The 114,468-nt window shown below is 72.9% G+C and carries 102 protein-coding genes, 3 tRNA genes and 1 riboswitch (2 of these 106 only partly in view); of the genes, 48 read left to right on the plus strand and 57 right to left on the minus strand.

The annotated features are described in order from the left end of the window. Positions 1–26: the 3' portion of a hypothetical protein gene (locus tag ACI1MP_RS18745; RefSeq protein ID WP_380333793.1), read on the plus strand. 1,255 nt of this gene lie to the left of the window's left edge; only the last 26 of its 1,281 coding nucleotides appear in the window; its start codon lies beyond the left edge, outside the window; its stop codon occupies positions 24–26. A gap of 228 nt (positions 27–254) precedes the next feature. Beyond that, positions 255–1,322 (plus strand): ParB-like protein, encoded by a 1,068-nt coding sequence (locus ACI1MP_RS18750; protein WP_380333792.1) that lies wholly within the window; start codon positions 255–257, stop codon positions 1,320–1,322. A gap of 57 nt (positions 1,323–1,379) precedes the next feature. Here ACI1MP_RS18750 and ACI1MP_RS18755 read toward each other — a convergent pair whose 3' ends face one another. Beyond that, on the minus strand, positions 1,380–2,345 hold the full coding sequence (locus ACI1MP_RS18755) for a LamG domain-containing protein (RefSeq protein ID WP_404869074.1): 966 nt from the start codon (positions 2,343–2,345) through the stop codon (positions 1,380–1,382). A gap of 139 nt (positions 2,346–2,484) precedes the next feature. Next, positions 2,485–3,477: a hypothetical protein gene (locus ACI1MP_RS18760; protein ID WP_404869075.1), complete on the minus strand. Its 993-nt coding sequence runs from the start codon at positions 3,475–3,477 to the stop codon at positions 2,485–2,487. 265 nt (positions 3,478–3,742) lie between these two features. Between ACI1MP_RS18760 and ACI1MP_RS18765 the strand changes: the two genes are divergently transcribed. The 5 genes from ACI1MP_RS18765 (at position 3,743) to ACI1MP_RS18785 (ending at position 6,776) form a co-directional block, all read left to right on the plus strand. After that, positions 3,743–4,168, plus strand: a complete 426-nt coding sequence (locus ACI1MP_RS18765) for a DUF6153 family protein (protein ID WP_404869076.1) — start codon at positions 3,743–3,745, stop codon at positions 4,166–4,168. Positions 4,169–4,265: 97 nt separating this feature from the next. Beyond that, on the plus strand, positions 4,266–5,183 hold the full coding sequence (locus ACI1MP_RS18770) for a hypothetical protein (protein WP_404869077.1): 918 nt from the start codon (positions 4,266–4,268) through the stop codon (positions 5,181–5,183). A 63-nt stretch (positions 5,184–5,246) separates the two neighbouring features. Then, the gene (locus ACI1MP_RS18775) at positions 5,247–6,059 is read left to right on the plus strand and encodes an HAD family hydrolase (protein ID WP_380333787.1); all 813 of its coding nucleotides are present in this window, start codon (positions 5,247–5,249) and stop codon (positions 6,057–6,059) included. Between the two features lie 49 nt (positions 6,060–6,108). Then, positions 6,109–6,387, plus strand: a complete 279-nt coding sequence (locus ACI1MP_RS18780) for a hypothetical protein (protein WP_380333786.1) — start codon at positions 6,109–6,111, stop codon at positions 6,385–6,387. After that, a complete protein-coding gene (locus tag ACI1MP_RS18785; protein ID WP_404869078.1) occupies positions 6,384–6,776 on the plus strand; it encodes a PIN domain-containing protein in 393 nt (130 codons plus the stop codon). The genes ACI1MP_RS18780 and ACI1MP_RS18785 overlap by 4 nt, the downstream gene beginning before the upstream one ends. 18 nt (positions 6,777–6,794) lie before the next feature. On the opposite strand, the gene ACI1MP_RS18790 is transcribed toward ACI1MP_RS18785, so the two are convergent. The 12 genes from ACI1MP_RS18790 to hisC form a co-directional block, all read right to left on the minus strand. Beyond that, positions 6,795–8,576 (minus strand): GAF domain-containing protein, encoded by a 1,782-nt coding sequence (locus ACI1MP_RS18790; protein WP_404869079.1) that lies wholly within the window; start codon positions 8,574–8,576, stop codon positions 6,795–6,797. Between the two features lie 65 nt (positions 8,577–8,641). Continuing rightward, positions 8,642–12,091 carry a thiol reductant ABC exporter subunit CydD gene (gene cydD / locus ACI1MP_RS18795; protein ID WP_404870808.1) on the minus strand — a complete coding sequence of 1,150 codons (3,450 nt, stop codon included), beginning with the start codon at positions 12,089–12,091 and terminating at the stop codon, positions 8,642–8,644. Between the two features lie 42 nt (positions 12,092–12,133). Continuing rightward, the gene (cydB, locus tag ACI1MP_RS18800; protein WP_380333783.1) at positions 12,134–13,141 is read right to left on the minus strand and encodes a cytochrome d ubiquinol oxidase subunit II; all 1,008 of its coding nucleotides are present in this window, start codon (positions 13,139–13,141) and stop codon (positions 12,134–12,136) included. An 11-nt stretch (positions 13,142–13,152) separates the two neighbouring features. Beyond that, entirely contained in the window at positions 13,153–14,691 is a 1,539-nt protein-coding gene (locus ACI1MP_RS18805; protein ID WP_380333782.1) for a cytochrome ubiquinol oxidase subunit I, read from the minus strand. A gap of 272 nt (positions 14,692–14,963) precedes the next feature. Then, positions 14,964–16,427 (minus strand): cell wall metabolism sensor histidine kinase WalK, encoded by a 1,464-nt coding sequence (locus ACI1MP_RS18810; RefSeq protein WP_100589547.1) that lies wholly within the window; start codon positions 16,425–16,427, stop codon positions 14,964–14,966. Beyond that, positions 16,427–17,188, minus strand: coding sequence for a response regulator transcription factor (locus tag ACI1MP_RS18815; RefSeq protein ID WP_327063422.1), 762 nt, complete (start codon positions 17,186–17,188; stop codon positions 16,427–16,429). The genes ACI1MP_RS18810 and ACI1MP_RS18815 overlap by 1 nt, the downstream gene beginning before the upstream one ends. Before the next feature lie 152 nt (positions 17,189–17,340). Continuing rightward, complete coding sequence (locus ACI1MP_RS18820) at positions 17,341–17,955, minus strand: hypothetical protein (protein WP_380333781.1); 615 nt, start codon at positions 17,953–17,955, stop codon at positions 17,341–17,343. A 13-nt stretch (positions 17,956–17,968) separates the two neighbouring features. Then, positions 17,969–19,171, minus strand: coding sequence for an ABC transporter permease (locus ACI1MP_RS18825; protein ID WP_404869080.1), 1,203 nt, complete (start codon positions 19,169–19,171; stop codon positions 17,969–17,971). Then, positions 19,168–19,941 carry an ABC transporter ATP-binding protein gene (locus tag ACI1MP_RS18830; protein WP_380333779.1) on the minus strand — a complete coding sequence of 258 codons (774 nt, stop codon included), beginning with the start codon at positions 19,939–19,941 and terminating at the stop codon, positions 19,168–19,170. The genes ACI1MP_RS18825 and ACI1MP_RS18830 overlap by 4 nt, the downstream gene beginning before the upstream one ends. After that, positions 19,938–21,320: an efflux RND transporter periplasmic adaptor subunit gene (locus ACI1MP_RS18835; RefSeq protein ID WP_404869081.1), complete on the minus strand. Its 1,383-nt coding sequence runs from the start codon at positions 21,318–21,320 to the stop codon at positions 19,938–19,940. The genes ACI1MP_RS18830 and ACI1MP_RS18835 overlap by 4 nt, the downstream gene beginning before the upstream one ends. 196 nt (positions 21,321–21,516) lie before the next feature. Next, entirely contained in the window at positions 21,517–22,809 is a 1,293-nt protein-coding gene (locus tag ACI1MP_RS18840) for a TrpB-like pyridoxal phosphate-dependent enzyme (RefSeq protein WP_404869082.1), read from the minus strand. A gap of 96 nt (positions 22,810–22,905) precedes the next feature. Further along, positions 22,906–23,982 (minus strand): histidinol-phosphate transaminase, encoded by a 1,077-nt coding sequence (gene hisC, locus ACI1MP_RS18845; RefSeq protein WP_043915411.1) that lies wholly within the window; start codon positions 23,980–23,982, stop codon positions 22,906–22,908. A 287-nt stretch (positions 23,983–24,269) separates the two neighbouring features. On the opposite strand from hisC, the gene ACI1MP_RS18850 reads away from it, so the two are divergent. The 4 genes from ACI1MP_RS18850 to ACI1MP_RS18865 all read left to right on the plus strand — a co-directional run bounded on the left by ACI1MP_RS18850 (position 24,270) and on the right by ACI1MP_RS18865 (position 28,998). Next, complete coding sequence (locus tag ACI1MP_RS18850) at positions 24,270–25,427, plus strand: LacI family DNA-binding transcriptional regulator (RefSeq protein ID WP_100589555.1); 1,158 nt, start codon at positions 24,270–24,272, stop codon at positions 25,425–25,427. Between the two features lie 147 nt (positions 25,428–25,574). Next, complete coding sequence (locus tag ACI1MP_RS18855) at positions 25,575–26,723, plus strand: metallophosphoesterase (RefSeq protein ID WP_083462595.1); 1,149 nt, start codon at positions 25,575–25,577, stop codon at positions 26,721–26,723. Positions 26,724–26,860: 137 nt separating this feature from the next. Then, entirely contained in the window at positions 26,861–28,132 is a 1,272-nt protein-coding gene (locus ACI1MP_RS18860) for a hypothetical protein (protein WP_404869083.1), read from the plus strand. A 560-nt stretch (positions 28,133–28,692) separates the two neighbouring features. Further along, entirely contained in the window at positions 28,693–28,998 is a 306-nt protein-coding gene (locus ACI1MP_RS18865; protein WP_404869084.1) for a hypothetical protein, read from the plus strand. 7 nt (positions 28,999–29,005) lie between these two features. Here the strand turns inward: ACI1MP_RS18865 and ACI1MP_RS18870 are convergent, their stop codons facing one another. Beyond that, entirely contained in the window at positions 29,006–30,259 is a 1,254-nt protein-coding gene (locus ACI1MP_RS18870) for a M20 family metallopeptidase (protein WP_404869085.1), read from the minus strand. Positions 30,260–30,344: 85 nt separating this feature from the next. Continuing rightward, the gene (locus ACI1MP_RS18875) at positions 30,345–30,467 is read right to left on the minus strand and encodes a hypothetical protein (RefSeq protein ID WP_404869086.1); all 123 of its coding nucleotides are present in this window, start codon (positions 30,465–30,467) and stop codon (positions 30,345–30,347) included. Positions 30,468–30,770: 303 nt separating this feature from the next. On the opposite strand from ACI1MP_RS18875, the gene ACI1MP_RS18880 reads away from it, so the two are divergent. Next, positions 30,771–31,595 (plus strand): SecDF P1 head subdomain-containing protein, encoded by an 825-nt coding sequence (locus ACI1MP_RS18880; protein WP_404869087.1) that lies wholly within the window; start codon positions 30,771–30,773, stop codon positions 31,593–31,595. 13 nt (positions 31,596–31,608) lie between these two features. Here the strand turns inward: ACI1MP_RS18880 and ACI1MP_RS18885 are convergent, their stop codons facing one another. The 3 genes from ACI1MP_RS18885 to thiC all read right to left on the minus strand — a co-directional run bounded on the left by ACI1MP_RS18885 (position 31,609) and on the right by thiC (position 34,155). Then, positions 31,609–32,055 carry a type II toxin-antitoxin system VapC family toxin gene (locus tag ACI1MP_RS18885; protein ID WP_404869088.1) on the minus strand — a complete coding sequence of 149 codons (447 nt, stop codon included), beginning with the start codon at positions 32,053–32,055 and terminating at the stop codon, positions 31,609–31,611. After that, complete coding sequence (locus ACI1MP_RS18890; protein ID WP_380333772.1) at positions 32,021–32,272, minus strand: AbrB/MazE/SpoVT family DNA-binding domain-containing protein; 252 nt, start codon at positions 32,270–32,272, stop codon at positions 32,021–32,023. Before ACI1MP_RS18890 ends, ACI1MP_RS18885 begins: the two co-directional genes overlap by 35 nt. A 104-nt stretch (positions 32,273–32,376) precedes the next feature. Continuing rightward, positions 32,377–34,155 (minus strand): phosphomethylpyrimidine synthase ThiC, encoded by a 1,779-nt coding sequence (gene thiC, locus ACI1MP_RS18895; protein WP_404869089.1) that lies wholly within the window; start codon positions 34,153–34,155, stop codon positions 32,377–32,379. Then, a riboswitch (TPP riboswitch) is annotated at positions 34,151–34,283 on the minus strand. (Overlaps the previous gene by 5 nt.) Before the next feature lie 147 nt (positions 34,284–34,430). On the opposite strand from thiC, the gene ACI1MP_RS18900 reads away from it, so the two are divergent. From ACI1MP_RS18900 to ACI1MP_RS18930, 7 genes are all read left to right on the plus strand, one after another. Then, complete coding sequence (locus tag ACI1MP_RS18900) at positions 34,431–34,631, plus strand: hypothetical protein (RefSeq protein WP_380333770.1); 201 nt, start codon at positions 34,431–34,433, stop codon at positions 34,629–34,631. Positions 34,632–34,816: 185 nt separating this feature from the next. Further along, on the plus strand, positions 34,817–36,319 hold the full coding sequence (locus ACI1MP_RS18905; RefSeq protein ID WP_404869090.1) for a flotillin family protein: 1,503 nt from the start codon (positions 34,817–34,819) through the stop codon (positions 36,317–36,319). Positions 36,320–36,458: 139 nt separating this feature from the next. Continuing rightward, a complete protein-coding gene (locus ACI1MP_RS18910) occupies positions 36,459–37,466 on the plus strand; it encodes a 3-oxoacyl-ACP synthase III family protein (protein ID WP_380333768.1) in 1,008 nt (335 codons plus the stop codon). Continuing rightward, the gene (locus ACI1MP_RS18915) at positions 37,463–38,203 is read left to right on the plus strand and encodes a glycosyltransferase family 2 protein (RefSeq protein ID WP_232734307.1); all 741 of its coding nucleotides are present in this window, start codon (positions 37,463–37,465) and stop codon (positions 38,201–38,203) included. The genes ACI1MP_RS18910 and ACI1MP_RS18915 overlap by 4 nt, the downstream gene beginning before the upstream one ends. Before the next feature lie 24 nt (positions 38,204–38,227). Beyond that, a complete protein-coding gene (locus ACI1MP_RS18920) occupies positions 38,228–39,703 on the plus strand; it encodes a class I adenylate-forming enzyme family protein (protein ID WP_380333766.1) in 1,476 nt (491 codons plus the stop codon). Next, complete coding sequence (locus ACI1MP_RS18925) at positions 39,697–40,779, plus strand: cytochrome P450 (RefSeq protein WP_380333765.1); 1,083 nt, start codon at positions 39,697–39,699, stop codon at positions 40,777–40,779. The genes ACI1MP_RS18920 and ACI1MP_RS18925 overlap by 7 nt, the downstream gene beginning before the upstream one ends. Beyond that, complete coding sequence (locus tag ACI1MP_RS18930) at positions 40,755–41,660, plus strand: NAD-dependent epimerase/dehydratase family protein (protein ID WP_380333764.1); 906 nt, start codon at positions 40,755–40,757, stop codon at positions 41,658–41,660. Before ACI1MP_RS18925 ends, ACI1MP_RS18930 begins: the two co-directional genes overlap by 25 nt. Here ACI1MP_RS18930 and ACI1MP_RS18935 read toward each other — a convergent pair. The 3 genes from ACI1MP_RS18935 to ACI1MP_RS18945 form a co-directional block, all read right to left on the minus strand. Then, positions 41,657–41,857 (minus strand): DUF5326 family protein, encoded by a 201-nt coding sequence (locus ACI1MP_RS18935; RefSeq protein ID WP_043915400.1) that lies wholly within the window; start codon positions 41,855–41,857, stop codon positions 41,657–41,659. The two genes, ACI1MP_RS18930 and ACI1MP_RS18935, sit on opposite strands and share 4 nt — an antisense overlap. 175 nt (positions 41,858–42,032) lie before the next feature. Continuing rightward, positions 42,033–42,695 (minus strand): thiaminase II, encoded by a 663-nt coding sequence (tenA, locus tag ACI1MP_RS18940; protein WP_380333763.1) that lies wholly within the window; start codon positions 42,693–42,695, stop codon positions 42,033–42,035. A 46-nt stretch (positions 42,696–42,741) separates the two neighbouring features. Beyond that, a complete protein-coding gene (locus ACI1MP_RS18945) occupies positions 42,742–43,059 on the minus strand; it encodes a cupin domain-containing protein (protein ID WP_100589567.1) in 318 nt (105 codons plus the stop codon). Between the two features lie 105 nt (positions 43,060–43,164). Between ACI1MP_RS18945 and ACI1MP_RS18950 the strand changes: the two genes are divergently transcribed. Further along, on the plus strand, positions 43,165–43,542 hold the full coding sequence (locus tag ACI1MP_RS18950; RefSeq protein WP_100589568.1) for a phage holin family protein: 378 nt from the start codon (positions 43,165–43,167) through the stop codon (positions 43,540–43,542). 104 nt (positions 43,543–43,646) lie between these two features. Here ACI1MP_RS18950 and ACI1MP_RS18955 read toward each other — a convergent pair whose 3' ends face one another. After that, positions 43,647–44,075, minus strand: coding sequence for an SsgA family sporulation/cell division regulator (locus tag ACI1MP_RS18955; protein WP_380333762.1), 429 nt, complete (start codon positions 44,073–44,075; stop codon positions 43,647–43,649). Between the two features lie 182 nt (positions 44,076–44,257). After that, on the minus strand, positions 44,258–45,046 hold the full coding sequence (locus tag ACI1MP_RS18960; protein ID WP_380333761.1) for an IclR family transcriptional regulator: 789 nt from the start codon (positions 45,044–45,046) through the stop codon (positions 44,258–44,260). 361 nt (positions 45,047–45,407) lie between these two features. On the opposite strand from ACI1MP_RS18960, the gene ACI1MP_RS18965 reads away from it, so the two are divergent. After that, complete coding sequence (locus tag ACI1MP_RS18965) at positions 45,408–45,935, plus strand: NUDIX domain-containing protein (RefSeq protein WP_380333760.1); 528 nt, start codon at positions 45,408–45,410, stop codon at positions 45,933–45,935. Between the two features lie 21 nt (positions 45,936–45,956). Here the strand turns inward: ACI1MP_RS18965 and ACI1MP_RS18970 are convergent, their stop codons facing one another. The 4 genes from ACI1MP_RS18970 to pdhA form a co-directional block, all read right to left on the minus strand. Continuing rightward, a complete protein-coding gene (locus tag ACI1MP_RS18970; protein WP_380333759.1) occupies positions 45,957–47,348 on the minus strand; it encodes a globin domain-containing protein in 1,392 nt (463 codons plus the stop codon). A 171-nt stretch (positions 47,349–47,519) separates the two neighbouring features. After that, positions 47,520–48,818 (minus strand): dihydrolipoamide acetyltransferase family protein, encoded by a 1,299-nt coding sequence (locus ACI1MP_RS18975; protein WP_404869091.1) that lies wholly within the window; start codon positions 48,816–48,818, stop codon positions 47,520–47,522. A gap of 5 nt (positions 48,819–48,823) precedes the next feature. Then, positions 48,824–49,831 carry an alpha-ketoacid dehydrogenase subunit beta gene (locus ACI1MP_RS18980; protein ID WP_404869092.1) on the minus strand — a complete coding sequence of 336 codons (1,008 nt, stop codon included), beginning with the start codon at positions 49,829–49,831 and terminating at the stop codon, positions 48,824–48,826. Beyond that, a complete protein-coding gene (pdhA, locus tag ACI1MP_RS18985; protein WP_380333757.1) occupies positions 49,828–50,979 on the minus strand; it encodes a pyruvate dehydrogenase (acetyl-transferring) E1 component subunit alpha in 1,152 nt (383 codons plus the stop codon). Before pdhA ends, ACI1MP_RS18980 begins: the two co-directional genes overlap by 4 nt. A gap of 147 nt (positions 50,980–51,126) precedes the next feature. Between pdhA and ACI1MP_RS18990 the strand changes: the two genes are divergently transcribed. Continuing rightward, on the plus strand, positions 51,127–51,594 hold the full coding sequence (locus ACI1MP_RS18990; RefSeq protein ID WP_043915389.1) for an Lrp/AsnC family transcriptional regulator: 468 nt from the start codon (positions 51,127–51,129) through the stop codon (positions 51,592–51,594). Between the two features lie 9 nt (positions 51,595–51,603). Here the strand turns inward: ACI1MP_RS18990 and ACI1MP_RS18995 are convergent, their stop codons facing one another. Continuing rightward, positions 51,604–52,188: a TetR/AcrR family transcriptional regulator gene (locus tag ACI1MP_RS18995; protein WP_380333755.1), complete on the minus strand. Its 585-nt coding sequence runs from the start codon at positions 52,186–52,188 to the stop codon at positions 51,604–51,606. Positions 52,189–52,588: 400 nt separating this feature from the next. Between ACI1MP_RS18995 and ACI1MP_RS19000 the strand changes: the two genes are divergently transcribed. After that, a complete protein-coding gene (locus tag ACI1MP_RS19000; protein ID WP_404869093.1) occupies positions 52,589–53,887 on the plus strand; it encodes a hypothetical protein in 1,299 nt (432 codons plus the stop codon). Between the two features lie 247 nt (positions 53,888–54,134). Then, positions 54,135–55,826 carry a phenylacetic acid degradation protein PaaN gene (gene paaN, locus ACI1MP_RS19005; RefSeq protein ID WP_380333753.1) on the plus strand — a complete coding sequence of 564 codons (1,692 nt, stop codon included), beginning with the start codon at positions 54,135–54,137 and terminating at the stop codon, positions 55,824–55,826. Between the two features lie 79 nt (positions 55,827–55,905). Here paaN and ACI1MP_RS19010 read toward each other — a convergent pair whose 3' ends face one another. Next, on the minus strand, positions 55,906–57,150 hold the full coding sequence (locus ACI1MP_RS19010; RefSeq protein ID WP_380333752.1) for a glycosyltransferase: 1,245 nt from the start codon (positions 57,148–57,150) through the stop codon (positions 55,906–55,908). Between the two features lie 129 nt (positions 57,151–57,279). Between ACI1MP_RS19010 and ACI1MP_RS19015 the strand changes: the two genes are divergently transcribed. The 4 genes from ACI1MP_RS19015 (at position 57,280) to ACI1MP_RS19030 (ending at position 63,924) form a co-directional block, all read left to right on the plus strand. Then, positions 57,280–58,755, plus strand: coding sequence for an FAD-dependent monooxygenase (locus ACI1MP_RS19015; RefSeq protein ID WP_380333751.1), 1,476 nt, complete (start codon positions 57,280–57,282; stop codon positions 58,753–58,755). 179 nt (positions 58,756–58,934) lie between these two features. Next, positions 58,935–61,100, plus strand: coding sequence for a protease pro-enzyme activation domain-containing protein (locus ACI1MP_RS19020; RefSeq protein ID WP_404869094.1), 2,166 nt, complete (start codon positions 58,935–58,937; stop codon positions 61,098–61,100). 238 nt (positions 61,101–61,338) lie between these two features. Next, a complete protein-coding gene (locus ACI1MP_RS19025) occupies positions 61,339–62,457 on the plus strand; it encodes a hypothetical protein (RefSeq protein ID WP_404869095.1) in 1,119 nt (372 codons plus the stop codon). A gap of 195 nt (positions 62,458–62,652) precedes the next feature. Further along, positions 62,653–63,924, plus strand: a complete 1,272-nt coding sequence (locus ACI1MP_RS19030; RefSeq protein WP_404869096.1) for a peptidoglycan-binding protein — start codon at positions 62,653–62,655, stop codon at positions 63,922–63,924. A 7-nt stretch (positions 63,925–63,931) separates the two neighbouring features. On the opposite strand, the gene ACI1MP_RS19035 is transcribed toward ACI1MP_RS19030, so the two are convergent. The 4 genes from ACI1MP_RS19035 to ACI1MP_RS19050 all read right to left on the minus strand — a co-directional run bounded on the left by ACI1MP_RS19035 (position 63,932) and on the right by ACI1MP_RS19050 (position 68,104). Beyond that, complete coding sequence (locus tag ACI1MP_RS19035; RefSeq protein WP_380333747.1) at positions 63,932–64,618, minus strand: TrmH family RNA methyltransferase; 687 nt, start codon at positions 64,616–64,618, stop codon at positions 63,932–63,934. Beyond that, positions 64,615–66,753, minus strand: coding sequence for an FUSC family protein (locus ACI1MP_RS19040; RefSeq protein ID WP_404869097.1), 2,139 nt, complete (start codon positions 66,751–66,753; stop codon positions 64,615–64,617). Before ACI1MP_RS19040 ends, ACI1MP_RS19035 begins: the two co-directional genes overlap by 4 nt. A 9-nt stretch (positions 66,754–66,762) precedes the next feature. Continuing rightward, positions 66,763–66,918 carry a hypothetical protein gene (locus ACI1MP_RS19045; RefSeq protein WP_404869098.1) on the minus strand — a complete coding sequence of 52 codons (156 nt, stop codon included), beginning with the start codon at positions 66,916–66,918 and terminating at the stop codon, positions 66,763–66,765. A 67-nt stretch (positions 66,919–66,985) separates the two neighbouring features. Beyond that, entirely contained in the window at positions 66,986–68,104 is a 1,119-nt protein-coding gene (locus ACI1MP_RS19050) for a rhodanese-like domain-containing protein (protein WP_380333744.1), read from the minus strand. A gap of 212 nt (positions 68,105–68,316) precedes the next feature. Between ACI1MP_RS19050 and ACI1MP_RS19055 the strand changes: the two genes are divergently transcribed. Next, positions 68,317–71,025, plus strand: a complete 2,709-nt coding sequence (locus ACI1MP_RS19055) for a SpoIIE family protein phosphatase (protein ID WP_404869099.1) — start codon at positions 68,317–68,319, stop codon at positions 71,023–71,025. Positions 71,026–71,035: 10 nt separating this feature from the next. On the opposite strand, the gene ACI1MP_RS19060 is transcribed toward ACI1MP_RS19055, so the two are convergent. Together ACI1MP_RS19060 and ACI1MP_RS19065 are read right to left on the minus strand one after the other, a co-directional pair. Beyond that, positions 71,036–71,800: a hypothetical protein gene (locus tag ACI1MP_RS19060; RefSeq protein WP_387995641.1), complete on the minus strand. Its 765-nt coding sequence runs from the start codon at positions 71,798–71,800 to the stop codon at positions 71,036–71,038. A gap of 221 nt (positions 71,801–72,021) precedes the next feature. Next, on the minus strand, positions 72,022–73,812 hold the full coding sequence (locus ACI1MP_RS19065) for a phosphatidylglycerol lysyltransferase domain-containing protein (protein WP_404869100.1): 1,791 nt from the start codon (positions 73,810–73,812) through the stop codon (positions 72,022–72,024). A 162-nt stretch (positions 73,813–73,974) separates the two neighbouring features. On the opposite strand from ACI1MP_RS19065, the gene ACI1MP_RS19070 reads away from it, so the two are divergent. Continuing rightward, positions 73,975–74,643 carry a response regulator transcription factor gene (locus tag ACI1MP_RS19070; RefSeq protein ID WP_100589588.1) on the plus strand — a complete coding sequence of 223 codons (669 nt, stop codon included), beginning with the start codon at positions 73,975–73,977 and terminating at the stop codon, positions 74,641–74,643. Beyond that, positions 74,640–75,788: a sensor histidine kinase gene (locus ACI1MP_RS19075; RefSeq protein WP_404869101.1), complete on the plus strand. Its 1,149-nt coding sequence runs from the start codon at positions 74,640–74,642 to the stop codon at positions 75,786–75,788. Before ACI1MP_RS19070 ends, ACI1MP_RS19075 begins: the two co-directional genes overlap by 4 nt. Before the next feature lie 102 nt (positions 75,789–75,890). Here ACI1MP_RS19075 and ACI1MP_RS19080 read toward each other — a convergent pair. Next, a tRNA-Leu gene (locus ACI1MP_RS19080) sits at positions 75,891–75,974 on the minus strand. A 351-nt stretch (positions 75,975–76,325) separates the two neighbouring features. Between ACI1MP_RS19080 and ACI1MP_RS19085 the strand changes: the two genes are divergently transcribed. The 6 genes from ACI1MP_RS19085 (at position 76,326) to pknB (ending at position 84,613) form a co-directional block, all read left to right on the plus strand. Then, complete coding sequence (locus tag ACI1MP_RS19085) at positions 76,326–77,192, plus strand: DUF3662 and FHA domain-containing protein (protein WP_043915381.1); 867 nt, start codon at positions 76,326–76,328, stop codon at positions 77,190–77,192. Between the two features lie 12 nt (positions 77,193–77,204). Continuing rightward, complete coding sequence (locus ACI1MP_RS19090) at positions 77,205–77,738, plus strand: FHA domain-containing protein (protein ID WP_387995634.1); 534 nt, start codon at positions 77,205–77,207, stop codon at positions 77,736–77,738. A gap of 45 nt (positions 77,739–77,783) precedes the next feature. Then, positions 77,784–79,310 (plus strand): protein phosphatase 2C domain-containing protein, encoded by a 1,527-nt coding sequence (locus tag ACI1MP_RS19095; RefSeq protein ID WP_404869102.1) that lies wholly within the window; start codon positions 77,784–77,786, stop codon positions 79,308–79,310. Positions 79,311–79,341: 31 nt separating this feature from the next. Next, on the plus strand, positions 79,342–80,835 hold the full coding sequence (locus ACI1MP_RS19100) for an FtsW/RodA/SpoVE family cell cycle protein (protein ID WP_380333736.1): 1,494 nt from the start codon (positions 79,342–79,344) through the stop codon (positions 80,833–80,835). Then, positions 80,832–82,289 (plus strand): penicillin-binding protein 2, encoded by a 1,458-nt coding sequence (locus ACI1MP_RS19105; protein WP_043915377.1) that lies wholly within the window; start codon positions 80,832–80,834, stop codon positions 82,287–82,289. Before ACI1MP_RS19100 ends, ACI1MP_RS19105 begins: the two co-directional genes overlap by 4 nt. A 293-nt stretch (positions 82,290–82,582) precedes the next feature. Then, the gene (pknB, locus tag ACI1MP_RS19110; protein WP_380333734.1) at positions 82,583–84,613 is read left to right on the plus strand and encodes a Stk1 family PASTA domain-containing Ser/Thr kinase; all 2,031 of its coding nucleotides are present in this window, start codon (positions 82,583–82,585) and stop codon (positions 84,611–84,613) included. A gap of 77 nt (positions 84,614–84,690) precedes the next feature. Here the strand turns inward: pknB and ACI1MP_RS19115 are convergent, their stop codons facing one another. From ACI1MP_RS19115 to ACI1MP_RS19135, 5 genes are all read right to left on the minus strand, one after another. Next, positions 84,691–85,383 (minus strand): class E sortase, encoded by a 693-nt coding sequence (locus ACI1MP_RS19115; RefSeq protein ID WP_387995626.1) that lies wholly within the window; start codon positions 85,381–85,383, stop codon positions 84,691–84,693. 57 nt (positions 85,384–85,440) lie between these two features. Then, the gene (locus ACI1MP_RS19120; RefSeq protein ID WP_404869103.1) at positions 85,441–86,391 is read right to left on the minus strand and encodes a class E sortase; all 951 of its coding nucleotides are present in this window, start codon (positions 86,389–86,391) and stop codon (positions 85,441–85,443) included. 4 nt (positions 86,392–86,395) lie between these two features. Further along, entirely contained in the window at positions 86,396–87,058 is a 663-nt protein-coding gene (locus ACI1MP_RS19125; RefSeq protein WP_189272347.1) for an aminodeoxychorismate/anthranilate synthase component II, read from the minus strand. A 54-nt stretch (positions 87,059–87,112) separates the two neighbouring features. Then, on the minus strand, positions 87,113–87,283 hold the full coding sequence (locus ACI1MP_RS19130; protein WP_043915373.1) for a hypothetical protein: 171 nt from the start codon (positions 87,281–87,283) through the stop codon (positions 87,113–87,115). Between the two features lie 90 nt (positions 87,284–87,373). Beyond that, complete coding sequence (locus ACI1MP_RS19135) at positions 87,374–88,144, minus strand: DUF881 domain-containing protein (protein WP_404869104.1); 771 nt, start codon at positions 88,142–88,144, stop codon at positions 87,374–87,376. Between the two features lie 143 nt (positions 88,145–88,287). Here ACI1MP_RS19135 and crgA point away from each other — a divergent pair, with 143 nt between their 5' ends. Continuing rightward, on the plus strand, positions 88,288–88,542 hold the full coding sequence (crgA, locus tag ACI1MP_RS19140) for a cell division protein CrgA (RefSeq protein ID WP_043915372.1): 255 nt from the start codon (positions 88,288–88,290) through the stop codon (positions 88,540–88,542). Positions 88,543–88,803: 261 nt separating this feature from the next. Here crgA and ACI1MP_RS19145 read toward each other — a convergent pair whose 3' ends face one another. Next, positions 88,804–89,706 carry a rhomboid family intramembrane serine protease gene (locus tag ACI1MP_RS19145; RefSeq protein ID WP_380333731.1) on the minus strand — a complete coding sequence of 301 codons (903 nt, stop codon included), beginning with the start codon at positions 89,704–89,706 and terminating at the stop codon, positions 88,804–88,806. A 131-nt stretch (positions 89,707–89,837) separates the two neighbouring features. Next, entirely contained in the window at positions 89,838–90,365 is a 528-nt protein-coding gene (locus ACI1MP_RS19150) for a peptidylprolyl isomerase (RefSeq protein WP_189272345.1), read from the minus strand. A gap of 167 nt (positions 90,366–90,532) precedes the next feature. Between ACI1MP_RS19150 and ACI1MP_RS19155 the strand changes: the two genes are divergently transcribed. Continuing rightward, positions 90,533–91,411, plus strand: coding sequence for a DUF5324 family protein (locus ACI1MP_RS19155; protein ID WP_380333730.1), 879 nt, complete (start codon positions 90,533–90,535; stop codon positions 91,409–91,411). Between the two features lie 75 nt (positions 91,412–91,486). On the opposite strand, the gene ACI1MP_RS19160 is transcribed toward ACI1MP_RS19155, so the two are convergent. From ACI1MP_RS19160 to dnaA, 13 genes are all read right to left on the minus strand, one after another. Next, a tRNA-Ala gene (locus tag ACI1MP_RS19160) sits at positions 91,487–91,559 on the minus strand. 108 nt (positions 91,560–91,667) lie between these two features. After that, complete coding sequence (locus ACI1MP_RS19165) at positions 91,668–91,796, minus strand: DLW-39 family protein (RefSeq protein ID WP_014137031.1); 129 nt, start codon at positions 91,794–91,796, stop codon at positions 91,668–91,670. A gap of 275 nt (positions 91,797–92,071) precedes the next feature. Further along, positions 92,072–93,118 carry a hypothetical protein gene (locus ACI1MP_RS19170; protein ID WP_380333729.1) on the minus strand — a complete coding sequence of 349 codons (1,047 nt, stop codon included), beginning with the start codon at positions 93,116–93,118 and terminating at the stop codon, positions 92,072–92,074. A gap of 293 nt (positions 93,119–93,411) precedes the next feature. Beyond that, positions 93,412–93,485, minus strand: a tRNA-Ile gene (locus tag ACI1MP_RS19175). Positions 93,486–93,501: 16 nt separating this feature from the next. Beyond that, a complete protein-coding gene (locus ACI1MP_RS19180; protein ID WP_380333728.1) occupies positions 93,502–94,875 on the minus strand; it encodes a class I SAM-dependent methyltransferase in 1,374 nt (457 codons plus the stop codon). Between the two features lie 223 nt (positions 94,876–95,098). Next, positions 95,099–95,821, minus strand: coding sequence for a DUF3566 domain-containing protein (locus ACI1MP_RS19185; RefSeq protein ID WP_198520679.1), 723 nt, complete (start codon positions 95,819–95,821; stop codon positions 95,099–95,101). 146 nt (positions 95,822–95,967) lie between these two features. Further along, entirely contained in the window at positions 95,968–98,568 is a 2,601-nt protein-coding gene (gene gyrA / locus ACI1MP_RS19190; protein WP_380333727.1) for a DNA gyrase subunit A, read from the minus strand. Positions 98,569–98,606: 38 nt separating this feature from the next. Next, entirely contained in the window at positions 98,607–100,598 is a 1,992-nt protein-coding gene (gene gyrB, locus ACI1MP_RS19195; protein WP_404869105.1) for a DNA topoisomerase (ATP-hydrolyzing) subunit B, read from the minus strand. Between the two features lie 262 nt (positions 100,599–100,860). Continuing rightward, on the minus strand, positions 100,861–101,373 hold the full coding sequence (locus tag ACI1MP_RS19200; RefSeq protein ID WP_100589606.1) for a DUF721 domain-containing protein: 513 nt from the start codon (positions 101,371–101,373) through the stop codon (positions 100,861–100,863). A gap of 67 nt (positions 101,374–101,440) precedes the next feature. Beyond that, positions 101,441–102,577 (minus strand): DNA replication/repair protein RecF, encoded by a 1,137-nt coding sequence (recF, locus tag ACI1MP_RS19205; RefSeq protein WP_100589607.1) that lies wholly within the window; start codon positions 102,575–102,577, stop codon positions 101,441–101,443. A gap of 36 nt (positions 102,578–102,613) precedes the next feature. After that, the gene (gene gnd, locus ACI1MP_RS19210; RefSeq protein ID WP_380333724.1) at positions 102,614–103,489 is read right to left on the minus strand and encodes a phosphogluconate dehydrogenase (NAD(+)-dependent, decarboxylating); all 876 of its coding nucleotides are present in this window, start codon (positions 103,487–103,489) and stop codon (positions 102,614–102,616) included. A gap of 143 nt (positions 103,490–103,632) precedes the next feature. Next, a complete protein-coding gene (dnaN, locus tag ACI1MP_RS19215; protein WP_043915360.1) occupies positions 103,633–104,763 on the minus strand; it encodes a DNA polymerase III subunit beta in 1,131 nt (376 codons plus the stop codon). A 986-nt stretch (positions 104,764–105,749) separates the two neighbouring features. Further along, a complete protein-coding gene (dnaA, locus tag ACI1MP_RS19220) occupies positions 105,750–107,576 on the minus strand; it encodes a chromosomal replication initiator protein DnaA (protein WP_404869106.1) in 1,827 nt (608 codons plus the stop codon). Between the two features lie 427 nt (positions 107,577–108,003). Between dnaA and rpmH the strand changes: the two genes are divergently transcribed. From rpmH to ACI1MP_RS19265, 9 genes are all read left to right on the plus strand, one after another. Continuing rightward, on the plus strand, positions 108,004–108,141 hold the full coding sequence (rpmH, locus tag ACI1MP_RS19225; RefSeq protein WP_043915359.1) for a 50S ribosomal protein L34: 138 nt from the start codon (positions 108,004–108,006) through the stop codon (positions 108,139–108,141). A gap of 19 nt (positions 108,142–108,160) precedes the next feature. Then, on the plus strand, positions 108,161–108,589 hold the full coding sequence (gene rnpA, locus ACI1MP_RS19230) for a ribonuclease P protein component (protein ID WP_380333722.1): 429 nt from the start codon (positions 108,161–108,163) through the stop codon (positions 108,587–108,589). After that, the gene (yidD, locus tag ACI1MP_RS19235) at positions 108,586–108,906 is read left to right on the plus strand and encodes a membrane protein insertion efficiency factor YidD (protein ID WP_380333721.1); all 321 of its coding nucleotides are present in this window, start codon (positions 108,586–108,588) and stop codon (positions 108,904–108,906) included. The genes rnpA and yidD overlap by 4 nt, the downstream gene beginning before the upstream one ends. Continuing rightward, positions 108,903–110,057, plus strand: a complete 1,155-nt coding sequence (yidC, locus tag ACI1MP_RS19240; RefSeq protein WP_380333720.1) for a membrane protein insertase YidC — start codon at positions 108,903–108,905, stop codon at positions 110,055–110,057. Before yidD ends, yidC begins: the two co-directional genes overlap by 4 nt. A 56-nt stretch (positions 110,058–110,113) precedes the next feature. Further along, entirely contained in the window at positions 110,114–110,635 is a 522-nt protein-coding gene (locus tag ACI1MP_RS19245; RefSeq protein ID WP_043915354.1) for a R3H domain-containing nucleic acid-binding protein, read from the plus strand. 140 nt (positions 110,636–110,775) lie between these two features. Further along, entirely contained in the window at positions 110,776–111,555 is a 780-nt protein-coding gene (rsmG, locus tag ACI1MP_RS19250; protein WP_380333719.1) for a 16S rRNA (guanine(527)-N(7))-methyltransferase RsmG, read from the plus strand. Between the two features lie 255 nt (positions 111,556–111,810). Then, positions 111,811–112,773: a ParA family protein gene (locus ACI1MP_RS19255; RefSeq protein ID WP_308431037.1), complete on the plus strand. Its 963-nt coding sequence runs from the start codon at positions 111,811–111,813 to the stop codon at positions 112,771–112,773. Continuing rightward, positions 112,770–113,822: a ParB/RepB/Spo0J family partition protein gene (locus ACI1MP_RS19260; RefSeq protein ID WP_380333718.1), complete on the plus strand. Its 1,053-nt coding sequence runs from the start codon at positions 112,770–112,772 to the stop codon at positions 113,820–113,822. The genes ACI1MP_RS19255 and ACI1MP_RS19260 overlap by 4 nt, the downstream gene beginning before the upstream one ends. 121 nt (positions 113,823–113,943) lie before the next feature. After that, on the plus strand, positions 113,944–114,468 hold the 5' portion of the coding sequence (locus tag ACI1MP_RS19265; RefSeq protein WP_100589614.1) for a GNAT family N-acetyltransferase. 93 nt of this gene lie beyond the right edge of the window; 525 of the gene's 618 nt are visible here — the first part of the coding sequence; it begins with the start codon at positions 113,944–113,946; its stop codon lies beyond the right edge, outside the window.

The raw sequence follows: 114,468 nt of genomic DNA on the forward strand, positions 1-114,468 counted from the left end.
ACCGCCGCCGGGCCTCGCACCGCTGACCCAGGCGTCGACGGCAGTGCCCGGCCGCCCTCCAGCGGCCCCGTACTGCCGTCGCCCCCGGTACCGGACTGTCCCCGATCCGCCTGGCGGGTCCGGACCCGGCCGGCGGCGTGCGGCGGCGGGGATCGTTCATCCGCGTTTTCCGGGAGGCCATGGCGGGGATGCCGGGCGTTGGCTCGGCGCTGGGACGCTCACGGGCACATCCAGCCATGCTCGCAGGGAGTGTCATGCGATTCCGAGTCCCGTCCGCGGTACCGCTGTTGGCGGTCGGTGCGGCCCTGGCCACTGTTGTCACGACGGCGCCGAGCGCGCTGGCCGCGCCCGGGGCGCCGGGGCAGCGCCCGTCGTTCTGCGGGCACGACAACCGGCACACGCCGTTCGCCGGGTACCTGTGCGCCAAGCCCGGGGAACTGCTGGACGTGCGGATCGGGGACGTCCACCCGACCCAGCCGTCGCTCGGCTACGACGAGGTGTACTACAAGCTCGGCCGGTACACGCTCGGCAAGGACGCGATCAACAAGAAGTTCAGCGACTGGTGCGAGGCGGACGGCCGGATCGAGGCGGTCGCCGTGCAGCCGAACGCCCGGCTGGACGACCCGTCCTCGTTCACCTGCACGCTGCCGGTCGGCGCGGAGACCGCCGACAGCGAGGCCGCGATGAAGACGGTGGTGATCGGCCCCGGCGGCGAGCCGTTCCTGACGGACGGTCACCACACCCTGACCTCGTTCTACGAGACCCCGGACGGCGGCGCGAACCTGCACGTCCGGCTGCGGGTGCTGGCCAACCTCAGCACGCTGACCCAGAAGGACTTCTGGGCGCAGATGCAGGCCAACAAGTGGGTGTACCTGAGCGACCCGCAGGGCAACCCGGTGAAGATCAACAAGCTGCCGACCTCGGTCGGGCTGGCCAACTTCCAGGACGACACGTACCGCAGCCTGCTCTACTTCGGCCGCGACATCGGCTACACCCAGAACTCGGTGCCGTTCCAGGAGTTCTACTGGGGCAGCTGGATCCGCGACACCGCGCCGGTCGACCTGTCCGGGTGGAACCGCTCGGACCTGACCAGCTACCTGGCTGCCGTCAAGGGCACCACCCAGACGATGGTCGCGCTGCCGAAGAACACCGTGATCGGCAGCGGCTTCACCGCCTCCGACCTGGGCGCGCTGGACCAGTGGAACGCCGGAAAGGCCGCCAACAAGGGCGAGTTCGACAAGCTGAGCAAGCCCTACTCGGACGCCAAGCCGGGCAAGCTGGCGTACGCGCTGGAGTACAAGAAGGTCAACGGCCTGGGCTGAGGCCGACGTCGAGGGGGCCGGCGGAGATCCGCCGGCCCCCTCGACGCGTCCGAAGGGTCAGGAACCCAGCAGGGTCGCCGCCGGGGCCGGATCGGCGGCGGCGCCGCTCACGGCCTTGGAGACCTGATCGGCCGTCAGCGCCTTCTTCCAGACCTGGACCCCGGCGATCGAGCCCTTCCAGGCGTCCGACCACTGCCCCTTGTAGCGGGCCCGGCCGAGCTCCAGCGGGCCGGTGCCGGCCACGATCGACGGGGCGGTGGTGGTCTGCGCGAGGACGCCGTCCACGTACAGCGAGATGCTCTTGGCCTTGGCGTTGTACACGCCGGTCAGGGTGGTCCAGCGGCCGGTGGTGGCGGCCGCGCCGGACACCGCCATCGCGCTCTTGCCGGCCTCGTTGGCGGTCTGCACCTTGAAGACCCAGCGGTTCTTGTTGCTCCCGGAGTCCTCGCGGCCCAGGTAGAAGGAGAAGAACTGGTCGCCGTTCTGCGACAGCGCGGCCTTCGACGCACTGGCGGCGTCGTTGCTGACCACCGCGGAGACGGTGAAGTCCTTCGTGGTGTCCACGGACGCGTCGGCGGCCTCGGCGTAGCCGTCGCCGCTGCCGGTCAGCTGCAGCGCCTTGCCGTCGCGGCCGTCGGCGGCACCCACCTTCGCGGCGCTGCCGAGCTTCAGCCCGGGCACCGAGGCGCCGGCCTCCGCACCGGAGCCGCCCTGACCGGTCTGGCCGGCCTGACCCGCGGAGGCCTTCGGGGACGGGTCGCCACCCGCCTTCGGGGCGGCGGCGGCCGCGGCGGCCTTGGGCGTTGACGGACCGTCGGCGCGGTCCTGCACCATCACCGCGACGGCGACCATCCCGGCGACCGTCACCAGGCCGGTGGCCAGTGCGGTGATGCCGAGAGTCCGCTTGCGGCGGGCCTCCCGCTCGTCCGCGTCCGCCATCGCCCGCCAGTACGCCGCGTCCGATCCCCCGACCACCGGCTCTCGGGTCGCGCCCGCACTGCCCGCCGTCCGCCTGCCCGCCACGTTCTCCCCGATCCGTCCGCTTGCTCGTCGGCGGAACTCTAGGCGGCCCCGTTCGAACACGCGAACCGGAACGCCGGGCGTCCCTCCGCCCCGAACACCGGAATCGGCGTCGGGGCGGAGGGAGTTGATCCGGGATCGGTCAGCCGCGGTGGCCGGCGGCCCGGCGACGGGCGGCGAACGTCACGGCACCGGCGCCGAGCAGCACCAGGGTGGTGCCGCCGATCAGCAGCGGGGTGCTGCTGGAGCCGCCACCGGTGGAGGCGAGGTTCCCGGTGCCGACCGGAACGGCGGTCGGGCTCGGAGTGGTGTTGCTGGTCAGGGCGGCCGGGACGACGACCGGGGCGGTGGTGTTCCGGGCGGTCGGGGTCTGCGCCGGGGTGCTCGGCGCCGAGGGGGTCGCGGCCGGGGTGCTCGGCGCCTTGGTGGTGGCGGTGGGTGCCGGGGTGGTCGGGGCCGCCGGGTGGATGACCGGCAGGACGAACCCCTTGCCGTTCATCGGGACGACCTGGTCGGTCCGAGCGCCGACGCTGACCTCGATCTTCTGCTGCGCCGCGTTGGAGTGGGTGGTGACCGACAGGCGGAACAGGAACTCGACGGTCTGGCCGGGCGCCAGGTCGGTGGCGAGCGAGGAGTAGTCTCCGCGCAGCGTCGGGTCGCAGCCCCACTTCATGGGGAGGGTCTTCCACGCGCCCCCGGTCTTGACCTCCAGCACGAGGTCCTCCGGGTGCAGGATGCTCTTCGTGTCATCGGAGTAGTTGAAGAAAGTGGGGAACGGCCGGACGCCTTCGATGGTCTCCGTGCCGCCGTTGCTGACCTCGACGCCGATCTGCACCGGCGCACCACCCGCGGTGATCGTGTCGGCGTCCCGCCAGAGCGAGTCGACGCGCAGCTTCAGGTCCGCGACCGGGGCAGCCGCCGGAGCGGACGGGGCGGACGCGGACGGAGCGGGCGCGGCCGGCGCGGACGCAGCCGGCGCGGGCGCAGAGGCGGAGGCGGAGGCGGAGGCAGCGACGGCCGGCTGGTCGTCGCCGCAGGCCCAGGCGCTGGTAGCCCCGCCGAGGACGGGGACGGTGGCGCCGAGGACGGCGGTGGCGGCGAGAACGGCGAGGCGGGTGCGGCGGCGAACGGACATTGGAAGTTCCCCCCAGGAACTGGTGACGGTGAGTGGTGGTGCGGCGGTGTGCCCCTGATCGTTTCCGCTGGCCGGGCGAGCGCCGTAAGAGAATCCTGTCGAACGGATGTCCCGCCCGGATCAGCGATTCGTCATCGAACGGCAACAGCCGTTCGGATCCGCAACACCGTTGCGCTCCGGCGGCTTTGACGCCGTGACACCCGGCCGGGGAGAGCCCGGGCGCCCGGACGGCACTTACCCTGCGCAGATACGGGGAGGGGGTATCGTGGCGAGGGTGGAGCGGACCGGGCGGGCGACGGACCCCGCCGGGCGGACGGTCGCCCGGTGGACGGTGCTGTGCGCCCTGCTGCTCGGGCTGTTCCTGATGCACGGCAGCCCGGCGAGCGCCGCCGGTTGCCACCGCACGGCGGAGACCGCGGTGTCGGCCCACCACGCCGGGGCGCACACCATGCAGGGGAGCGCCCGGGAGGCCGTCCGTGCGCCGGGCGCGCACGAGGGGTCGGCCGTCGACTGCGTCTCCACCCAGGCCCGCGACCACCTGCCGCCGGCCGGCCCGGCCGCCGGCGTGCCGTGGCCCCACCCGCAGCCGTCCGCGACCGGACCGCTGCCCACGGGCGGCGCCGAGAGCGGCCGAGCGCCGCCGGACGGCGGGCGGGAGCTGCTGATCCGGGTCTGCGTCGCCCGCAGGTGAGGGCGCCACCCGGCCGTCCCCGTGGGGGGCCGCCGGGCGCCGCGTCCTGTCCGCGACCGCGCACCGCCGGTGCGCGCAGCACCTGGAGCGAACTCCGATGACCCGCACCACCACGACCACCCGCCGCACCCTGCTCACCGCCGCGGCCGCCGCCGCGCTCGCGCTGACCCTGGCCGCCTGCGGCAGCGACGCGATGTCCGGCATGGACCACGGCGCCGCGCCGTCCGCCACCGGCTCCGCCGCCGGGCACGACATGCCCGGGATGAGCCACGGCCCCGACGGCATGGCGGGCATGAGCCACGGCCCCGCCGGCAGCAGCGACGGGCTGGTCGCCGAGCAGGGCGGCTACCGGCTGGACGGCGCCCTCGCCGGCGCCGAGTACCGGTTCACCGTGACCGACCCGGACGGCAAGGTGCTGACCTCGTACCAGCCCGAGCAGACCAAGGAGATGCACTTCTACGCGATCCGCTCCGACCTGTCCGGCTTCCAGCACCTGCACCCGGTGCGGTCCGCCGACGGCACCTGGACGGCCTCCCTGGCCGCCCTGCAGTCCGGTGAGTGGCGGATGTACGCCTCGTTCGTCCCCGGCGCGGGCAGCGGCAAGGGCACCGGGCTGGTGCTCAGCCGCACCGCCACGGTGGCCGGGCAGGCCACCCCGGTGCCGCTGCCGGCCGCCGCCACGACCGGCACCGTCGACGGGTACACCGTGACGGTGGCCGGTGCGCCGAAGGCAGGCGCGGCCGGGGAGTTGACCGTCACCGTCAGCAAGGACGGGCAGCCGGTCACCGACCTGGAGCCCTACCTGGAGACGTACGCGCACCTGACCGCCTTCCACGCCGGCGACCAGGCGTTCGCGCACCTCCACCCGGAGACCGCGGTCACCACCGGCGGCGGCGGGCCGGCCCTGTCCTTCCACGCCGAGCTGCCGAAGGCCGGCGACTGGCGGCTGTTCCTGCAGTTCCAGACCGGCGGCGCCCTGCACACCGCGGCGCTCACCCTGAACGTCGCCGCCTGATCACGACGGACCCGGCCCTCCCGGGCGGGTCCGCTTCTCGCACGAGTGCGCGAAGATGGACGGATGACCGCCTCCCCGCGCCCCCGCCTGATCGCCACCGACCTCGACGGCACCCTGCTGTGCCCCGGCGGGACGGTCTCCGCCCGGACGGCGGCCGCCCTGGCCGCCGCCGAGGCCGCCGGGCTGCAGGTGGTGTTCGTCACCGGCCGCCCGCCGCGCTGGATGCGCCACCTCGGCCCGCACATCGGCGGCCACGGCGTGGCGATCTGTTCCAACGGCGGCGCGGTGGTCGACGTCCGGCGCGGCGAACTGCTGGAGACCAGCCCGCTGGACCGCGCCGACACGGTCACCGTCGTCGACCGGCTGCGCGCCGAACTGCCCGACACCGCCTTCGCGTTCGAGTTCCCGGACGGCTTCGCCCGGGAGCCCGGGTACACCGTCTTCCTCGGCGAGTCCGAGACTGACCACCCGGTCGGCCCGGCCACCGAACTGCTCGCCTCCGGCCAGGTCGACGGCCTGTTCAAGCTCCTGGGCAAGCACCCCGACCTGTCCCCCGACGAGTTCCTCGACCGCGCCCGCGCCGCCGTCGGCCCGCTCGCCGAGGTCACCCGCTCCAGCCCCATCCCGCTGGTCGAGATCAGCGCCCCCGGCGTCACCAAGGCCAGCAGCCTGGCCCGCTGGTGCGCCCAGCACGGCATCGACGCCACCGAAGTCATCGCCTTCGGCGACATGCCCAACGACCTCGAAATGCTCGCCTGGGCCGGCCAGTCCTACGCCGTCGCCAACGCCCACCCCCTGGTCCTCGCCTCGGTCACCCGCCACACCGTCGGCAACGACCAGGACGGCGTCGCCGCGATCATCGAGACCCTCCTCTGACTTCCGGGACATCCCGAGCCTGTCACACATGGGGTACTACACTTTTGCCATGGAGAGCTCCCGCCCCGGCCGGACTCGGGTGACAAGCGTCTCGCTGCGCGCCGAGACCCTCGAAGCGATCCGGGCGCGCGCCGGAAAGCAGGGCGTCTCCTCCTACATCGAGGAGGCCGTCCAGCGGCAGTTGCAGCGGGATGCCCTCGACGAGTTCATCGCCGCCGCGGAGGACGAGCACGGCCCGGTCGACCCGGTCGAGGTCGCAGCCCTGGTCGAAAGCGTCCGCGCCCACCATGCCGCGCACCCCGGAGATGCTTCCTCGGGCGCCGCATGAGCGGGACGCTGGTGCTCGACAGCGAGGCGCTCTCCAAGCTCTCCCGGCGGCACCGTTCGATGACCACCTGGCTGGACGCCGCCCGCACGCTGGACCTGCTGCTGGTCACCAGCGCCGCCACCCTGGTCGAGGCCCGCGACCCGAAAGTGCCGCAAGCGGCCTTCGACCACGCCGTCTCGCTCGCCAAGGTGCGCCCCGTCACCGAGGAGCTCGCCCGGGACGCAAGCAGGCTGCTGGCAGCCGAGGGCCTGCACGGCCACAAGTACGCGATCGACGCCATGCTCGCCGCGACGGCCCATCTGGAGCGCGGCCAGGTGACTGTCGTGACCAGCGACACCGACGATCTGCGGCGACTGTGCCACCCGCGCATCGCGGTCCTGCCCGCCTGACCTCCCGTCAGCCGGCTGTCACAGCCGGGCCGTCCAGCGGACCCGGGTGCCCCTGGTGTGGGGGCCGGGTTCGTGCCAGGCGTCGCCGCCGAGGGCTTCGGCGCGGCGGGTGAGGTTGCGGAGGCCGGAGCGGCGGCCGTCGGCGGGGATGCCGACGCCGTCGTCGGTGACGGTGAGGAGGACGCCGGGGAGGCCCGGGTGGGTGGGGTCGGGCGGGACGGGGCGGCCGTCGGGGCCGAGGTGGACGGTGGCGTCGAGTTCGACCGCGACGTGGGAGGCGCGGGCGTGGCGGGCGGTGTTGGAGAGCATCTCCCGCAGTGCGGCGAGCAGTTGGCGGGAGGCCTGTTCGCCGACCAGGCTCTCCACCGGGCCGGTGAAGGTGATGCTGGGCCGGAAGCCGAGGGCCGCCGCGGCCTGGCTGCCCTCGCGCAGGACCCGGGTGCGCAGGGTGTCGGGTTCGTCGTCGGTGTCGCCGTGCTGGAGCGCGTAGATGGTGGTGCGGACTTCCTGGATGGTGGCGTCGAGTTCGTCCACGGCCTGGCCGATGCGTTCCTTGACCTCGGGGACGACGGCCCGGCGGGCCGCCGACTCCAGCATCATGCCGGTGGCGAACAGGCGTTGGATGACCAGGTCGTGCAGGTCGCGGGCGATCCGGTCGCGGTCCTGGAAGACCGCCAGGCGCTGCTGGTTGAGCTGGTACTCGGCCAGCCGCAGGGCCAGCGCGGCCTGTGAGGCGAAGGTCTGGGCGAGTTTCCGCTCGGTGCCGGTGAACGGCGCGGCGCCGGCCTCGCGCCAGACGCAGAGCGCGCCCAGGACTCGCCCGGAGGACACCATCGGGACCGCCATGGCCGGACCGAACCCCCGTGCCAGGCGGTCGAACTGACTGTCCGAGGCGATCTCGGGGGCGGCCGCCAGGTCGTCCAGGCGGACGGTTTCACCGGCCAGCAGCCGGGGCGCGAGGCCGTGTTCGGGGAGCAGTTCGCCGGTCAGGTAGTCGGCCTGTTCGCCGGAGGCGTGCGCGACCCGCATCTGGTCCTCGCCGGCCGGCAGCAGGACCATGCCGAGCGCGCCCTCGGCGAGTTCGCGGACCTGTTCGGCGGCGACGGTCAGCGCGATCCGCGCCTCGTCGGTGGAGAGCAGCGAGGTGGTGACGGCGGCCGCGCCGGTGATCCAGCGTTCGCGGCGGCGCCCCTCCTCGTACAGCCGGGAGTTCTCGATCGCGACGCCCGCGGCGGCGGCCAGCGCCAGCACCACCTGCTCGTCCTCGGGGGTGAAGGAGCCGCCGCCCTGCTTCTCGGTCAGGTAGAGGTTGCCGAACACCTCGCCGCGGACCCGGATCGGCACGCCCAGGAAGGACACCATCGACGGGTGTCCGGGCGGGAAGCCGACCGCGCGCGGGTCGGTGGACAGGTCGGTCAGCCGCAGCGACCGCGGGTCGTCGATCAGCGCGCCGAGGATGCCGCGCCCGGCCGGCAGCCGGCCGATCCGGTGGGCGGTGGCGTCGTCGACGCCGATGTGGACGAAGTCGGACAGGCCGCCGCCGTGCGGGTTGACCACGCCGAGCGCGGCGTACCGGGCGTCGACCAGTTCGGCGGCGCCGGAGGCGATCCGCTGCAGGGTGGTGTGCGGATCGAGGCCGGCGCCGACCGAGACGACGGCCTCCAGCAGGCGCTGCATCCGGTCGGCGACCGCGGCGGCCGACTGCAGGCGCTCGGAGACCTCGGTGACCAGGGTGTCCAGTCCGAGCGAGGAGATCTCGGGAATGCGCGGTGGGCCGTTCTCGGCGGCCGGCTGATCCATGCCACCAGTGTGCATGTTCGAGTCGTTGCGCCCCGGTTCGTCCGGAACGCCGGGCGCGGCACCCGTCAGGCGGCGACCCGGTGGGCCTCGCCCTCCCGTTCCCGGTCCAGCATCGCGGCGAGCCGGCCGCCGGGGCGGGTCGCCAGCCGCGACCAGCGGCCGCGCTCCACCACCCGGCCGTCGTCCAGCACCAGCACCTCGTCCACGGTGCTGTCGTCCAGGCCCGCGAGCCGGTGGGTGATCAGCAGGGTGGTGCGGCCCTCGGTGGCGGCCAGCAGGTCGGCGGTGAGCGCGTCGGCGGTGGCGACGTCGAGGTGTTCGGCGGGCTCGTCGAGGATCAGCACGGGGAAGTCCGCGAGCAGCGCGCGGGCCAGGGCGAGGCGCTGGCGCTGGCCGCCGGAGAGTCGGGCGCCGTGCTCGCCGACCATGGTGTCCAGGCCTTCGGGCAGGCCGTCCACCCAGTCCAGCAGCCGGGCCCGGGCGAGCGCGGCGCGCAGCTGCGACTCGTCGGCGTCGGGGCGGGCGAGACGCAGGTTCTCCCGCACCGAGCTGTCGAAGACGTGCGCGTCCTGGGCGCACAGGCCGATCACCCGGCGGACGTCCTCGCCGGCCAGCTCGCGGGTGTCGACGGCGTCGGGGCCGCCGTCGGCCAGCCGCACCGAGCCGGCGGACGGTTCGACGAAGCGCAGCAGCACGTGCGCGAGCGTGGTCTTGCCGGAGCCGGACGGGCCGACCACGGCGACCCGCCGGCCGGGCTGCAGTTCCAGGTCGACGCCGCGCAGCGCGTCGCGCGCGGAGCCGGGCCACCGGGCGGTCAGGTCGCCGACCTTGATGGGCAGTTGCTCGGCGGGCAGGGTCTTCGGCGAGGCCGGCTCGACCACCGGCAGGGGCGAGGCCAGCACCTCGGCGAGGCGTTCCCGGGAGGCCCGGGCGCGTTCGCGGAACCGCACTGCGGTGGGCATCCCGGCGACCGCCTCGAACGCGGCGAGCGGCGTCAGCACCACCACCGCCAGGCAGACGCCCGGCAGTGCGCCGGAGGCGACGCCGCGGACGCCGACCGCGGCGGCGGCCACCACCGTCAGGCCGGAGACCAGGGCGACCAGGCCCGCCGAGAGCGCGCCGGACGCGGCGGAGCGCCCGGCCAGCCGGGTCAGCTCGGCGTCGGCGCCGCGGGTGGCTCGCAGCCGGGCGGGGAGGGCGCCGGCGACGGTCAGTTCGGCGGTGCCGGTCAGGGTGTCCAGCACGGCGGTCGCCAGTTCGCCCTTGGCGGGGGCGTGCCGGCGTTCGGTGCGGCCGGAGATCCGGCGCTCCAGCGCGGGGACGACGGCCCCGGCGAGCAGCAGGCCGACGGCGAGCACCAGTCCGGCGAGCGGCAGGAAGGCGGCGAGGGCGGCGGAGGCGGCCAGCGACACCACGGCGGCGACGGCGGCGGGCAGCCGCCAGCGCAGGTGGAAGTCCTGCACGGCGTCCACGTCGGCGACCAGCCGGGACAGCAGGTCGCCGCGCCGGAACTGCGGGAGTCCGGCCGGGGCGAGCTGCTCCAGCCGGCGGTAGACGGCGGTGCGGATCCCGCCGAGGGCCTTCAGCACGGCGTCGTGCGATACCAGCCGCTCGGCGTAGCGGAACACGCTGCGGCCGATGCCGAACGCCCGGACCGAGGTGACGGCCACCATCAGGTACAGCACGGGCGGCATCTGCGAGGCGCGGGAGATCAGCCAGCCGGAGGTGCCCATCAGCGCGACGGCGCAGCCGAGGGCGAGCGAGCCCAGCAGCACGGCGGGCCACAGCTGGGGCTTCGCGGCCGGCTCGGCGGGCGGTTCCTCCTCGCCCGCGGGCCGGGGCTCGGCGGGCCGGGGCTCGGCGGGCTGCGCGGCCGGGGCCGGAATCGCCGGGGCGGCGACGGCGGCCGTGCCGGGCAGTTGGACGTGGTGGTCGGCGAGGGCGACCAGCGCGGGCCGGTGGGTGATCAGCAGCACGGTGCGGTCGAGCCTGCCGAGGGTCTCCAGCAGGGCGGCCTCGGTGACGGGGTCGAGGTGCGCGGTGGGTTCGTCCAGCACCAGCAGCGGGCGGTCGGCGAGCAGCGCGCGGGCCAGGGCGAGGCGCTGGCGCTGGCCGGCGGACAGGCCGTGGCCGTTCTCGGCGAGCCGGGTGCCGGGGTCGGCGAAGTCGACCCGGGCGGCGGCGAGGGCGGCGGCGAGTTCGGTGTCGGTGGCGTCCGGGCGGGCCAGCCGGACGTTCTCGGCGACGGTGCCGGCGAACAGGTGGGGGTGCTGCGGGACCCAGGCGAGTTGGGCGTGCCAGCTCGCCAGGTCGGTGTCGGCGAGCGGCTGGTCGCCGATCAGCACCCGGCCGGCGTCCGGGCGGACGAAGCCGAGCATGGCGTTCACCAGGGTGGTCTTGCCGGCCCCGCTGGGCCCGGTCAGCACGGTGGTGCGTCCGGCCGGCACCACCAGGGAGACCTCGTGCAGGGCGTCCTGCGCGCGGCCGGGGTGGCGGACCGTCAGCCCTTCGATCCGCAGGTCGACGCCGGCGACCGGCGGGGCGGGGCGGCGGCCGGCCCCGGGCAGCGGGGTCTCCAGCACCTCGAAGATCTTCCCGGCGGCGGCCAGGCCCTCGGCGCTGGAGTGGTAGAGCGCGCCGACCTGGCGCAGCGGCAGGTAGACCTCGGGGGCGAGGACCAGCACCAGCAGGCCGGTCTCCAGGTCGAGGGTGCCGTTGACCAGCCGGAAGCCGATGGAGACGGCGACCAGGGCGACGGAGAGGGTGGAGAGCAGTTCCAGCGCGAAGGACGAGACGAAGGCCAGGCGCAGGGTGCGCAGGGTGGCGCGGCGGTAGTCCTCGGTGATCCGGCCGATCGCGGCGGCCTGGGCCTTGGCCCGGCCGAAGACCTTGAGGGTGGGCAGGCCGGCCACCACGTCGAGGAAGTGGTGGGAGAGCCGGGACAGGCCGGCGAACTGGCGGTCGGTGCGGGCCTGGGTGGCGTAGCCGATCAGGATCATGAACAGCGGGATCAGCGGCAGCGTCACGCAGATGATCGCGGCGGACTCCCAGTCGGCGCCGAGGATCCGGGCCAGCACCACCAGCGGGACGACCACGGCGAGCGCCAGTTGCGGCAGGTAGCGGGCGAAGTAGTCGTCGAGGGCGTCGACGCCGCGGGTGGCGAGGGTGGCCAGCTCGCCGGTGCGGCGGCCGGTCAGGTAGCCGGGGCCGAGCGCGGTGGCGTGGTCGAGCAGGCGGCGGCGCAGGGTGGACTTGACGGTGGCGACCGAGCGGTGGGCGGTGAGTTCGGTCAGCCAGGCGACCACCGCCCGGCCGACGGTGACGGCGGCGAGGCCGAGCAGCGGCCCCCACAGCGGGGACTGGCCGCGCTGGAAGGCCCGCACCACCAGGTCGGCGATCAGCGCGGCCTGGGCGACCAGCAGGGCCGCGCCCACCCCGCCGAGCAGCACGGAGCCGGCGAGGAAGGCGCGGGTGGTGCGGGCGTACGCCAGCAGCCGGGGGTCGATCGGACGCATCCGCTGCTGGCGTTCCATCAGGTGTGCTCCTGCGACGGCGGGTCAGTGGTGGGCGGCGGCGGGGATGTGCTGGACGCCGATCCGGCGGCGGAAGACCCAGTACGTCCAGCCCTGGTAGAGCAGCACCAGCGGGGTGAAGATCACCGCGACGATCGTCATCACCTTGAGCGTGTAGGGCGAGGACGAGGAGTTGCTGACGGTCAGCGACCAGGCGTCGTTCAGGGTGGAGGGCATCACGTCGGGGAACAGCGACAGGAACAGCATGCCGACGGCGGCGGCGATGGTCACACCGCTGAAGCCGAACGCCCAGCCTTCGCGGCCCACCTGGTTGGCGCCGAGCGCGGCGACCAGGGCGAGCACCGCGACGATCAGCGCGGCCAGGCTCCAGCCGTTGCCGGTGTGGACCTGGGTCCAGATCAGGAAGGCCGCCGCGAGGGCCGCGGTGACCAGGCCGAGGACGGTGGCCTGGACCCGGGCCCGGTGCCGGATGTCGCCGGTGGTCTTCAGCGCGGTGAACACCGCGCCGTGGAAGGTGAACAGCGCCAGGGTGGTGAGGCCGCCGAGCAGCGCGTACGGGTTGAGCAGGTCCCAGAAGGTGCCGACGTAGTTCTTGTCCTGGTCGATGGCGACGCCGCGGACGATGTTGCCGAAGGCGACGCCCCACAGGAAGGCGGGCAGCAGGGAGGTCCAGAAGATGGCGAGTTCCCAGTTGCGCTGCCAGCGCTCGCCGTCGCGCTGGTGCCGGTACTCGAAGGAGACGCCGCGGACGATCAGGCAGACCAGGATGATCAGCAGCGGGACGAAGAAGCCGCTGAACAGGGTGGCGTACCAGTCGGGGAAGGCCGCGAAGGTGGCGCCGCCGGCGGTGAGCAGCCACACCTCGTTGCCGTCCCAGACCGGGCCGATGGTGTTGATCAGGACGCGGCGTTCGGCGGTGTTGCGGGCCAGCAGCCGGGTGAGGATGCCGACGCCGAAGTCGAAGCCCTCCAGGAAGAAGTAGCCGATCCACAGGACGGCGATCAGGATGAACCAGAAGTCTTGCAGGTGCATGTGATCCGTCCTCAGTACGCGAAGGCGAGCGGCTGGTCGGAGTCCTCGTCCGAGGGGCCGCGCAGGGTCGGGTCCTTGGCGGGCGGCTTCTCGTCCGTGTTCGGCCCGGCGGCGGCGTACTTGGCGAGCAGCTTGACCTCGATCACGGCGAGGATCGCGTACAGGGCGGTCAGCGTGACCAGGCCGAGCACCTGGGTGCCGACGCTGACGTTGGGGGAGACCGCGTCGCGGGTGCGCATCAGGCCGAACACCACCCAGGGCTGGCGGCCCATCTCGGTGAAGATCCAGCCGAAGCTGTTGGCGACCAGCGGGAAGCCCATGGTGAGGATGCCGATCCGCCAGCTCCACCGGGTGAAGAAGACGTTCATCTCACGGTTCCTGGTGAGCATCAGCTTCGGCGGCTCGTCCTCGCCGGTGCGGTGCTCGGGGGCCAGCCAGAACTTGCGGCGGGTGGTCCACAGGCCGATCAGCGCGGCGACGAAGGACGTCATGCCGAAGCCGATCATCAGCCGGAATCCCCAGTAGGTGACGAAGATGTTGGGGATGTAGTCGGTGGGCTGTCCGCCGTGCTGGGCGGCCTCGGCGGCGGCGATGTCGTTGATGCCGGGGACTTCGGACGAGAAGTCGTTGTGCGCGAGGAAGGAGAGTATTCCGGGGATCTCCAGGGCGACCGAGTTGTGGCCCTTGGAGACGTCGCCGACGGCGAACACCGAGAACGGGGCGGGGGCCTGGGTGTCCCAGAGCGCCTCGGCGGCGGCCATCTTCATCGGCTGCTGCTCGAACATCACCTTGCCGAGGGTGTCGCCGCTGATCGCGGTGCCGAGGCCGGCGACCACGGCGATGGCCAGGCCGAAGCGCAGCGAGGTGCGCATCGCGGCGGTCTTACGGCGGTCCGTCTCCTTGCCCCGCTTGGCGCGCCACAGGTGGTAGCTGGCGATGCCGACCACGAAGGCGGCGCCGGTGAGGAAGGCGGCGGTGAGGGTGTGGAAGACCTGCACCAGCGTGGTGTTCTGGGTCAGCACCCGGACGATGTCGGTGAGCTGGGCCTTGCCGGTGACGGGGTCGATCCGGTAGCCGACCGGGTGCTGCATCCAGGAGTTGGCGGCCAGGATGAAGTACGCGGACAGCGCGGTGCCGATCGCCACCATCCAGATGCACGCGAGGTGGATCTTCTTCGGCAGCTTGTCCCAGCCGAAGATCCACAGTCCGATGAAGGTCGACTCGAAGAAGAAGGCGATCAGCGCCTCCATCGCCAGCGGGGCGCCGAACACGTCGCCGACGAAGCGGGAGTAGTCGGACCAGTTCATGCCGAACTGGAACTCCTGGACGATGCCGGTGACCACGCCCATGGCGATGTTGATCAGGAAGAGCTTGCCCCAGAACTTGGTGGCGTGGAAGTACTTCTCCTTGCCCGTACGCACCCACGCGGTCTGCAGGCAGGCCACGATCGAGGCCAGGCTGATGGTGAGCGGGACGAAGAGGAAGTGGTAGACGGTGGTGATGCCGAACTGCCATCGCGAGATGGTCTCGTGAGCGACTGCTAGGTCCACTGCGCCCTCTCTCACAGGATGTGCATACCGGACAAAAAGCATATTTAGCACGCGACCGCGCCGAACCTGCCCAAGCTTGTCCGCTTGTGAACGTGAACACGTTCACAAGGAGCAGTATCCATGATGCTTATCAGTGCATATGCACGGGGGGGTGTTCTCCGACGAGTCAAATGATCCGCCGCCCGTTCGGGCCCCCACAAGCCGCCGCCGGGAGGCGTCGCTGTACCGAACGGCGCTTGACACCGATCGCGCTGACGACACATCAGCACAGGTCAGCGCTGGTGCGGCAGGACCACCCTGAAGGCCGCGCCGTCGCCCGGCGCGGTGTGCAGGGTCAGCTCACCGCCGTGCGCGACCACCAGCGCGGAGGCGATCGCCAGCCCCAGACCCGATCCCCCGCCCTCGCCCGCCCGCCGGGCCCGCGAGGCGTCCACCCGGTAGAAGCGCTCGAACACCAGCGCGGCCTGATCCTCCGTCATGCCGGGCCCCTGGTCGGCGACTTCCAACAGGCACTCGCCGTTCAGCCGGCCCACCCCGATCCGCACCGCGGTGCCCGCCGGGGTGTGCTTGACCGCGTTGCCCACCAGGTTGGTCACCACCTGGCGCAGCCGGGCCTCGTCGCCGAGCACCGGCGCGGGCTGCGGGGCGCCCTCGCCGCGCGGGCCGGTCAACGCCACCGGCCGGCCCGGGTCCAGCGCGGTCAGGTCGTGCAGGGCGTCCGCGGCCAGCGTCCGCAGGTCCATCGGGGCGAGGTTCAGCGGGCGCTCCTCGTCCAGCCGGGCCAGCATCAGCAGGTCCTCCACCAGGCCGCCGAGGCGCACCGCCTCCGACTCGATCCGGTCCATCGCCCGGTCCACGTCGTCCAGCGCGCCCATCCGGTGCAGCTCGGCGAAGCCGCGGATGCCCGCCAGCGGGGTGCGCAGCTCGTGCGAGGCGTCCGCGACGAAGCGGCGCATCCGGCGCTCGGAGGCGGCCCGGTCGGCGAACGCCGTCTCGATGTCGGTGAGCATCCGGTTCAGCGCCGCCGACAGCCGGCCCACCTCGGTGCGGGCCGGCAGCTCCGGCATCCGGTGCGACAGGTCGCCGTCGGCGATCCGCTGCGCGCCCGCCTCCAGTTGGCGCAGCGGCCGCAGCCCGGCCCGCACCGCGATCGCGCCCAGGCCGGCCAGGCCCGCCAGGACCGCTCCGCCGATGGTGAAGAAGGTGGTGCGCAGGTGCGTGATGGTGGACTGCACGTCGTCCATCGGCACCGCGACCTGCACGAACCGCGGCGACCCGAAGTCGCCGGCGGCGGTGCGCTGCAGCGGCAGCACCAGCGAGCGCCACTCGCTGCCGCGCGGCACCTTCTCGGTGAACGGCTCGCCCTCCCGGCGGGTCAGCGCGGCGGCGGTCAGCGCCGGCAGCTGCGGGGCCGGCTCGGAGTCGGTCAGCGGCTGGCGCAGCACCGACAGCACGGTGCCGTCCGCGGCCAGGTAGCGCACCACGTACTCGCTGGGCAGCGTCTGGCCGGTGCGGCGGCTCAGCGTCTGCGGGCTGAACACCGACACCTGGGACTGCTGCCGGGACGGCGCGCGCCGCGACAGCGGCTCGGCGTACCGCTCCAGCTGCTGGTCGGTGCGCTCCACCAGCTGGCTGCGGACGGTGCCGAGCACCCAGGTGTCACTGACCACCAGGCCGGTGGTGACCAGCAGCAGCGCCAGCACCAGCAGCCGGACCCGCAGCGAGAACCGCGCCATCAGCCGTTCGGCGGGCGGCGCAGGGCGTAGCCGATGCCGCGCACCGTGTGGATCAGCTTGGGGCCGTGCACCGGACCGGAGTCGAGCTTGCGGCGCAGGTAGGAGATGTACGACTCGACGATGGACAGGTCGCCGCCGAAGTCGTAGGCCCACACGTGGTCGAGGATCTGCGCCTTGGAGACCACCCGGCCGACGTTGGCCATCAGGTAGTGCAGCAGCTTGAACTCGGTGGGGGAGAGCGAGACCGGGACGCCGCCGCGGGTGACCTCGTGCGCGGTCGGATCCAGGGTGAGGTCGGCCACCACCAGGCGGCCGTCGTCGGCGGGGCCGCCGGCCCGGCGCAGGATCGCCCGGATCCGGGCGATCAGCTCCTCCAGGCTGAACGGCTTGGTGACGTAGTCGTCGGCGCCGACGGCCAGGCCCTGGACCTTGTCGCCGGTGCCGTCCTTGGCGGTCAGGAACAGCACCGGGACGTGCTCGGGGCTGCCCGGCCACTGGGTCTGGTCGCGCAGCCGCTGGACGACGGTGAAGCCGTCCAGGTCGGGCAGCATCACGTCGAGCACCACCAGGTCGGGGCGCTCCGCGGCGACCGCGTCCAACGCCTCCTGGCCGGTGGCGGCGGAGGCCACCCGGAAACCGGAGAACCGCAGGCTGGCCGACAGCAGCTCGCGGATGTTGGGCTCGTCGTCCACCACCAGCAGGAACGGTTCACCGCCCGCCGGGGCCGCCGCGGACGGGCTCGACTGCACTGCGCCTGACACGATCTTGCTCCGCCTCCCGGCCGGGACGAATGAGGCCGGCCCGGGCGGTTTCCGGGACGGTCGGACGAGCTCCGCCGGGCGCACCCGACCGAACATCGTCAGACAGACCCTAGCCCGGGCAGGCTACGTCAAGTGAATGAAGGGTTGATCGGTCATCCGCCCGTAGTCGAACCGGTACCGGATCCGCCGCCCTGACCGCCCTGGCCGCCGCGGCCGCCGAAGCCGCCCGCGCCGCCCTCGGTGAGCTGGGTGGCGCTGTAGGAGCCGTCGGCGCCCTTGCTGCCCAGCACGGTGACGCTCTGGCCGGGCTGCAGGTCGCCGACCTTGCCCTCCTTGGTCGTGGTGACCTTGGTGGAGTCGCCGGTGGTGACCTTCACGGTGTTCCCGTTGGCGTCGGTCAGGTAGACGGTGCTGCCGTCCACCGACTTGACGGTGCCGCGGGTGAAGCCGCCGCCGCCCGGGAACTGGCCGCCGCCGGGCAGCTGACCGCCCTGGCCGCCGCCGTAGCCGCCCTGGCCGCCGCTGCGACGGCCGCCGTTCTGCTGGCCGCCCGGGTACTGGCCGCCGGAGGCGCGGGCGGCGCCGTTGCCGCCGCTGTTGTCGCCCTTCTGGTACCAGACGCCGCCGGCGAAGGACAGCACGGCGATCAGCCCGCCGGAGAGCACCAGGGTGGGCCAGGGGAGCTTGCGGCGCGGCGGCGCGGCCAGCTCGGCGGTGATGTCGCGGGCGTCCGGCGCGGTGGCCAGCAGCTCCTGCTCGTCCGACATGAAAGGGCTCCTTCTACTCGTGCCGGAGGGCGTCGATGGGGCGCAGCGAGGCGGCCCGGTTGGCGGGGTAGCTGCCGAAGAACAGGCCGATGGCGACGGCGATGGCGAACGCGCCGAGCACCGACTCGGGGATCACCACCGGCTTGATGCCGACCACCGAGAAGTGCGAGCCGACGATCCCGGCGAGCACGCCGAGGCCGGCGCCGATCACCGACAGCAGGGTGGACTCGGCGAGGAACTGGCCGAGGATGACCGCGCGGGGCGCGCCGAGCGCCTTGCGGATGCCGATCTCCCTGGTCCGCTCGGTGACGGTGACCAGCATGATGTTGGTGATGCCGATGCCGCCGACCAGCAGCGAGATCGCGGCGACCGCGCCGAGCAGCACCGTGAAGGTCTTGGTGGTGGACTCGCGGGCGCTCAGCAGCGAGGTCTGGTTGCTGATCCGGAAGTCGACCTTGGCGGGGTCCTTGACGGCGTGGGTGCCCATCAGGATCCGGGTGATGTCGGCCTGCGCCTCGGCGGTGGTGTCGGCGGAGGACGCCTGCACCAGGATCTGGTTGACCGAGCCGAAGCCGGTGAACGCGTTCTGCACGGTCGGCAGCGGGGCGATCACCACGTCGTCGGGGTCGTTGAAGCCGGTGGAGCCCTTGGTGGTGAGCACGCCGGTCACGGTGAACGGGGTGCCGCCGATGGTGATCTTCTTGCCGATCGGGTCCTCGGCGGCGAACAACTCCTTCGCCGTGGTGGAGCCGAGCACCGCGACCTTGCGGGAGTTCAGCACGTCGTCGGCGGAGAAGTAGTCGCCGCGGGCGATCTTCTGGTTGGCGGTCTCGAAGTACGTCGGGTAGGTGCCGACGATCTGGCCGGGCTGGTACGAGATGTTCCCGTACAGCGCGGTGCCGCTGGTGGTGACCACCGGGGCGACCGACTTGACGGCCGGGGCGTCGGTGGCCGAGGCCAGCGCCTTGGCGTCCTCCACGGTGAGCTTCTTGGCGGCGGTGGCGGAGCCGCGGGAGGCCGAGGAGGAGACGGTCAGCGAGTTGGTGCCCAGCGAGGTGATGGACTCCTTCACCGCCACCGAGGAGCCGTTGCCGACCGCGAGCAGCAGGATCACCGAGGCCACGCCGATCAGCACGCCGAGCATGGTCAGCGCGGAGCGGACCTTGTTGGCGGCCAGGCCGCCGACCGCGAAGCGGATCATCTGCCAGGCGATCACGCGACCACCTCCGCGGCCAGGGCCGGCGGCGGCCCGTCGACGGGGGCCTGCCGGACGTCGGAGACGATCGCGCCGTCGACCAGCCGGACCACCCGCTTGGCGTGCCGGGCCACCTCGTCCTCGTGGGTGATCACCACCACGGTGCGGCCGCGCGCGTTGAGGCCGTCGATGATGCCCAGCACCTCCTCGGTGGAGCGGCTGTCGAGGTTGCCGGTGGGCTCGTCGGCGAGCAGCATCGCGGGCGCGGTGACCAGGGCACGGGCCACCGCGACGCGCTGCTGCTGGCCGCCGGAGAGCTGGTTGGGCTTGTGCCCGGCCCGCTCGGCCAGACCGACCAGGGTGAGCGCGGCCAGCGCCCGGCGGCGCCGCTCGCCCGCCTTCACGCCCGCGTAGGCGAGCGGCAGTTCGACCTGGGCGAGGGCGGTGGTGCGCGGCACCAGGTTGAACGACTGGAACACGAAGCCGATCTTGCGGTTGCGGACCAGGGCGAGCTGGCCCTCGTCGAGGTGGCCGACGTCGGTGCCGTCCAGCAGGTAGCGGCCGGCGGTGGGCACGTCCAGGCAGCCGAGGATGTTCATCAGGGTGGACTTGCCGGAGCCGGAGGAGCCCATCACCGCCACGTAGTCGCCCTCGGCGATGTCCAGGTCGACGCCGAGCGGCGCGCCGTCCGGGTCGAGCGGGCCGCGCAGGGCGTGCACGACGGCGTCGCCGTGGCCGTAGGACTTGGTGACCCGGCGGATCTGGATCACCGGGGGCTTGCCGCCGCTCATCCGCGCGTGCCCCCGCCGCCGTTGCCGCCGCCGCTGCGGCCGCCGCCCCCACCGCCGTAGCCGCCGGTGCCGCCGCCGAACCCGCCGCCGCCGTTCAGGCCGGGGAAGCTGCCGGACGGGAAGCCGTTGCCGGTGCCCGCGGTGGTGGCGGTCAGCTCGACCTTCTCGCCCTCGGTGAGGCCGTCGGTGACCTGCACGGTGCTGTCGCCCTCGATGCCGACGGTCACCTGCACCCGCTCGGTGGAGCCGTCCTCGTGCTGCACGGTCGCGGTGCGGGTGGCGCCGGTGCCCTGCAGCGCCGCGGTGGGCACCGACAGGGCGTTCTCGGCGGAGCCGGTGATCACCGAGATGGTGGCGCTCAGCCCGGTGCGCAGCGCGGAGGTGTCGCCGGTGATCTGCAGCGTCGCGCCGTACTGCACGGCGCCGTTGGTGGAGCTGGAGGGCAGCGAGCTGACCGACAGCACGGTGGCGTCGAGCTTGGTGTCGGACTGCGCGTTCAGGGCGACGGTCGCCGTCTGGCCCTTCTTCAGCTTCAGCGAGTCCAGCTCGGAGAAGTTCGCGGTGACCTCCATCCCGGAGGGGTTGGTCAGCACCACGAAGCCGGTCGGGGTGGTGCTCGAACTGCCGCTTCCGGTACCGCTCTTGGCGCTCGTCGAGGAACCGCCGGAGCTGCCGGAACCGCTGGAGCCGGCGCCGGAGACGGTGTCGCCGACCTTGCCGGAGACCGAGGCGACGGTGCCGTCGGTGGTGGCGGTCAGCGTGGTGCCGGCCAGCGCGGTCTTCGCGTTGGTCAGCGTGTTCTGCGCGTTGTCGACCTGCTGCTGGGCCTGGGCGACCTGTGCCTGGTCGACCTTCACGGTGGTCGTGGTGGTCGGCTGCGGGGTGGACGCGGCGGCCGCGCCGGCACCGCCGCGGCCGGACGAGCCTCCGGAGCCGCCCGAACCCGAACCGCCCGAGCCGGTGCCGGGGACGGTGGTGGTGACCGTCTCGCCGGCCTCGGCCTTGGTCAGGTTGGCCTCGGCCGCGGTCAGCGCGGACTGCGCCTGGTCGACCTGCTGCTGGGCGGTGGTGGTGTCGACGGTGGCGAGCACCTGGCCCTTCTTCACCGCGTCGCCGACCGCGACCTTCACCGCGGTCAGCCTGCCGCCGGTGACGAAGTCCTGGCCGGCGTCGGAGGGCGAGAACAGCGTGCCCGATCCGGACACGGTGGCCTGGACCGTGCCCTTGGCGACCGTGGCCGTCCGGACCTTCGACCCGGTGGCGGCCTTGCCGGTCCCACCGTCCAGGGTGGTGTACGCCAGCGCGACCCCGCCCAGCAGGGCCACGCCGAGCGCGGAGTTGACGAGGACGGCACCACGCCGTCGCGGAAGCACCTTCATGGCGCAGAAGCATCGCCCGGGGCTCTTGCGCCCCCCTGTGCGGCACCTGGCAACGGGCTGGGAGCGTCACTCCGGACGAATCGGCACACACCACCCGGCGGTTGCCCGCCGGATGCCCGGCGGGCAACCAGCTCTTGACCGGACTCCCAGAAACCTCCCAGCGAAGTCCCGTCCCCGGTTCACCCGTTCACGGCGGTCAGTCCCTCAGCCTCCCGGCGAAGTGGTCGAGGTAGGCCTGCATGTCGAAGTGCCCGTGCCCGGAGAGCGCGAACACGATCGCCTTCGACTCGCCGGTCTCCCGGCAGGCCAGCGCCTCGTCGATCGCCGCCCGCACCGCGTGGGTGGACTCCGGGGCCGGGACGATGCCCTCGGCGCGGGCGAACGCCACCCCGGCCTCGAAGCAGGCGGTCTGCGGCACCGCCACGGCCTCCACCAGGCCGAGCTCCTTGAGGTGGCTGACGATCGGCGACATGCCGTGGTAGCGCAGCCCGCCGGCGTGGATGGCGGGCGGGGTGAAGGCGTGCCCGAGGGTGTGCATCTTCATCAGCGGGGTGGTGCCGGCGGTGTCGCCGAAGTCGTAGTCGTAGCGTCCCCGGGTCAGCGACGGGCAGGACGCCGGCTCCACCGCGACCGCCCGCACCGCCCGGCGGCCCGCCAACTGCTCGCCGAGGAACGGGAAGGCGAGCCCGCCGAAGTTGGAGCCGCCGCCGGCCGCGCCGATCACCACGTCCGGGTAGTCGTCGAGGCGGGCGAACTGGGCGAGCGCCTCCTGCCCGATCACGGTCTGGTGCAGCAGCACGTGGTTGAGCACCGAGCCGAGCGCGTACTTGGCCCGCCCGGCGGAGCGCGCCACCGACTCGACCGCCTCGGAGATCGCCAGCCCGAGGCTGCCGGTGGCCGCCGGGTCGTCGCCGAGCGCGGCCCGCCCGGCGTCGGTCAGCTCGGAGGGGGAGGCGTGCACCCGTGCGCCGTAGGTCTCCATCAGGGCCCGCCGGTAGGGCTTCTGGTCGTGGGAGACCCGGACCATGAAGACCTCGCAGTCCAGCTCCAGGAACGAGCAGGCGAGGCCCAGCGCGCTGCCCCACTGCCCGGCGCCGGTCTCGGTGACCAGCCGGGTCACGCCGGCCCGCTTGTTGTAGTACGCCTGCGCGAGCGCGGTGTTGAGCTTGTGCGAGCCGGTCGGGTTGCCGCCTTCATACTTGTAGTAGATCCGGGCGGGGGTGCCGAGGGCCCGCTCCAGGCGGTCGGCGCGCACCAGCGGGGCGGGCCGCCAGCGGCGGTACAGGTCGAGGACCGGGCCGGGGATGTCGACCTCGCGGGGGCCGCCGAGCTCCTGGGCGGCGAGTTCAGCGGTGAACAGCGGTGCGAGGTCCTCGGCGGTGACCGGCTCCCCGGTGCCGGGGTGCAGCATCGGCGGGACCGGCTCGGGCAGGTCCGGGAGGATGTTGTACCAGCTGGTGGGCGTGGGATCGGCGTGCTGCTGGCTCATCCGGGCTCTCCCTGCGGTGCGGTCGCTGCCGCCGGGAGTCCTTCCACGCCGACGGGGCGGACAACCGTGTCGCCCGCCCCACCTGCCGACGTGTCGTCAGATCTCCTTGCGGAACGCCTCCGCGGCCCCCAGGAACAGGTCGTTGCCCTGGACCTCGCCGATCGAGACGCGGACGCCCTCGCCGGGGAACGGGCGGACCACCACGCCGGCCTCGGCGCAGGCGGCGGCGAAGTCGAGGGTGCGCTCGCCGAGGCGCAGCCAGACGAAGTTGGCCTCGGAGTCGACCACGGTCCAGCCCTGGGCGCGCAGCGCGGCGGTCACCCGGACGCGCTCGGCGACCAGCGCCTCCACCCGCTCCAGCAGGGCGTCCTCGGCGCGCAGCGAGGCGACCGCGGCGTCCTGGGCGAGCTGGCTGACGCCGAACGGGACGGCGGTCTTGCGCAGCGCGCCGGCGACCTGCTCGTGGCCGACGGCGAAGCCGACCCGCAGGCCGGCCAGGCCGTAGGCCTTGGAGAAGGTGCGCAGGACGCAGACGTTGGGGCGGTCGCGGTACAGCTCGATGCCGTCCGGGACGTCCTCGTCGCGGATGAACTCGCGGTAGGCCTCGTCGAGGACGATCAGGATGTGCGCGGGCACGGCGTCCAGGAAGCGGACCAGTTCCTCGCGGTGCAGGGCGGCGCCGGTCGGGTTGTTGGGGTTGCAGACGAAGATCAGCCGGGTCCGGTCGGTGATCGCGGCGAGCATCGCGTCGAGGTCGTGGGCCTCGTCGGCGGTGAGCGGGACGGGCACCGGGGTGGCGCCGGCGATCCGGGTGATGATCGGGTAGGCCTCGAACGAGCGCCAGGCGAAGATCACTTCGTCGCCCTCGCCGGCGGTGGCGAGCACCAGGGACTGGGCGACGCCGACCGAGCCGGTGCCGGTGGCGATGTGCTCGGCGGGGACGCCGAAGCGCTGCGCGAGTTCGGCGGTGAGCCCGCCGACGGCCATGTCCGGGTAGCGGTTGAAGTCGCCGGCGGCGGCGACCGCGGCCTCCAGTACGCCGGGCAGCGGCGGGTAGGGGTTCTCGTTGGAGGACAGCTTGTAGGAGTCCGCGCCGGCGGGCTTTCCGGGCTTGTAGCTGGGAATGCCGTCCAGGCTCGGCCGCAGGCGCGGGCCGTGTTCACGCTGAACCACGGGGTTCTCCGTTTCTCTTTCTCGGCGGTGGTGCCGATCGCTCCCCGGTCGGGTGCCGTGAACGATACCGACCGCCCCTCACCCGTCAGGGTGAGATGCTCGTCCGGGTTACGGGTGCAGATCAGCCATTCTGCCGGGTTCCTTTGGCACATGTCAGAGGTATTGAGGCGGGAAAACCACGGGTATCGAAGGGTGCACCCGGGTGGCAGTCATGGAGAAACGTATCTGCGACGCAGGGTGGCGAACCGGTCACAGAATGCCGCGATGCGCCATACGATCGGTCCGCCATGACAGCAGCAGCCAATCAGAACGGTCGCCGAGCCACCGCCTCACGGCGCCTGGAACGGGCAGGCATCCGGGACGTCGCGGCGGCCGCCGGAGTCTCCATCACCACGGTCTCGGACGCCCTCAACGGGAAGGGCCGCCTCCCCGACGAGACCCGGAGCCGGGTCCGCGAGGTCGCCGAGCGCCTCGGCTACCGACCCTCCGCCGCCGCCCGGACGTTGCGCACCGGCCGGTCCGGCCTGATCGGACTGACCGTCACCACCTACGGCGAAGAGCCGTTCACCTTCACCGAGTTCGCCTACTTCGCGGAGATGGCGCGGGCCGCCACCAGCGCCGCGCTCGGGCGCGGCTACGCCCTGGTGGTGCTGCCCGCGTCCTCCCGGCACGACGTGTGGAGCAACATCGCGCTGGACGGCACGGTGGTGATCGACCCGCCCGACCAGGACCCGCTGGTCACCGAGCTGTACCGGTCCGGGGTGCCGGTGGTCTCCGACGGCAAGCCCGGCAACTGCCCGGTCACCGCCTGGGTGGACAACGACCACGAGGCGGCGGTGCTCGGCATCCTGGAGCACCTGAGCGAGGCCGGCGCCCGCCGGATCGGCCTGCTCACCGGCACCTCCACCGACACCTACACCCGGCTGTCCACCGAGGCGTACCTCGCCTGGTGCGACCGGGTCGGCCAGGAGCCGGTGTACGAGGCCTACCCGGCGCACGACCCGGCCGCCGGGGCGGTCGCCGCCGACCGGCTGCTGGCCCGCCCGGACCGGCCGGACGCGGTGTACGGGCTGTTCGACCCGAACGGCACCGACCTGCTGGCCGCCGCCCGCCGCTACGGCCTGCGGGTTCCGGAGGACCTGCTGCTGGTGTGCTGCTCGGAGTCCGACGTCTACGCCAACACCGAACCGCCGATCACCACCCTGTCGCTGAAACCCCGTCGGATCGGCACCACCGTGGTCAACCTGCTGATCGACGCGATCGAAGGAGTCGACGCGGGGTCGGGTTCGGTGCCCGGGCGGCTGTTCCCGCCGCGCTACCGCACCGCCGGCACCGGCCCGCCGCCCGGCACCCTGATGCCCACCGAGCTGATCGTGCGGGCCTCCTCGCAGCGCCGCAGCCCGCGCACCACCATCAGTCCGCCCCGTCCGCCGGGCGAGGTGTGAGCCCGCACCGCCCGCGCTCGCCACTGGTCCGGACCACCCCGGACCGGGGCAGACCGGGCGGCCGACCCGCCGCCCGGCGGGTCAACGGGGAAAACGGATACCGACCAGGTGAGGACGGCGGGAGAGTGCGCTTCCTATGATGGGCGAATGACACCCGAGGACCTCTTCCGCGAACCCGAGCACCCACACTCGGGCGACCGCTCCCGCCAGGACCTCGACGTGCTCCCGCAAGGCTCCTGGTTCGAGCCGGCCGCACCCTCCGGCTACCAGTACGAGGACACCCACAGCACCTACGGCGGCGCCCACTACCTGGAGCAGCACTGGGCCCCCGCCGGGCAGTTCGGCGACAGCGCGCCCGTTCCCGGGCACTACGCCCCCACCGGGGCGGCCCCGCACGAGGACCCGCCGACCATCGAGCTCGGCCCGCCGATCGAGGTGGCGCCCGTCGTCGAGGTGCACTTCCCGTACCCGCAGCCCGAGCCCGGCGAGGGCCCCGGCCCGCTGTTCGTCATCGGCGACGTGCACGGCTACCTCGACGAACTGCTCGCCGCGCTGCACCAGCAGGGCCTGATCGACGCCGAGGGCCACTGGTCGGCCGGCCGCTCCCGGGTCTGGTTCCTCGGCGACTTCACCGACCGCGGCCCGGACGGCATCGGCGTCATCGACCTGGTGATGCAGCTGGCCGCCGAGGCGGCCGCCGCCGGCGGCTACTGCCGCGCCCTGATGGGCAATCACGAACTGCTGTTCCTGGGCGCCGCCCGGTACGGCGACGAGGCCGTCCAGTCCACCGCCGGCACCGCCTCGTTCCTGGCCGCCTGGCGGCTCAACGGCGGCCAGCAGCACGACCTGGAGCGCCTGCAGCCGCACCACATCAGCTGGCTGTCCCGGCTGCCCGCGATGGCGCTGGAGGACGGCCACCTGCTGCTGCACTCCGACACCACCGCGTACCTGGAGTACGGCGAGACCATCGCCGACGTCAACGACGCCGTGCACGCGCTGCTCGCCGACGAGGGCATCGACGAATGGTGGGACGCCTTCCGCAAGTTCACCAAGCGGTTCGCGTTCCGCGGCCAGGCCGGCACCATGGCCGCGCAGGAGCTGCTCGCCATGTACGGCGGCTACCGGGTGGTGCACGGCCACAGCCCGATCCCGTACCTGACCGGCGAGCACCCGGAGGACGGCACCCCGCCGCACGTGCCCGGCCCGTACATCTACGCCGACGAGCTGGCCATCGCGATGGACGGCGGCGTCACCATGGACGGTCGGCTGCTGGTCGCCCGGCTGCCGCTGAACTGACGCTTCCTTGAACAACTGATCGACGGCGCAAGGGGACTGAGCGCACCGAAGTTCCGGAAAGAGCCTGTCGGCGCGCTCCCGCGCACCCCTACCATCGAGGCCTGCGACTTCCGTCCACCTCGCGGAACGGGGTACCCATGAGCCACCCGCCGCGCCTGCTCGCCGAGGACCGCGCCGACTTCGACCGGCTGCTCGACGAAGCCCTGCGCGACCCCGCCGTCCGGCAGGCCCTGGCCGAGCCCGGCGTGCACCTCAACACCGAACAGCTCCGCACCAGGGTCCTCGCGGAGGCCGAGACCGTCGCCGCGCCCGCGGCCGCCGAGTACGCCCACTACCTGGAACTGCGTGCCGCGGCCGCCGAGCAGCGCCCGGACAGCGCGCCACCGGTCGTCGGCGCCGGGCTGCTCCCCGCGCTGACGGTGCTGACGCCGCTGCTGGCCGGGTCCACGGGGCTGATCCTGCTGGTGCTCGGCTGGCTGCTGCGGGTCACCGCGCCCGGCCTGGCGTTCGGGCGCGCCGCCGTCACCGCCGGGCTGCTCGCGCTGGCCGTCGCCGCCGCCGCGCTGCTGATCGGCGGCGCCGGGCTGATCCTCACCGCGCGCCGCGGCGCCGCCCGGTCCGCCGGCGCGGACCCGTACCAGCAGGCCGAACTGGCCGCGGCCCGGGCCGCCTGGCACACCGCGCTGCGCGACCGCGCCCTGCTGCCCTGGCTGCTCGCCCACCACACCGCCACCCCCGGCACCGGCGTCCCGCGCCCCCGGACCTCCCCGCCCGACCTGCACAGCCCCGGCTACAGCCGGGCCGGGTACGGCAGCCCCGGGTTCACCAGCCCCGGCGCGGACGGCCTGACGGGCGATCAGGGACGTCCGCGCCCGGCCGGGTTCACCGGCCCCGGCCACAGCAGCCCGGACTTCACCGGCCCCGGCCCCGAAGGCCTGACCGACGACCAGGGCCGCAAGCGCAGCGACGGCCCCCGTTTCACCAGCCCCGGCCCGGAACACCTCACCGACGCCGACGGCCGGCCCCGTCCCGACGGCCCGCGCTACACCGCACCCGACTTCACCAGCCCCGGCCGCAAGGGCCTGACGGACGATCAGGGCCGCTCACGCCCGGCCGGGTTCACCAGCCCGGGCCACCACAGCCCGGACTTCACCAGCCCCGGGCCCGAAGGCCTGACGGACGACCGGGGCCGCAGGCGCACGGACGGCCCCGGCTTCACCAGCCCCGGCCCCGAGCAGCTCACCGACGCCGACGGCCGGCCCCGCCCCGACGGCCCGCGCTACACCGCACCCGACTTCACCAGCCCCGGGCCGGAGGGTCTGACGGACGGCCGTGGCCGCCCCCGCCCGGCCGGCGGCGCCCCGGACCCCCGGGCCGATGCCGAGGACCACGGCCAGGACGACGACTGACCGGATCAGCCCCGTGATCGACGAGTTGGACCTGGCCCTGGTCGACGCCCTGCGGGTCGACCCGCGGGCGCGTTGGCCCGGCCGGCCGCGCCGCTCGGGGTCGGCCCGGCTGACTGCCGACGGGGACGTCTGGGTGACGTGCTGTGACGTGCTACCCGTCCGCGGACCGGATCGGCCGGGGCCTGACCGCCCTCGTCCAGGTCGGCTGCCCCGCCGACCGGTGACCGCCGTCGCCGCCCACGACCACGACGCGCTGACGGCGTACCTGCTCCGTTCCTGGCGTCCTGCGCACCCGCACCCCGGCCTGGTGGAGCGCACCGTGGTCGAGGGCAGCCGGTTCAGCAGCGGCGCCCTGGACCCGGCGCAGCGCGGCCGCCGTCGCGGCCCCGTCCGGGCGGCCCGGCCGACCGGTCGCGGAGCGGCGGATCGAGCAGGACCTGGCCCTGATCCGGGCGCTCGGCGCCGACGGCCGGATGCCGTACGGGGCGCTCGCCCCCGCACCGGCCCGCCCGCGCCACGGTGCACCGCCGGCTCGCCGAGCTGCGCGAATCGGGCCGGCGGTGCTGCGCTGCGACGCCTCGCCCCGGGTCACCGGGTACCCGCTGGGCGCGACGCTTCGGCTGGACGTCCCCGGCCGCGCTGCCGCAGACCCGGATGTGCGCGACCACCGTCGGCCCCGCCCACCTGGTGGTCCACCTGATCGCCCCCGGCTGCCGGAGCTGCATCGGATCGAGCAGGAGCCGGCGCTGCGCTTCCCGGCCGTGCGCGTCCTCGACCGCCACCCGACCCTGCGCGCGCCCAAGCCGGTCGGCCACCTGCTCACTGCCGACGGCCGGCGCACCGGGTACGTCCCGATCGCACCCTGACGCCCCGTCAGCCCGTCGCCCGGCCGAGCGCCAGCGCCGCCAGCAGGGCCGCCGCGTCGCCGAGCACGGCGTCGTCGAAGCGGGCCTGCGGGGAGTGGTTGTAGGGGGCGGTGAACGGGTCGACGTCGGCCGGACAGGCGCCGAGCACGACGTACGCGGCGGGGACGTGTTCGGCCAGGACGCCGAAGTCCTCCGAGCCGGCCAACGGGCGGGGCATCTCGACGTACCGGTCGCCGCCGAGCAGTCGGCGGACCGTCCGCTCCGCGTACGCGGCCTCGGCCGGGTCGTTGACGGTCACCGGGTAGCCGGGCTCGGCCACCGCCTCGACCTGGCAGCCGTGCGCCTCGCCGATGCCGCGCACCACCCGGACGGCCCGGTCGAGCACCTGCGCCCGGGCGGCGGGGGAGAACGAGCGGACGGTGGCGGCGAATTCGGCCCGGTCGGGGACGACGTTCTCCACCGTGCCCGCGTGGAAGGTGCCGACGGTGAGCACCACCGGGTCGAAGGCGTCGAACTGGCGGGTGACCAGGGTCTGCAGCGCCAGCACCGCCTCGCAGGCCACCGGGACGGGGTCGAGCGCCAGGTGCGGGCTGGAGCCGTGGCCGCCGCGGCCGCGGACCACCACCCGCAGCGTGTCGCTGGCGGCCATGATCGGGCCGGGCCGGCCGGCCACGTACCCGGCGGGCAGCTGCGCGGCGGCGACGTGCAGCGCGTACGCGGCGGCGACCCGCTCCCCGGCGGCGTCCAGCACGCCCTCCTCGATCATCAGGGCGGCCCCGCCCGCGCCCTCCTCCCCCGGCTGGAACATGAACACCACGCTGCCGGCCAGCTGTTCGCGCCGCTCGGCGAGCAGCCGGGCCGCGCCGACCAGCGCGGCGGCGTGCAGGTCGTGGCCGCAGGCGTGCATCGCGCCGGGCAGCTCGGAGGCGTACGGCAGGCCGGTCTCCTCCTGGACGGGCAGCGCGTCCAGGTCGGCGCGCAGCAGCACGGCCGGGCCGGGGCGGGCGCCGCGCAGCACGGCGGTGACGGAGGACAGCCGCTCGCCGAGGGTGATCTCCAGCGGCAGGCCGTCGAGCGCGGCCAGCAGCCGGGCTCGGGTGCGCGGCAGGTCGAGGCCGATCTCCGGGTGGCGGTGCAGGCCGCGCCGGAGTTCGACCAAGGCAGGCCGGAGTGCGGCGGCGGCGCGGCGCAGGTCTTCGCTGCCTCCGGGGTCTTCGAGGTTCTCGGACGTGGGGAGGTCGGGGTGAACGTCGGCCGACACGGGTGCGCCTCCAGGGTGGACGGGGAGCGGACGGTCTCCGGCATCCTGCCCCGGAACCGCCGCCCGGCCGCCCCCGACGCACGGATCAGCCGCGACCGGCGGTCTCCGCACACGGATCGGCCGGCAGTGCGGCCGCGACCGCCCGGGCTGCGGCGGCGGGCGCGGCGGTGCCTTCGCGCAGCGCGATGACGATCGCGCCGTCCGTCAACAGGACGATCCGGCGGGCGAGTTCGGCGCTCTCCGGCTCCGGTCGGCCGTCGGCGGCCGGCAGGGCGGCGAGGTGGGCGACGACCTGGCGCCCGTGGCCCGCGGCGACCCGGTCGGCGGGGCGAAGGCGGCTTCGCCCACCTCCGCCTCCCCGGCACCGACACCGACACCGACACCGTCCGGGTGGTCTCCGCGCCGGCCGCCCAGCGGCTCACCCACCGAGACTGATCTCTCTCAACTTCCGTTCGTTCCAAGCCTGTTGAAACTCCCCTGCGCGGGCCGCCCGGCTGTCACAATCGCTTCCATGACGTCACCGATCCGCGCCCTGGCCGTCGCGGCCGCGCTGCTCACCGCCGGACTCGCCGTCACCGCCTGCAACTCCGGCAGCCCGGACGGCGGGAAGCGGACGGTGGTGGCCTTCACCTCGGACAGTCCGCTCTCCGGCGAAGCCCTCAAGCAGGCCGCCGAACAGCTCCGTCACCGCGCCGAACTGCTCGGTTTCAAGGACCCCCGGGTCAGCACCGACGGCGGGACTCTCTCGCTCTCCGTCGCCGGTGCCGTCGACAACCGCACCGAGGCCCTCACCCACCAGGTCGTCCTGGAGTTCCGCCCCGTCCTCGCCACCGCACCGCCCGCCGACAGCAGCACCGCGCCGTCGAGTGCCGTCCCGCCCCCGCTGCGCCCGCAGTTCCAGGCCCTGGACTGCACCGCCCCGCCGCGCCCCGCCGACCCGAGCACCGCGACCGTCGCCTGCAGCACGGCCACCGCTCAGGAACCGGCTCTGAAGCTCGCCCTCGGCCCGGTCGCCATCAAGGGCGCCGACATCGCCAAGAGCACCGCCGTCTTCGACGACCGCAGCGCCAGGTGGGGGATCGACCTCACCTTCACCGCCGCCGGCGCGACCGGCCTCACCACCCTCACCACCGCCCTGGTCACCCAGTCCGACCCGGCCAACCAGTTCGCCATCGTCATCGACGGCGCCGTCGCCTCCCACCCCGCCGTCATGCAGCCCATCACCGGCGGCCAGGCCCTCATCACCGGCTCCTTCACCCACGACCAGGCCCAGACCCTCGCCGCCCAACTCGCCACCCCCGCCCTCCCCGCAGGCCTCCACCCCGCCACCCCCTGACGGCGGACCACCCTCAGGGACAGATCAGGCTCACGGTCGGAAAGTACGTCCGGTAGCGGGTGGCATCCCGGGTGAGCAGCCGATGTCCCCGCACGGCCGCGTGCGCGCCGATGTAGAAGTCGGGCAACGGAGCGGTCTTCTGCCCACCGCGCCGCCGGTACTGCAGGAACGCCTTGCCGGCCAGGAAGCCCGCCTCGTAGGGCAGCAGCTCACGGCCGAACGCCTCGGCCGGCAGCGCCTCGTCGAGCTCCTCGATCGCGAAGAAGGCCGCCGAGACCTCCGCGTACACGATCGGGTTGATCACCACCGGACCTTCGTCCTGCACCCGGGCGAGCTCGGACTCGGACCAGTCCGCCCAGGTCGGGTCGTCCGTCATCAGATCCAGCAACACGCACGAATCCACCAGCGCCACCGGCCGGCTCCGCTCACGGGCGACCGACGTCAGTCGGCTGCTCGCCACGCAGCAGCTCCATGATCCGGTCGGTGGACATTCCGCTGTCGGCGGTCCCCCTCATGCGCCGGGCCACCCGTTGCCCCCGCGTTCCGCCCTCCGCCCGGCGCACTATGCGCAGGACGCCGTCCTCCTCGATGACGTCCACCTCGTCCCCGGGGTGGAGACCGTACTTCTCACGGAGCTCCGCCGGGATGGTGACCTGCCCCTTGCTGTTCAACCGCATCGCGCCCTCCCAGGTATCCCGTATGACGCCCACCACGTAATACCAGCTCTCGCCGGGGAGCGCCGCCCCGAGGTGGTCGGGGCGGCGCCGGCGCGCGTGGGGTGTCAGTCGGTGAGCGGGAGGTAGACCCGGTTGCCGTGGGCGGCGAACTCGGCGGACTTCTCGGCCATGCCGGCCTGGACGGTGTCGTCGAGGTCGGTGCCGTGTTCGTCGCGGATCTGGCGGCTGATCTTCATCGAGCAGAACTTCGGGCCGCACATGGAGCAGAAGTGCGCGGTCTTGGCGGGTTCGGCGGGGAGGGTCTCGTCGTGGAAGGCGCGGGCCGTCTCCGGGTCGAGGGCCAGGTTGAACTGGTCCTCCCAGCGGAACTCGAAGCGGGCGTCGGAGAGGGCGTCGTCCCAGGCCTGGGCGCCGGGGTGGCCCTTGGCGAGGTCGGCGGCGTGGGCGGCGATCTTGTAGGTGATGACGCCGGTCTTGACGTCGTCGCGGTTGGGCAGGCCCAGGTGTTCCTTGGGGGTGACGTAGCAGAGCATCGCGGTGCCCCACCAGGCGATCATCGCGGCGCCGATGCCGGAGGTGATGTGGTCGTAGCCGGGGGCGACGTCGGTGGTGAGCGGGCCGAGCGTGTAGAACGGGGCCTCGTCGCAGATCTCCTGCTGGAGTTCCATGTTCTCGCGGATCTTGTGCATCGGGACGTGCCCGGGGCCCTCGATCATCACCTGGACGTCCTTGGCCCGGGCGATCCGGCCGAGCTCGCCGAGGGTGGTGAGTTCGGCGAACTGCGCCTCGTCGTTGGCGTCGGCGATGGAGCCGGGGCGCAGGCCGTCACCGAGCGAGAAGGTGACGTCGTAGGCGCGCAGCAGGTCGCAGAGTTCCTCGAAGTGGGTGTAGAGGAAATTCTCCTGATGGTGCGCCAGGCACCAGGCGGCCATGATGGAGCCGCCGCGCGAGACGATGCCGGTCTTGCGGCGGGCGGTGAGCGGCACGTACCGCAGCAGCACGCCGGCGTGCACCGTCATGTAGTCGACGCCCTGCTCGCACTGTTCGAGGACGGTGTCCCGGTAGACCTCCCAGCTGAGGTCCTCGGCCCGGCCGTCGACCTTCTCCAGCGCCTGGTAGAGCGGGACGGTGCCGATCGGGACGGGGGAGTTGCGCAGGATCCACTCGCGGGTGGTGTGGATGTTGCGGCCGGTGGAGAGGTCCATGACGGTGTCGGCGCCCCACCGGGTGGCCCAGGTCATCTTCTCCACCTCCTCCTCGATGGAGGAGGTGACGGCGGAGTTGCCGATGTTGGCGTTGATCTTCACCAGGAAGTCGGTGCCGATGACGGCCGGTTCGCTCTCGGGGTGGTTGACGTTGACCGGGATGACGGCCCGCCCGCGCGCCACCTGCTCGCGCACGAACTCCGGTTCCAGGCCTTCCCGGAGTGCCACGAACTCCATCTCCGGGGTGATCAACCCGCGCTTGGCGTAGCCGAGTTGGGTGACGGCGACGCCGTCCCTGGCGCGCAGCGGGCGGCGCGGGCGGCCGGGGAAGACGGCGTCCAGGTTGCGCAGGTCGCCGCCGCGCGGCGCGGTGTGCTTGATGCCGTCGTCCTCGGGCCGGGCCTCCCGGCCGTCGTACTCCTCGACGTCGCCGCGTTGGCGGATCCAGGCGTCGCGGAGGGCGGGCAGTCCGCGTCGGACGTCGGTGGGCAGGTCGGGGTCGGTGTACGGGCCGGAGGTGTCGTACAGCGGGACGGTCCGGCCGTTGGTCAGGTGGACCTCGCGGTAGGGGACCCGCAGGTCGGGGCGGCTGCCCTGACGGTAGGCCTTGCGCCAGGCCGGGGTGGGGTACCCCTCGGCGGACGGCCGGGCAGACGTGTGCTCAGAAAATACGGTCATCGGACCTTCAACTCCCTACGCCGGCATTACCCGGTCAGGTTCCTGCGGTCGGCGCAGCAGGTGGTACGCGGGCCGCGTACCGTCAGCGCCCTCTCAGCCCGGTGCTCCGAGCTCCCGTTCCGCGCAGGCGTGGCCGCCTGCGTTCGGTTCCTCACCGTAGGGCACGATGCGACGCCGGTCCAGGGCGCACCGCTCGGTCCCGCCCGCCCGCCGGCGGCAACTCCCGCGCGCGATCGTGCTGTTCACGCCCCGTTCGAAGTGGGAGAATCGTCCAGGTGATCGGACTGATGGGACGGGTGACGGGGCGGATCGGCGCGGGCCTGGTCGGCGAGGTGATGGTGCACATCCCGGAGCGGCTGGGCACCGAGGCGTTCCTGGCGTACCTCGCCACGCCGGGCGAGTCGTTGGAGCCGGGCGCCATGGTGGTCGTGGTCGAGTACCAGCCACCGCGCACGGTCTACGTCGAGCCGCTCTGATCGCCCGTCAGAACGATTCCGCTCACCCCCCGCGACCGTTTCGGGACAGTGCGAGTTCCCCTCCGCCCACCCCTTCCCCCGTGATCCGGAACGGCGGAGAATGCGGCTGCCGCCGGTTTCCGCGCCAGATCTGCACAACCCAAGCGCAGCACGGGACCGGTGCGCTCCGAAGGGGGAGATTGCCGATGCTGATCGGCATCGCAGGAAGCGCCGTCGGAGGCGTCGTTCTTCTGATCGTCCTGTTCAAGCTCATGTGGCGGGTCGCCGAGCCCAACGAGGCGCTGGTGATCTCGGGTTCCAAGCACGGCGAGGGCCTCGGCTTCCGCGTGGTGACCGGGCGGGGCACCTTCGTGGTGCCGGGCGTCCAGGCGGTCCGCCGGCTCTCGCTCGACCTGAACGAGGCCGCACTCGACGTGGAGTGTGTGACGTCGCAGGGAATTCCCGTGCACGTCAAGGGGGTTGTGATCTTCAAGGTGGGCGACGACAACGCGTCGATCGCCAACGCCGCCCGGCGTTTCCTGGACCAGCAGAAGATGATGGGCCAGCGGGTGCACAACGTGTTCGCCGGCCACCTGCGGTCCATCGTCGGCGGGCTGACGGTCGAGGACATGATCCGCGACCGCGAGCGGCTCACCGGTGAGACCCGCTCCGCCTCGGGCATCGAGATGGAGAAGCTCGGTCTGATCATCGACTCGCTGCAGATCCAGGAGATCCTGGACCCGACCGGCTACATCACCAACCTGGCCGCGCCGCACGCCGCGGCCGTCCAGCGCGACGCCCGCATCGCCGCCGCCGAGGCGGACCGGCGGGCCACCGAGGCCGAGCAGGAGGCGTTCGCCCGCAAGGCCGAGGCCACCCGCAACTCCGGTATCCAGCAGGCCGGTTACCAGGCCGAGATGGACACCGCCGCGGCCCGGGCGCTGCAGGCCGGCCCGCTCGCGCAAGCCGCCGCCCGGCAGGAGGTCGTGGTCCAGGAGACCAAGGTCGCCGAGCTGGAGGCGCACCGCAAGGAGCAGCAGCTGCAGGCGGACGTCCGCAAGCCCGCGGACGCCCGCGCGTACGAGACCCGCACCAAGGCCGAGGCCGACCGCGACGCCCGGATCTCCGCCGCCGAGGCGCTGTCCCGGGAGACCGACCTGAAGACCGCCGCCGAGGCGAACCGGGTCAAGGTCGCCGCCGCCGCCGAGGCCGAGGCCACCCGGGCCCGCGGTCTGGCCGCAGCCGAGGCCACCCGGGCCACCGGTGAGGCGCAGGCCGCCGCCGAGGCCGCCAAGGGCCTGGCCGAGGCCGAGGCGTCCCGGGCGAAGGGTCTCGCCGAGGCGGAGGCCACCCGGGCGCAGGGCCTGGCCGAGGCCGAGGGCATCAAGGCCCGCGCCGCGGCGCTGGCCGAGAACCAGGAGGCGGTGGTCGCCCAGCAGCTCGCCGAGAACTGGCCGGCGATCGTCCGGGCCGGCGCGGACGCGTTCGGCAACGTCGAGCACATGGTGCTGCTGAACGGCGCCGAGGGCATGTCCGAGATGTTCGCCAAGGCGCTCACCATGGGCGGCACCGGCCTCGGCCTGGCCCGCCAACTGCTCACCGCGATGTCCCCGTCCGCCGCGGACGCCGGGAACGGCGAGAGCACCGCGGCCGCCAAGGCCGCCGCCACCCCGGCGCAGGTCATCCCGATCCAGGCCGACCCCGAGTAACTCCCGGCAGGGACAGGCACGTTCCGCCCGGGCGAGGGAACCCCTCCCCGGGCGGACCCATGTCCGCCTCCGCACATCTCAGCCGCGGGTGAGTACTCGTACTCACGCCCCCGGGCCGGCTCCGCGCCAGCATCGAGCCATGGACCTCCTGCCTCGCATCGGGATCACCGCGACCGGCTCGTGCCTGCCCCGACAGACCGTCACCTCCGGCCAGTTGCAGGACGAAGTGGCCGCCGGCGCCCGGCTTCCGCTGCCCGACGGCATGTTCGAGAAGGCGACCGGCATCCGCACCCGGCGCTTCGCCCGCGACGACGAGCACCCCTCCACGCTGGCGCTGGGCGCGGCCCGCCGGGCGCTCGCGGCGCGCGGGATCGGGCCCGAGGACGTCGACCTGCTGCTGTTCGCTTCCGCCTCGCGGGATGTCTGCGAGCCCGCCACCGCGCACCTGGTGCAGGCCGAACTCGGCTCCCGCGCGCACGCGTTCGACCTGTCCAACGCGTGCAACAGCTTCCTGAACGGCATCGACGCCGCCCGCGCGATGATCCTGGCCGGGCGGGCCCGGCGGGCGCTGGTGGTGACGGGGGAGACGCCGAGCCGGGCGATGCGCCGCGACCCGTCCGGCCTGGCCGAGTTCCGGGAGGGCTTCGCGGGCTACACCTTCGGCGACGGCGGGGCGGCCGTGGTGGTGGAGCGGGTGGAGCGCGGCGGCATCCTCGACATCGAGGCCGAGACGGCGTCCGAGCACTGGGAGGTCGGCGGCATCCCGGGCGGCGGCTCGCGGCATCCGCGCGGCGACGAGTGGAGCTACTTCCGCGGCGGCGGCAAGGAGTTGCGCGGGGTGTTCGAGCGGATCGGCGCGGACATCCTGACCCGGGTGGCGACCCGCACCGGCTTCGGCTGGGACGCCTACGCCCGGGTGCTGGTGCACCAGGTCACGCTGCCGTACCTGGAGCGGTTCGTCGAGCTGACGGGGGCGCCCGCCGACAAGCTGGTGGTCACCGTACCCGAGCTCGGCAACCTGGCCTCCGCCACCATCGGCGTCCAACTCGACCGGATCACAGGTGAGTTGGAGCCGGGCGAGCGGGTCCTGATGGTCGGCCTGGGCGGCGGCGTCAGCCTGATGACGATGGTGTGGGAGAAGTCGTGACGGCCCTGTGGGTGCTCGTCCCGGCCTATCAGGAAGCGGCCAGGATCGGCGGCGCCCTGCGCGCCCTGGCCGGCCAGCGCGATCTGGACTTCACCCTGCTGGTGGTCGACAACGGCTCCACCGACGACACCTGCGCCCAGGTGCGGGCATTCGCCGAGCAGGCCCCGTTCCCGGTGCGGCTGCTGGTGGAACCGGACAAGGGCGTGGGCTGCGCCGTTGACACCGGCTTCCGGCACGCCATCGCGAACGGCGCCACCCTGCTGGCCCGCACCGACGCCGACTGCCTGCCCGAACCGGGCTGGACGGCCGCCGCCCGTGCCGGGATGCTCGCCTGCGGCGGCCTGGTCTGCGGCAAGGTCACCGCCCGCCGCGACGAACACGGCCCGCTGGGCCGCGGCACCTTCCGCGTCCTGGTCGGCATCGGCGCGTTCTTCGGCCGGATCCGCCCCGCGCACCGCCGCCGGCACGGCTACCTGACGCCCTACCGGATGCACGCCGGCAACAACATGGCCGTCACCGCCGAGCTCTACCTGGCCTCCGGCGGCATGCCCCGGCGACCCTCCCCCACCGACCGCGCCTTCATCAACCGGGTCCGTCGGATCAGCACCGCGATCGTGCACCGCCCCGACATGGTGGTCCAGAACTCCACCCGCCGGATCCGCGCCTACGGCCTGCGCGGCACCGCCCGCTGGTACCTGGAGCGCGGCGCCGGCCACCGCTCGGTCGACGTCCGCTGAACCCCTACCGCCCGAGGAGTCCCCGTGCTCGACCAGCTCGACCGCACCCTGCGGGACGCCGGCTCCCGCCCGGCCCTGCTCGGCGCCACCCGCGCCGGCGCCCCGCGCGTCCTCGCCCGGTGCGCCCAACTGACCGACCTGGCCGACCGGTTGGCCGCCGCACTGCACCACCGGCACGGCCTGCGGCCGGGCGACACCCTCGGCGTCGCGGTCCGGCCGGGGCCGCGGGCGCTCGCCGTGCTGCTCGCCGCGCACCGGCTCGGGCTGCGCGTCGCCGTCCTCGACCCGGGCGCCGGGCCCGACGTGCTGCGCTCCCGGCTCGCCCTCGCCCCGCCCGCGCTGATCCTGGCCGACGCCGCCGCGCAGGCCGTCGCCGGCTGGGCCCGGCCGCTGGCCCGCCGGGCCCGACTGGAACTGCCGCCGCTGCACACCCTCGCCCCCGTGGCCACCGTCGGCCCCCGCCACCCGGGCTGCGCCCGCGCCCTCGGCGACCACCCCGGACCGCCCCCGGCCCCGTACGACGGGGACGGCGACGCGGTGATCGTCTTCACCTCCGGCACCACCTCCGCCCCGCGCGCCGTGGTCCACACCCGGGCCTCGCTCGACGCCGGGATGCGCGCCGTGGACGCCCTGGTGCAGCCCCGGCCCGGGCGCACCGTGCTCGGCGACACCACCTTCGTGCTGATCCCGGCCCTCGCCGCGGGCGCCGTCGTCGCCCTCCCGGCCCGCCGCGCCCGCACCCTGCAACGCCAGATCGACCGCCTCGCCCCCGACGAGACCTACCTGACGCCCCCTCGGCTGCGGCCCCTCACCCACCTGACCGGTCGGGTCTGGACCGGCTCCGCCCCGGCCCCCGCCGCCCTGCTGCGCCGCGCCAAGGACGCGGGCGCCACCGAGGCGTGGAGCGTGTACGCGCTCACCGAGCTCTTTCCCGCCGCAGCCGTCGAGGAGCGCGACAAGAGCGCCCACCGGGGCCCCGGCGACCTGCTCGGCCACCCCCTGCCGGGCGTCCGCACCCGGCTCGCCGACGACGGCGAACTGCTGCTCGCCGCCCCCGCCGCCCGCGACCGCTACCTCGGCGAACAGCCCGACCCGTGGGTCCGCACCGGCGACCGCGCCCGACTCGACCCGGACGGCCGGATCGTGCTGGCCGGACGGCTCAAGGACATGGTGCTGCGCCGCGCCGAGAACATCTACCCCGGCCTGTACGAGCCCTCGCTGCACCTCCCGGACGTCGAACTCGCCGTCCTGGTCGGCGTCCCCGCACCCGACGGCGACGAACGCCTGGTCGCCCTGGTGCAGCCCCGCCCCGGCGTCGACCCGCACCGTCTGCGCGCCGCCCTGCGCGAGCCGCTGGCCCGGATGGGCTCCGCCCGCCCCGACGCCCTGCTGTTCGGGCCCGTCCCGCTGGCCGGCCGCTCCCGCAAACCCGACCGGCCGGCCGCCGCCCGCCGGTGCGCCGAACGGCTCGCCACCGGCCCTGCGGGGCCGGCGTGCTGACCGCCCGCGCCGCCGACCGCGCGGTCTACCTGCGCAGCCACCCCGTGCTGTTCGCGCTGCTCGCGGCCACCCGCCGCCGCCCGGTGCTGCGGCTGGGCCGGACGGTACTGGTCCACCACCCGGAGCCGTACCGGGAGATCCTCACCCGGGTGCCGCTGGACCGGACCGCCGAGCACACCACCGGCGGCACCGCGGCCCGACTCACCGGCGGCGGGCTGCTGTTCGACCAGAGCGGCTCCGAACACCGCGTCTCCCGGCGGGAGTTGGCCGCCCTGCTCGGGTCCGACGGGATCGCCGCGCTGCGCCCGCACTGGCAGCGGGCCCTCGACCGGCTGGAGTCCGAGCTGGCCGACGGCCCGGTCGACCTGGTCCCGGCGGTCCGCCTGCTGGCCGGCGCCACCGCCGTCGCCCTCACCGGCTCCACCGCCGACCCGGTCGCCCTGGCCGTCGCGGCCGAGCGGGCCGCCGCCGCCACCGCCCGCACCCACCTGCCCACGCTGCTGCCCCGCCCGGGAGCCGAACGCCGGGCCCGCCGGGCCGCCGGGCGGCTGACCGCGCTGCTGCCCGACCCCCGGGACGCGATGCTCGCCGTCGCCGCCGTCAACACCACCCTGGCCGCGCTGCCCCGCGCCGCCGCCTGGTGCGCCCGCGCCGGGCTCTGGGAGCAGGCCCGCACCGACGCCCCGGCGCTGGCCGCCGAACTGCTCCGGCTGACCGCCGCCTCCCCGGTGCTGCCCCGGGCGGCCGCCGCCGACGCCACCGTCCTCGGCCACCGCCTCCGCCGCGGCGACCGCCTGCTGCTGGTCGCCCGGCACGCCGCCGAAGCGCACCGCGACACCCCGGCCGGCGACGCCGCGCTCGCCGCCCGGGCCCCGTTCGGCCTCGGCCGCCACGCCTGCCCGGGCGCCGCCCTGGCCCGCGCCCAACTCGCCGACCTGCTCGCCGTCCTGGCCCCGCACCGCCCCCGGGTGCTGCGCACCGTCGCGCACTCCCGCAGCGCCCTGCCGTCCTACCGCCGCTGCCTGCTCGCCCGCCGACCCGGAGCCGCCCCGTGCCCCCGCTCACCCTCGCCCTGACCGGCGCCACCGGCTTCTGCGGCGGCCACCTGGCCGCCCTCGCCGCCGTCCGGGGCCATCACGTGCTGGCCCTCGGCCGCCGCCCGGCCCGCCACGGCGCCCACCTGCCCTGGGACGCCGCCGCCGCCGACACCCCGGACCTGTCCGCGGCCGACGCGGTGATCCACTGCGCGGCCGCCGTCGGCGACCACCCGCCGGGCTCCCCGCAGGAACGGCTCCAGCACGCCGTCAACGTGGAGGCCACGGCCCGCCTGCTCGCGGCGGCCGGCGACCGCCCGTTCGTGTTCGTCAGCAGCGCCAGCGTCTACGACCCGCGCCCGGACCGGTCGTCGGTGACCGAGCGGCACCCGACCGCCGGCGGCCACCTGAACGCGTACGGGCGGACGAAGGCGGAGGCGGACCGGCTCGCCCTCGCCGCGGGCGCCGTGGTGCTGCGCCCGCGCGCGGTGTACGGCCCGGGCGATCCGCACCTGGCGCCCCGACTGCTGGCCTCGGTGCGCGCCGGGGTGCTGGCGCTGCCCGGCCCGGACGTGCCGCTCAGCCTGACGGCGGTGGAGAACCTGGCGGCGGCCTGCCTGGCGGCGCTCGACTGGCCGCCCGGCGCGTACAACATCGCCGACGCCGCCCCGTACCGCCGCGACGACGCCCTGCGCCGGGTGCTGGCGGCCCACCGGGTGCGCGCCCGGCTGCTCCACGTCCCGCACCGGCTGGCCGGATTGGCGGTCGGCCGGCGGGACGGCGTGACCAGGTACGCGCTGGACCAGCTGGCCCGGCCGGTGGTCCTGGACACCACGAAGTCCCGGCTCCAGGGGTTCACCCCGGACCGGGACCTCGGTCACCACCTCGCCCACCTGGCCGGGCAACTGCCCGGCCGGGCCTAGCTCTTGGTGGCCTTCTTGATGAGGATCACCACCGCGGCGGCGATGCCGACCAGCACCAGGACGTTGACCGCGAAGCCGATCGCTCCCAGCACTGCGCCGACAAGGGTCCAGAAGACCTTCCAGGCGATCACCAGCAGGACGATCGGGACGACGATGTTGCGCACCCAGGAGGGCAGCGACTTCCAGAACTCGGCCATGTCCGTACCTTCTCCCCTCGGGGTCGGTGCCGGTGGTTCCGGCTGCGTTCCCGCTCCCTCGATCTCGACACTTCGATCGTAGGTCGGCCGGACGGGTGAATCGAGGTTTCGCGGCCCGGAGAGAACCCGGAGATCCGTCCCTGAGCCCCCGCCCGGGGGAACCCTCAGAGCCGGGTCACACCGGCCAGCCCTCCCCCTGCCAGGCGGCGTCCCAGAACATCCACTCGTACCGCGAGGTGGTGGTGAAGTGCTCGACCACGCGCCGCCGTTCGGCCGCCGAGAGGTCCTCGCCGATCCGGTCGGTGAGGTCCAGGACGCGGCGCACCACGGCCTGGAACTCCTCCCCGCCGTAGGCGGCGATCCACTTGGCGTACAGCGGTTCGGGGGAGGAGCGGCGCAGCAGTTCCTCGCCGACCCGGGCGTAGATCCAGTAGCAGGGCAGGACCGCGCCGAGCGCCTCCGCGAACGAGCCGCCGTAGACGGTGGCCAGCAGGTAGCTGGTGTAGGCGCGGGTGGTGGGGAGCACGGGTTCGGCGGCGGCCGCGGCGCCGTCCTCACCGAAGGCGTGCAGGAAGTCGGCGTGCATCTCCTGCTCGGCGGCGATGGCGCCGACCGCGTCGTTGGCGAAGGCCAGCACCTCGTCCTCGCCGGGTGCCTTGGCGGCGCACACCGCCAGCGCCCGGGCGTAGTCGCGCAGGTAGTGCGAGTCCTGGACGACGAAGTGGCGGAACGCGGCGCGCGGCAGGGTGCCGTCGGTCAGGCCGGCCAGGAACGGGTGGTCGAGGATCCGGCCGTAGATCGGCTCGATCGCCGTCCACAGTTCGTCGGTGAGTTTCACAGGCTGCTCCCGTGCTGTCGATGGGGTTGCGGTCGCCGCGGCACGGTCAGTCCTCCGGCGGGGAGAACACCACCAGGACCCGGAGTTCCTCGGTGATGTGGTGGAAGCGGTGCTCCGTCCCGGCGGGGACGAACACCACGCTGCCGCGGGCGACGGTGGCGGTCTCCCGGCCGACGGTCAGCTCGGCCCGGCCGCTGACCACCAGGTAGATCTCGTCCTGGGCGTGCGGGGTCTGCGGGTCGGTCTCGCCGGGGGACAGCGCGTACAGGCCGGCGGACATCGTCGGCTGCTTCAGGAAGCGCAGGTACGCGCCGTCGCCGGCGGCGCGTTCGGCGTCGAGTTCGTCCAGCCGGAACAGCTTCATCGGGGCACGGCTCCTCTCCCGGTCCGGGCCCATTCAACAACACTCCATCACACGGTCGTTCACGGGAGCTTCCGCACGGCGGGCGGTCCTGTCACCATCCGCAGCATGAAGAATTTCGTGATCAAAACGCTCATCAACGCGGTGGCGATCTGGATCGCCGCCTGGATCGTCAACGGGATCACGCTGGAGGGGGGCGACTGGCAGCACAAGGCGATCACCGTGCTCGCGGTGGCGCTCGTCTTCGGTGTGGTCAACTTCGCCATCAAGCCGCTGGTGAAGCTGTTCTCGCTGCCGCTGTTCATCCTCACACTGGGCCTGGTCACCTTCGTGATCAACGCCCTGATGCTCTGGCTGACCTCCTGGGCGTCGGACAAGCTGAGCCTGGACTTCCACGTGCAGGGCTTCTGGGCGGCGCTGCTCGGCGCGCTGATCATCAGCGTGGTCTCCTGGGGCCTGCACCTGGCCTTCGGCGACGACGACTGACCGGCCCGTGCCCCGGTCCTCGCGGCCGACCGGCCACCGGACAGCTCCCCGCAGCTGTCCGACGGCCGGTCACGCCGCAGGGGCCGCAGACCGGGCCCGCGGGCTCAACCCGCGTTCTCGTGCCCGGTGGTGGACAGGATGTCGGCCAACTCCTGGTCGAGGTCGCCGGTCGCGACCTCCTGGCCCATCGGCACCACCACGTCGGTGCGGGCGAGGAAGGCCAGCAGCGGCGGGGCGGCGGCGCGCACCCGGGCGTCGCCCTCGGGGGAGCGCAGCACCAGGTCGACCTCGGACAGGTCATCGCCGAGCGGCTGGAGGTGGACGTCGCCCTCGCCGCTGGCCCGGCTGAGCCCGTCGACCAGCAGTTCGCGCGCGAAGACCCAGGTGACCGGTTCGTCACCGGGCAGGTGGAAGGTGAAGCGGACGGCGAACGGGTCGCCGCCGTCGTAGTCCAGGTCGACCACGACGCGGAAGGAGAGCTCGCTCGACACCACGAGGTGCATCGCCATGTGGGCTCGGACCGTGTTGTGCATGCGCCAGTACCTCTCGTTCTGCCCGCCCGTGTACGCCGAGGGTCGAGCGGTGGGGTCGGGCATCTATCGGTTCGCTGTCGGTTCTCTGTCCCCAATTCCCCGTTCGGACCTCATCGTCCAGGTTTGACGGCGATGTGGACAAGGTGTGCTTTTTCAAATGGTGAACGAACGCACCGGCGGAATCAGCCCACGAACGCGGGGAACATCGCCCCCACCAGGCGGCGCAGCCGGACCGCCGCCGGGCCGAGCCGGTCGCCCTGTTCGACGGGCAGTGATATCGCCACCGTGGCGACCACCGAGCCGACGGTGATCGGCACCGCCGCGCAGACCGCGCCGAGCGCGTACTCCTGCCGCTCCAGCACCGGCACGGTGGGCCGGACGGCGTCGAGCCGGCGCAGCACCGCGCGCCGGTCGCCGACGGTGGACGGGGTGAGCGCGGCCGGCCGGTGCCGGGAGAGGTGGTCGAGCCGTTCCTCGGTGCCGAGTTGGGACAGCAGGCAGAGTCCGACGGCGTGCGCGTGCGCGGTGCTGCGGAAGTCCGCCCACTCCTCGACCGCCGGCTGCGCGGGGCCGGAGAAGACCTCCACCATCCGCACCTCGCCGTCCTCGTAGACCGCGTGGTAGACGGCGGCGCCGAGTTCGTCGCGCAGCCGCGCCAGCCGTCCGCGCAGGTCGGTGCACTCGGCCTGCCGGGTGTCGGCGCGGCAGATCCCGTCCACCGAGGCGCCGAAGTAGAACCGGCCGTCGTCGCGCCGCAGGTAGCCCTCGTGGGTGAGGGTGCGCAGCAGGTGGTAGGTGGTGCCGAGGGGGAGTCCGGCGGAGCGGGCCAGCTGTTTGGCGGTGGCGCCGTGGGTGTGGGAGCCGACCGCTTCGAGCAGTCGCAGGGCACGCTGCACCGAGCCGATCAAGGTGGGCGCACGTATGTCGTCGGCGGGCGGCGCGGTGGGTTCCCCGGTCCGGTGCATGGTCATCCCCATCCCCGGGCGCTGAGGGGCATCCGGAGACGTCCGCTCCGAATCCGCCCGGCAGTCGGTCATTGCAGCACAGGGCGGACCTCCCCGCAATCATTGTGGAGACCCCGCTCGGCGATTCACCTTCGCTCCGAAGGCGCAAGCACCCGGACGGCTCGACCATGAAGGACGGCATCGCACCCGGCGAGTGAATCCAAGATCCACGGCCGGAGTCTCCGTCGCCGCCCCGGGACACACCCGGGCATGCCGCCGCACCCGCACGGCGGAACGGATTCCTCCGATTCGCTCCGCTGTGCGGGTTTCGCGGTCACCGGCGCGCGGCAGACTTCCGCACAACGCTCGCGCCCCGGAGGTGGCACCCATGTCGGGCCCGGTCCGTCCTGTCGTCAAGCGCACCGCCCGCGCGATCCTGCTGGAGTTCGATCCGGCCGCCCCGCACTCCCCCGCCTCGCTGGTACTGATCCGCAGGGTCCGCCCGGGCTCCCCGCACCCGTACTGGGTCACTCCCGGCGGCGGCGTCGAACCCACCGACCCGACCGTGGTCGCCGCCCTGCACCGCGAGGTGGACGAAGAGCTCGGCGGGAAGATCACCGACGTGGTGCCGGCCTTCGTCGACACCGTCGCGCACTCCCACCACGACGACGGCACGCCCGCCCACCCGCACGGCGTCAAGGTGCAGCACTTCTTCGTCTGCCGGCTCACCGACTCCGACCCGGACCGCCGGCACGGCCCCGAGGTGGAGCACCCCAACGGCGAGTACGCGATCGTCCGGGTGCCGTTCACCCGCGAGGGCGTCACCTCGGTCAACGTGGTCCCGCCCAGCCTTCGCGCCTACCTCGCCGCCAACATCGAGGGCATCCGCGCCCTGCTCGCCGAGGACCTCGGCTGAGCCAGGACGCCGGGGCCCGTCTCACACCGGCTGGTCGTACCGGACGGACCCGGCCGGCATCCCGCAGCGCCGCAGCGCCGCCGCCCCGGCCCGCACCATCGCCGCCGGGCCGCTCAGGCAGGCCGTGTACCCGTGCCACGGGGCGTACCGGGCCACCACCTCCGGCAGCTGTCCGGACAGCGCCCCGCCCGCGCCGCCGTCCTCCTCCGACAGCACCGGCCGGACCGTCAACCAGGGGTTCCGCTCGGCGAGTTGGCGCAGCTCGGCGAGCCGGTGCAGTCCGGCGGACCGGCGCGCGCCGTAGAACACCTCCACCCGACGGCCCGCCGCCCCGTGCGCGGCGACCTCCTCCACCAGCGCGACGACCGGCCCGATGCCGGTGCCGCCGCCCAGGCAGAGCAGGTTCTCCCCCGCCGCGTGGTCCACCGTCATGCCGCCCTCGGCCGCGCCCAGCCGCAGCACGTCGCCCGGCCGGGCCCGGTGCACCAGCGCGTTGCTCACCCAGCCCGCCGGCACCGCCTTGACGTGCAGCGTCAGCAGCCCGTCCGGCCGCGGCGCCGACCCGAACGAGTAGGGCCGCCACACCCGCGGCCACCACGGCGTCTCCACCGCCGCCCACTGCCCGGCCCGGAACGGGTACGCCTGGTCCGGACGGAGCGTCAGCACTGCGGTGTCCTCGGCCGCCTGCCGGTGCGCCACCACCTCGGCCTGCCACCACGCCGGGGCCGAGCGCGCCTCGTCCAGCCCCTCGACCAGCAGCCGCGACACCAGCGCCAGCAGCCGCCGGCAGGCCGCCTCGGCCCGCTCGTCCCACACCGCGCCGCCGAACCGGGCCAGCGCCTGCACCAGGCACTCCTCGGCGGAGGCGTAGTGCCCGGGCAGCACCCCGTACCTGCGGTGCCCGCGGCCCATCGGGGCCAGGTACCCGCGCAGCGCCGCCGGGTCGTCGGCGTGCCGCACGCACTGCTCGAACGCCCGGAACAGCAGCTCGCGCTGCTCGTCCATGGCGGCCGGGAACATCGCCCGCAGCTCCGGGTGGCGCAGGAACACCAGCGCGTGGAAGTGCGCCATCGCCCGGTCCGCGACCGGCCGCACCGCCGCCAGCACCGCCCGGATCACCGCCAGCTCCTCCGGGGTCGGCGGCAGCGCCGGACCGGTCGGCTCCGCGCCGACCGCCCGTGGCGCGGCCGGCTGCGGCCAGGCCGCCGGCACGCCCCACGCCCGTGCCCAACGGTCGCCCGGGCCCACCCAGTTGGGCGTCCGGGCCGGGCGGAACAGCGACTCGACCGCCGCGGGCGCGGGCGGTACCGGGGCGGGCGGCGCGGGCACGGTCGGCGGCCGGGTGGGCTTCTCCGGGACGGCCGGCACGGGGGTGAGGGGCCTGCTGTCGAGTGCGAGCTGACGAGTAGCCAAGGGAATCGTTCCGCTTCCGGTCGACCGATCTGCTGACGCCGTCAGCACAGTGCCACCGACCGCACGGCAGATCCGTCGAATCGGGCAAAATCGGGACAACCGGCCCGTCCACCCGCTACCCTCGCCCCGCCCGGGGGCGGCCCGCGCCCGCGGACCGCACCCGAACCGGGCTCAGAGCCCGCGCAGCAGCACCCCCGGGCGCTCCACGCAGTCCGCGACGAACCGCAGGAACCCGCCCGCGGTGCCCCCGTCGCAGACCCGGTGGTCGAAGGTGAAGGACAGCTGAGTGACCTGACGGACCGCCAGCTGACCCTCGTGCACCCACGGCTTCGGGGTGATCCGGCCGACCCCGAGCATCGCCGCCTCCGGGTGGTTGAGGAGCGGCGTGGAGCCGTCCACCCCGAACACGCCGTAGTTGTTCAGCGTGAACGTCCCGCCGGTCAGCTCGGCCGGGCTCAGCGACCCGGCGCGGGCCGCCTCGGTCAGCCGGCCCAGTTCCACCGACAGCCGTTCGGTGCCCAGCAGTTGGGCGTCCCGCACCACCGGCACCACCAGCCCGCGCCGGCCCTGCGCCGCGAAGCCCAGCTGGACGGCGCGGTGCCGGCGGACGGCGTCGCCCTCGACGCTGGAGTTGAGCTCCGGGAAGCGCTCCAGACCGACCAGGCAGATCCGCGCCAGCAGCGCCAGCACGCTCACCTTCGGACCGGGCGCCTGGTTCATCTGCCCGCGCAGCGCCATCAGTTCGGTGGCGTCCGCGTCCACCCAGCAGGTCGCCGACGGGATCTCCCGGTGGCTGCGGGTCAGCTTCTCCGCGACGGTGCGGCGCAGCCCGCGCAGCGGGATCAGCTCGTCCTCCGCCGTTCCACGTGGAACCTCCGCCGGGGCGGCCTCGACGGGGCGTTCGATCGCCCGCTCGACGTCCCGCCGGGTGATCAGCCCGTCCGGACCGGTGCCGGGCACCTGCGCCAGGTCGAGCCCGTGCTCGCGGGCGATCCGGCGCACCAGCGGCGAGATCACCGCCACCACGGCCGGGGCCGCCACCACCGCCGGGGCCGCCACGGCAGGCGCCACCGCGACCGGGGCGACCGGCAGGGCGGGCGCCACCGGGGCGCTGCCGCCGCCCGGCGCGACCCGGCGGCGGCCGGCCCGGCGGGTCTCGGCCACCCCGTAGCCCACCAGCGGGCGCTCCGCCTCGGGCGCGGGCCCGTCCTCGGGCACGTGCCCGGAGGCGACGGCCACGGTGACCAGCGGCGCGCCGACCGGCACCTCCTGCCCGACCTCGCCGAACCGGGCGGTGACCACTCCGCCGTACGGGCAGGGCACCTCGACCACCGCCTTGGCGGTCTCCACCTCCACCACCGCCTGGTCGACGGCGATCACCTCGCCGACCTCGACCATCCAGCGCACCACCTCGGCCCCGGTGAGTCCCTCACCGAGGTCGGGCAGCGTGAACTCACGGACCACCGGCATCGCCATCACTCCTCCCATTGGAGCCGGGCGACGGCGTCCAGGATCCGGTCCACCCCGGGCAGGTGGTGGTGCTCCAGCATCGGCGGCGGGTACGGGATGTCGAACCCGGTGACCCGCAGCACCGGTGCGGCCAGGTGGTGGAAGCACTTCTCGGTCAGCCGGGCGGCGATCTCCGCCCCGGCCCCGCCGAAGCCGCTGGCCTCGTGGACCACCACGGCCCGGCCCAGCGAACGCACCACCTCGCAGGCGGTGGCCTCGTCGAACGGCACCAGCGAGCGCAGGTCGAGCACGGCCAGGTCCCAGCCCTCGGCCTTGGCCGCCTCGGCGGCCTCCAGGCAGACCGGCAGCGACGGGCCGTAGGTGACCAGCACCGCCGAGGTCCCCGGCCGGCGCAGCACGGCCTTCCCGATCGGCTCCACGCCGACCGCCGGGTCCCACGCGTCCTTGCCCCAGTACAGGCGCTTGGGCTCCAGGAACACCACCGGGTCGTCGGAGGCGATCGCCTCCCGCAGCAGCCCGTACGCGTCGGCGACGGTGGCGGGGGTGACCACGTGCAGGCCTGGGGTGTGCGCGTAGTACGCCTCGGAGGCGTCACTGTGGTGCTCGACGCCGCCGATGCCGCCGCCGTACGGGACCCGGACGGTGATCGGCAGCGGGAGCTTCCCTGCGGTGCGGTTGCGCATCTTGGCGACGTGCGAGACGAGCTGCTCCATCGCCGGGTAGGCGAAGGCGTCGAACTGCATCTCCACCACGGGGCGCAGCCCGTACATGGCCATGCCGACGGCGGTGCCGAGGATTCCCGCCTCGGCCAGCGGGGTGTCCAGGCAGCGGTCGGCGCCGAACTCGGCGGTCAGGCCGTCGGTGATCCGGAAGACGCCGCCGAGGGCGCCGACGTCCTCGCCGAGCACGTGGACGGATCTGTCGGCGCGCATCGCGTCGCGCAGCGCGGTGTTCAGGGCCTGCGCCATGGTGCCGGTGCGCAGGCCGGACTGTTCGCGGGTGGCGGTGGTCATCGGGCGTGCACCTCGGCCTCCGCGGCCAGCTCGGCGGCCAGTTGCGCGGCCTGTTCGCGCAACTGCTGGGTGGGTTCGGCGTAGACGTGCGCGAACAGCGACATCGGGTCGAGGTCGGGGTCGGCGTGGAACTCGGCGCGCATCCGGGCGGCCATCGCCTCGGCCTCCTCGCCGGCCTCGGCGACCAGCCGGTCGTCCAGCAGGTCGCGCTCGCGCAGCGCGTCCTCCAACAGCCGGATCGGGTCGTGCGCCTGCCAGGCGGTGACCTCCTCGGCCTGCCGGTAGCGGGTGGCGTCGTCGGCGTTGGTGTGCGCCTCGACCCGGTAGGTGAGCGCCTCCACCAGGGTCGGACCGCCGCCGCCGCGGGCCCGTTCGAGGGCCTCGGTGAGCACCTGGTGGACGGCCGCGGCGTCGTTGCCGTCGACCAGCCGGCCGGGCATGCCGTAGCCGACCGCCTTGTGGGCCAGGGTCGGCGCGGCGGACTGCCGGGTCAGCGGGACGGAGATCGCGTAGCCGTTGTTCTGCACCAGGAACACCACGGGGGCGTGCAGCACGGCGGCGAAGTTCAGGCCCTCGTGGAAGTCGCCCTCGCTGGTGCCGCCGTCGCCGAGCAGGGCCAGCGCCACGGTGTCGTCGCCGGCCAGCCGGGCGGCGTGGGCGAGGCCGACGGCGTGCGGGACCTGGGTGGCCAGCGGGGTGCACAGCGGGGCGGTGCGGGTGGCGCGCGGGTCGTAGCCGGTGTGCGCGTTGCCGCGCAGCAGGGTCAGCGCCTCCAGCGGGTCGACGCCGCGGGCGACCACGGCGAGGGTGTCGCGGTAGGAGGGGAACAGCCAGTCGTCACTGCGCAGGGCGAGCGCGGCGGCTATCTGGCAGGCCTCCTGGCCGGTGGACGCCGGGTAGACGGCGAGCCGGCCCTGCTTGGTGAGGGTGGTGGCCTGCTGGTTGTAGCGGCGGCCGGCGACCAGCCGGCGGTACAGCTCGCGCAGCAGGGCGGGGTCGGCCTTGTCGGCGGCGGGAGTGCCGAGGACGCGCAGCGGTTCGTCGTCCGGCAGCAGCGGGGCGGGGTCGGTGCGGGGCGCGGTGGCGCCGGGCAGCCAGCCGGGCACGACGCCCGGGTCGGCCTGATCTCTGTGGTCCAGAACGGTCATGTGGGGCACCTCCGGGGTGGTGGGGGCTCCCTACCGATTGTTCGGTCGTCTGTTCAACTTGACCATATCCCCGTCAAGACGGTGGACAGTCGGCCGAAAGGGCGGTCTGCTGGGGCCAGCACGTCCAATCGCGAGGGGTGGGGGGCCATGTCGGCTGAACAGGTGTCCAGACTCGACCGTGTCGACCGGTCGATCCTGCGGCTGCTGCGGCAGGACGGTCGCGCCTCGATCCGCTCGGTCGCCGAGCGGGTGCACGTGTCCCGGGCGAACGCCTACGCCCGGATCTCCAGGATGGTCGAGGACGGCGTGATTCGCGGCTTCACCGCCCGGATCGACCACGAGCGGGCCGGGCAGGCCGCGTCCGCGTACGTCACCCTGCGGATCGTCCAGAACTCCTGGCGCACCGTCCGCGACCAGCTGCTGCAGCTGCCCGGCGTCGCGCACATCGCGCTGGTCGGCGGTGACTACGACGTGCTGATGCTGGTGCACACCGCCGACAACCGGGAGCTGCGGGAGCTCGTGCTGGGCAGCATCCAGTCGATCCCGCAGGTGCTCAGCACCCGCACCATGCTGGTGTTCGAGGAGACCGACCACATCCCCTCGGACGCCCCCTGAGCCGGCCGCTCAGCGCGCCCGCAGACCGCCGAACGCCAGCTGGACCACCGCGTCCGGCAGGCCCTCCGAGCCGCGCTGGCCGGGCCGGTACCACTCCACCACCGAGTTGATCATGCCGAACAGCAGCCGGGTCGCCAGCCGGGGCTCCACGTCCGCCCGCAGCTCGCCCGCGCCGACGGCCTCCTGGACCAGCTCGGCGACCCGGTGGTCGAAGTCGCGCCGCCGATCCAGCGCCCACTGCTCCGTCGTGGTGTTCCCGCGGACCCTCAACAGCAGCGTCACGTACGGCAGTTCGGCCAGCAGCACCTCGGCGGTGCGCCGCACCACGTGCTCCAGCCGGTCCACCGGCCGTCCCTCGACCGCCTTCGGCTCCGCCAGGATCCCGAACAGCGCGTCCAGCGCCCGCCCGACGGCCAGCCGCAGCAACTCCTCCTTGCCGCGCACGTGGTGGTAGATCGAGGACTTGGAGATCCCCGCGGCCCGGGACAGGTCCTCCATCGAGGTGCCGTCGTAACCGCGCTCGTTGAAGACCCGCACCGTGACGGCGAGCAGCGACTCGACCGTGTAGGAGGCGCGCGTGAGGTTTTCGGCCATGGCAACGAGTATCGCCCCGGCCGCCGGCCCCCGTCAGCCGGGGTGCGGTTCCCGGTCGCCCGCCGAAACGCCCGCCCGGGAGTTCCGTCCGCCCGAAATCAGCACAAAAGATCAGGAATAGCAGGTCAAGTCCGCCGGATTTGCCAAATCGTGCCGAGTTCCGCCCAGGAATTCCCGGCATTGATTCGGCGCCGTTGTCGACGGCCCGGATCGCCGCTGGTACGGCCCCGACCAGGAATGGTTCCGCCACGGCCGCGACGCCCCCCGCCAGGGAGGGACACACCCGCCCGGGACCCCCTGTGGGCAGGCCTGACGCAGCCTTACACTATCCGCACCGCCGCCCCCGGCGGCCCGAAATGGCACAGGATGGAGGCGGCCCGTGGGTGTCGTCCGGCAAGGGATGGCTGGTCGTCCACCGACCGCCGCCGAGAACGGGATCGCGACCGAGGACGGCGTCCCGGTCGAGACCGACGACCGGGTCGCGGCGGACCCGGCCGACGAGTCGGAGCCCGGCTCCGCGGCGGCTTCCGGATTCCGCCGCGCCCTGGAGCGTTTCGGCCCCGCACTCGCCCTGTTCGGCGCGGTGAAACTCGCCGGATTCGCCGCTTTCATGTGGCTGCTGGAAACCAACGGCCACTACCTGACCAACGACCCGCGTTTCGGCGGCGGCGCCCATCCGTGGGACGTGCTCGGCAGCTGGGACGGCCTGTGGTACCAGAAGGTCGCACAGCTCGGTTACGACCCGCAGCTGATTCCGGATCAGGGATTCTTCACCATCAAGCAGAATTCCGCGGCGTTCTTCCCGATGTATCCGGGGCTGATCCGGCTGGTCTCCAGCACCGGCCTCGGCCTGTACGGCTCGGGCATGCTGGTGTCGGTCGTCGCCTCGTTCGTCGCCGCGGCCGGCATCTTCGCCGTGGTGTCCCGGCTGTACGGCCACCGGGCGGGCGTGATCGCGGCGGGCCTGTGGGCGGCGTTCCCGGGCTCCGGCGTGGAGTGGGCGGTCTACTCGGAGTCGGTGTTCGTCGCGCTGGCCGCCTGGGCCTGCTACTTCGTCATCGACCGGAACTGGCTGAGCGCCGCCGTGGTGACCTTCATGGCGGGCCTGGCCCGGCCGAGTTCGGTCCCGCTGATCGCCGGCGTGGCGCTGGCCGCCGCGATCGCCCTGTGGAAACGCTCCGACGGCGTGGCGGGGCCGCTCACCGCGATCGTGCTGCCACCGATCGGCTGCCTCGGCTACCTGGGCTGGGTCGGCTACCGGATGGGCCACCTGGACGGCTACATCACCCTGCAGCGCGGCGGCTGGCTGCACTTCTTCGACTGGGGCCGCTACACCCTGCGGGCCGCCACCAACGTGCTGCGCGGCGAGAGCAACTACCTGTTCACGTACCCGACCGAGGACCTGATCGCGGTCCTGGTGCTGCTGGCCCTGCCGATCCTGCTGGTGTCGCTGCTGTCCAAGCGCCCGCCGCTGGTGCTGACGGTCTACACGGTGGGCACCCTGGTGATGGTGCTCGGCAGCCAGCAGATGTTCGGCACGCTGTCCCGCTTCGTGCTGCCGATCTTCCCGCTGCTGATCCCGCTCGCGGTGGCGCTGGCCCGGGTGCGGCTACGCAACCTGGCAACCGTGCTCGGCGTCGCCGCGCTGTCCTCCGGCTGGTTCGCCGGCTACGTCATCTTCCAGCTCGGCATTCCGTAGACCGCTGCCGGGAGCACGACTGCCGCTCGCGCCCGACCGGTTCGGCGTGAGCGGCCTGCGGCGCCGCCGGGATCCGCCGATCGGGCCCGCACCCGGGCCGGACACGCCGTCGGCCCCGCCGGTCGGAGCGGGCCGCGTACGCCGGGTACCACCGCCCTGCCGATCGGCCCTCCGAAGAACCCTTGCACCGACCGATCGTTCGGTTACCCTGAGCTGTGTCCCGCCCCGCCCCCGTGAGGAGCGCACCATGGCCGCTGCGACCCCCCTGCCGGTCGCCGAACTGATCGCCCGCCACCAGGACACCCTCGACCGCGCAGTCGCCGCGGCCGGGTCCCGCGACTACTGGTCGCCGTACCCGGAGTTCCCCAAGGCGTACGGCGAGAACGCCGCCGCCGACGGCAAGGCCGCCTTCGACGCCCTGCTGGGGCGGGAATTCGCGCTGCCGGGCCACCCGGACGGCGGCGAGCCGGTGACCGGGGAGGCCTCCCCGTACGGCATCGACATGGGCATCGCCTACCCGCACGCCGAGCCGGACGCGCTGCTGGCCGCGCTGGAGGCCGCCCGCCCCGCCTGGGCGAAGGCCGACCCGGCCGCCCGGGCCGCGGTCTGCCTGGAGATCCTGGCCCGGATCAACGCCCGCTCGCACGAGTTCGCGCAGGCGGTGATGCACACCACCGGCCAGGCCTACGGCATGGCCTTCCAGGCCGGCGGCCCGCACGCCCAGGACCGCGGCGTGGAGGCGGTGGCGTACGCGTACGCCGAGCAGACCCGGCTGCCGCGCTCCGCGCAGTGGACCAAGCCGCAGGGCAAGCGCGACCCGCTGGTGATGACCAAGGAGTTCACCGCCGTGCCGCGCGGCACCGCGCTGCTGATCGGCTGCAACACCTTCCCCACCTGGAACGGCTACCCGGGCCTGTTCGCCTCGCTGGCCACCGGCAACGGCGTCCTGGTCAAGCCGCACCCGCGGGCCGTGCTGCCGCTGGCGCTGACCGTGCGGATCGCCCGCGAGGTGCTCGCCGAGGCCGGCTTCGACCCGAACCTGGTCTGCCTGGCCGCCGAGCGGGAGGGCTCCGCGATCGCCCAGGTGCTGGCGGTGCGCCCCGAGGTGAAGCTGATCGACTACACCGGCTCCACCGGCTTCGGCGACTGGCTGGAGGACAACGCCCGGCAGGCGCAGGTCTACACCGAGAAGGCCGGCGTGAACACCGTCGTGGTGGACTCCACCGACGACTACCGCGGCATGCTGAACAACCTGGCGTTCTCGCTCAGCCTGTACAGCGGCCAGATGTGCACCACCCCGCAGAACCTGCTGATCCCGCGCACCGGCATCCGCACCGAGGACGGCGAGCGCTCCTACGAGCAGGTGGTGACCGACCTGGCCGCCGCGATCGACGGCCTGCTCGGCGACGACGCCCGGGCCGCCGCCATCCTCGGCGCCGTGGTCAACCCCGGGGTGCTGCAGCGCAGCGCCGCCGCGGCCGGCGGTGAGCTGGGCGAACTCGCCCTCGCCCCGCGGGTGGTGGCCTCGTCGGAGTTCCCCGGCGCGACCATCCGCACGCCCGCCCTGGTGAAGGCCGACGCGGACAAGCCGGACGACCTGTCGCGCATCCTCGTCGAGTGCTTCGGCCCGATCGCGTTCGCCGTCGCGGTGGAGTCCACCGCCGCCGCCGTCGAACTGCTGCACCGCACCACGGTCGAGCACGGCGCGATGACCGCCGGCGCATACACCACCGACCCCGAGGTCGAGACCGCCCTGATCGACGCCTGCCTGGACGCCGGCGTCTCGCTCTCGCTCAACCTCACCGGCGGCGTGTACGTCAACCAGACCGCGGCCTTCTCCGACCTGCACGGCACCGGCGCCAACCCGGCCGCCAACTCCGCGTACAGCGACGCCGCGTTCGTCGCCAACCGGTTCCGCACCGTCGAGATCCGCAAGTAGTCCGGACGGACAGCACAGCGGGCCCGGACACCGTCCGGGCCCGCTGTTCCCTGCCCCAGGGGGGGGAGAGGACAGGGAGTCAACGGCGCTGCACACGGCCGGGGTTGAACACCCAAGCCCGCAGCAGCACGAACCGCACCAGGGTCGCCGCGGCGTTCGCCGCCACCAGCACGCCCAGCTCCACACCGTGCCCGGCGCGCGGGGCGGCCGCGTGCAGCACCGCCACCGCCCCGCTGGTCAGCGCCAGCCCGACCAGGAAGGCCAGACCGCCCTCCAGTTGGTGCCGGAGCGCGTCCCGACGGCCCGTCACCCCGAAGGTGAACCGCCGGTTCGCGGCGGTGTTGAACACCGCGGTGACGCCAAGCGACAGTGCGTTGGCGGCCAGCGCCGGGACCAGCTGACGCAGCACCAGGAACAGCAGCGCGTAGGCGAGGGTGCAGAGCGCCCCGATCACCGCGAAACTGACGGCCTGCCGGCCCAGCCCGAACGGCGCCCGGGACGGCCGCCGCCTGGCCGGCAGCTCGACGGCGCCCCGGCCGGCCAGCGTGCGCCGGGCGACCCGCGCCATGCCCTTCAGGTCGTCCAGCGCGGTGCGGACGATGTCCACCCGGCTGTCCGGGTCGTCCACCCAGTCGACCGGCACCTCGTGGACCCGCAGGCCGGACGCCTCGGCGAGCAGCAGCAGTTCGGTGTCGAAGAACCAGGCGTTGTCCTCGACCTGCTCCAGCAGCCGCTTGACCACCTCGGTGCGCCCGGCCTTGAACCCGCACTGGGCGTCGGAGAAGCCGGCGGCCATGGTGGCCCGCAGCAGGAAGTTGTAGGTGCGGGAGACGAACTCCCGCTTGGGGCCGCGCACCACCGCCGAACCACGGTGCAGCCGGCTGCCGATGGCCAGGTCGCTGTGCCCGGACAGCAGCGGCGCGACCAGCGGCAGGAACGCCTCCAGGCCGGTGGACAGGTCGACGTCCATGTAGGCGACCACGTCGGCCTCGCTGGCGCCCCACACCTGCCGCAGCGCCCGGCCGCGCCCCTTCAGGTCCAGGTGCACCGCCCGGACCTCCGGGATCCGCCCGGCCAGCGCGGTGGCGACCTCCCAAGTGCCGTCCACCGAGGCGTTGTCGGCCACCGTGATCAGGTAGTCGTACGGGAAGGTCTCCGACAGGTAGGCGTGCAGTTCCTCGACGCACCGCTCCAACGAGTGCTGCTCGTTGTACACGGGTACCACGATCTCCACGAGCCGGGTCCCGACCCCGGCGTCGGCCGGGGCCCGGCCGTCGGCCGCCGGGGCCGGACGGAGCTCGGAACGCATCGCTGGCTGAGTCATGGGAAGGAGGTTCACAGCCCCGGATGGGGCCGCGATGATGGCAGTCTGAAAGCGCGCTGAGAACCCGGGAGCCGTGGGACACCGGTCCGTTGACCACCGGCCGACCAGGTATGACGACGGGAGAGACGGATGACCGAGACGGAGTTCACCGCGGACGTGGTGGTGGTCGGAGCCGGCCCGACCGGCCTGCTGCTGGCCGGCGACCTGGCCGCGGCCGGACTGCGGGTGACGGTGGTCGACAAGCGCGGCGAAGAGTCCAATCTGGCCAGGGCGTTCGCCGTGCACGCCCGCACCCTGGAGCAGTTGGACGCCCGCGGCCTGGCCGACGAACTGATCGCCACCGGGCTGACGCTCCGCTCGCTGCAGGCCGTCAACCGGCTCCGGATCGACTTCTCCACGCTGCCCAGCCGGTTCCCGTTCGTCCTGGTCACCCCGCAGTCCCACACCGAGCGGGTGCTGCGCGAACGGGCCGTCAAGGCCGGCGCCGAACTGCGCCGCGGCGCCGAACTGACGGGCCTTCGGCAGGACGCGCAGGGCGTCGCGCTGACGGTCCGCACCGCCGAGGGCGAGCAGCGGCTGCGGGCCCGCTACGCGGTCGGCGCGGACGGCGTGCACTCGGCGGTGCGCGACCTGCTGGGCATCCCGTTCCCCGGCGAGTCGGTGGTGCGCTCGGTGATGCTGGCCGACGTCCGGCTGGAGAACCCGCCCGAGGAGCCGTTGACGGCCGGCGCCGACGAGCGCGGCTTCGCCTTCCTGGCCTCCTACGGCGACGGCTGGTACCGGGTGATCGGCTGGGACCGCGACCACCAGGTGCCCGACTCGGCCCCGGTGGTGGTCCCCGAACTCGCCGACCTGCTGCGCCAGGTGACGGGTCGCGACCTGGGCCTGGCCGAGGTCCGCTGGAGCTCGCGCTTCCACAGCGACGAGCGCCAGGCCACCAGCTACCGCTCCGGCCGGGTGTTCCTGGCCGGCGACGCCGCGCACTGCCACTCCCCGGCCGGCGGCCAGGGCATGAACACCGGCCTGCAGGACGCCGCCAACCTGAGCTGGAAGCTGGTCGCCGCCGTCCGCGGCTGGGCCCCCGACGCCCTGCTGGACACCTACCAGACCGAGCGCCACCCGGTCGGCCGGGCGGTGCTGCGCAGCTCCGGCGCCCTGGTGCGCCTCGCGCTCGGCCGGCACGCCTCCACCCGGGCGCTGCGCTCGGCGATCGGCGCGGCCGCCGGGCACCTCGGCCCGCTGGCCGAGCTGGGCGCCAAGCAGATCTCCGGCATCGGCTACAGCTACCCCGCCGAGAAGGGCGCCCACCCGCTGGCCGGCCGCCGGGTCCCGGACCTGCGGCTGGCGGTGGACGTGCCCGGCGGCCCGTCCCGGCTGCACGAGGCGCTGCGGGCCGGCAAGGCCGTGCTGATCAGCAACGACGAGCTGTCGGTGGCGGACTCCTGGGCGGACCGGGTGGTCACCGCCGCCCCAGCCGACCCGCACGGCAAGCTGCGCGACACGGTGCTGCTGGTCCGCCCCGACGGCTACGCGGCCTGGGCCTGCGTCGACCCGACCCGGGGCGAGCTGCGGGCCGCGCTCAGCCACTGGCTGGGCCGCCCCTGATATTCACTGAATTCATCGACGGAAATTCTGTTCATTAACTGGAAGCCCCGACAGCTCCACAGTTGACTGTTCTTTAGTAAGCAATTGCTCAGGCATGGGTCAATTCCTGAGAGTCCTCTGAGAGATTTTGGCGAGCGTTTTCGAAGACCGGAACGCCCCCAGACTTCCGGAGGACCCCCGTGCGACCCCGCTCGCTCGCCCTTGCCGCGGCCCTGGCCGTCCTGCCCCTCACCGCCGTCTCGTTGGGCGTCGGCACCGCCCAGGCGGCGCCGACGCCGAACGCCAGTGCCCGGGTGGCGCTGCCGCAGACCGTCACGCCGGCGGTGGCCCGCTCCCACAAGCAGGGAGACGTTCCGGCCGACCGCCGGATATCCGTGGCGGTCAGCCTGAAGCTGCGCAACACCGCGGAACTGGACCGTTTCCTTTCGGCGGTCGGCACTCCCGGCACCGCGGAATTCGGCCACTATCTGACGCCCACGCAGTTCACCGAGCGTTTCGGCCCGACCCAGGCCGACGTGGACCAGGTGCGCGCGTTCCTGACCGCGCAGGGCCTGAAGGTCGACTCGGTGAGCGCCAACCGCCAGGTGGTGAACGCCACCGGCTCGACCTCCGCGGTCGCCGCCGCGTTCGGCACCCACGAGTCGACCTACAGCGACCCGCAGCAGGGCAACCGGAGCTTCTTCGCCAACGACGCCGCCGCCTCGGTGCCGGCCGCGCTGGCCGGCGTGGTCGAGGGCGTCAGCGGCCTCAACGACCACACCGTGCGCACCACCCGGATCGCCAAGCCCGAGGCGTCCGCCCCGCACGCCACCCCGAGCGGCTTCGGCCCGGCCGGCTACGACGGCGCCTACCGCCTCAACCAACTGGGCGCGGACGGCACCGGCAGCACCGTGGCGCTCTGGGAGTTCGACGGCTACAAGTCCACCAACCTGACCACCTACGACAGCCAGTTCGGCCTGTCCGGTCCGGCGGTCAGCACCGTCTCGGTGGACGGCGCGAACTACGACGCGAAGCCGGGCGACGGCCAGGGCGAGGTCGAGCTGGACTCGGAGATCGTGCGCGGCGTCGCCCCCAAGGCCACCCAGCTGGTCTACGAGGCGCCCAACACCGACCAGGGCGAGATCGACATGGCCGCCAAGATCGTCGCGGACAACCGGGTCTCGGTCATCTCCATCTCCTGGGGCTCCTGCGAGCCGGACACCACCGCCGCCTCGATGACCGCGGTGAACAACTCCTTCAAGCAGGCCGCCGCCCAGGGCATCTCGATCTTCTCGGCGTCCGGCGACGACGGCTCCCGGGACTGCACCCGCTCCACCTCGGGCTCCACCGTGAAGGCCGTGGACTTCCCCGCCTCCAGCCCGTACAACACCGGCGTCGGCGGCACCAACCTGAAGGTCTCCGGCACCACTTACAGCTCGGAGAGCGCCTGGAGCACCGCCGGCGGCGGCGTCTCCACCCAGTTCGCCAAGCCCGCCTGGCAGACCGGCACCAACGTCACCGGCACCATGCGCACCGTGCCCGACATCTCGTCCAACGCCGACCCGGCCAGCGGCTTCGCGATCTACACCCAGGGCAGCACCGCCGCCGGCTGGCAGGTCTACGGCGGCACCTCCGCGGCCGCCCCGCTGTGGTCCGGCTTCGCCGCGCTGTACAACCAGAAGGCCAAGGCCGCGTCCAAGCCCGTCCTGGGCGAGGTCAACCCGAAGCTGTACACGGTCGCCAACAGCAGCTCCTACGCCACCTCGCTGCACGACGTGACCAGCGGCTCGAACCAGGACTTCGCCGCCAAGACCGGCTACGACCAGGTCACCGGCTGGGGCACCCCGATCGCCGACGGCCTGGCGGGCGCCCTGCTCGGCACCGGCGGCACCACCCCGCCGCCCACCGGCGGCTGCACCGCAGGCCAGCTGCTCGGCAACCCCGGCTTCGAGACCGGCACCGCCGCCCCCTGGACCACCAGCACCGGCGTGGTCGACAACTCCGCCTCCGAGGCCGCCCACAGCGGCTCCTGGAAGGCCTGGATGAACGGCTACGGCTCGGCCCACACCGACACCGTCTCCCAGTCGGTGGCCATCCCGGCCGGCTGCAAGGCCGCCTTCAGCTTCTGGCTGCACGTCGACACCGCCGAGACCGGCACCACGGCCTACGACAAGCTCACCCTGTCGGTGAACGGCGCCTCGGTGGCGACGTACTCCAACCTCGACAAGAGCACCGGGTACGTCCAGAAGACCGTCGACCTGTCCGCGTACGCCGGACAGACCGTCACCGTGAAGTTCACCGGCGTCGAGGACGCCTCGCTGCAGACCAGCTTCGTCATCGACGACACCGCGCTCACCGTCTCCTGACGGCCGCTCAGCACGGGTGCCGGGAGGGCCTTCACGGGTCCTCCCGGCACCTGTGTGTCAGGAGTGTTTCCGGCGCGATCCGTCTGCGAAATACTTGTCGTGACCACTGTCATATGTCCTGATTGATGACGTAGCCTCTCAACCCTGCATAGGGTTCCCACACACTCGGCGGCGCACCTCCGACGCACCGCGGAGCCGGGGCGAACCCGCCGAACCCGCCGGGTGGGGAAGGTGTCGCATGGGCTCACAGCAACCACAGCACGCCGGCCGGCTCCGCCTGGTCGGCCAGCGCGAACACGGCGGTGACCGGCCCCCGGCCGGACCCGCCGCGCCGGCCGGCCCGCAGGCCGCCGTCCGCAGCACCACCGCACCCGTATCCGCACAGTCCGCCGCCACCGCACCCGCCGCCCCCACGACTCCCGTCCCCGCCACGCCCACTGTGCCCGCCACGCCCGCCATCGCGCAGGGCGGCTTCGCCGAGGTCCTCAACGCCGCCATCGAGCACAGCGGCCTCAGCCTCGACCGGATCCGCGCCGCGCTCGCCAAACAGGGCGTCAGGGTCAGCGTCACCACGCTCAGTTACTGGCGGCGCGGCCGCAGCCAGCCCGAACGGGCCACCTCGCTGCGCGCCGTCCACCTGCTGGAAGAGCTCCTCGGCCTGCGCCACACCGCGCTCACCGCACTGCTCGGACCGCCCCGCCCGCGCGGCCGCTGGGTCACCCAGGGCCCGGCCCCCGACGGCCTGCGGGTCGAACAGATCTGGCCCGGCGAGACCGAGCTCGGCGAGGTGTTCGCCGAACTCGACGCCCCGCCGGCCGGCCAGCTGGAGCGGCAGTCCATCCACGACGCCTACTACGTCGACGCCTCCCGCCGCGGCAACGTGCTGAGGATGCGTCAGGTGGTGCGCGCCACCGTGGACGGCGTCACCCGGCACGTCGTGGTCCACAAGTCCGACGAGGGCGTCGAGACCTGCCCCGAGATCACCTCCGTCCGGCACGCCCGCCTCGGCCGGATCCGGCGCCGCCCGCTCAGCGGACTGCTGGTCGCCGAGCTCCTGCTCGACCGGCCGCTCGCCCTCGGCGACTCCACCGTGCTCGAGTACGAGGTGCACCTCCCCGACTCCGGCCCCACCACCAGCTACGGGCGGTTCTTCCCGGCCCCCGTGCGGGAGTACGTCCTGCAGGTCCACTTCGACCCCTCCGCCGTCCCCGTCCAGTGCGAACGCTTCGACCGCGCGCCCGGCACCGACACCGACCGCCACCGCGAACCCCTCTGGATCGGCGCTTCCGCGAGCGCCCACGTCCTCACCGCCGACCAGCAGCCCGGCCAGGTGGGCATCCGCTGGCAGTGGGAGTGACGCCGAACCCGGCCTGACTGCCCATCAGCCCATCAGCCCTGCCGTGCCGGCGCCCGCCGGGCCCGGCACCACGCCGCACCACCACCCCGCCGTTCACCCGTTTCGCCCACTCCGACCGCCCATCAGCTGGTCCTTGCTGCTACCTCCGTGAAAGGTGAGTCCCACTCACCGAGGAAAGGCAGGTCCCCCGTGCTGATGGAGTTCAGCGAGGTCGAACCGGACAAGTCCTGTGCCTGCGGCGGCTGCACCGCCCGCGTCCGGGCGCGGCAGCTCGCCGTCCGGTCGGGCCGCGGCGCCACGATCCAGGCCCGTGGTGCGCGGCGGGCGGCGGTGCTGCTCGCCGCCGCCGGCAGTGTGCTGGGCGGCGGGGCGGTCTCGTCGGCGGTCGCGGCCGCGCCGCGCACCGACAGCAGCCCGCAGACCGCGAACTCGCCGCAGGGCCAGGTCGCCGGCCCGTTCGGCGAGCCCCCGACGTCCCCCCGGGCGGTGGCCGCGCCGCCGGCCACCACCCGGGCGGAGATCATGCGCCGGGCCCAGGCCTGGGTGGACCAGAAGGTGCCGTACAGCATGACCAAGTACTGGTCGGACGGCTACCGCCAGGACTGCTCCGGGTTCATCTCGATGGCCTGGAACCTGGGCATCAGTCAGACCACCTGGACGCTGCCGGACTTCGCCGACCGGATCGCCGAGGACGACCTCCAGCCGGGCGACGTGCTGATCTACAACAACGCGAACGACCCGCAGGGCGGCTCGCACGCCGTGCTGTTCGGCGGCTGGGTGGACGCGGCGCACACCAAGTACACGGCGCTGGAGCAGACCCGCCCGGGCACCACCGAACGCAGCACCCCGTACGCCTACTGGAGCAACTCGAGCGGCTACCTGCCGTACCGGTACCGGGGGTTGAGCCTGCCGATGCCGGCGCCGGACGGGGCCGACGCGTTCCCGGGCGCGGACAGGTTCGGGCCCGGGAAGGTCAACGACTACGTGACCCGGCTGGGCCGGATGCTGGTGGAACGCGGCGGCGGGCGGTTCTACCGGGAGGGACCGAGCCCGGACTGGGGCGACGCCGACCGCAGGGCCACCGAGGCGTTCCAGCTGGCGCAGGGCTGGCGCGGCGCGGAGGCCGACGGCTACCCGGGCAAGGACACCTGGGACTTCCTGGTCCACCACAAGGGCAAGGACATCCCGCCCGCCGTGACCGCCCCGTCGCCGCCGCCCGCCCCGGGCCCGCCGCCGTTCCCCGGCACGGACAAGTTCGGGCCCGGCAAGATCAACGACCACATAGCGCAGCTGGGCCGGCAGCTGGTGAAGAAGGGCTTCGGCAGCTCCTACCGGCAGGGCCCGGACCCGGCCTGGGGCGAGGCCGACCGCCGCAACGTCGAGGCGTTCCAGCGCGCCCAGGGCTGGACCGGCTCCGAGGCGGACGGCTACCCGGGCCCGCACACCTGGAAGCTGCTGTTCTCCTGACAGACGCTCAACCCTGCGGGGGCGCGCCAGCGGCGTGCTCCCGCACCCAGGCGTGCATGGCGATCGCCGCGGCCGCCCCGGCGTTGATCGAACGCGTCGAGCCGAACTGGGCGATCGAGCAGACCGCCGTCGAGTGCTCCCACGCCTCGGCCGTCAGCCCGGGGCCCTCCTGCCCGAACAGCAGCACGCAGCGCTCGGGCAGCGGATAGGTCTCCAGCGGCACCGCGCCGGGCAGGTTGTCGATGCCGATGATCGGCAGCCCCCGCTCGGCGGCGTGGGCGGCCAGCGAGGCCACCGAGTCGTGGTGCCGGACGTGCTGGTAGCGGTCGGTGACCATGGCCCCGCGCCGGTTCCAGCGCCGCCGGCCGACGATGTGCACCTCCCCCGCCAGGAAGGCGTTGGCGGTGCGCACCACGGAGCCGATGTTGAAGTCGTGCTGCCAGTTCTCGACGGCGACGTGGAAGCCGTGCCGCCGGGTGTCCAGGTCGGCGACGATCGCCTCGTGCCGCCAGTACCGGTACTGGTCGACGACGTTGCGGCGGTCGCCGGCGGCGAGCAGCTCGGGGTCGAGGCGGGGATCGTCGGGCCACGGCTCGGGGTGCGGTCCGACGCCGATCTCCCGGTCGTCGGGGAGCCCCGTGAATTGGCCGTCGTCGTACTGCTCGCCCAGCTGGGGCACCGAGGTGTCGCTCACGCCCTCGAGGGTACGGGCTCGCCGCGGGCCGGCTGCGGGCGCGTCCGCACCGACTTCTCCAGCTCGGTGAGCGCCTGCATGACCAGCCGCGCCCCGGCCCGGGTGACGTCGATCCCCTCGTCGCGGGGGAGCGAGGCCAGCAGGTAGTCCCAGGTCCGGTGGGCCTCGCGCAGCTCGGAGAAGTCGACGTCCTGACCGAGCAGGATCGCCGCGGCGGCGATCGCGGTGGCGTCCCGCAGCTCGTCGCCGAACGCGCCGGCGCCGGGCAGCGGCGCGGCGTCCGCGGCGGGCAGGTGGGCCTCCAGCAGGACGATCGAGCGGTCCAGCATGCCGACCGCCGAGCGGGCCCGGTCGAACTGCTTGCGGCTCAGCTCCGGCACCTTCGCGAAGTGGTGCACGGGCTCCAGCTCGGCCCGGTCCAGCGCGGCCAGCATCTCGCTGCGGGTCTCCCGGACGTCCAGCAGCGCGGGCCGGACGTCCTTCTCGGCGTGCCCGCCCGCCGGATCGCCGTACCCGGTGAACACCGCGGCCGCGTACCGCCCGGCGGCGGCCAGCCACTCGGCGAGCCGCTCCGGCAGCCGGGCGGTCTGCCAGGTCGGGAACAGCGCGTACGCGCCGAGCGCGACCGCGCCGCCGAGCAGCGTCATCGCCACCCGGTCGAACGCCAGCCGCACCGGCTCGCCGGGCTGCAGGCCGAGCAGGAACACCACGTACGAGGAGATCGCGGCCGTCAGCAGCGCGTACCCGGTGCTCAGCATCATGTACGACAGGCCCATCGAGAACACGGCGAGCGCGGCCAGCACCCAGTCGCCGGGCTGGAACACCTGCACGATGGCGGTGGACACCAGCACGCCGGCGACGGTGCCGGCGACCCGGGCGACGCCGCGGCTGAAGGTCTGCGCGAAGTCGGGGCGCATCACCATGGCGGAGGCCATCGGCGCCCAGTAGCCGTGCTCGATGCCCAGCAGCTGGGCCGCCAGGTAGGCCGAGGTCACCACGCCGGACATCCGCACCGCGTGCTGGAAGATCGCCGAATGCTTGTGCAGCTGCCGGCCGACGGTGGCCAGCGCCGCGGGGGCCACCTTGACCAGCGAAGGGCGGTGCAGGCCGGCGCCGCGGCCGGCGGTGGGGACGGCCCCGCGGTCCTGCCGGTCGAGCCGGTCGGCGGCCCGGCCGAGCAGACCGGACAGCTGGCGCGCGGAGCGGCGGGCGCCGCCGCGCAGCAGGTCCTCGCCGGTGCCGGGGCGGGCCAGCGCCAGGCCGGGGGTGTCCCTGGGCAGCTGCACCGGGTCGCCGGTGCGGATCGCCCGGGCCAGCGCGTCCAGCACGTCGGCGGCGGCGGCCAGCACCTCGCGGGCCCGGTCCCGCTCCGGGCCCTCCTCGGCGGCCCCCACCCGCGGATCGGCGAGCGCGGCCAGCGTGGGCCGGACACGCTCCGCGATGGTCCGCAGGCCGCGCAGCTCCGGCGGGCGGCGGCGGGCCTGCCGAGCGGTCAGCCGGGCCGCCTGGCGGGCGACGATGAACGGCTCCGGGTCGACGTGCGCCACCGGGTCGTGCCGCAGGCTGCGGGCGTAGTCGCCGAGCCCGGCGTAGATGTCGGCGAGGGCGTCGCGCTGCGCCCGCCAGCTGTCGATCGGCCACAGCGTCACCACCAGGGCCTGCACGCCGCCGCCGACCGAGCAGAGCACGGCGTGGCCGAGCGCCGCGGACACCGACACCGGCAGCTGCACCACCACCATCATCACGGACAGCGTGTTGGCGGCGACCACGCCGGCGGTCGGGCTGACCGCCCAGGCCATGCCCGTGCCGAACGCCCACAGCGCCAGCAGCACCGGGAACGCGCCGGTGATGCCGACCGCGACGTAGCCGAGGAAGGTCGACGCGCCCAGTCCGGCGCCCGCCACCAGCGCCAGCGAGGCGCGCGGCCGGAACGAGCGCTGGAAGGTCGCGACACCGGCGATGAACGCGCCCATCGCGGCGGACGCGGCGTGCGAGGGCCCGTAGATCGCCATGGTCGGGAAGATCACCAGCCCGGCGGCGACCGCGGCGCGCAGCGACCGGCGCGGATTGGTGAGCGAGAAGTCCACGGTCAGCCCGGCCTTCGCGGTCTCACGCAGGGCCTTGAACCAGGACATAGCGGGAGCTTAGCGACTTTTCCGCCACCGGCCCGTCAGCACTCGCTCCACTGCCGACAGCGCCGCGGCAGGCCGCAGCACCGCGCCCGCGGCGAGCATCGCCGACGAGCGGAACGGCAGCCCCGGCACCACCGCGACCGGCAGGTGCTCGGCGCCCGTCAGCACCGGCAGCACGTTCTTCGGCCGCCGGCCCGCCGGCGCGAACGGGAAGCCCGCGTGGGTCGGGCCGCTGCTACAGGACGAAGGCGTCCTGGCCGCCGCTGCTCACCATCGGGCGGCCGGCGGCGTCCCAGGCGAACATGCCGCCGTCCACGTTCACCGCGTCCCGGCCGCCGGCGACCAGGTACTGCACCACCTGCGCGGAGCGGCCGCCGACCCGGCACAGCACGTACAGCCGGCCCTCGGGCAGCTCGTCGAGGCGGGCCACCACCTGGCCGATCGGGATGTGCAGCGCACCGTCCACGTGGCCGGCGTCCCACTCGTCCTGCTCGCGGACGTCGAGCAGAACGGCGTCGGCGGGCACCGAGGCGGCGTCGGTGGTGGGCAGCTGAGCGAACATCGGGGCGTTCTCCTGGGATCGGTACGGGTCGTTCGAGCCATTGTCCGGCAGCAGGGCGACCAGCTTGGCCTGCCGGTCGGCGGCGGTGGCCAGCAGCTGGTCCGCGAGGTCCTCCAGCAGGCGCTCCGGCTCGTCCGGGCGCAGCAGCAGCAGTTCGCCCATCGGGGTGCGCTCCAGCCGGACCTGCTCGGTGGCCAGCGCGGTGATCCGGCCGGTCAGCCACTCCAGGCGCTGGCGCAGCCAGGCCAACCGGTCGGGGGAGCCGACGGCGGGCGCGGATTCCGGGTCGGCGGACCACTCCTCGGCGAGCCGCTCCAGCCCCTCGGTGTCGGCCAGCGCGTACGCCTCGTTGACCCGGGCGATGAACGCCGAACGGCGCTGCTGCTCGGCCGGGTCGGTGGACAGGTCGGGGTGGGCCCGGCGGGCCAGTTCGCGGTAGACCCGCTGGGCGTCCTTGTCGGGCCGCACCCGGCGGGCCTCCGGCTCGCCCTCGCGCGGGCCGCGCTGTTCGGCGGGCTCGACCCGCTCCCGGGCCTCGCGGGCCCGCCGCAGGTCCTCCGGGTCGCCGCTGAGCGCCGCCACCGCCTCGGCGATCAGCGCGTCCAGCTCGTCCAGCTCGGCGTACAGCGGGCCGAGCAGCTGGTGGTGGGCGAGCGCGAAGTTGTCGATCTCCACCCGCAGGGTGGTCACGTCGACGTCCAGGGTCAGCCAGGCCAGCTCGGCCGCCGCGACCCGCTCCTCCAGCTCCTGCCGCTCCGGATCCGCCCACACCTCGACGCTCGGTACGCTCACCCGGGCCACCCTACCGGGACCCTCACACCGCCCTGACGGGTGACGGTGGAGCACGCAGGGGGCGCGCCGTCAACGACACGCAACTGATACGGACGAATCTGCCGGATTAACTACCTCCCATTGGCATCTCCGTGCTTCATTGGAGGACGCACGCAAGGACGCGCGCACCGGCCAGGAGGGGCAGCGAGACTCAAAGGGGCAGACCGATATCCATGGTGGACCAGCCCATTTCCGCACCCGACCGGGCGGACCTCCCGGGCGGCCGCCCCACCGGGGTGGTGGCACTGCTTCGCGTGGCCGCCGCACTGGTCGATCCGGACGGCCGGATCACGGTGTGGAACCGCACCGCCGAGGAGCTCTTCGGCCACCGCGCCGCCGTCGCCGTCGGCCGCACCGCCCACGGCCTGCTGCCCGCCGTCTGCCCCCGCCACGACCCGGACGCCCCCGCGCACCGCTGCGACGCCTTCGACACCCTCGACGACCTCGCCACCGACGGCCCGTGGGCCGGCGCGATGACGGTGCACGACCGCGAGGAGCGGCAGCGCGACGTCCTGTGGTGGGCCTACCCGCTGGCCGAACCGGCCGGCCGCTCGCTGCTCGTGCTGGCCGCCGACGCCCGACCGCTGCGCGCCGCCGGCCCCCGGATCGCCCTCGGCGAGCGCCTCGTCCACTACGCCGCCGCACCCGCCGCGGCCCGCCCGCAGCAGATCGCGGCCGCCTTCGCACCGCCCGCCGGGCCCACCCCCGAAGCACTGGCCGCGCTGCTGCCGTCCTGCTCCCCGGAGCGCCGCGGCCGACTGCTGGCCGCCCTGGCCGCCGCCGGACCCCCGGCCCTGCGGGTGGACGCGGCACTGCTGCCGGTGGCGCCCTACCAGTCCTCGCCGGGCGGGCCGTCCGGCACCGCCCGGGTCGCCGCCGGCCTCGGCCGCCGCTACCCCACCCCGCAGCAGCGGGCCGCCCAGCAGCGCGAGCGCACCGCCCGCCGCCCCGCGGAGCCGCAGCGCGGCACGGGTGCCCGGGCCCCGCTCGGGGTACGGATACAGGCTGCCGGGCCCGCGGAGGAAGCGCGGGTGCCCGGCAGCACCGTCCCTGGCCCACGCGACGCCGCCGCCCACGGCCCGACCCCGGGAGGCCCCGCCATCGACCCCGCCACCGCCCCGTCCGAACCGGCCGCCGCCCAGGCCCCCGCCCAGGTCTCCGCCGTCCTGCCCGGCCCCGCCAAGGCCGCCGACGGCGGCGTCGAGGTGGTCCGCGGCCTGCCCGACGACGGCGACCTGGCGCTGCTGGCCTCGGTCGGCAGCCAGGTCGGCACCACCCTCGACCTGGACACCACCGCCCGCGAACTGTGCAAGGTGCTGGTCCCCCGGGTCGCCGACTTCGCCTGCGTCGACCTGCTCGACGGCCTGCTCTCGGACGGCGAACTGCCCGCCGACCCGCCGGACAACCGCACCGTGCTGCGCCGCGTCGCCCGCACCTTCAACACCGGCTCGCCGCGCTGGAACCACGTCCTGGACGAGGGCTCGCTGCTGACCATGCCGCGCTCCACCCCGCCCGGCCTGGCCCTGCAGGAGAACCAGCCGGTGCTGGTGCCGCTGATCTCCGCGGACGTCGCGGTCGACTACGCGGCCTCACTGGGCGGCCCCGAGCTGGAGCCGACCGTGGTCGGCCGCTCCATGCTGGCGCTGCCGCTGTCCGCCCGCGGCGCGGTGCTCGGCATCCTCAAGCTGCTGCGGCTGTCCGACCGGGCGCCGTTCACCCGCGCCGACGCCGACACCCTCAAGGAGATCGCCGCCCGCGCCGCACTGTCGCTGGACAACGCCCGGCTGCACCGCGCCGAGTCCAAGGTCGCCACCACCCTGCAGCGCTCGATGATCCCGACCCGCCCGCCGAAGATCCCCGGCGTGCAGATCGCCCACCGCTACATGCCGGGCGACCGCAAGGCCGAGGTCGGCGGCGACTGGTTCGACGCCATCCAGCTGCCCGGCAGCCGGGTCGCCCTGGTGGTCGGCGACGTGATGGGCCACGGCCTGCACTCGGCCGCCGCGATGGGCCGCTTCCGCACCGCCATGCAGACCCTCGCCGCTCTCGACCTGCCACCGGGCCAGCTGCTGCGGCACCTCGACAACCTGGCCCAGAAGCTCGGCGACGACCACCTCGCCACCTGCCTGTACGCGGTCTACGACCCGATCAACCGCACCTGCGAACTCGCCTCGGCCGGCCACGTCCCGCCGGTGCTGGTCCACCCCGACGGCCGCGGCGAACTCCTCGACCTGCCCTCGGGCGCACCGATCGGCGTCGGCGGGGTGCCGTTCGTCGCCACGAGGATCGACGTTTCGGACGGCTCGATGCTGGTGCTGTGCACCGACGGCCTGGTCGAGGTCCGCGGCGGCGACATAGGAGAGGGCCTGGCCGCGCTCTGCGGCAACCTGATCGACCCCAAGCAGACCCCCGACGAGGCCTGCGACACCGTGCTGAACACCCTGCACTCCGACGACCGGCAGGACGACATCGCGCTGCTGGTGGCCCGCTTCGACGGCGTCCCGCCGACCGAGGTCGCCACCTGGCAGCTGGGCGTCACCGAGCTGGAGGTCGGCCGGGCCCGCCGCCTGGTGCGCGACCAGCTCGCCGCCTGGCAGCTGACCGCGCTGACCGAGACGGTCGAGCTGCTGGTGTCCGAGCTGGTCACCAACGCCGTCCGGGTGGCCCGCTCCGAGGTGCAGCTGCAGCTGATCCGGGTCGACAAGCTGCTGGTCGAGGTCAGCGACGACAACCACAACCTGCCGTCGCTGGAGCCCGCCGACTCGCTGTCCGAGCACGGCCGCGGCCTCAACCTGGTCAGCAAGCTGTCCGAGAAGTGGGGCACCGCCCGCAAGGCGGTCGGCAAGGTCGTCTACTTCGAGATGCCGCTGCCGCGCGGCTGACCGGCCGGGGTCAGGGCGTGACCGCCCTGGCCCCGCCCTGCGCCACCGAGGCGGCTGCGCCGACCCCGGACAGCACCCGCGGCCAGTAGTCGCCGAACACCTCGACCCACACCGCGATCAGCACCGCGGTGCTGATCGCCACCAGGTGCTCCAGGCCCGCCAGGTTCGGCAGCAGCGTCGCCTCGACCACCATGGCCACCACCACGGCGCCGCCCGTCCACCAGGCCCGGCAGCGGAACGCCACCACCACGGCCAGCGCCACCACCGCCGCCGAGGGCCCGGTGTCGCGCACGTGCGCCACCCAGCGCGGGAACCCGAGCAGGTGGTGCGGGCCGAGCGCCACCGCGATCCGGGCGAACAGCGTTCCCGCCAGGGTGCAGACGTAGGCGACCACCAGGGTCAGCCGCCGCCCCAGCACGATCTCCGCCACCCCGAACACCAGGAAGACCTGCGCCAGCGCCCCCCACACCGGCAGGTCCAGGGCCGGCACGTACAGCGACAGCGGGGTGCGCAGCAGCGACACGTCCAGCGGCAGCGCCGCCTTCACCACTCCGATGTCCGAGACGAACCGGGCCCCGCCCGGCAGGTGCTGGACGATCGAGAACAGCAGGACCAGCACGGTCGCCGCGGTCGCCAACGGCACCGCCGCGAATTTCCGCCGCACCACCCGTTCCTTCACGGCGCCGAACAGCGCCCCCCACTCGGCGACCGCGGCCCGGCGGAATACCGCCCCGAGCCCCGGCCGCACGCCCCCCGCGTGGGTGTTCTGCTTCACGAACCGGTTCTCCCGTCCCGAGGACGTGCGGCCATCCCGACGTCCGTACCGCTGTGCGCGTCTTCTTCTACGCCTCTTCTTCGACCCTACGCATCGGATTAATCAGGGGCATCAACTTCACAGCCCGGTCGTGTCATACCGCGGTCTGATCTTCCGGCCCGCTCCGCCCCCCGGCGGAGGGACCACCGTCCCGGGCCCCAGCGGGCCGGGAAGCCCGTGGCTCAGCCCTCGCGGGTGTGCCGTCGACGGAACAGCGCTGGCAGGCTCGGCACCGTGATGAAGCCCTCCGCGCGGGCCGAGGCGATACCGATCCGCGGAATCTCGCTGCTCTTCTCGAAGAGCAGATAGCGCGGCTCCCAGATCGGCCGGTATTTCGCATTCGCCCGGTAGAGCGACTCGATCTGCCACCAGCGGGAGAAGAATCCCAGCACCGAACGCCACAGCCGCAGCACCGGACCGGCGCCGAGCTTCGAACCGCGCTCGAAAACCGAGCGGAACATCGCGAAGTTCAACGACACCCGTTCCAGTTCGACCTCCTTCGCGCGCTGCAGGAGTTCGATCACCATGAACTCCATCAGGCCGTTCTCGCTGTCCCGGTCGCGCCGCATCAGGTCCAACGACAGACCGTGCACGCCCCACGGCACGAAGCTCAGCAGCGCCCGCAGCTCGCCGTCCCCGTCGAAGCACTCCAGCATCACGCAGCGCCCGTCGCCCGGGTCGCCGAGCCGGCCCAGCGCCATCGAGAAGCCGCGCTCGGTCGCGCCGTCCCGCCAGTGGTCGGCCTTCGCCACCAGCTCGGCCATCTCCGACTCGGGGATGTCCTGGTGGCGGCGGATCCGCACCGTGTAGCCGGCCCGCTTGACCCGGTTGTAGGCCTGCCGGACCACCCGCATCGCACGGCCGTCCAGCGAGAACTCGTCCAGCTCGACGATCGCCTCGTCGCCCAGCTCCAGCGCGTCCAGCCCGTGCCGGGCGTAGATCACCCCGGCCTCCTCGGAGGCGCCCATCACGGCCGGCACCCAGGCGTGCTCGCGGGCCTCGGCCAGCCAGGCGTCGATCGCCCCCGGCCAGGCCTCCGGGTCGCCGATCGGGTCGCCGGACGCCAGCGTGACGCCGCCGACCACCCGGTAGGCGACCGCGGCCTTCCCGCTCGGCGAGAAGACCACCGCCTTGTCCCGGCGCAGCGCGAAGTAGCCGAGCGAGTCCCGCTCGCCCTGCCGGTCCAGCAGCTCGCGCAGCTTCCGCTCGTCCTCGTCGCTCTGCAGCTCCTCGCCGCGCGGCGAGCGGAACGCCACGTACAGCACGGCCAGGAACAGCACCGCGCTCATCGCGTTGATCGCCGCGTTCACCCAGGTCGGCACGGAGACCACGTCGGCCACCTTCGCCGACGGGGTAAGCGTGATCATCCGGTGCACCGAGTAGCTGAACCGGGTGCCGAAGCCCGCGCCGCTGATGGTGTTGGTCAGCTGCACCAGCACCGAGCCGATCAGGCCGCCCAGCAGCAGGCCGCCGACCCCGGCCGCGACCGCGGTCTTCGGGTTCGACCGGTCGCCCTTGGAGGTGAACTCGCGGCGCGAGAACAGCAGCGCCACCAGGAACAGGCCGGTCAGCACCACCGAGAAGTAGTTCCACGGGTGGGACGCGAAGTGCTGGCCCCAGGCCATCAGCGCCAGGTAGCCGACGAAGGTCAGGCCGGCCAGCCCCGTGTTGAAGATCCACGCCGCCCGCTTGCGGCGGCGCATCGCCACCGCCAGGAACAGCGCCAGCGCCACCGAGGTCAACCCGGCGGTCACCAGGTACGGGGTGAAGAACTGGCCCTCGTTGTGCCGCTGCACCGTGTCCTTGAACGGCACCGAGAGCACCGCCACCAGGTTCAGCAGTGCCACCAGCCGCAGGTACCAGACCGTCGATGTGGCGGCCCGGCGACGCCAGAGCGCCTGCGGACCCGAACCCTCGCCCCGGGAGGGCGACACGGCCGAGGCAGCCGTCTTCACTGTGGACACAGCAACCATTCCAGACGATCGAACATTGGGGCGCATCCGCGCGCGGTCTGCGCACTTCACCCCGATTTCCATGGTTGCCCAGCGAAGATGAGAATTGCGTGAATCCGGTAGCGGATTCCCACCCCCGCCGATCGGCGGGGGTGACAGCCCGAACCCCCACCAGGGAGAGACATGCCGCCGACCCGGGTCCTGATCGTGGACGACGAGGTGCTGGTCCGCTCCGGGCTCGGCCTGATCGTCGGCTCCGCACCCGACCTCGAGGTGGTCGGCGGCTGCTCCGGCGGCCAGGCCGAGCAGCAGGCCCGGGCGCTGGCCCCGGACGTGGTGCTGCTCGACGTCCGGATGCCCGACCTGGACGGCATCAGCGTGCTGCGCCGCCTGCGCGCCCTGCCCGACCCGCCGGTCGTCGCCATGCTCACCACCTTCGACACCGACGAGTACATCGGCACCGCGCTGCGGGCCGGCGCCGCCGGGTTCCTGCTCAAGGACACCGCCCCCGAGCAGCTGGTGCACGCCGTCCGGGTGCTCGCGGCCGGCGGCAGCGTGCTCTCCCCGACCGTCGCCCGCACGGTGATCAGCGGCTACGTCGACGGCGGCGGCCCCGACCTGACCGCCACCGCCCTCACCCACCGGCTCACCGGCCGCGAACTCGACGTGCTGGCCCTGCTCGGCGAAGGCCTCTCCAACGCCGAGATAGCCGACCGGCTGTTCCTCGGCACCGGCACCGTCAAGGACCACATCAGCGCCATCCTGGCGAAGCTCGGCGCCGCCAACCGGGTCCAGGCCGCCGTCGTCGCGCACCGCGCCGGGCTGGTCCGGGAACGCCGGGACGGGGAGTGATCTCCGCCGAACCCGCCGCCGAAGCCTCCGCCCCGCAGCGCTGGGCCTGGCTGCGCTCCCCCCGCACCACCCTGCTGGTCCCGGTGGTGGCCGCCGCACTGGACTCCGCGCTGGTCGCCAAGGGCTCCGAGCCCTGGCAGATCGCCCTGTCCGCGCTGTCCGTCGTCGCCCTGCTCGGCCGCCGCCGCTTTCCGCTGACGGTCGCCCTGCTCACCCTGCCCGGGGCGTTCTTCAACGAGATCTGGCTGGCCCCGCTCACCGCCGTCTACTCGGTCTCCGCCGCCTACCCGAAACCGCGGATCCCGGTCGCCTGCGCCGTCTCCTTCGCCCTGATCGAGTTCTTCCACTGGCCGTTCGCTCCCGACCTGTTCGCCCTCAGCCGGGACAACGCGCTGTACGCCATCCAGTCGGCGATGCTCGGCGCCGGACCGGCCGCGCTCGGCATGCTCGCCCGCACCCGCCGCGAGCTCGGCGAACGCGTCACCGAACTCACCGAGGGCCGCCAGCGAGAGAGCCGGCTGATCGCCGAGCGGGTGCTGACCGCCGAACGCGCCCGACTGGCCCGCGAGATGCACGACGTGGTCTCCCACCAGGTCAGCCTGATCTCCATCCAGGCCGGGGCGATCCAGGTCGCCAGCACCGACCCGGCCTCCCGGGACGGCGCCCGCACCATCCGCGAACTCTCCGTCCGCACCCTGGACGAGCTGCGCCAGATGGTCGGCGTGCTGCGCGCCGCCGGCATCGGCAACCGCACCCCGCTGGCCCCGCAGCCCACCCTCGCCGACCTGCCCCGGCTGATCGACGACAGCGGCCTGCCGGTCACCCACCGACTCGACACCGGCCGCCGCGACTGGCCCGAGGCGGTCGAACGGGCCGCCTACCGGACGGTCCAGGAAGGCCTCACCAACATCCGCAAGCACGCCCCCGGCGCCCGGGTCACCGTCCGGGTCGCGGCCCGCGGCGGAAAGCTCCACGTCGAGGTCCGCAACGGCCCGCCGGCCGACCGCACCGCCGCCGCCCCGCTGCCCGGCGGCGGCCACGGCCTGGTCGGCCTGCGCGAACGCGCCGCCCTGCTCGGCGGCAGCTTCACCGCGGGCCCCACCCCCGACGGCGGCTTCTCGCTGCACGCCGTCCTGCCCGCCTGAGACCGCCGGCGTCCGCGGAGCCGTCCGCGGAACCGCGGGCCGGAGAACAGCTGCAGGACAACAAAAAACCCCGCAGATCCTGAGATCTGCGGGGTTTCGCTGTGCGCGAGGGGGGAGTTGAACCCCCACGCCCTTTCGGGCACTGGAACCTGAATCCAGCGCGTCTGCCTATTCCGCCACCCGCGCATGGGTGTTGTCTTCCGGAGCTTGTCGCTCTTTCGACTCTTCGAGAAGCTTAGCGCATCTCTCCGGGCCTTCCGTTCGGCTCCCTTGCGGGCGCCCCTTCCGACATGGAAAACATTAGCACGCCCCGAGCCCCACCTGCGAATCCATTCCCGCAGGCCCCCGGCACGGCCCGGACCGGACCGCAACCGGAGGCGGGTGCGAACGGGTGAGCGGACCGTCCAGTGGGTACCCTCCGGGCGCGACCTGGCCGGGGAACCGTACGGAAGGGCCGGGCGTGGATACGATCAGTACGGAAGTACCGCTTTCCGGCCTACGGGCCGGTCCGACCGACGCCCTGAGAGGGGGTGCCCCGTGGGAGTCCTGAAGAAGTTCGAGCAGCGACTCGAAGGTCTCGTGAACGGCACCTTCGCCAAGGTGTTCAAGTCCGAGGTCCAACCGGTGGAGATCGCCGGCGCCCTGCAGCGCGAGTGCGACAACAACGCCAGCATCTGGAACCGGGACCGCACGGTCGTCCCGAACGACTTCATCGTCGAACTCAGCCCGCACGACCACGAGCGGCTCAGCCCCTACGCCGGGCAGCTCGGCAACGAGCTCGCCGGCATGGTCCGCGAGTACGCCGAGGCGCAGCGGTACACCTTCATGGGCCCGCTGCAGGTCGCCCTGGAGAAGGCCGACGACCTGGACACCGGCCTGTACCGGGTGCGCAGCCGGACGCTGACCGCCGAGGAGCCGCAGCGGCCGCCCGCGCCGCCGGCCGCCCAGCCCGGCTACGGCCGTCCGCCGACCCCGCCCGCCCCCGGCGCGCCCTGGCAGCAGGGCGCCGGCGCTCCGTACGGCGCTCCGCCGCCGCCCTCCGCCCCGCCCGCGATGCCGCCCGCCCCGCCGGCCCCCGGCAACAACGTCCGGCCGTTCCCCGGCGCGGGCCACGGCGGCGCCGGCACCCGGCGCTGGGTCGAGGTGAACGGCGCCCGGCACCAGATCACCCAGAACGCGGTCGTCCTGGGCCGCTCCACCGAGGCCGACATCCGGATCGACGACCCCGGGGTGTCCCGAAAGCACGCGGAGATCCGCCCCGGCACGCCCGCGATGGTGATGGACCTCGGTTCCACCAACGGCATCGTGGTGGACGGACAGCACACCCAGCGCGCTACGCTCCGCGACGGCTCCCGGATCGTCCTGGGGTCGACCACCATCGTCTACCGACAGGTCGAAGGGTAGAAGCGGGCCGGTATGTCTGATCTGACCCTGACGGTCATGCGGCTGGGCTTCCTCGCCGTGCTCTGGCTGTTCGTCATCGTCGCCGTGCAGGTGATCCGCAGCGACCTCTTCACCACCAAGGGCGCCGCGCGCTCCGGGCACCGGGCCGCGCCCACCGCCCCCGCCGCGGCCGGCCCGGGCCGCCAGCCGCAGGGGCAGCCCGCCGCCGCCCAGCAACAGCAGCAACAGCAACAGGCCCGGCAGCGCCGGGGCCAGCCCACGCACCTGGTGGTCACCCAGGGCTCGCTGGCCGGCACCACCGTCGCGCTGCACGGCCAGACCGTCACGCTGGGCCGGGCGCACGACTCCACGATCGTCCTGGACGACGACTACGCGTCCTCCCGTCACGCCAGGATCTACCCCGATCAGGCTGGGCAGTGGACCGTGGAGGATCTAGGCTCCACCAACGGCACCTATCTGGACCGACAGCGGCTGACCACGCCGACGCCGCTCCAGATCGGCGTGCCGATCCGAATCGGCAGGACCGTCATCGAACTGCGGAAGTAGTCAGCGCATGAGGACCAGCTCCACCCGAAGGAGGGCCCGGACAGCATGAGTCTCGTGCTGCGCTTCGCCGCCGGCTCGCACAAGGGCCTGATCCGCGAGGGGAACGAGGACTCCGGCTATGCCGGACCCCGGCTGCTCGCGGTGGCCGACGGCATGGGCGGGGCGGCGGCCGGTGAGGTCGCCTCCTCCGAGGTGCTGGGGTCGATCGTCCGCCTGGACGAGGAACAGCCCGGCGCCGACCTGCTGACCCTGCTGAGCGACGCGGTGCAGACCGCCAACGACCGGCTCCGGCAGATGGTCGAGCAGGACCCGCAGCTGGAAGGCATGGGCTGCACCCTCACCGCGCTGCTGTGGGACGGCCAGCGGATGGGCCAGGTGCACATCGGCGACTCCCGCGCCTACCTGCTGCGGGACGGCCGGCTTGACCAGATCACCCAGGACCACACCTGGGTACAGCGGCTGGTCGACGAGGGCCGGATCACCGCCGAGGAGGCCGAGACCCACCCGCAGCGCTCACTGCTGATGCGCGCCCTGGACGGCCGCGGCCAGGTCGAGCCCGACCTGTCGATCCGCGAGGTCCGGGCCGGCGACCGCTACCTGATCTGCTCCGACGGCCTGTCCGGCCCGGTCAGCCACCAGACCCTGGAGGAGACGCTCGGCAGCTACTACGCGCCGCAGCAGACCGTCCAGGAACTGATCCAGCTGGCGCTGCGCGGCGGCGGCCCGGACAACATCACCTGCATCGTGGCCGACGTGATCGAGGTCGGCGCCACCGACCTGCTCAGCGGCCAGGCCGCCCAGGCCCCCGAGGTGGTCGGCGCGGTCGCCGACACCCAGCCGCACCCGCAGCAGCACGACCCGCACCTGCTGGACACCCCCGCCGGCCGCGCGGCCGGCCTCGGCCGCGCCCCGCAGGCCCCGCAGGGCGCCTTCGGCCCTGCCGAGGGCTACCAGGGCGGCTACGACCAGCAGCCCGGCTACGGCGCCCCGGTCGGCGACTTCGGCCCCGCCGAGGGCTATCAGGGCGGCTACGACCAGCACGGCAACTACGTCGACCCGGCCGGCTTCCCGCCCGGCGACGGCGGCGAGTACGGCGGCCCCGACGACCCGTACGAGGGCGACGCCCCGCCGAGCCGCCGCAAGAAGAAGCGCGGCCTGAAGCTCACCCTGATCGGGGTGCTGGTGCTGGCGGTGCTCGGCGGCGGCGGCTTCTTCGCCTGGCAGTGGAACCAGAACCAGTACTACGTCGGCGCCGAGAACGGCCACCTCGCGGTCTACCGCGGCCTCGACCAGAACCTGGCGGGCCTGAAGCTCAGCTCGGTCTACCAGCAGTACGGGGACGTGGAGCTGAAGTACCTGCCCGCCTTCCAGCGCGACCAGGTCGCCAAGAACATCCAGGCCAGCAGCCTGGAGGACGCCCGGAAGCAGGTCGAGACGCTGCGCACGCAGGCCGAGGTCTGCAAGAAGGTCGCCGATTCCAAGGCCGCCCCGGCCACCGGGGACGCCACGCCGACCGCCCCGCCGTTGACCGAGCAGGAGCAGCAGCTCGCCGTGTCCTGCTCCGGGCAGTAGGCCGCGGGCGACCCCGGGGGTTTTCACAGGCATGAGCACATTCGACGTGAGCCGCGGCAGCACGCCCACCACCGGGCGGCGCCGCGCCGTCGGCCGGTCCGCGACGGGCGACGCCCCGAACCGGCGCAACACCGAACTCCTGATGCTGGCCTTCGCCCTCGCGATCCCGATGCTGGCGTACGCCAACGTCGGCCTGGCGATGGACGGCAGCCTGCCCGTCGGCATGCTGAAGTTCGGGCTCGGCATGGCCGTGCTGGCACTGGCCGCGCACCTGGCGGTGCGGCGGTTCGCGCCGTACGCCGACCCGCTGCTGCTGCCGCTGGCGACGCTGCTGAACGGGCTCGGCGTGGTGATGATCTGGCGGCTCGACAAGGCCGGCAAGCTGCTGCGCCTCAACTTCCCGGCGGCCGGCAACCAGCTGATGTGGTCCGGGCTCGGCGTGGCGATGTTCATCGGCGTGGTGATCCTGCTGAAGGACCACCGGATCCTGCAGCGCTACACCTACATCTCCATGGTGGTGGCGCTGGTGCTGCTGGCCGCGCCGGCCTTCTTCCCGTCCCGGCCGGAGGACTACGGCGCGAAGATCTGGATCCGCTTCGGCTCGTTCTCGATCCAGCCCGGCGAGTTCGCCAAGATCATCCTGACGGTGTTCTTCGCCGGCTTCCTGATGGTCAAGAAGGACGCCCTGGCGCTGGCCAGCCGCAAGTTCATGGGCCTGTACCTGCCGCGCGGGCGCGACCTGGGCCCGATCGTGGTGGTCTGGCTGCTGTCGATCCTGATCCTGGTGTTCGAGACCGACCTGGGCACCTCCTTCCTGTTCTTCGGCCTGTTCGTGGTGATGCTCTACGTCGCCACCGAGCGGACCAGCTGGATCGTCTTCGGTCTGACCATGTCGCTCGGCGGCGCGGCCGTGGTGGCCTCCGCCGAACCGCACGTGAAGACCCGCATCAACGCCTGGCTCGACCCGATGGCGGCGTTCGGGCCGAAGCCGCCCTCGCAGTCGTCGGAGCAGATCGGGCAGACCCTGATGTCGCTCGGCTCGGGCGGCACCATCGGCACCGGGCTCGGGCAGGGCCGCAGCTGGCTGATCCAGTTCGCGGCGAAGAGCGACTTCATCCTCGGCTCGTTCGGCGAGGAGCTGGGCCTGACCGGCCTGATGGCGCTGTTCATGATCTACGGCCTGGTGGTGCAGCGCGGCCTGCGCACCTCGCTGGCGGCCCGCGACCCGTTCGGCAAGCTGCTGGCGGTCGGCCTGAGCTCGGCGTTCGCGCTGCAGGTGTTCGTGGTCGCGGGCGGCGTCACCGGCCTGATCCCGCTGACCGGCATGACCATGCCGTTCCTCGCCCAGGGCGGCTCGTCCGTGGTGGCGAACTGGGCCCTGATCGCCATCCTGATGAAGATCAGCGACACCGCCCGCCGGCCGGCCGTCGAACCGGCCGCCGCCATCCCGGAGCCGGCCGGACCGGGGCGGCTCCCCGCCGCCGGGCCGGGCGCACCGGACGAGAGCAGGGGAGCGACCTCGTGAACAAGCCGATCCGCCGGGTGTCGATCTTCTGCCTGGTCCTGATCCTCGCCCTGATGCTCCGGGTGAACTGGGTGCAGGGCGTGCAGGCGTCGGCCTGGGCCAACAACCCGCACAACGACCGCACCAAGTACGACCGGTACGCCTACCCGCGCGGCAACATCATCGCGGGCGGCCAGGCCGTCACCAGGTCCGACTTCGTCAACGGCCTGCGCTACAAGTACAAGCGCTCCTGGGTGGACGGGCCGATGTACGCGCCGGTCACCGGTTACTCCTCGCAGACGTACGACGCCAGCCAGCTGGAGAAGCTGGAGGACGGCATCCTCTCCGGCGCCGACTCCCGGCTGTTCTTCCGCAACACCCTGGACATGCTGACCGGCAAGCCCAAGCAGGGCGGCGACGTGGTCACCACCATCGACCCCAAGGTGCAGAAGGCCGGCTTCGAGGGGCTCGGCGACAAGAAGGGCGCCGCGGTCGCGCTCGACCCGCGCACCGGGGCGATCCTCGGGCTGGTCTCCACCCCGTCGTACGACCCGGGCACCTTCTCCGGCGGCACCAAGGACGACGAGAACGCCTGGAAGGCGCTCAACGACGACCCGAACAAGCCGCTGCTGAACCGGGCGCTGCGCGAGACCTACCCGCCCGGCTCGACCTTCAAGCTGGTCACCGCGGCGACCGCGTTCGAGAACGGCAAGTACCAGAAGCCGACCGACACCACCGACACCCCGAACCCGTACGTCCTGCCGGGCACCAGCACCGCGCTGCGCAACGCCAGCGCCACCGAGCCGTGCGAGAACGCCACCGTCCAGGTCGCGATGGACTACTCCTGCAACACCGTGTTCGGCAAGATGGGTGCCGAGCTGGGCGGCGACAAGCTGCGGGCGCAGGCCGAGAAGTTCGGCTTCAACAGCGACCAGCTGCGCATCCCGATCGCGCCCACCCCCAGCTACTTCCCGAAGGACTCCAAGCCCGACGGCACCGCGATGGACGCCATCGGCCAGCACGACACCCGGGCCACCCCGCTGCAGATGGCCATGGTCGCGGCGGCCATCGCCAACAACGGCTCGCTGATGGAGCCCTACCTGGTCGCCCAGGAGGGCTCGGCCGGGAACGTGATCTCCACCCACACCGAGCACCAGCTGAGCCAGGCCGTCTCGCCGGCCACCGCGCAGAAGCTCCAGCAGCTGATGGAGTCGGTGGTGCAGAACGGCACCGGCACCAAGGCGAAGATCCCGGGTGCGACGGTCGGCGGCAAGACCGGCACCGCCCAGCACGGCCAGGACAACGCGGGCCTGCCGTTCGCCTGGTTCGTCTCCTACGCCAAGGGCCAGGACGGCAAGCAGGTCGCCGTCGCGGTGGTGGTCGAGGACGGCGACAGCGAGCGGAACGAGATCTCCGGCGGTTCGCTGGCCGCGCCGATCGCCAAGGCGATGATGCAGGCGGCGCTCGGCAAGTAGGTCGGTCGTATCCGTCACATTCCGGCCATCGATCCTCGATCGGTGGCCGGAATTGTCACAATGGGACGGTCCTGGTCGGTACCGGTCTGGTCTCAGCTGGCTGCCTGCACCGGGCAGGTCAGGTTCGCCCGGTAGCGTATCCGCCAGCAGCGGGTGTACCCGCAGCCAGTCCGCGGTCACCAACCGCGGACGCCGGCACCGTGAAACCACCGCGGCGGCGGCCGCGTCAAGACAGAGCGTGCGGGGACACTACGTCATATCCTCACCGACCGGTGGGGGAGAGGGTCGGAGATATGGAAGAGCCTCGTCGCCTAGGCGGCAGGTACGAGCTCGGCGGCGTCCTCGGGCGCGGTGGCATGGCCGAGGTGTACCTCGCCCACGACACCCGGCTCGGCCGCCAGGTCGCAGTGAAGACCCTCCGTACCGACATGGCCCGCGATCCCTCGTTCCAGGCCCGGTTCCGCCGCGAGGCACAGTCCGCGGCCTCGCTCAACCACCCCGCCATCGTCGCCGTCTATGACACCGGTGAGGACTACATCGACGGGATCTCCATCCCGTACATCGTGATGGAGTACGTCGAGGGCTCCACCCTGCGCGAACTGCTGCACACCGGGCGGCGGCTGCTGCCCGAGCGCGCGCTGGAGATGACCATCGGCATCCTGCAGGCTCTGGAGTACTCGCACCGCGCCGGCATCGTGCACCGCGACATCAAGCCCGCCAACGTCATGCTGACCCGGCAGGGCAACGTCAAGGTGATGGACTTCGGCATCGCCCGGGCGATGGGTGACGCCGGCATGACGATGACCCAGACCTCCGCGGTCATCGGCACCGCCCAGTACCTCTCCCCCGAACAGGCCAAGGGCGAGACCGTCGACGCCCGCTCCGACCTCTACTCGACCGGCTGCCTGCTGTACGAGCTGCTCACGGTGCGCCCCCCGTTCGTCGGCGACTCCCCCGTCGCGGTGGCCTACCAGCACGTCCGCGAGGAGCCCGCGCCGCCGTCCGCGTACGACCCCGAGGTGCGCCCGGAGATCGACGCGATCGTGCTGAAGGCGCTCGCCAAGGAGCGCGACTACCGCTACCAGTCCGCCGACGAGATGCGCGACGACATCGAGCGCTTCCTCGACGGCCTCCCGGTCGCCGCCGCCCAGCAGGCCGCCTACGGCACCGGCACGAACGGCTACGGGTACGACCAGGGCGGCGGGCAGTACGACCCCTACGGCCAGACCAACATGCTGCCCCAGCAGGGCGGCCCCACCACCATGCTGCCGCCGGTCGGCCACCAGCAGCCCGCGCCCTACGGCGGCTACCAGGACGACGGCTACGGCAACGGCGGCTACGACGACGGCTACGAGGGCCGCAGCAGCCGGCGGCGCGAGGAGCAGCCGAAGAAGAGCAACACCTCCTGGATCATCCTCGCCGTCGCGGCGGTGCTGGTCCTGGTCGGCGCGTTCTTCGTGGTTCAGTCGATGGTGAAGACCGGCGGCGGGACCAAGAAGACCAACGTGCCGTCCCTGATCGGCAAGACGCTCCCCGAGGCGGAGGCCGCGGCGAAGGCGCAGAACCCGACGCTCACCGTGGCCGCCGGCGACCCGATCGCCTGCCCCGACGCCAAGATCCAGAAGGACCAGGTCTGCACCCAGGAGCAGGCCGCGGGCGCCGAGATCTCCACCACCGGGAAGATCACGGTGCACCTGTCCTCCGGCCCGGCGCAGATCGACGTCCCCGACGTCGTCGGCCAGACCAAGGACGCCGCCAACACCGCGCTGACCGCCAAGGGCTTCCAGGTCACCGTCAACTACAGCAACGACGACAAGGTCGACCCGGACAAGGTCATCTCCCAGTCGGTGAGCGGCAAGGCGGCGGCCAACACCGCCATCACCCTGGTGGTCTCCTCCGGCCAGGCGAAGGTCGCGGTGCCGCCCCTGGTCGGCCAGTCCCAGGACAACGCGTCCCAGGCGCTCACCGACCTCAACCTGGTGCCGAACGTGGTCACCAAGACCATCACCGACCAGACCAAGGTCGGCCAGGTCATCGAGCAGAACCCGCCGAAGGGCACCCAGGTCGCGAAGGGCAGCAAGGTCACCATCACGGTCGGCAAGCTGGCCGACAAGGTGACCGTGCCTCCGCTGCAGAACGTCAAGCTGACCGAGGCGATCAAGCAGCTGTCCGCGGCCGGGATCACCAAGTACCAGCTGATGGGCTCGCAGGACCCGCAGGGCATCGTGCAGACCGTCACCCCGACCGCCGGGTCGCAGATCAGCCCGGACGACACCGTGACGCTGTGGGTCAAGCCCGCGGACAAGACGCCGAACACGCCCTGACCGGCGCCGCACCGTGAAAGGGGCCGCACCGTCCGCCCGGACGGTGCGGCCCCTCTCGTGTCGACGGGGCCGGGGCGTCAGCGCAGCTCGGGCGGCGGCGTGCGGTGGTCGTCCACCGGGTCCACCCGGACCAGCGTCGCCCACACCGCCATCCGGTAGCGCGAGGTGTACACCGGCGTGCAGGTGGTCAGCGTCAGGTACCGGCCGGGGCCGGTGAACGGCGAGCCCTCGGGGACGGGCGCGACCACACCCACGTTGTACTTGGAGGTCTGCTGCAGCGTCCCGGCGACCCGGTACACGTACCAGGAGTCCCGGGTCTCCACCACCACCGGATCGCCCTCGGAGAGCCGGTCCAGGTCGTGGAACTTCGCGCCGTGGCCATCCCGGTGCGCCGCCATCGCGAAGTTGCCCTCGGCGTCCCACGGCATCGCCGACCGGTACGGCTCCTCGTACACCCCGGCCACGCCCTCGTTGAGCACGTCCGTGTTCGTGCCCATCCGGATCAGCGTCGTGCGGTCGTCCTTCTCGAACGCCGGCACGTGCAGGAAGCCCACCCCGTCACCGGCCTGGTACTCCGGGACGGGCGCCTCGACGCCGGGCGAGGGCGCCGCCGCCGGGGCGCTCCAGGTCTGCCGCAGCTTGTCCCCCTGCAGGCCGGCGGCCCGGGCGGCCACCACGTCCGTCCACCACAGCGAGTACCCGACGAACAGGGCCAGCACCAGGCCGAGGGTGATCAGCAACTCCCCCATCAGGCCCAGGGCCGCAGCCACCCGTCCGCGCCGTCGCCCGCCCCGAATGGCTGTGCCCATGGTGCCGTGCCTCGCTGCTCAGTGTTGCCCGGTCAGCGCCTCCGGCTGGCCCTGGCTCCTCGGCCGTTCGTCGACCATCTTGCCAAAGACGATGAGCCTTCCCCGGGCACTGAACTCCGGCGTGCATGTCGTCATGGTCAGATAGCGGCCCGGTCCGGTGAACGGCGAGCCCTTAGGCACCGGCTGAATCACCGTCACATTGCTCGGCGGGGTCTCCGGGATGCCGCCCGCGACCTCGTACGTGTAGTAGGAGGTCGCCGTCTCCACCACGATCTTGTCGCCCGGCGCCAGCTTGCCGATCTCCCGGAACGGCTGGCCGTGCGTGGTGCGGTGCGCGGCGACCGCGAAGTTGCCCGCCTGGTCGGAGGGCATCGCGGTGCCCGCGTAGTGGCCGACCAGGCCCTTGTCGAGCACCTGCTGCTTGTTGGTGCCCTCGGCGATCGGGTAGTTCAGGTCCAGCTTCGGGATGTGGATGATCGCGAAGCCCTGACCGGGCTCGAACTTGGTCACCGGCGGCGGCGCCTCACCGCCGGTCGACGGCGCGGCCGGCAGCTGCCCCCACTGCTGCTCCAGCTTCTTGCCCGCGGCGTTGGCGGCGTTGTCGGCCACCACGTTGGTCCACCACAGCTGGTAGGAGACGAACAGCAGCATCACCACGCCGAGGGTGATGAACAACTCCCCCACCACCCGGGCCAGCACGACCCGTTTGCGCTCCTTGGGCCGCGGCGGACGCGGCCCTGCGGCCTTCCCGGACGCCCGCCGCCGACCGGAGCCCGCCCGCAGGCCTCCCGGCCCCTGGGCGCGCCGCTGTCCGGCCCGGTCGTCCGGCCCGGATATCGCGGCCGGGTCCGGCTCGGTGTCAGGCAGCCGCAGCTGCAGGGTCCGCTCCGGGGCCGGCTCGTAGACGCCCCAGCCGTCCGGCTCGTCCATCTCCTCGGGAACGCCCCGCTCCGGGCGCACGGCGGTCATCCGGTCAGCCCCGGCCGATCACCGGGGCGAGGCCGGCCGAGCGGCCCACCGCGTCCGGGAACCCGCACTCGGCCAGCCAGTTGGCCAGCATCCGGTGCCCGCCCTCGGTGAGCACCGACTCGGGGTGGAACTGCACGCCCTCGACCAGCAGCTCACGGTGCCGCAGGCCCATGATCACGCCGCTGTCGGTGCGCGAGGTGACCACCAGCTCGGCGGGCACGGTGTCCGGCTCGACCGCCAGCGAGTGGTAGCGGGTGGCGGTCAGCGGCGAGGGCAGGCCCTCGAACACCCCGCCGTCCTCGTGCACCACCGGGGAGGTCTTGCCGTGCAGCAGCTCCGGCGCCCGGCCGACCACCGCGCCGTACGCCACCGCGATCGACTGCAGGCCCAGGCACACTCCGAACAGCGGCAGCCCGATCCGCGCGCAGTGGTGCACCATCTCCACGCACACCCCCGCCTCCTCCGGCGTTCCCGGCCCCGGGGAGAGCAGCACCCCGTCGTAGCCCTCCGCGCCTTCCCTCGGCCGGGCGTGAGCCACCGTCAACTGGTCGTTGCGGACCACCTCGCAGACCGCACCCAGCTGGTACAGGTACTGCACGAGGTTGAAGACGAAGCTGTCGTAGTTGTCGACCACGAGGATCCGGGGCGGGTGGCCGGCGGAGGTCATCGCTAACTCCTGGGGTGTGCGTGCGTCGAAGGGCGGACGGAACCGGGAGCCGGTTCAGCCGCCGGCACCCTGATCCACCGTCACGTTCCCGAAGGGGAGCAGCGGCTCGGCCCACGGGAACACGTACTGGAACAGGACGTAGACCACTCCGAGGACGAGCAGCAGCGCGATCAGCGCACGCACCGGCGAAGGGCCCGGAAGATGCCGCCAGATCCAGCCGTACATGGTGCTCCTCGATGCTCGGGTCGGCACAAGCGTAAACGCCCACCCACCCGCCCCAGGCGGGTATCCGCGCAACGGACCCGAAGCGGCGGCCTACTGGGCGGAGGCGGCCCGCAGGTCGATCGATCCGGCGTACCCTGGCAGGCTCAGATCGTTGCCCTCCTGGACCTTCCAGCCCAGCCCGTAGGCGGCCACGTAGCCCAGGTAGTTGCGGATCGTCGGATCGGCGTCCACCGCCGACCGCAGCGCCTCGGTCCGGCCGACCGCGCGGATCACGTACGGCGGGGAGTAGACCCGGCCCTGCAGCAGCAGGGTGTTGCCGACGCAGCGCACCGCGCTGGTGGAGACCAGCCGCTGGTCCATCACCTGGATGCCCTCCGCGCCGCCCCGCCACAGCGCGTTCACCACGGCCTGGATGTCCTGCTGGTGGATCACCAGGTCGTTCACCCCGGGCTCGGGGACGCCGGGGATCCGGGCGGTGGCGTTCGGCGGGGCGTCGTCCAGCGTGACGGTCAGCCCGGGCCCGTGCAGCGCGTCCAGCCCGGCGGCCTGTTGCAGCGCGGCCAGCCGGGCGGCGTCGTCCGGGCTCTGCCCCTGCTCCCGGGCCAGCCCGTCGGCCCGGTTCTGGTCGGCGGCGACCTGCTCCTGGAGCTGCTGGTTCTGGGTGGAGCGCTGCTGTATGACGTCGCTGAGCTTGAGCAGCGAGTTGTCGGTGCGCAGATCGGTGCCGTGCGCGGTCCGCCCGCTCACGTAGAACAGCAGCCCGGCGAGTGCGAAGACGGTGCAGGTCAGGGCACGTCCGACAATTCGGCCCCGGCGCGGGCGTGCGGCCGGGGTCTGCGAAGAAATCGTGGAATCAGTCACCGTACCCTTATCTCCCTCAGACCCGGCGAGCCACTACGCTAACGGACGCCGGTGGCATGTGCGGAGCTCCGACCGTTCTCATGTGCCACCTCGCCCCCACTGACCACCTGCGCGGTCACAGCGCATCGACAGGAGAGCCCCTCGTGCCGAAGTCTCGACTCCGCAAGAAGGCCGACTACACGCCGCCGCCGTCCGCCGTGACCGCCGTGAAGATCAGTTCCGGCCGGAGCTGGGTGGCGCCGCTGATGCTGGTGCTGTTCCTGATCGGCCTGGCCTGGATCGTCAGCTACTACGTGACCAGCGGCACCTGGCCGGTCCGGAGCTGGGGCAACTGGAACATCCTGGCCGGTTTCGGCTTCATCGCGGCGGGCTTCGGCGTCTCCACGCAGTGGAAGTGAGGCCGGCGCCGCCCGCCGGGCGGTCCGCGCTCTGATCCGCACTCCGCACCGCTCCGGCCTCCGGGCCGGGGCGGTGTTCGGCGTGCCCGGACGCCGGCCGATCACGGAGCGTCCGAACGTTTATCCACAGGGTTGTCCACACTGGGGAAAACTTCGCCGACCCTGTGGATAACTCGCAACGCAGCAGGATAACGCGCGTAGACCAGGGAAATCCAATCCCCCGCCGCGCACTGCCTGTGGACAGTGCGCAGGGGGCGGACGTCAGCCGGGCAGCCGGGCCGTCCCCACCAGCACCAGCGCCAGGGCGGCGGCCAGCACCGCGGCCGTCGTCAACCCCTGCACCAGGTTCCGGTGCGCCCGTGGGGCGTACATCATGCCCGCGCCGATGACGGTGCCCGCCACCAGGCCGCCGATGTGCGCCCGCCAGTCGATCATGCTGCTCAGCGAGAAGGTGATCACCAGGTTCACCACCAGCAGCGCGATCACCGGCTGCATCGGCACCCGGTTCGCCCGGAACAGCACCGCGGTGGCTCCCAGCAGTCCGAAGATCGCACCGGACGCGCCGACCGTGAACAGCTTCTCGGGCCCCGGCGTCAGCAGGAACGACAGCGCGTTGCCCGCGATGCCCGCCACCAGGTACAGGCCCAGGAAGCGCAGCCGACCGAGCACCCGCTCCAACTGCGGGCCGAGGATCCACAGCGAGAACATGTTGGTCGCGATGTGCAGCAGCCCGCCGTGCACGAACATCGCGGTCACCAGCCGGTACCACTCCTCCGGCCCGGCGGCCATCCCGAACCGCAGCCCCGGCACCGGCGCCCAGCTGACCAGGCCCAGCTTGACCTGCCACTCCGGCGCCACGTACTCGGTGAGCAGGAACACCAGCAGGTTCAGGCCGATCAGCACCTTGGTGACCAGCACCCCGTCGCCGAGCGCCAGCACCCCGCCGAACGCCGTCCGCGGCCGGGCCTGCCGCTCGGCCGCCCCGTGCACGCAGTCCGGGCACTGGAAGCCGACCGAGGCGGGCACCATGCACTCCGGGCAGACCGGCCGCCCGCACCTGGCGCAGGACACCCCGGTCTCCCGGTCGGGGTGCCGGTGGCACCGGGGCAGCCCCGATCCCTGGCCCTCCACGGGCGTCGGCCGCACGGGCTCGTCCGGAAGCATCGGCGCTGTCCCTCCATCAACGAAACGGTCCCGGCGCCGCCTCCGTGCGAAACGGGGCACCACCGGGACCGTCCAGGCTACTGCGCGCCGGGGCGCGCGGGGCCGCCCCGGAGGGCGGCAGGGGGCTCGAATCAGCCGCGGGAGACGACGACCTGCTCGATCACCACGTCCTGGACCGGGCGGTCGTAGGGCTTGGTGGTGGCGGTGGTGCCGATCGCGTCCACGACCTTCTGGCTGGCCGCGTCCACGACCTCGCCGAAGATGCTGTGCTTGCGGTTCAGCCAGCTGGTCGGGGCCACCGTGATGAAGAACTGCGAGCCGTTGGTGCCCGGGCCGGCGTTGGCCATGGCCAGCAGGTACGGACGGTCGAACGACAGGTCCGGGTGGAACTCGTCGGCGAACTTGTAGCCCGGGCCGCCGGTGCCGTTGCCCAGCGGGTCGCCGCCCTGGATCATGAAGCCGTCGATCACCCGGTGGAAGACGGTGCCGTCGTACAGCGGCTTGGCGGCCACCTCGCCGGTCTCCGGGTTCTTCCACTCGCGGGTGCCCTCGGCCAGCTCGACGAAGTTGGCCACGGTCTTCGGCGCGTGGTTCGGGAAGAGCTTCACCACGATGTCACCGCGGTTGGTCTTCAGGGTGGCGGTGAGTTCCTCGGCCACGGGAGTACCTTCCTGTCTTTCTAGCTGATTATCCGGGGAATCATCCCATGATCGCCGCAGACGGCTCAGCCGAAGGTGCCCGGCAGATGAGCAGCATGCATGATCTCCTATCAGGTGGAAAGGTGCATACCGGACAACGCCGGACACCCGCCGAGAAGGAGAAGCCCGTGAGTCGTACGGACACCGCGCGCGAGACCGCCGCACGGGCGAAGGACGCCGTCGCGCCCTACGCCACCTCCGCGAAGGAGGCCGCCCTGCACTACGCCGAGGAGGCCAAGCAGGTGCTCGGCCCCAGGCTGGAGGCGCTCGGCCCGAAGGCCGCGGCCGCCGGCGCACAGGCCCGCCAAGGGGCCGGCCAGGCCGCGCAGGCCGCCCGGGTGCAGTACGTCAAGCACCTCGCCCCGCACCTGGAGCAGGCCTTCTTCAGCCTCCCCCCGGACACCCAGAAGGCCGCCCTGAAGGCCGTCCACCGGGCTCAGGAGGCCGCCCTCGCCGCCAAGCTGTCGGCCGGTCAGGCCGCCTGCCAGGCCCGGACGAACGTCGCCCCCAAGGTCGCCGAGACCTTCCAGGCCGCCAAGGAGAGCGTCGTCCCGCTCGCCCAGGAGGCCCAGGCCCGCAGCGCCGCCGCGATCACCGCGCTGCACGGGAACGTCAGCGCCGCCGAGATCAGCGAACTGGCCGCCAAGAACGCCAAGAAGAAGCGCTGCAACGGCTGGGCGACCGGCCTCGCGGTGGCCGGCGCGATCGCCGTCGGCGCCGGCGTCGCGGCCTGGCAGTGGTACCGCAAGCAGAACAACCCCGAGTGGCTGACCGAACCCCCGGAGCCCGTCACCGCTCCGCCCGCGACGGCTGCGACGGCTGCGACGGCCGACCCGACCCGGCCCGGCAGCGCCACCGGCGCGCCGGTCGGCGGGGCCACCCTGAACGGCTCCGTCCCGCACGACGACCCGGAGGCCGACTCCACCTCGAAGCCGACCCCGCCTCCGGTCACCCAGCCCGCCGACGACGAGCGGCCCAAGCCGCACGACCCGCGCAAGCCGCACTGAACCGGGGCGGCCGTCCGCAGACAGAAACGACTTCGCCCGACCGCGGTTCTGCGGTCGGGCGAAGTCGTATTCGGGTGGAGCCTAGGGGAGTCGAACCCCTGACATCTGCCATGCAAAGACAGCGCTCTACCAACTGAGCTAAGGCCCCGAGCAACGGGCACTAGCGTACCCGCTCCCGGGCAACGCCCCATGCGGGTTTCGGACCGGCCCCGGCCCGTGCTCCGTGGGCCGGTCCGAGGAAGACTCGTCGGTCGGCTCAGCGGCCGGCCGGAACCGGGTCGGTCGCCTCGGTCCACAGGTCCTGCTCGGCGCGGTCCGCCTGGACCTGACGGTAGACAAAGAAGCCGCCGAGGGCGACCAGGGCGACCAGGAGAAGCTTCTTCACCGCGGGACCTCGTCCTTCTTGCTTGCTTGGATGTAAGGGTACGAACCAGCGGTCAGGCTGAAGACCGCCCTGGGGCCGATGATACACACCGGTAACCGGTTCAGAAGCGGCCCCCGCCACCGTCAACCGGCCGATCTGCAAGCGCCTTTGACGCTTCCCCACCAGTACGGTCATCACACTGCGAGCCCGCTCCCTCCCCGACTGTCGACGCACCCGGGCCCGTCACCGGTTCCGAACCGTCGACGGGCCCTTCGAACAGCGCCCCGCAGCCTCGCCTACCCGCGACGCCGCCTGCGCAGTTGCGCGACATCCCGCCGGACCGCCCGGACGTCCTCGCTCAGCGAGTCGAGCCGGGCGCCGTGGGCGTCGAGGCGTGACTCCTGCCGGGAGAGCCGCTCACTGATCGCCGTGATCACCACGCCCTGCGCCTCCAGCCGCCGGTCGATCGACCCCAGCGCGGCGGCCAACGCGGCGACCGCACCCCGCAGGTCGTCCCCCGAGAAGCCGAACCCCGGCTCCTCCTCCGCCACCTGCGACGGCGCCACGGGCAGACGCCCCTCGAACGGCTCCAGCCCGTCGATCCGCCGCCGCCAGGCCGCCACGGCCGGATCCCGCCGCCCCGCCTCGTCCTCGTCCCACCGCAACTCGCTCCAGCGCTTCCACGGCCGAGCTGACAGCGTGTGCAGGGCCGGGGGCTCGGCCGCCGGGCGGGACGCGCTCTCGATCAGGTCGAGCAGCCGGCTGCGGACCTGGCGAGCCACCTCGCTGTCCCGCAGCAGCATCGCCACGTTCAGCACGGCCCGCCGGGAGTACAGCGCGACGCCGTTTCCGCCGCCCTGAGGGCGGTGGGTGGCGCCCCTGGGGTTATCCACAGGCGGGGTGGAGCGGCGGCCCTCGGCCGAGGAGTAGTTGTGGGGGCGCTCCGAGGCGCTGACCTGCCAGAGTGACATCTTGTCACTCTGGTCCGTGGGGTTAGTGGGGTTATCCACAGGGTGCGCAGCGAGAGCACCCGCCGTGTCCTCCGGCTGACCGCTCGGCAGGCCGCTGACCTGCCAGACCTCCGTTTTGAAGGTCTGGTCAGCGGGGTTATCCACAGGCTTGAGAATGGTGAATCCGTTGCTCTCCAACTCCTCACGGTGGCGACGGAGCAGGCTGTAGATGGCCTTCTCACCGACCCCGAAGTACTCGGCGACCATCCGCGTGTTGACGTGCAGCCCGTCGGGCAGCAGAACGAGGGCCTTGACCTCGTCGAGGACTTCGGTGCGCTCGCACAGGCCGCTTCGGAGCGTCCTGGATTCGAGCAGCGCGGCTTCCATGGACATGGGAGTGCCTCACAGGGTGAATGAAGACATGGCGTGGGAACCGCCCAATCGCCCGGGGCGGGCGGGGCCGGTCATCCGCCGGCCGGAGCAGAGGTCGCGCTGTGTCCCACGTCACCCAATGACCGGGTCTGTCGCCCGGCTGTCCCCGACTTCACATCAGTTTCGAGTCAGCTCACCCTGTGTTTTGCCTCTGCGCACCGGTCTCAACGAGCAACCGGGGGCGGGGGTTACGGCCGATGGCGGGGAAAACGTCGAAGGCCCCGATCACCAGGTGATCGGGGCCTTCGCGCCGGTGGGCCTAACAGGACTTGAACCTGTGGCCTCTTCCTTATCAGGGAAGCGCTCTAACCGTCTGAGCTATAGGCCCTTGCCGCACTCAAAGATTAGCGGACCGTTGGCCGATCTCCCAAATCCGTATCCGCAGCCCCCTCCGGACGGTGCTGCTCAGGGGGCTCGGCGAGCCATTGGGCGCGGGTGGCGGGGAGGTGGGAGGCGCCCGCGGGGGTGGGGCGGACGGCGAGGACCTGGTTGATGCCGATGCGGTTCTGCTCGAAGGCGAGGGCGCAGGCGGCCATGTAGAGGCGCCAGACGCGGGCCCGGCCGCGGCCGGCCAGGGAGACGGCGTCGGGCCAGTGGGCTTCGAGGTTGGCGACCCATTCGCGGAGGGTGCGGCCGTAGTGCTCGCGGAGGGCCTCGACGTCGCGGACCTCGAAGCCGGCCTCCTCCAGGCGGGTGACGGTGGTGCCGACGGGGGAGAGCTCGCCGTCGGGGAAGACGTAGCGGTCGATGAAGGGGGAGAGCCGGTACTTCTCGCCGGGGTGCAGCGGACGGCGGGCGATCTGGTGGTTGAGCAGGCGGCCGCCGGGGGCGAGCAGGTCGTACAGCTGGCGGGCGTAGACCAGGTACTGCTCCGAGCCGACGTGTTCGGCCATGCCGACGCTGGAGATGGCGTCGAAGGGCCCGTCGGGGATCTCCCGGTAGTCCTGGAGCCGGATCTCGATCCGGTCGGCCAGACCGGCCTCGGCGACCCGCTTGCGGGCCAGTGCGACCTGTTCGGTGGAGATGGAGACGCCCACGGCCTGGACGCCGTAGTGCCGGGCCGCGTGCAGGACCAGGGAGCCCCAGCCGCAGCCGACGTCCAGCAGGCGCATGCCGGGGCGCAGGCCGAGCTTGCGGCAGATCAGGTCGAGCTTGGCCTCCTGGGCGTCCTCCAGGCTCTTCGCGCCGGGCGTCCAGTAGGCGCACGAGTAGACCAGGGTGGGGCCGAGGACGAGGCCGTAGAAGTCGTTGCCGACGTCGTAGTGGTGGCTGATCGCGGCGCGGTCGCGGCGGCGGCTGTGCAGGTTGCCGCGGCGGCGCCGGACCTCCTCGGGCGGGGGTGCGGGCGCCGGGCCGAGCGCGCCCAGGCGCAGGGCGGTGGCGAGCAGGTGGCGGCCGGGGGCGCCGAGGAGGTGGCGCGGGCCGAGTTGCAGGCTGCGGACGTCCGGGTCCTCGGCGAAGGCCGCGACGGCGTCCAGCACCTCGTAGAGGTCGGTGCCGGGGTCGATCTCGAGGTCGCCGGAGACGTAGGCGCGGGCCAGGCCGAGTTCGCCGGGGGACCAGATCAGCCGGCGCAGGGCCCGTCGGTTGCGGAGCACGACGGTGGGGGCGTCCGGTGGGCCGGCCTGGGAGCCGTCCCAGGTGCGTACTCGCAGGGGGAGCCGACGGCCGATCAGGCCTTCGAGCGCTCGGACCAGTTGCTGTGCGTTCTCCGCCATCACGGACACCTCTCGACCGGCCGTACCCGTCTGGCCGCCCGGTGACCGCTGTCGCGGCCGGTCGGCCCCGTGCTCGTTCGTGTCTTCCATTTGTCCATGCGGGGCGGTGCGGCCGATCCCGGCGCGCCGCCCGGTCACCCGATTGCCGCCGCCGGACGACAACGGGCCCCGAAGGCTTCAACAGCCTTCGGGGCCCGGGGAATTCCAGCGAGCTGACGCCAGGTCAGTCCTCTTCGGCCAGGGTGAGTTCGATGCCGCCGGTGAAGCCGGCCGCGGTGTTGTAGATGAACGCGGCGAGGGTGGACAGCGCGGTCATCAGGACCACGTCGACCACCGCGATCAGGGTGGTGAACATCATGACCTTGCCGAACCCGATGTAGTCCATCAGGTTGAACGCGCCGGAGCTGTCGGTGCCGGTGACGTCCTTGAGGGTGCTGGTCAGCGAGTCGAAGACGCCGAGGCCGTCCAGGGTCATCCAGAGCACCGCGGAGGCCACGATGACGATGACGCCGACGGCCAGCGAGAGCAGGAAGCTGACCTTCATGACCGACCAGGGGTCGGCCTTGGTGATCCGCAGCCGGGCCTTGCGGACCTTCCCGGTGCCGCCGCCGGGGCCCTGCGCGGGGCCGCCGGGGCGACGGGCCTGGCCGCCGCCCTGACCGCCGGGCGCGCCGCCCTGCGGGCCGGGGCCGCCGGTGCGGGTGCCGCGGGCCGGGGTGGGCTGGCCCTTGGCGTAGGTGGTGGGCTGGGAGAAGCCGGGCGGGCCGCTGGGGGCCGGCGGGGTCTGGCCGCCGTAGCCGGGCTGGGCGCCGCCCTGGCCGACCGGGGGCATCACCGAGGTGGACGTGGCGGGGTTCTCGGGGCGCTGCGGTGCACCGTACGGTGTCCCGCCCGGTCCGCCCGACAGCCCGCCCGTGGCACCTCCAGCACCCGTGGCTCCGCTCACCGTGGTCCTCCCGAACCGTCCGCCAGGCCGATCGAACCGCCCTGGTCCGTGTTGTGCTCGTGCTCCGCCGGCCCGGTTGGCCTGCGGTCAACCCGTGGTGCCCGCCCCGCTGGAAGCGGGACGGGCACCACGGTCGCGGTCGTGCGTCAGCCCTGGTCGGGCGCGCCGTCCGTCTCGTGCTCGGTGGCGGTCGCGGTCTCGGTCGCCTCGGCGTCGAGGTCCGCGCCCTCCTCCTCGTCGGCTTCCGCGTTGCGGGCCATGCCCACCACCGCGTCGCGCTTTCCGAGGTTGATCAGTTGGACGCCCATCGTGTCACGTCCGGTTTCACGAACCTCGGAAACCCTGGTCCGGATCACTCCTCCGGAGAGCGTGATGGCCATGATCTCGTCGGTCTCCTCGACCACCAGGGCGCCGACCAGCGAGCCCCGGCCCTCGACGATCTTCGCCGCCTTGATGCCGAAGCCGCCGCGTCCCTGGACACGGTACTCGTCGACCGACGTCCGCTTCGCGTAGCCGCCGTCGGTGGCGGTGAAGACGTACGTCCCCGGGCGGACCACGTTCATCGAGAGCAGTTCGTCGTCCTCGCGGAACGACATGCCCTTGACGCCGGAGGTGGCCCGGCTCATCGGGCGCAGCGCCTCGTCGGTGGCCTTGAAGCGGATCGACTGGGCCTTCTTGGAGATCAGCAGCAGGTCGTCGTCGGCGGAGACCAGCTCGGCGCCGATCAGCTCGTCGTCCCGGCCCTCCTCGTCCTGGCGGAGGTTGATCGCGATCAGGCCGCCGGAGCGCGGGGAGTCGTAGTCCTTGAGCGGGGACTTCTTGACCAGGCCGCCGCGGGTGGCGAGCACCAGGTACGGCTTGTCCTCGTAGGTGCGCACCGCCATCACCTGGGTGATGTGCTCCTCCGGCTGGAAGGCCAGCAGGTTGGCGACGTGCTGGCCGCGGGCGTCGCGCCCGGCGTCGGGCAGCTCGTAGCCCTTGGCGCGGTAGACCCGGCCCTTGTTCGTGAAGAACAGGATCCAGTTGTGGGTGGTGGTGACGAAGAAGTGGTCGACGATGTCGTCCTGCTTCAGCTGCGCGCCGCGCACGCCCTTGCCGCCGCGCTTCTGCGAGCGGTAGAGGTCGGAGCGGGTGCGCTTGACGTAGCCGCCGCGGGTGATGGTGACCACGATGTCCTCCTCGGCGATGAGGTCCTCGATGGAGAGGTCGCCGTCGGAGGGGATCAGGGTGGAGCGCCGCTCGTCGCCGTACTTCTCGACGATCGCGGTGAGCTCCTCGGAGACGATCTCGCGCTGCCGGGCGGGCGAGGCGAGGATCGCGTTGTACTCGTTGATCTTGGCCTGGAGCTCGTCGTGCTCGCTGAGGATGCGGGCGCTCTCCAGGGCGGCCAGGCGGCGCAGCTGCATCTCGAGGATGGCGTTGGCCTGGAGTTCGTCGATCTCCAGCAGCTGCATCAGGCCGGTGCGGGCGGCGTCGGCGCTCTCCGAGGCCCGGATCAGCGCGATCACCGCGTCGATCTGGTCGAGGGCCTTGAGCAGCGCGCGCAGGATGTGGGCGCGCTCCTCGGCCTTGCGCAGCCGGAAGGTGGTCCGGCGGACGATGACCTCGATCTGGTGGGCGACCCAGTGCCGGATGAAGGCGTCCAGCGAGAGGGTGCGCGGCACGCCGTCGACCAGGGCCAGCATGTTGGCGCCGAAGTTGGTCTGCAGGTCGGTGTGCTTGTACAGGTTGTTCAGCACGACCTTGGCGACCGCGTCGCGCTTGAGCACGATGACCAGGCGCTGGCCGGTGCGCGAGGAGGACTCGTCGCGGACGTCGGCGATGCCGGCGATCCGGCCGTCCTTGACCAGGTCGGCGATCTTCAGCGCGAGGTTGTCCGGGTTGACCTGGTAGGGCAGCTCGGTGATGACCAGGCACTGGCGGCCCTGGATCTCCTCGACCTCGACCACCGCGCGCATGGTGATGGAGCCGCGGCCGGTGCGGTAGGCGTCCTCGATGCCGCGGCGGCCGACGATCAGCGCGCCGGTGGGGAAGTCGGGGCCCTTGATCCGCTCGATCAGGGCTTCCAGCAGCTCCTCGTTGGACGCCTCGGGGTGCTCCAGCGCCCAGAGCGCGCCGGAGGCGACCTCGCGCAGGTTGTGCGGCGGGATGTTGGTGGCCATGCCGACCGCGATGCCGGTGGCGCCGTTGATCAGCAGGTTGGGGATGCGCGCGGGCAGGACGGTGGGCTCCTGCTGGCGGCCGTCGTAGTTGGCGGCGAAGTCGACGGTCTCCTCGTCGATGTCGCGCATCATCTCCATCGCCAGCGGCATCATCTTGCACTCGGTGTAGCGCATCGCCGCGGCCGGGTCGTTGCCCGGGGAGCCGAAGTTGCCGTTGCCGTCGACCAGCGGCATCCGCATCGACCAGGGCTGGGCGAGCCGGACCAGGGTGTCGTAGATGGAGGTGTCGCCGTGCGGGTGGTAGTTGCCCATCACGTCGCCGACCACGCGGGCGCACTTGTAGTAGCCCTTCTCGGGCCGGTAGCCGCCGTCGTACATCGCGTAGAGCACGCGTCGGTGCACCGGCTTGAGGCCGTCGCGGACCTCGGGGAGGGCGCGCGACACGATGACGCTCATCGCGTAGTCGAGGTAGGAGCGCTGCATCTCGGTCTCGAGCTCGATGAGCTCGACCCGGTGACCGCTCTGGGCAGGGGTGGTGCTGTCCTCGGGCTGCTCGCCGCCGTCGGGACGGTTGTCGTCGACCACTTGGGGTCAGTTTCCTTTCAACGATCCTTGACGGGACGTCAGACGTCCAGGAAGCGGACGTCCTTCGCGTTGCGCTGGATGAAGGAGCGCCGGGCCTCGACGTCCTCGCCCATCAGGACGGAGAACAGGTCGTCGGCGCGGGCCGCGTCCTCCAGGGTGACCTGGAGCAGCAGGCGGTGGGCGGCGTCCATGGTGGTGACGCGCAGTTCCTCGGCGTTCATCTCGCCGAGACCCTTGAAGCGCTGGATCGCGTCGTCCTTGGGGAGCCGGCGGCTGGCCTCGACGCCGGCCGCGATCACCGCGTCGCGCTCGCGGTCGGAGTAGGCGTACTCGAAGTCGTCCTTGCCCCACTTGATCTTGTACAGCGGGGGCATCGCCAGGTAGACGTACCCGGCCTCGACCAGCGGGCGCATGAAGCGGAACAGCAGGGTCAGCAGCAGGGTGCGGATGTGCTGTCCGTCGACGTCGGCGTCGGCCATCAGCACGATCTTGTGATAGCGGAGCTTCTCGGCGTCGTAGTCCTCCTGGATGCCGCAGCCGAAGGCCGAGATCAGCGCCTGGACCTCGGTGTTCTGCAGCACCTTGTCGATCCGGGCCTTCTCGACGTTCAGGATCTTGCCGCGGATCGGGAGGATCGCCTGGGTGCGCGGGTCGCGGCCCTGCTTGGCGGAGCCGCCGGCCGAGTCGCCCTCGACGATGAAGATCTCGCACTCGGCCGGGTCCTTGGACTGGCAGTCCGAGAGCTTGCCGGGCAGCGAGGCGGACTCCAGCAGGCCCTTGCGGCGGGTCAGGTCGCGGGCCTTGCGGGCGGCGACCCGGGCGCTGGCGGCCTGGATGGACTTGCGGATGATGTCCGCGGCCTCGTTGGGGTTGCGGTCCAGCCAGTCGGCCAGGTGCTCGTTGACCACCTTCTGCACGAAGGTCTTGGCCTCGGTGTTGCCGAGCTTGTCCTTGGTCTGGCCCTCGAACTGCGGCTCGCCGAGCTTGACCGAGATGATCGCGGTCAGACCCTCGCGGATGTCCTCGCCGGAGAGGTTGTCGTCCTTGTCGCGGAGCAGCTTCTTGTCGCGCGCGTAACGGTTCATCAGACCGGTCAGCGCGGCGCGGAAGCCCTCCTCGTGGGTGCCGCCGCCGTGGGTGTGGATGGTGTTCGCGAACGAGTACACGCCCTCGGTGTAGGACGAGTTCCACTGCATCGCGATCTCGGCGGAGATCCGCCGGTCCTTGTCCTCCGCCTCGAAGTCGATCACCGAGGGGTGGATGACCTCGCCCTTGCGGGAGTTGAGGTGGGCGACGAAGTCCGCGATGCCGCCGTCGTACCGGTAGGTGACGGAGAGCGGCTTGCCCTCCTCGTCGGCGTGCTCGGGGCGCTCGTCGGTCAGGGCGATGGTCAGGCCCTTGTTGAGGAAGGCCATCTCCTGGAACCGGCGGGAGAGCGTCTCGAAGGAGTAGACGGTGGTCTCGAAGATGTCCTGGTCGGCCCAGAACGTGACGCTGGTGCCGGTCTCCTCGACGTCCTCGTGCTTGGCCAGCGGGGCGGTCGGGGTGCCGGACTTGTACTCCTGGGTCCAGCGCGAGCCGTCGGTGCGGATGTCCACCGCGAGGCGGGTGGAGAGCGCGTTCACGACGGAGACGCCGACGCCGTGCAGACCGCCGGAGACCGCGTAGCCGCCGCCGCCGAACTTGCCGCCCGCGTGCAGCACGGTCAGGACGACCTCGACGGCGGGCTTGTCCTGGCCCGGCATGATGCCGACCGGGATGCCTCGGCCGTTGTCCACCACCCGCACGCCGCCGTCGGCCAGGATCGTCACGTCGATGGTGTCGGCGTGGCCGGCCAGGGCCTCGTCGACCGAGTTGTCGACGATCTCGTACACCAGGTGGTGCAGGCCGCGCTCGCCGGTCGAGCCGATGTACATGCCGGGGCGCTTGCGGACGGCGTCGAGGCCTTCCAGCACCTGGATCGCGCTGGCGTCGTACGCCTTGTTGTCGGACGGGTCTGGGGTCTGGCTGGGGTTGCCGGAATCGGCCACGAAGCGCCCTCTCTGGCACAGCGCGGGCCGCGCCCCTTCCCGCTTGCCCGGGCAGGTGTGCGACCACGGCGTTTCGACTCGGTTGCTGCACGCAACGGTGTTTGCGCTTCAGTCTACCGGTACGAGTGACAGAGAGGGGCGTTTGGCAGCCTCTGAGGGCAGATGTGCCGCCCTGAATCCCCTCGGGACGTGTCCCGATACTCGACAGGGGGGCTCAGAGCGCCTGGACGGGCCGTCAGCGATTCCGGAAGGTCCCGATCCGCTAGCCCCAGGTGTCCCCGGGACCCTTGCTGCCGGGCGCCCGCAACCGCCCGTAACCGCGCACCGGGGCGTCCGGCCCCAGCACCTTGATCACCCGGACCGTGCCGTGCCCCAGCTCGTGATTCAGCCGGGCCACCAACTGACGTGCCAGTAGGCGGAGTTGAGTGGCCCACGCGGTGGAGTCGCACTGCACCGTGAGCACCGCCTCGGTTTCCGCGTACGACTTGGGTTCACAGTGCGCAGCGATGTCCGGGCCCACGATCTGCGACCAGCGGCCCATCACACCGCCCACCGCGGCCGGCGCCTCCCAGCCCCGCTCGGTGATCAGCCGGTTCAGCGCGGCGCCCAGCGGCACCGGGTCGCGGCCGTCCGCGCGGGCGCCGCTGCGCAGCCCGGTGCGCTTGGCCTCCCGGCGTTCGCGGACCTGCTCGCCGCGCTGCCTGGCCTGCTCCTTGGCGGCGCGCAACGCCACCCGGGCCAGGTCCACACCCGAAAGCTCCGAACCCTCCGACATCACGCTCCATCCCCAGGCTGTGGACAACTGCACCGACGAGCGGTCCAGGGTACGGGCTTGCCGGGGCTCACGGCGCCAGCCGGGTCACGGCGCCGTCCGAGACCGCGTACCGGGCGCCGCTGAGCGCCTTCGGGACGTCCTCCGCGACCGCCGCGGTGACCAGCACCTGCTCGCCGCCGGCCACCAGCTCGGCCAGCCGGTCCCGGCGGCGGGCGTCCAGCTCGGCGAACACGTCGTCCAGGATCAGCACCGGCTCGCCGCCCTCGGCGCGCAGCAGCTCGTACGAGGCGAGCCGCAGGGCCAGCGCGTACGACCAGGACTCGCCGTGGCTGGCGTAGCCCTTGGCGGGCAGCGGACCGAGCCGCAGCAGCAGTTCGTCGCGGTGCGGGCCGACCAGGGTGAGGCCGCGCGCGACCTCCTGCGCACGGGCGGCCTGGAGTGCGTCCAGCAGCTGCTGTTCGGCCTGCTCGCGGCTGGTCGGCAGCTCGCCCTCGAAGGAGGAGCGGTACTCCAGCACGGTCTCCCCGCCACCGGGGGCGAGCTGGCGGTAGGCCTCGGCGACCAGTGGTTGCAGGGCGGCCACCAGCTGGATCCGGAAGGCGGTCAGTTCGGCCCCGGTGCGGGCCAGGTGACCGTCCCAGACCTCCAGGGTGGCCAGGTCGGCGGCCTTGCCGCCGCCGGCCCGGCGGGCCGTCGCGGCGGTCTTCAACAGGGCGTTGCGCTGCTTGAGCACCCGCTCGTAGTCGGAGCGGACCCCGGCCAGCCGGGGGGCGCGGGCGGTCAGCAGCTCGTCCAGGAAGCGCCGACGCTCGCCCGGGTCGCCCTTGACCAGGCTGAGGTCCTCGGGGGCGAACAGCACGGTGCGCAGCACGCCCAGCACGTCGCGCGGGCGGACGTTGTCGGAGCGGTTCAGCCGGGCCCGGTTGGCCTTGCCGGGGGTGATCTCCAGCTCCACCAGGGTGGTCCGGCCGCCCTGCGCGACCACGCTGGCCCGGACCACCGCCCGCTCGGCGCCGAGGCGCACCAGCGGGGCGTCGGTGGCCACCCGGTGGCTGCCCAGGGTGGCGATGTAGCCGATCGCCTCGACCAGGTTGGTCTTGCCCTGCCCGTTGGGCCCCACGAACGCGGTGACGCCCGGGTCGAGCGGAACCTCGACCCGGGCGTAGGAACGGAAGTCGGCGAGCGACAGGTGCGCGACGTGCATGACGGTGGACTGCGCTCGCCTTCTGGCCGTGGGTGCTTACTTCGACTCGACCGCGTGGCCGCCGAACTGGTTGCGCAGCGCGGCGATCATCTTCATCTGCGGCGAGTCCTCCTGGCGGGAGGCGAACCGGGCGAACAGCGAGGCGGTGATCGCCGGCAGCGGCACCGCGTGGTCGATCGCGGCCTCGACGGTCCAGCGGCCCTCGCCGGAGTCCGCGGCCCAGCCCTTGAGCTTGGCCAGGTGCTCGTCGTCGTCCAGCGCCCGGACCGCCAGGTCGAGCAGCCAGGAGCGGATGACGGTGCCCTCCTGCCAGCTGCGGAACACCTCGCGCACGTCGGTGACCTCGGGGGCCGCCTCCAGCAGCTCCCAGCCCTCGGCGAAGGCCTGCATCATCGCGTACTCGATGCCGTTGTGGACCATCTTGGCGAAGTGGCCGGCGCCGACCTTGCCGGCGTGCACGGAGCCGAACTCGCCCTCGGGCTTGAGCGCGTCGAAGATCGGCTGGACCTTCGCGACGTGCTCGGCGTTGCCGCCGTACATCAGCGCGTAGCCGTTCTCCAGGCCCCAGACGCCGCCGGAGACGCCGCAGTCGACGAAGCCGATGCCCTTGGCGGCCAGCAGCTCGGCGTGCTGGATGTCGTCCGTCCAGCGGGAGTTGCCGCCGTCCACCACCACGTCGCCGGGGGAGAGCAGCTCGGCCAGGTGCTCGACGGTCTCCTGGGTCGGGCCGCCGGCCGGGACCATCACCCACACCACGCGGGGGCCCTCGAGCTTGGCGATCAGCTGCTCCACGCTGTCGACGTCGGCGAGATCGGGGTTGCGGTCGTAGCCGATGACGGTGTGGCCGGCGCGGCGGATGCGCTCGCGCATGTTGCCGCCCATCTTGCCGAGACCGATGAGGCCGAGCTGCATGACAAGTCCTTCACTGTGGTGTCGTGCCTGACGGCGGCGCCGTTGCCGCGCTCTGTGAGCCTACGCCGCCGATCGGGCCGCTCCGGGCAGCCACAGGGGCGCGGAGGCCGATGGCCCTCGCGCCCCTGTGACCTGAGGCTTCGTCAGCCGGACAGGCGGACCGGCATGATCAGGTACTGGTAGGCGTCGTCCGGTTCGGCGTCCACCGCGGGCTTGCCGGTGAGCAGGGCCGGCTTGGTCGGAGTGGTGAAGCTCAGCTGCGCGTACGCGGCGTCGATCGCCTTGAGCCCCTCCTCCAGGTAGCCGGGGTTGAACGCGATCGAGATGTCGTCGCCCTCCAGGTCCGCCTCGACCCGCTCGGAGGCCTGGGCGTCGTCGCCCGAGCCGGCCTCCAGGGTGAGCACGCCCTGCTCGAAGTTCAGCCGGACCGGGGTGTTGCGCTCGGCCACCAGCGAGACGCGCTTGAGCGCCTCCAGGAACGGCTGGGTCTGCACCGCGGCGACCGCCGAGAACTCGGTCGGGAAGATCGACCGGAACTTCGGGAACTCGCCCTCCAGCAGGCGGGTGGTGGTCCGCCGACCGGCGCCCTCGAAGCCGATCAGGCCCTCGCCGGCGCCGCCGGTGGACAGCGCGATCGACACGTGGTCGCCGCTGCCCAGCGACTTGGCGATGTCCTGCAGGGTCTTGGCCGGGACCAGCGCGACGGCGTTGATGTCGTCCTGCTCGGGCTTCCACAGCAGCTCACGGACGGCGAACCGGTACCGGTCGGTGGCGGCCAGGGTGATCCCGCTGCCGTTGATCTCGACCCGGACGCCGGTCAGCACCGGCAGGGTGTCGTCGCGGCCGGCGGCGACCGCGGCCTGGCTGACCGCCGAGGCGAACACGTCGCCCGGGACGGTGCCGGTGGCGGTCGGCATCTGCGGCAGCGCCGGGTACTCGTCGACCGGCAGGGTCGGCAGGGTGAACCGCGAGCTGCCGCAGACCACGGTGACCCGCATGCCGTCGGTGGAGATCTCCACCGGGCGGTTCGGCAGGTTCCGCGAGATGTCGTTGAGCAGGCGACCGGAGACCAGGACCGTGCCGGCCTCCTCGACGTCCGCCTCCAGCTCGACCCGGGCCGACACCTCGTAGTCGAACCCGGACAGCGCCAGCGTGCCGTCCTGCGCCGTCAGCAGCAGGCCGGCCAGCACCGGCACCGGCGGCCGCGCGGGGAGGCTGCGAGCGGCCCAGGCCACCGCCTCCGCGAGGACATCACGCTCCACCCGGAACTTCACCGGTAACCGCCTCCTGGCTGCTGTCGCCGCGCCGGCGGCCCGTATTGCCGACCGGCGCTGTTGATCGTCTTCCGGCTCCCCGCCGACCGGACTCGCTCCGCTCGGCTTCCAGGTGCCGAGAGACAGTCTGACGTACTCGGCCGACAGTCGGGGCAGATGGGCGGAAGCAGGCCGAACAGATGTCGGGGCGCGGTTGTCCACAGATTCGGGCCACCCCCACTGTTGATCAAGTCGCGAGGTCTCTAGGTGTAGCAGTAGTAGTAGGGCCTGTGGATACCGTGGATAACCCCGTTTTCGCAGGTCAGACCCTGTTTTTTGTCCACAGGTCCTGTGGACGGCAGCTGTGGACAACCAGGGCCTGCTGTGGACAACGGAGCGTAATCCACAGGGCACGCTGAGTATCCACAGGTTATCCCCAGGTTCATCCACAGAAATCGCCTGAGTTATCCACCGGCTCCGATCAACATCACGTGACGCCTTTCACACCCAAGCCTGACAAGGGGGTTGAAGTTGTCGAACTGTGGACGCAGCTGTGGAAAACCTGGGGATAACTCCCCTTCCGCTGTGGACAGCCCGTGGATAACTCCTAGGCCGTCCTGACGGGCCCTCAGTTCTCCACAGGCTGTGGATAACTGTTGTGCACAAGTCCACAGGGGTCTGACCTGCGCCGAAGAGCGTAGCGGTGATCCGCCTGTGGAGGAACCTCTGGATAACTCGGGCCTGTGGGGCCTGTGGACGGGGAAAACCCACCCGTTCCTGTGGAAAACTCAAGTACGCACCCGAACCGTTCGAATAGCTGCGCAGATGTTCGGGTGGACGACGGCCCGGCCGCCCGGGCCGGTCGAACGATTCCTGCCCCGCCGAGGCCCGCTCCACACCCGCCGGCCGCCCGAATTCCCCCGACCGACCCAGTGCGGGCACGCCGAAGGGGAGCCCGGCGGCCTCGCCCGGACTCCCCTTCGGGTACCTCAACTGCCGCCCTGCGGCTAGCTCTTGATGCGGTTGGTCAGCTCGGTGACCTGGTTGTAGATGGACCGGCGCTCGGCCATCAGCGAGCGGATCTTCCGGTCCGCGTGCATCACCGTGGTGTGGTCCCGGCCGCCGAACTGCGCGCCGATCTTCGGCAGCGACAGGTCGGTCAGCTCCCGGCACAGGTACATGGCGATCTGCCGGGCCGTCACCAACACCCGGCTGCGCGAGGACCCGCAGAGGTCCTCCACGCCCAGCCCGAAGTACGCGGCGGTCTGCTGCATGATCACCTGTGCGGTGATCTCCGGCCCGGCGTCCTCGTCCCCGCCCGGGATCAGGTCCTTCAGGACGATCCCGGCCAGTTCCAGGTCCACCGGCGCCCGGTTCAGGTTGGCGAACGCGGTGACCCGGATCAGCGCGCCCTCCAACTCCCGGATGTTGCGGGTGATTCGGGACGCGATGAACTCCAACACGTCGGCGGGAGCGTTGAGTTGCTCCTGGATCGCCTTCTTGCGCAGGATCGCGATCCGGGTCTCCAGCTCCGGCGGGGTGACGTCGGTGATCAGGCCCCACTCGAACCGGTTGCGCAGCCGGTCCTCCAGCGTGATCAGCTGCTTGGGCGGCCGGTCCGAGGAGAGCACGATCTGCTTGTTGGCGTTGTGCAGGGTGTTGAAGGTGTGGAAGAACTCCTCCTGCGTCGACTCCTTGCTGGCCAGGAACTGGATGTCGTCGACCAGCAGGATGTCGATGTCCCGGTAGCGCTTGCGGAACGCGTCCGCCTTGCCGTCCCGGATCGAGTTGATGAACTCGTTGGTGAACTCCTCCGAGCTCACGTACCGCACCCGGGTGCCCGGGAACAGGCTGCGCGAGTAGTGCCCGATGGCGTGCAGCAGGTGGGTCTTGCCGAGCCCGGACTCGCCGTAGATGAACAGCGGGTTGTACGCCTTGGCCGGGGCCTCGGCGACCGCCACCGCCGCGGCGTGCGCGAAGCGGTTGCTGGCGCCGATCACGAAGGTGTCGAACAGGTACTTGGGGTTCAGCCGGGCGTTCGGCTCGTCCTTGCGGGCGCCGCCGGCCGGGGGAGCACCGGGCGGGGCCGGGACGCCGGGAGCGGGCCTGCGCTCCACCGGGGCCGGACGGTCCGCCGGGCGGGTGGCGCCCCGGCGGGAGCCGCCGTGCCGCGGCCGGTCCTCGTCCGGGGAGCCCAGCGCGCCGCCGAACAGGTCGCCCTGCGCCGAGTCCGGGCCGGGACGGCTGGTCCGCCGCGGGGCCGGCTCGGGGCGCCGCTCGGGCGCCGCCTGCGGCTCCCAGCTGCCGCCGCTCGCGTCGGGCTGCTCCCGGTACGGGTCCTGCGGCGGCGCCCCGTAGGGCTCGACCGGCGGGTAGCCGGGCGGGTACGCCGGGCGCTGGTAGTCCTCGGCGGGGCGGCCCGGCCAGGCGCCCGGCTGGTGGGCGGGGCCGGGCTGGTACGTCGGCTCGGCCGGGTAGCCCTGCTCGCTGCGGGGGTGCGGCCACTCCGGGGCGTCGTCGGCCTCCGGCTCGGGCTCGGCCTCCGGCCCGAGGCCGGCGGGCGGGGCGGCGTTGGCGTCCACCATCACGGCGATCCGCACCTGGCGGCCGAACTCGTGCGAGATGGCCTCGGTCAGCTGCGGCAGCAGCCGGCCCTCCAGCACCTGCTTGGCGAACTCGTTGGGGGCCGCGAGCAGGGCGGTGTCGTGCATCATCCACATCGGCTGGGTGCGTCGGACCCAGTTCTTGTCCTTCTCCACGACATCGCTGTCGCTGACCAGTCGCTCGACGACCCTCGACCACATCAGGACGAGATCGCTGTTGACATCAGCCACTGGTACACGCTTTCTCGTTCCCCGGGCAGGGGCAGTCAGTCAAGGTCGGGAGGGGTTTGGGTGGGCGCGGCGCGAAGGCGGCCGCGAGCACAGAACAAAAGAGACAAGTCCTGCAACGGTAGTCAGCGCGCAGAGCTGATTCAAGTCGTTGTCCACAGGCTGTGGGCAACGGGCCGACACCCACCTGGTTTGACCCTCGGACCCGCCGCCGCGTACCGTAACCAGGTCGAGTTGTCGATGGCCGCTGCCGCATGTCCGCGGGTCCGCCCGCTTCCATGACGCGCGCAGCACGGGCGCCGTGGTGGTCCCGGTCCAGCAGATCTGGGCCCCGGGACGGGATTTCCCAGTGCAAGGGGAGATCGCGCGGACGCACGGTGACGGCCAAGCGACCCCCCGTCATCCTACGATTCACCCCAGGAGCCCCCGAGTGAGCAAGCGCACCTTCCAGCCGAACAACCGTCGTCGCGCCAAGACCCACGGCTTCCGGCTGCGCATGCGTACCCGTGCCGGCCGCGCCATCCTGGCGTCGCGCCGTGCCAAGGGCCGCAGCGCCCTGTCCGCCTGATCCGCGCCAAGGGTCTGCAGTGCTGCCCACCGAGAATCGGCTGCGGCGGCGCCAGGACTTCGCGACCGCGGTGAAACGCGGTCGCCGCGCCGGTCGACCCCTGCTGGTGGTCCACCTCCACAGAGAGGCGGTACCCGACGAGGGCTCCGACCGGAACAGCGACTCCCGCCCGCACGTCGCCGAGGGGCTTCCTTCGGCGCGTGCGGGTTTCGTCGTCAGCAAGGCCGTGGGGCCCGCCGTGGTCCGCAATGCGGTCAAGCGTCGGCTGCGTCATCTGGTCCGCGAGCGTCTGTCCCGGTTGCCCGCAGGTAGCCTGATAGTGGTACGGGCGCTGCCTGCTGCGGCGACAGCCTCGTACGCAGAACTCGGGCACGACCTGGACGCGGCATTGCGCCGCCTGCTCAGGTCGGAACCGGCCGGCAGTGCCCCGACGGGAACAGGGCGATGAAGTACCTGCTGATGGGCCTGATCAGGCTCTACCAGTGGACCATCAGTCCGCTGCTCGGCCCGGTGTGCCGTTACTACCCCTCGTGCTCCCGCTACGGGTACGAGGCGGTGCGCGTCCATGGGGCGATCAAGGGAGGCGGGCTCACCGTCTGGCGCATCCTGCGCTGCAATCCCTGGTCTCCCGGTGGGGTCGACCATGTTCCGCCGCGAAAGCATCCGGTGTGGCATCGCCGGCTGCGCAATCTGCTGACCCCCACGAGCGGGACCGCCGAGCCGGAGCCGGTGGCCAGCCCGATGTCCAAGGAGTCTGACCGGTGACCTTCGGCTTTCTGAGTCCCCTCTATTACGCGGTGTCCTGGATCATCGTCCAGTTCCACTCGCTGTTCAGCCACGTCTTCGACCCGGACGGTGGCTGGGCCTGGGGCCTGTCCATCGTGATGATGGTGGTCGTCATCCGGATCTGCCTGATCCCGCTCTTCGTGAAGCAGATCAAGGCGACCCGGGCCATGCAGGCGATCCAGCCGAAGATGAAGGCCATCCAGGAGCGCTACAAGAACGACAAGCAGCGCCAGTCCGAAGAGATGATGAAGCTGTACAAGGAGGCGGGTACCAACCCGTTCTCCTCGTGCCTTCCGATCATCGTGCAGGCGCCGTTCTTCACCGCCCTCTACGGCGTGCTGGCCTCGGTGGCCAACGACAAGCCGATCGGCGTCATCGACCAGAGCCTGCTGGAGAGCGCCAAGCAGGCGCACATCTTCGGCGCCCCGCTGTCGGCGAAGTTCGTCGGCGCGGACAGCGTGCAGGTGCAGATCGTCGTCGCGATCATGATCGTGCTGATGTCGCTGTCGCAGTTCATCACCCAGCGCCAGCTGATGACCAAGAACATGGACCTGACGGTCAAGACGCCGTTCATGCAGCAGCAGAAGATGCTGATGTACGTCTTCCCGATCATGTTCGCCGTGATGGGCATCAACTTCCCGGTCGGTGTGCTGGTCTACTGGCTCACCACCAACGTCTGGTCGATGGGCCAGCAGCTGATCGTCATCCGGAACAACCCGACGCCGGGCAGCCACGCCTGGAACGAGCGTCAGGCCCGGTTGAAGAAGCAGGGCCGGATCAACCCGGACGGCTCGATCAAGAAGGTCGGCGTGCTGGCCTCGCTGACCGGCTCCAAGACCGGCTCCAAGAACAGTGCCGAGGCCCAGGCCCAGGCGGCGGCCGAGGACAGCGTGCAGGTGCGCCGACAGCAGCCGCGCAAGCAGACCAAGGCCCAGCGGCAGGCCACGGCGGCCCACCAGGCGCACGCCGCGGAGGAGCAGGGCCCGGCGGCGGACGAGACGGACGCCGAGACGGCCGGGGCCGGGAAGTCCGGCCCGAAGGCGGGCGGGGCGAAGCCGGGGGACCGGCAGGGTCAGCGCCAGCAGCCGCCGCGGCGCGGCGGCCAGGGCCAGCGGCCGAAGAAGAAGTAGTCCCGACCCTCGTTCTCGGCCCCACCCGAGGGCCTCATTCCTGAAGGAGTCCACCTGTGACGGATGGCACCACCTCCGCCGTCGACACCGCGCCGGCCGGCGAGGGCGTCCTCGCGCGTCTGGAACGCGAGGGTGACATCGCCGCCGACTACCTGGAGGGTCTGCTGGACATCGCGGACCTGGACGGCGACATCGACATGGACGTCGAGGGGGACCGGGCGCTGGTCTCCATCGTCGGCGAGGGCGACGACCGGACGCTGCAGCGGCTGGTGGGCCAGGACGGCGAGGTGCTGGAGGCGCTCCAGGAGCTGACCCGGCTGGCCGTGCACCGGGAGACCGGTGAGCGCAGCCGACTGATGCTGGACGTCGCGGGCTTCCGGGCGCGCAAGCGGGCCGAGCTCGCGGAGCTGGGCGCGGACGCGGCCGAGCGGGTCAAGAGCAGCGGCGAGCAGGTCAAGCTGCGGCCGATGACCCCGTTCGAGCGCAAGGTGGTGCACGACGCGGTGGCCGCCGCGGGGCTGCGCAGCGAATCGGAGGGCGAGGAGCCCCAGCGCTGTGTGGTGGTACTGCCGGCCTGATGCCGGTGGTGCCGTCGGAACGGCGTCCGACCCCGCCCGCCTCTCGCGGGCGGGGTCGTTGCCTTTGCGGTGGACTGATGTTTCACGTGGAACAGTGCTGGGACGGGTGGGTGGATTCGACGGTGAGCGGAGAGGCAGAGATGGACAGGGACGGCACGGCGTCCGAGGCGTCGCCGGAGGGGCTGACCGAGGCACCGGAGGCAGCGGGACGGGTCTTCGGCGATCGGCTGCCGATGGCCGTGCGCTACACCGAGTTGCTGGCGACCGCCGGAGTGCAGCGTGGCCTGATCGGTCCGCGCGAGGTGCCCCGGCTGTGGGACCGGCACGTGCTGAACTGCGCGGTGCTGGCCGAGTTGCTGCCCGCCGAGGTCTCGCTGTGCGACGTCGGCTCGGGCGCCGGGCTGCCCGGCATCCCGGTGGCGCTGGCCCGGCCGGACGTCTCGGTGACGCTGCTGGAGCCGCTGCTGCGGCGCACTACCTTCCTGGAGGAGGTGGTCCGTGAGCTCGGGCTGGACAACGTCACCGTGCTGCGCGGCCGGGCCGAGGAGATGATCGGCAAGCTGGCCGTGGACGTGGTGACCGCCCGCGCGGTGGCGCCGCTGGACCGGCTGGCCGGTTGGGGCATGCCGCTGCTGCGGCCCTACGGGCAGATGCTGGCGCTGAAGGGCGACACCGCGGAGCAGGAGCTGACCGAATCGCGGGCGGCGCTGACCCGGCTGGGCGCGGTGAAGTGGTCGGTGATCGGCGTCGGCGAGGGCGTGCTGGAGACCCAGACCCGGGTGGTCCGGGTGGAGGCCGGCGAGAGCCCCGGTGGCGTCAAGGCGGCCACCCGGCGGGCCAAGGCGGCCCGGGCCGGTCGCGGCGGCAAGGGCGCCGAGGGCGCGGGCCGGCGCGGTGGCGCCGGCCGCGGGCGGCGCTGAGTTCACGGCGGTGACGGGCGGGGCGGGTGGCGATCGGGCCACCCGCCCCGTTCGCTTGTCGGCACCCGGAGTGTCGGGCCGTCGGATTCCGACATTCCGGGCATCGTGTTCCACGTGAAACGTCGCTTCCTGCTGACCGGCGTACTTGATCAGGAGCTGAACCGGACCCGCGAACGGGACCCGGCAGTGACTGTCGCGGCTCCGGTTTCACGTGAAACACTGACCCCCATGCAGGAGTCGGAGATCGTCGATCAGGTGGATGAAACCCCCGTCGCACGTGCCGCGCACGCCGCCGTCCCGGTCACCGGGTTCGCCGGGGAGGGGCTTCCCCGACCCGCCGTCACCCGGGTCATGGTGGTGGCCAACCAGAAGGGCGGGGTGGGCAAGACCACCACCACCGTCAACCTGGCCGCCTCGCTCGCCATGCACGGCCTGCGGGTGCTGGTCATCGACCTCGACCCGCAGGGCAACGCCTCGACCGCCCTGGGCATCGACCACCACGCCGAGGTCCCGTCGATCTACGACGTGCTGGTGGAGGGCAAGCCGCTGGCCGACGTGGTGCAGCCGGTGGTGGACGTCGAGGGGCTGTTCTGCTGCCCGGCGACCATCGACCTGGCCGGCGCGGAGATCGAGCTGGTCTCGCTGGTGGCCCGGGAGAGCCGGCTGCAGCGGGCCATCGCCGCCTACGAGCAGCCGCTGGACTACGTGCTGATCGACTGTCCGCCCTCGCTCGGGCTGCTGACCGTCAACGCCCTGGTGGCCGGTCAGGAGGTGCTGATCCCGATCCAGTGCGAGTACTACGCGCTGGAGGGCCTGGGCCAGCTGCTGCGCAACGTGGAGCTGGTGCGGGCGCACCTGAACCCGGCGCTGCACGTCTCGACCATCCTGCTGACCATGTACGACGCCCGGACCAGGCTGGCCGCGCAGGTCGCCGAGGAGGTGCGGACGCACTTCGAGAACGAGGTGCTGGCCACCGCCATCCCGCGATCGGTGCGCATCTCCGAGGCTCCGAGCTACGGGCAGACCGTGCTCACCTACGACCCCGGTTCCAGCGGCGCGCTCTCCTACCTGGAGGCGGGCCGCGAGCTGGCGCTGCGGGCGGTCGTCAAGGCCGGGGACGGGCGGCACCGGGCACGCGCGGCGGTCGTTCCGCCGCGCAGCGGCGCGGAGCCGTCCGCGCCGACGGCACAGCACAGTTCGATGGAGGGCAACCGGTGAGTGGCACGCGCAGGGGTCTGGGCAGGGGTCTGGGGGCGCTGATCCCGGCGACCCAGCCGGCGGCCGGGGGAGCGGCCGCACCGGCCGACCCGCCGGCGCCGGTGGTTCCCACCGATCGCGGCACGGTGGCCGCCAAGGCCGCCGCGGAGAGTCTGCGGGAGCTGGCCGGCGACAAGCGCCGCAGCGTCCTGGAAGCGGCGCTGACGCCGGTCGACGGCGCCCGGTTCGCCGAGCTGCCGCTGGACTCGATCAGCCCCAACCCGCGCCAGCCGCGCGAGGTGTTCGACGAGGAGAAGCTCGCCGAACTGGTCGCCTCCATCAAGCAGGTCGGCCTGCTGCAGCCCGTGGTGGTCCGTCAGACCGGCCCGGAACGCTACGAGCTGATCATGGGTGAGCGTCGCTGGCGGGCCTCCCGGGAGGCCGGCCTGGAGGTGATCCCGGCGATCGTCCGGGCCACCGAGGACGACAAGCTGCTGCTGGACGCGCTGCTGGAGAACCTGCACCGGGCCGAGCTGAACGCGCTGGAGGAGGCCTCGGCGTACGACCAGTTGCTGAGCGAATTCGCCTGCACGCACCAGCAGCTGGCGGACCGGATCGGCAAGTCCAGGGAGTACGTGTCCAACACGCTGCGGCTGATGAAGCTGCCGGTCTCGGTGCAACTGAAGGTCGCGGCCGGGACGGTCACCGCCGGGCACGCGAAGGCGATCCTGATGGTGCCGGATGCGGCGGGTCAGGAGAAGCTGACCGAGCGGGTGACGGCCGAGCTGCTGACGGTGCGGGCCACCGAGGAGATCGCCCGGCTGATGGCCGGTGAGACCCCGAAGGAGAAGAAGGCCGCCTCGCGGGCGGGCCGGTCGACCTCGCCGGTCTTCACCGAGCTGTCCGACCGGCTCTCGGACCGCTTCGAGACCCGGGTCAAGGTCGAGGCCTCGCAGCGCGACGGCCGGATCGGCAAGGGCAAGGTGGTGCTGGAGTTCGCTTCGGCCGAGGACCTGAACCGGATCCTGGACAGCCTGGCGCCGGGCGAGCAGGGGCTGCGGCTGTCCTGACGTCGGTGACCCCGGACGGCGAACAACGGGTGCATGTTTCACGTGAAACGTGCACCCGTTTCGTTGGGCGGCGCAGACTGGACTCCTGGGCCGGTTTCCGTGTGGAGGAGGAGGTGCGGGCGTGGGGCGAAGGGTCGTTCCGCTGACGCTGGACAACCTCTCGGAGCTGCCGAACACCTGCCGCTCCTGCGTGTTCTGGGAGCTCGACCCGGTCAGCGGACGGGCCGCGCAGGACGCCGGCAAGGGGGAGTTGGAGAAGGAGGGCTGGATCTCGGCGGTACTGCTGGACTGGGGGTCCTGCGGCAGAGTCGCCTACGTGGACGACCGCCCGGCCGGGTTCGTGCTCTACGCCCCGCCCGCGTACGTGCCGCGCGGACAGTCGTTCCCGACCAGCCCGATCTCCCCGGACGCGGTGCAGTTGATGGTCTCCCGGGTGCTGCCGGAGTTTCAGGGGCAGGGCCTGGGACGGGTGTTGGTGCAGGCGGTGGCCAAGGACCTGATCCGGCGCGGCTTCCGGGCGATCGAGGCGTTCGGGGCGCAGGGCGGTGAGATCCCCAGCTGCGTGCTGCCCGCCGACCATCTGCTGGCGGTCGGCTTCAAGACCGTCAGGCCGCACCACCGGTATCCGCGGCTGCGGCTGGAGGCG

It is taken from the genome of Kitasatospora griseola (assembly GCF_044999035.1).
Taxonomy (GTDB): domain Bacteria; phylum Actinomycetota; class Actinomycetes; order Streptomycetales; family Streptomycetaceae; genus Kitasatospora; species Kitasatospora griseola.

Bases quoted from the DNA above. Each gene is read 5' to 3' on its own strand.
- ACI1MP_RS18750 (WP_380333792.1), top strand. From the start codon at position 255: ATGCGATTCCGAGTCCCGTCCGCGGTACCGCTGTTGGCGGTCGGTGCG.
- ACI1MP_RS18760 (WP_404869075.1), bottom strand. From the start codon at position 3,477: ATGTCCGTTCGCCGCCGCACCCGCCTCGCCGTTCTCGCCGCCACCGCC.
- ACI1MP_RS18770 (WP_404869077.1), top strand. From the start codon at position 4,266: ATGACCCGCACCACCACGACCACCCGCCGCACCCTGCTCACCGCCGCG.
- ACI1MP_RS18775 (WP_380333787.1), top strand. From the start codon at position 5,247: ATGACCGCCTCCCCGCGCCCCCGCCTGATCGCCACCGACCTCGACGGC.
- ACI1MP_RS18780 (WP_380333786.1), top strand. From the start codon at position 6,109: ATGGAGAGCTCCCGCCCCGGCCGGACTCGGGTGACAAGCGTCTCGCTG.
- ACI1MP_RS18785 (WP_404869078.1), top strand. From the start codon at position 6,384: ATGAGCGGGACGCTGGTGCTCGACAGCGAGGCGCTCTCCAAGCTCTCC.
- ACI1MP_RS18790 (WP_404869079.1), bottom strand. From the start codon at position 8,576: ATGGATCAGCCGGCCGCCGAGAACGGCCCACCGCGCATTCCCGAGATC.
- cydD (WP_404870808.1), bottom strand. From the start codon at position 12,091: ATGCGTCCGATCGACCCCCGGCTGCTGGCGTACGCCCGCACCACCCGC.
- cydB (WP_380333783.1), bottom strand. From the start codon at position 13,141: ATGCACCTGCAAGACTTCTGGTTCATCCTGATCGCCGTCCTGTGGATC.
- ACI1MP_RS18810 (WP_100589547.1), bottom strand. From the start codon at position 16,427: ATGGCGCGGTTCTCGCTGCGGGTCCGGCTGCTGGTGCTGGCGCTGCTG.
- ACI1MP_RS18820 (WP_380333781.1), bottom strand. From the start codon at position 17,955: ATGTCGGACGAGCAGGAGCTGCTGGCCACCGCGCCGGACGCCCGCGAC.
- ACI1MP_RS18830 (WP_380333779.1), bottom strand. From the start codon at position 19,941: ATGAGCGGCGGCAAGCCCCCGGTGATCCAGATCCGCCGGGTCACCAAG.
- ACI1MP_RS18835 (WP_404869081.1), bottom strand. From the start codon at position 21,320: ATGAAGGTGCTTCCGCGACGGCGTGGTGCCGTCCTCGTCAACTCCGCG.
- ACI1MP_RS18840 (WP_404869082.1), bottom strand. From the start codon at position 22,809: ATGAGCCAGCAGCACGCCGATCCCACGCCCACCAGCTGGTACAACATC.
- ACI1MP_RS18850 (WP_100589555.1), top strand. From the start codon at position 24,270: ATGACAGCAGCAGCCAATCAGAACGGTCGCCGAGCCACCGCCTCACGG.
- ACI1MP_RS18855 (WP_083462595.1), top strand. From the start codon at position 25,575: ATGACACCCGAGGACCTCTTCCGCGAACCCGAGCACCCACACTCGGGC.
- ACI1MP_RS18860 (WP_404869083.1), top strand. From the start codon at position 26,861: ATGAGCCACCCGCCGCGCCTGCTCGCCGAGGACCGCGCCGACTTCGAC.
- ACI1MP_RS18880 (WP_404869087.1), top strand. From the start codon at position 30,771: ATGACGTCACCGATCCGCGCCCTGGCCGTCGCGGCCGCGCTGCTCACC.
- ACI1MP_RS18890 (WP_380333772.1), bottom strand. From the start codon at position 32,272: ATGCGGTTGAACAGCAAGGGGCAGGTCACCATCCCGGCGGAGCTCCGT.
- thiC (WP_404869089.1), bottom strand. From the start codon at position 34,155: ATGACCGTATTTTCTGAGCACACGTCTGCCCGGCCGTCCGCCGAGGGG.
- ACI1MP_RS18905 (WP_404869090.1), top strand. From the start codon at position 34,817: ATGCTGATCGGCATCGCAGGAAGCGCCGTCGGAGGCGTCGTTCTTCTG.
- ACI1MP_RS18910 (WP_380333768.1), top strand. From the start codon at position 36,459: ATGGACCTCCTGCCTCGCATCGGGATCACCGCGACCGGCTCGTGCCTG.
- ACI1MP_RS18935 (WP_043915400.1), bottom strand. From the start codon at position 41,857: ATGGCCGAGTTCTGGAAGTCGCTGCCCTCCTGGGTGCGCAACATCGTC.
- ACI1MP_RS18945 (WP_100589567.1), bottom strand. From the start codon at position 43,059: ATGAAGCTGTTCCGGCTGGACGAACTCGACGCCGAACGCGCCGCCGGC.
- ACI1MP_RS18950 (WP_100589568.1), top strand. From the start codon at position 43,165: ATGAAGAATTTCGTGATCAAAACGCTCATCAACGCGGTGGCGATCTGG.
- ACI1MP_RS18955 (WP_380333762.1), bottom strand. From the start codon at position 44,075: ATGCACAACACGGTCCGAGCCCACATGGCGATGCACCTCGTGGTGTCG.
- ACI1MP_RS18960 (WP_380333761.1), bottom strand. From the start codon at position 45,046: ATGACCATGCACCGGACCGGGGAACCCACCGCGCCGCCCGCCGACGAC.
- ACI1MP_RS18965 (WP_380333760.1), top strand. From the start codon at position 45,408: ATGTCGGGCCCGGTCCGTCCTGTCGTCAAGCGCACCGCCCGCGCGATC.
- ACI1MP_RS18975 (WP_404869091.1), bottom strand. From the start codon at position 48,818: ATGCCGGTGGTCCGTGAGTTCACGCTGCCCGACCTCGGTGAGGGACTC.
- ACI1MP_RS18980 (WP_404869092.1), bottom strand. From the start codon at position 49,831: ATGACCACCGCCACCCGCGAACAGTCCGGCCTGCGCACCGGCACCATG.
- pdhA (WP_380333757.1), bottom strand. From the start codon at position 50,979: ATGACCGTTCTGGACCACAGAGATCAGGCCGACCCGGGCGTCGTGCCC.
- ACI1MP_RS18990 (WP_043915389.1), top strand. From the start codon at position 51,127: ATGTCGGCTGAACAGGTGTCCAGACTCGACCGTGTCGACCGGTCGATC.
- ACI1MP_RS18995 (WP_380333755.1), bottom strand. From the start codon at position 52,188: ATGGCCGAAAACCTCACGCGCGCCTCCTACACGGTCGAGTCGCTGCTC.
- ACI1MP_RS19000 (WP_404869093.1), top strand. From the start codon at position 52,589: ATGGCTGGTCGTCCACCGACCGCCGCCGAGAACGGGATCGCGACCGAG.
- paaN (WP_380333753.1), top strand. From the start codon at position 54,135: ATGGCCGCTGCGACCCCCCTGCCGGTCGCCGAACTGATCGCCCGCCAC.
- ACI1MP_RS19010 (WP_380333752.1), bottom strand. From the start codon at position 57,150: ATGACTCAGCCAGCGATGCGTTCCGAGCTCCGTCCGGCCCCGGCGGCC.
- ACI1MP_RS19015 (WP_380333751.1), top strand. From the start codon at position 57,280: ATGACCGAGACGGAGTTCACCGCGGACGTGGTGGTGGTCGGAGCCGGC.
- ACI1MP_RS19025 (WP_404869095.1), top strand. From the start codon at position 61,339: ATGGGCTCACAGCAACCACAGCACGCCGGCCGGCTCCGCCTGGTCGGC.
- ACI1MP_RS19030 (WP_404869096.1), top strand. From the start codon at position 62,653: ATGGAGTTCAGCGAGGTCGAACCGGACAAGTCCTGTGCCTGCGGCGGC.
- ACI1MP_RS19040 (WP_404869097.1), bottom strand. From the start codon at position 66,753: ATGTCCTGGTTCAAGGCCCTGCGTGAGACCGCGAAGGCCGGGCTGACC.
- ACI1MP_RS19055 (WP_404869099.1), top strand. From the start codon at position 68,317: ATGGTGGACCAGCCCATTTCCGCACCCGACCGGGCGGACCTCCCGGGC.
- ACI1MP_RS19065 (WP_404869100.1), bottom strand. From the start codon at position 73,812: ATGGTTGCTGTGTCCACAGTGAAGACGGCTGCCTCGGCCGTGTCGCCC.
- ACI1MP_RS19070 (WP_100589588.1), top strand. From the start codon at position 73,975: ATGCCGCCGACCCGGGTCCTGATCGTGGACGACGAGGTGCTGGTCCGC.
- ACI1MP_RS19090 (WP_387995634.1), top strand. From the start codon at position 77,205: ATGTCTGATCTGACCCTGACGGTCATGCGGCTGGGCTTCCTCGCCGTG.
- ACI1MP_RS19095 (WP_404869102.1), top strand. From the start codon at position 77,784: ATGAGTCTCGTGCTGCGCTTCGCCGCCGGCTCGCACAAGGGCCTGATC.
- ACI1MP_RS19100 (WP_380333736.1), top strand. From the start codon at position 79,342: ATGAGCACATTCGACGTGAGCCGCGGCAGCACGCCCACCACCGGGCGG.
- pknB (WP_380333734.1), top strand. From the start codon at position 82,583: ATGGAAGAGCCTCGTCGCCTAGGCGGCAGGTACGAGCTCGGCGGCGTC.
- ACI1MP_RS19120 (WP_404869103.1), bottom strand. From the start codon at position 86,391: ATGACCGCCGTGCGCCCGGAGCGGGGCGTTCCCGAGGAGATGGACGAG.
- ACI1MP_RS19125 (WP_189272347.1), bottom strand. From the start codon at position 87,058: ATGACCTCCGCCGGCCACCCGCCCCGGATCCTCGTGGTCGACAACTAC.
- ACI1MP_RS19130 (WP_043915373.1), bottom strand. From the start codon at position 87,283: ATGTACGGCTGGATCTGGCGGCATCTTCCGGGCCCTTCGCCGGTGCGT.
- ACI1MP_RS19145 (WP_380333731.1), bottom strand. From the start codon at position 89,706: ATGCTTCCGGACGAGCCCGTGCGGCCGACGCCCGTGGAGGGCCAGGGA.
- ACI1MP_RS19170 (WP_380333729.1), bottom strand. From the start codon at position 93,118: ATGTCCATGGAAGCCGCGCTGCTCGAATCCAGGACGCTCCGAAGCGGC.
- ACI1MP_RS19180 (WP_380333728.1), bottom strand. From the start codon at position 94,875: ATGGCGGAGAACGCACAGCAACTGGTCCGAGCGCTCGAAGGCCTGATC.
- ACI1MP_RS19200 (WP_100589606.1), bottom strand. From the start codon at position 101,373: ATGTCGGAGGGTTCGGAGCTTTCGGGTGTGGACCTGGCCCGGGTGGCG.
- recF (WP_100589607.1), bottom strand. From the start codon at position 102,577: ATGCACGTCGCGCACCTGTCGCTCGCCGACTTCCGTTCCTACGCCCGG.
- gnd (WP_380333724.1), bottom strand. From the start codon at position 103,489: ATGCAGCTCGGCCTCATCGGTCTCGGCAAGATGGGCGGCAACATGCGC.
- yidD (WP_380333721.1), top strand. From the start codon at position 108,586: ATGAAGTACCTGCTGATGGGCCTGATCAGGCTCTACCAGTGGACCATC.
- rsmG (WP_380333719.1), top strand. From the start codon at position 110,776: ATGGACAGGGACGGCACGGCGTCCGAGGCGTCGCCGGAGGGGCTGACC.